Origin of the sequence: Pseudomonas sp. NFX183, assembly GCF_047943075.1 — a bacterium.
In the GTDB taxonomy this organism is placed as follows: Bacteria; Pseudomonadota; Gammaproteobacteria; order Pseudomonadales; family Pseudomonadaceae; genus Aquipseudomonas.
In genome coordinates this window covers 6,350,971-6,460,750 of record NZ_CP181333.1, presented here as the reverse complement: position 1 = coordinate 6,460,750, position 109,780 = coordinate 6,350,971, and the positions used below count along the sequence as shown (strand labels likewise).

The window sequence follows — 109,780 nt, the reverse complement described above, 5'->3', positions numbered from 1 at the left end:
CTGGGAAGGACGAGGCTTGGGCCATCGCCATGACGACCAACGACGAACATGAAACCGTGGTGCTGACCGACGAGATCCAACTGGCCCTGGCAGCTGCGAAACCCATCTTGGATGGCGGCGACAAAATCGGTGCGCGCATGGCGTTCATCGACGCCTACCAAAGGTTCGTGGGCCAGGCCCGCGAGGATGCGAAACCGGTCAACTGGCACGTGTCCGTGGGCTTCGACTCCAACCGCCGCATCCAGGCTGTGACCAAGGCAATGGAGCTGAAGAGAATCCCGCGCGAACACGCCCAGAAGTACCTGGCGGACCTGAGCGTCGAGCCGATCACTGAGGACGGTCGCGCCATCGCCGGCTTGCTCACTGGCACCGTCACACGGCCAGAGCCCGAGCTTCGGCAGAAGCTGGAACTGGTGAAAACCTCGATGCTGGAAATGCGCAAGGCCAGTGCCGAACGGAAAACCGAAATGCGGATTGACGCGGCAAATGAGTTGGCGGATCGCAGGGCGTTGCTGATCAAGCAGGCACAGGAATTGGAGTCACGAGCATGACCATCGACAAGCAACAACTTCAGAAAATGCTCTGGGCCGAAGCCGCGTCATTCCGGGCCGACTGCGCCGACTGGAAGCGCAACACCGAGGCGCTGCAGGAATTCCTCGGGGAGAAGACCGTGGAGGAGGTGGCCCTGGAGCTGCTGGCAGAGAACGAGTTGGCCCGCATGCGTATCAAGGAATTGGATCTGCTGTTTGGCCGCTACCTCCTCGCAATGCGCTCGGCCCTCATCGAGGAAGAGCATGGCAAGGGCCCGGCCGCCGCAATGGCGTGGATCTACAACTCGCTGGCCGGCCCGGGCGAGCTACCTCCAGAGGGTGAGACCGACAGCCAGGCCTACTTCGACCGCGAGATCGTCGCAGTGGATAACGGAATGCAGGAGGTAATGGCGTTCCACGAAGGTCGACGCGCCGTCATGGGCAAGGGAGAGCCGTCATGAGCAACTTCCTTGCAGGGCTGTTCTTCGCCGCCGTGCCAGCACTGGCGGTTTGCCTGGTAATAGCGTTCTTTTCTGTGCCTTTGGGTGTGGTGGTGGGACTTGGCGTATTTGGTTTTGGTCTGGATCTTTGCTTCCGCGGTAGTGGTAGGGAGGAGCGGCCATGACCAAGCCAGCCAAGCCGCGCCCTATGCCCGTGTACCTGGTGCTGCGCCGTCTGGTCGATCCGGCTACTGGCAAGGAGGTGGCAGCGTTCGTGCCGTCCTCCGACGCTGACCGGTCGATACTCCGCGAGCGCGATTTTCGGATCAACACGAAGATTCGTGCCGACCTCAAGCAGCCACGCAACCCACGGTTCAATGGTTTGGTCCACGGCCTGGGCCGGGTGCTGAGCCAGAACATCGACCGGTTCTCCGGCAAGCAGTCCCACGACGCGATCAAGGCTCTGCAGTTGGAGTCTGGCGTGTACTGCGACGAGGAAGCGTTCGACATCCCTGGGCTGGGCCAGCTCACCCGCAAAACACCCCGCAGCCTTTCCTACGATTCGATGGGGGAGGAGACATTCCAAGATTTTTGGCGCCAGTGCTGCGCGTACCTGGTGCTGCATGACTGGCCGACGCTCACGGAAGAGCGCCTGACCGAAATGGCGGAGTTCGAAGCATTCAAGGAGGCCGCATGAAGCGCACCCCACTACAGCGCAAGACCCCGCTCACGTCCGGCGGACCGCGGCGCAAGCGCTGCCCAGAGTGCCGAGTAATGTTCACGCGCTCCAGAGAATCGCAGGCTGTGTGCGGGGAGATCGAGTGCGCTATCGCATACGGCAAATCCGAGAAGGGCCGAGCGATCGCTGGGAAAGCCCTGGCACAAGTAGGGCGCCGCGAGATCAAGGTCCGGAAGGAGAAGCTGAAGAGCAGGGCGGATCACCTCAAGGACACACAGCAGGCATTCAACGCCTGGGTGCGCGCCCGTGACGCGGCACTGCCGTGCGTCAGCTGCGGCCGGCACCACCAGGGCAAGTATGACGCAGGCCATTACCGGACGGTGGGGAGTAATCCGGCGCTGCGCTTCGAGCCGATGAACTGCCACCGCCAGTGTTCGCCGTGCAATACCCGGCTTTCCGGGAACATCGTGAATTACCGGATTGAGTTGGTGAAGCGTATCGGCGCCGAGGCTCTGGAGTGGCTGGAAGGTCCTCATGAGGCCAAGAAGTACACCGTGGATGAGCTGAAGGCGATGACCGCCAACTACCGGGCAAAGACAAAAGAACTGAAGAAGAGGATCGCAGCATGAAACTGATCAATGCAAGGCAGGTATGGACCGAAGCTCAGCACGAATCGAACGCGTCGATCAGCGCTTTAGCAATTGACCGCGCAGAGTCGGCACCGGTGAAGACTGGAGGGCGCATCGGCAAGCGCGATGCCCTGTTCCCGGCCATGGGGAGCGAGAAAGGGGAGGAGGCCGGACGCTTCTCCGTTCCGGGACAGCGCATCAGCATCAGCGAAACGCGGCGTACATCCGCCGGCAAGTCCACGGCCCGCGCCGCGCACCTGGCCACCATCGGAAAAGTCCTGCGCGCAATCGATACGTTGCCGTTCCAGGAGCAACAATTCGGGCACTACCTGTATCACCCATGCATGACGCTCGCTCACGTGCTCAACGCTGAGAAGCTGATCTGGAGCTGTGTGGACTTTTCAACCCTGACCGAAGTCAAGGAGGCGAAGGTGCATTGCCTTGTGACGATGGCACTGCAGTCTTACAAGATCGAGGCTCACGACGGCGCCCAGTGGGGGCCCGCTCGTATCGCTGAGGGCATGCTCAAGCTCTACGGCGTCCACATAGAGCCTAAAGTGTGGGATAGGGATTGGAAAGAAGCGTGGAATTTCCTGCGAGACGCCATTGAAGAAGTGGATGTTCGCGTACTGCAGCCGGTATGGCAGGTCATTCACGCTGAAAAAGAAGAGGTGGCGGCATAAAGGTATTGTCATGTTGGGGTTTTTGATGTACTTTCCCCATAGTGCACAAGTAACGCGAAAAGCACACAGAATCATGAACCCGGCCGAGAGCCGGGTTTTTTATAGGCTGTGTTTTCTGCAGCTCCATAACGCTGTTTCTGCCAATAAAAGCGACATAACCGCTACTTGGAGATTCCTGAGAACGAATAGATGGCACATTGACTCATAGTGCCGCTGTTGTTGAATCGATCTCTCTTTAGAACTTATTGGTCATATAATGAAGAAAATAATCCTCTCGGCTTTCCTGATTTGCGCGGTTTGTACCGGTGCTCAAGCTGCAGAACTTTCAGGTGCCCTAGGCGCGACAAGCCAGGGCGGTTTGACGGCTCGTGCTGCGCTGGGATTCAACTGGGACAAGACGTGGTTGGAAAGCTCTACAGGTAAGCTGACCGGTTATTGGGACCTGGGTTACACATATTGGGAGTCTGGCAAAGAAGCTGGTGCTCGTCACTCCGTATCTTTCTCTCCAGTGTTCGTTTACGAAATCGGCCAAGGCGAAATTAAACCGTTTATTGAAGCCGGGATTGGCGTGGCAATGTTCTCCGGCACAACAGCAGGCGACCAGAAGTTTGGATCGTCTTTCAATTTCGAGGATCGCATTGGCGCTGGTCTGAAGTTCGGGGATACGCAACGGGTAGGCATTCGTGCCACTCACTATTCAAATGCCGGCATCAAAGAGCCGAACGATGGCATAGAGTCGTACGCACTGTTCTATAGCCATACTATTTGATCTGCACAGAAACCCGGCCAATGCGTCGGGTTTTTTATTGCCTGAGTTTAACCTGTAGCCAGGACAGCCTTCGGGAACCACTGGTCCTGGTGTCGCCGGAAGTCACGCGTCACGAAAGAACACCGGCAGCCCGTGCGCTCTGTTCATACCAGACTTCCAGAGTGACGCGGGACCAGATCAGCGAGATTGATGCAGTGGGGCGTCGACGCTGAGATGGTCTTTGGCTGACTGCGGGAAAGACCGCGCACCTATTCAGGGCCTCTGTATACGCAGGGGCTTTTTCGTTTCCGGAGGTTCGGCATGGCGCTGAGAAGTCTCGAAGAAACCAAGCCATTTGTGGTGGTCGATAGCATCGTTTTTATCAACTACGCGACGATCAGTAATTCCATGATCGAAAACGCAAAACATGCCGACTTGGTTACTGCAGAGCAGCGCTCTTTCCTGAAAGGACTCACGTTCGGGCCTATCAATCGTTAATTTACGGCCTGCCACTGTGCGGGCCTTTTCGTTTTCGGCCCCGCCACACCCTTCGCTCTAAGCAGGGAGTGCCGCCGGGGCTGACCTATTTCAAACATGCCCCACGGAGTCGAGCGCATGGAGTATCTACAGCGCCTGCTCGACAAGATCGACAGGTTCGAATTACTGATTGCGGGCCTTGTTGGGGCTGTGATCGCCAGCTGGTGGCATAAGGACGACTTGAACGACTGGCGCGCCTGGATGATCTTCCTCATCACCGGTATGGCCTGTTCGATCTACCTGACGAGTATGGTCAGCACCTACCTGGGCGTGACCGAGCCGAAGATCGTCGCCGGTATCGGCTTCCTACTTGGTGCATTCGGCGGCTCGCTCCTGGCAGCCATCAATCGAGCCATTAAATCCGCTGACCTCTGGGCGCTCATTCGCCAGCGGTTCGGAGGAGGCAATCCACCATGAATCTTGAACTGATCAACTCCATCGCCTGCGGCCTTATCGCGCTGTGGGCAGCCTGGTGCGTACTGAGCGGGAAGGTGAGGGACGGCATTCTCGGGAAGCTGATCTACTCGGCTATCGCCATCAGCGGCTTCGTCGTTATGGCTCGCAGCCAGAACATCTTCTTTGGCCCGACCAGTGCCGGCCTCACTTTGCATGTATCCCTGGCCCTGGCCGGTGCCCGCCATGTCTTCATGGTCACGTACTGGCAGCGGGTGAAGGTCTGGCTGTGCCGGACGCTGAACTGCGAGCACTGCCTACACTGTGGCAAGGCACCTGGTGGTATCGAGCGCCGGGGCAAGTAGCATTCCGATCTACTGTTCTGGGCGCAGTGTGCGCCTGCGGGAGTCGCAGGCGATGTTGAGTTCCGCGGTCAATTGATCCAGCTGTTCTTGGTTTATCCAACCGGCAGTCATCAGTGAAAGGTTGTATCCGGCGGCACCCAATCTAAGTTTTTCAAGATGCTCTTCATCCCCGGCTTCCACCAAGTATTTGAAATTCTTTCGCGCTAACGCCATCGCGGATGCTGCATCAGTTGGCATGACGTGGACTCGACTAGAGATGAGGCGCGCAGATTGCCGCAAGTCGTCGATCAAGGGTAGTGGATTCTGACGAATCAGTAGCAGTAATCCGCGCCACGTTTTCGAATGCGCCAAATCGTGGCGCGCAAACATGAGGATTCACCATGAACGATCAAGCGATTGAACAGGAAATTCAGGCAAAGGGTTTGACTGCGCCGCGTATCACTCCGGCAGACCTGAAAGCCAACATCGTTGGCGAGTACTTCTTTACTGCTGCTGATGGTGTGCAGGCCGCCTTCCACACACAGGATGAATTGACGCGGCTCACCGGCGCGCACGGCGAATTGGCGCTGCTGACCTTCTGTGTTTTGGTGACGCGCAACGGCTTCACCGTCACCGGTGAGAGTGCCTGCGCTAGTCCGGAGAACTTCGACGCCGAGATGGGTCGCAAGATCGCTCGCCAAAACGCGGAACAGAAGATTTGGCCGCTGATGGGCTACGAGCTGAAGTCGCGACTCCATGGCTAACGTTACCCGCCTACGACATGTGCTTCCCATGGGGCAGGACATCAACGCTGCTGTGAACGCTCTCGACAAGGCCATTGCTGATGCCGTGGACGCCGCCAAGGCTGCCGCACTTCCTCAAGGCCTGATCGTTGGATTGCTCCACGGTCACGCCCATGCACAGACACACCAGATGGTGACCTGAGTGGAGTCAGGCTCAGCCTTGGTCTGAACTTACTCCAGGAGTTCGAGTTACTGGGAACCATAGCCATTCGCCGTTCTGAGTAATGTCGTCGCCTAGATACACGGTGTAATCCCCGTATTTTTCATCGGGAAAGCAAAAAACAATGGATGACGTATCGAGCCATCCGTCGAATGGCTCGGTTTGCACGCCAAGCCAACTGAAACCCTGATTGCTTGCGCGATAGGTATCAGTGCTTAGATCCAGCGCCCCGCAATGTTCGCTAAATGCGAACGCGGCTGTAAGGGTCCGCACCTGGAGAGGTTTCTGGTAAGGCCGAAAATCGATTTGCGTGGTCTTGAATTCCATACAATTGCTCCTTCCTTAATTTGGACATTATGAATACCACATTGGGCAGTGCCTTCAAGTTACGTGCAGCTTTCAAGTATTTGGAAGATAGAAATGATCAGGCCAGCACCTCCAGCATCACTGCTTGAGCTCTCCGACCTCTCCGACTTCGGTATCCGCCTGATTCCTGCTCCCGAAGTGGGGGAATGGCTCCAAGCCGAGATCCTTGCCGACACCGGCAGCATTCACAACGAAGACCATGCCCACCTACTGGATGCAGACATCCGGGTCATGTGGGCATCGTCGAGCTTCGAGAAGCAGGGGCGCACAGTCCTGGGCCAGGCCGAACAGGTGGCGTTCCGTGCTGGCGGCTGGCAGAAGGCGCGTATGGAGCAACAAATGCGTGATTGGTTCGGCGAAGTGCCGGCATTCATCATTACCCTGGCCGCCGACTACTGCGCCCAGTGCAGCGACCTTGAGTTCTGCGCGCTCCTGGAGCACGAGCTGTATCACCTGGCTCACGCGACCGATAAGTACGGTCAACCAGCATTCACCCAAGATGGCGCACCGAAGATCAAGCTGCAGGGCCACGACGTCGAAGAGTTCGTCGGTGTGGTCCGCCGCTACGGCGCAAGCCCTGATGTTCAAACGTTGGTGGATGCTGCAAACAGTCCTGCTGAGGTGGGGAAATTGAACATTGCGAGGGCCTGCGGAACCTGTCTGCTCAAGTCGGCCTGATTTTAGACAGGTTAAGACGGATGATCGCCAATGGCAGCTCTTCGAAGTGAGGTGAAAGCCTTTATTGTTCAGGCTCTCGCGTGCTTTGACACACCTTCTCAGGTGGTTGAGGCCGTCTTAAAAGAATTCAACGTTGTTGTCACTCGCCAACAGTGCGAATCGCACGACCCAACAAAGGCAGCCGGCAAAGCGCTGGGTGAGAAGTGGGCAACGATGTTTCGCGAGAGCCGCAAGCGGTTCCGCGAAGAGACTGAAGACATCCCGATCGCCAATCGAGCCTTCCGACTGCGCGCCCTGAGCCGCATGGCTGAGAAAGCCGAAGGCATGAAGAATATGGCGCTGACTGCCCAGCTACTGGAGCAGGCTGCCAAAGAATGCGGCGACATCTACGTCAACCGGGCCCGGAAGGAAGAGGTTGGCGACGAGCCGGTGATCCCAACCCGCATTCAGGTCGACGTGGTGGATGCGAGGAAGCCGAATGCCGAGCCTTAACGTTCCGCAGGCTCAGTTCCTCACGCTGCCCCACAAGTTCCGTGCGTTTGTTGCCGGGTTCGGATCAGGCAAGACCTGGGTCGGATGCTCGGCGTTGAGCAAGCACTTCATGGAGTGGCCCGGCGTCAACGCTGGCTACTTTGCACCGACTTACCCGCAGATCCGGGACATCTTCTATCCGACCATGGATGAGGTGGCCTACGACTGGGGGCTGAAGACCAAGATCAACCAGGCGAACCACGAAGTTCACATCTACAGCGGCCGGCAGTATCGCGGCACTGTGATTTGCAGGTCGATGGAGAAGCCGCAGACGATTGTCGGTTTCAAGATCGGCCATGCTCTGGTGGATGAGCTGGACGTACTGACTGCCCTGAAGGCACAGCAGGCCTGGCGCAAGATCATCGCCCGGATGCGCTACAACTTGCCCGGGCTGAAGAACGGGGTGGATGTCACCACCACGCCGGAAGGCTTCAAGTTCGTCTTCCTGCAGTTCGTGAAGCAGCTGCGCGACAAACCGTCGCTCAAGGAGATGTACGGCCTGGTGCAGGCCAGCACCTTCGACAACGAGCTGAACTTGCCGGATGACTACATCGCCTCCCTGATGGAGTCATATCCGCCCCAGCTGATCATGGCGTACCTCAAAGGCCAGTTCGTCAACCTGACGTCCGGCACGATCTACACGGCCTACGACCGCAAGCTCAACGGATGCTTCGACACCGTGCAGCCTGGTGAGCCACTGTTCATCGGGATGGACTTCAACGTCGGCAAGATGGCGGCAATCACCCACGTCAAACGCGACCACGGGTTACCCAGGGCCGTGGATGAGCTGATCGACGGCTACGACACGCCCGACATGATCCGCCGCATCAAAGAGCGCTACTGGCAGCACGACGGCAACGACTTCAAGAAGACGTGCGAGATCAGGATCTACCCGGATGCCTCTGGTGATTCACGTAAGTCCGTGAACGCCAGCATCACCGACCTGGCCATGCTCAAACAGGCTGGGTTCTCGGTCGTCGCTCCAGCGGCGAACCCGCCGGTGAAGGACCGAATCAACGCAATGAACGCCGTCTTCTGCAATGCGCAGGGCGAGCGCCGCTACCTGGTCAACCCGCTCACCTGCCCAACCTACGCCGATGGCCTAGAGCAGCAGGTGTGGGGCGCAAACGGGGAGCCAGATAAAACCGCCGGCATCGATCACGCGAACGACGCCGGCGGCTACTTCATCCACCGCGAGTACCCGATCATCAAACCGGTCACCGCTATCAAAATGGGATACGCCCGATGAGCAACGACGTCTCCTTCAAGCGGGCGGAATACAGGGCAGTGCTGGATCGGTGGGCGACCGTTCGCGACGTCTGCGCGGGCCAGCACCGGGTTGTCGATCGGCTGCCCTACATCAACGCACACGACAAGTCGCCGGAGAACGAAGACCGGAACCGGGCTTACCGCGAGCGGGCGGTGTTCAAGAACGCCACCGGGCACACCCGTAACGGGCTGCTGGGTCTGGCCTTCCATAAAGACCCGACACTCACGGTGCCGAAGAAACTGGAATACCTGCAGGACAACGCCAACGGCTCCGGGGTGAGCATCTACCAGCATTCACAGGGCACGCTTGAGAAGGTGCTTGAGGCTGGTCGGCACGGTCTGTACGTCGACTATCACCAGGATGACGGCATCGGCGGACACTCGGTGATCCTGTCCTATTGCGCCGAAGACATCATCAACTGGCGCACGGGCATGGTGAACGGTCACAGCGTGCTGACGCTGGTGGTCCTGCGCGAGTCGCCGGAGATTCCTGACGGCTTCGGCTACAAGACGGCTGAGCAGTACCGGGAGCTGGCGCTTGAGGATGACGGCTTTGTTTGCCGCGTCTGGCGCCGGTCCGGTCCGAAAGGTGGCGGGCCACTGGCAGTCATTGACGAGTTCAAGCCCGAAGGCGTAACCGGTCGTCTCAAGGAGATCCCGTTCACTTTCGTCGGCGCGCAGAACAACGACCCAAGCATCGACGAGTCGCCGCTGTACGACATCGCCATGATCAACCTGGGCCATTACCGGAACAGTGCTGATTACGAAGACAGCGTCTTCTGGTGTGGTCAGGCTCAGCCGTGGATCAGTGGTTTGGATGAGCAGTGGGTGAAGCTACTCGAGGCGAAGGGTGTTTATGTCGGTTCGCGCGCGCCGATGCTCCTCCCAGCGGGCGGCGCCTTCGGTTACGCGCAGCCGGCACCAAACACGCTGGTCAAGGAGGCCATGGCCGATAAGAACCAGATGATGATCGAGTTGGGCGCTCGGATGGTGGTGGCTTCACTTGCCACCAAGACAGCTACCGAGTCGCGCGGCGATCAGTCGGCATCCACATCGGTGCTCGCTGGCTGTGTGGCAAACGTCAGCGAGGCATACACGCGAGCCATCATGTGGTGCTGCGCTTACATGGGGATTGCCGACAAAAAGGTTGCCTACCAGGTGAATCAGGAGTTTGTAGAGCTGACGGCAGACCCGCAGATGATCACGGCTTTGGTTGGCTTGTGGCAGCAAGGCGGCTTCGCCAAGGCTGATCTACGGGCCTACCTGCGCAAGCTGGGTCTGATCGCGCCAGAGCGCACTGACCAACAAATCGATGGAGAACTGGAAGAGCAGGGCGATGGCCTGGGCCTGGACGACGAGGACAAAGTAGATGGCGGCGAACCAGGCAATACTTGACGCGACCATCCGGCACGCCGTCTTCCTCGAAAAGCTCAAGGCTGGAGAGGTGGGCAAGTTCGCTCCCTTTCTCAAAGACATCGACCGATCGATTCGCGACCGGCTCACCCAGTCGGACCTGACTGAGTACAACGTCAAGCGCCTTGAAGCGTTGCTGAAGGAAGTGGATAGCCTGCTGCTGGGCATCTTCGACCGCTACAGCGCGCAGCTGAACCTAGACTTGGTGGACATCGCCAACTACGAGGCCGAGTTTGAGGCAACCAGTCTTGCCAGATCGGCGCCGGTTGGCGTTTCGCTGGATGTGGTCGCGCCGACGGTCGCTGCCATCCGCACCGCTGTGCTGACAAACCCGCTCAGCGTGCGCGGTACTGGCGGCGGGAAGCTGCTGAAGTCATTCATCAGGGGCTGGACCAGCGCCGAGCGTGAGCGGGTCACCGGCACGATCCGGCAGGGTTTCTTCAAAGGGCAGACGAACTTCCAGATAATCCGCAACATTCGCGGCACCAAGGCGGCAGGGTACAAAGACGGCATCCTTGCTACCACGAACCGTAATGCCAGCACGGTCGTGCATACCGCGATTCAGCATGTGGCCTCCCAGGCGCGGATGGAGGTCGCAAAGGCCAACACGGATATCGTGCAAGAGATCCAGATGGTGGCCACGCTGGATAGCAAGACCAGCCAGTTGTGCCGCTCGATGGACAAACGCAAGTTTCCGGTGGATTCCGGCCCAAGGCCGCCTTTCCACCCTAACTGCCGCACCACCTTCATTCTGTTGACCAAGCTCAGCGCGATGTTCGCCAAGGGCGCAACGCGTGCCTCGGTGGGCGCCAATGGCGGGCAACAGGTCAATGCTGACCTCGATTACTACCACTGGCTTCAGCAGCAGCCTGCTTCCTTCCAGGATGTGGCTATCGGTCCGGTCCGGGCCAAGCTATTCCGGGAGGGCGGGCTGAGCATCGAGCGATTTTCCGAGTTGCAACTTGATCGCAATTTTTCACCTCTGACCCTCGCACAAATGCGAGCGCTTGAGCCGCTGGCTTTTGAGCGCGCAGGGTTGCTATAACGCCTTCAATCAAATGGAGGTGGTATGAAGTACTTCGTTGTGTTTGGAGTCATGGTCGCATGCGTGGTTAGCGGTCTTCTTGGGGCGACTATCGGGATAAATATGAACCCGGAGTCAACTACAAAGTACGTTATAAGCTGGGGCAGTCTGGGGGATTGGGTCGCTGGTATTGGTGCCTTTTTCGCGGTCGGTGTTGCGCTTTGGCAATCGTATGTCCAGCGCCGAGAGGACGTTGAAGACCTCACGATAGATCAGGCGCAAGGCAATGAGCGCTGGCGGATTTCTATTGTTTCTAGAGGAAAGAGGCCTGTAAGAGTTCTATGGATTGGATTCTACTCAAAAAAAATAGACACGATTCTTCCCATCAAGAGCTTCATTTTTCATGGGGATAGTGCGTCTCTACCTCAGACCCTTGGCTATGCCGAAAACATTGATTTTCTGGTTCAGCCAGAGATGTTTTTGGACTTGGCAGTTAACGCCGTGATCACCTTTGACAAGCTTGAAGATCTACAGATACAAGCGAAAACGACGCTGGGCGAGTTTCGAGAGCCCGTATCTCCGGAAACTAAGGCCGCCTTTATTGCGGCCATGAAGAAAAAATTCGATGAGGCTAAGCTGCGCGGAAGCAGTTGAGCGAATAACTGATACACACAGCCCTGGCACATGCCGGGGCTTTTTTATGCCTGCAAAGCCGGCGAAATATACCCAAGGGGGTCATCAACGTGTCAGAAGAAAACGAAATCGACCTGGAAAACCCGGCAATTAAGGCCGCTATCGCGACTGCCGTTGAAGCATCCGTTTCTGGCCTCAAAACCAAGAACACCGAGTTGTTGGGCAAGCTCAAAGACACCACCGGCAAGCTCACCCAGTTCGAAACCCAGTTCGAAGGCATCGACATTGATGCCGTTAGAGGTTTGCTCAGTCGTGCCGGCCAGGACGAAGAAACCAAGCTCTTGACCGAGGGCAAGGTGGACGAGGTCTTCAATCGACGCACCGAGCGCCTGCGTGGTGACTACGACAAGCAGTTGAAGACCATCAGCGAGCGCGCCGAGAAGGCCGAATCCTTTGCTGCCAAGTTCCAGGGCAAGGTTCTGGGTGACTCGGTACGCGGTGCGGCACTGAAGGCCGGCGCTCTGCCAGAAGCAACCGACGACATCATCCTGCGCGCCAAAGGCGTGTTCACCCTTAACGAAGATGGCGATGCAGTCGCCGTTGATGAATCCGGCCAGGTCATCCTCGGTAAAGACGGCAAAACCCCTTTGACTCCGCTCGAATGGGCGGAATCTCTGCGCGAAAGCGCACCTCATCTGTGGCCAAGGGCTTCAGGGACATTTGCCCCGGGCGGGGGTGGCGGCAAGGCTGCATTCAAGCGCTCCGAAATGACCTCCGAGCAGAAGCGCGACTTTCAGCGCAAGCACGGCCAAACCGCATATCTCGCATTGCCCAAGTAGGGGGATTGACCCATGGCTACAACCGTTAACAGCGACCTGATCATCTACAACGATGAGGCGCAAACTGCATACCTGGAGCGTGTCCAGGACAACCTGGATGTATTTAACGCATCGTCCAACGGCGCGATGGTGCTGGACAACGAACTGATCGAGGGTGACTTCCGCAAGCGCGCTCTCTACAAGCTGAACGGCTCCTTGGAGCACCGCGACGTCAACTCCGACGGCAAGGTAACCGCCAAGAAGATCAGCGCTGGTGAAGCTGTTGGAGTCAAGGCTCCCTGGAAGTACGGCCCGTACCAGACCACCGAAGAGGCATTCAAGCGCCGCGGTCGTCCGGTCGAGGAGTTCTCCCAGATCGTCGGCGCCGACGTCGCTGATGCAACCCTGGAAGGCTTCATCCAGTACGCAACTGCTGGCCTGCGTGCCGCCATCGGCTCCAACGCTGACATGGTGGTTTCGGCCAACATCGAAACCGATGGCAAGAAGACGCTGACTCGCGGTATGCGCAAGTTCGGCGACAAGTTCGGCCGTATTGCTCTGTGGGTCATGCACTCCAGCGCCTACTTCGACATCGTCGACGAAGCTATCACCAACAAGATCTACGAAGAAGCTGGCGTCGTGATCTACGGCGGCCTGCCGGGCACTCTGGGCAAGCCGGTACTGGTGACCGACACCGCGCCGGCGGATGTGATCTTCGGCCTGCTGCCAAACGCCGTAACCATCACCGAGTCGCAGGCCCCAGGCTTCCGTTCCTACGAAGTGAACGACGAAGAAAACCTGAGCATCGGCTACCGCGCTGAAGGCACCGTGAACATCGACGTGTTGGGCTACAGCTGGAAAGCCACCACTGGCGGTTCTAACCCAACCCTGGCTGCTGTCGGCTCCGCTGCCAACTGGGTCAAGCACGCGGGCAGCAACAAGGTCACCGCCGGTGTGATGATCACGCTCACCGCAACGCCTCCTGTTACTGGCGGTTAAGCCTCAAACTCAACGCGCGGCCAGCAATGGCCGCCTTGGAGAAACACATGGAACTGACTTACAGCAACCAGCTCAGCGGCTTCGACCCGGAGAAGCGTTACCGCAATCCGGAACACTTCGATAAGCCCGAAGCGGATGTGACCAGCGTGCTGGTAATTGGCGATTGGCCGAGCGTGGTCAATGCATACGAAGCAGCCGGCATCAATGTGTCGGTGAAGGAAGCCAAGCGGGTGCAGATTGTTGGTGCGGGCAACCAAGCCGAGCTGGAAAAGGTGATCGCGGCTTTGCGTGCTGAGCATGGATCGATCCAGATCCTTGTTGACGGTCTGGAAGCTGGCGAGATTCACCGTCCAGAGTCCGGCGAACTGGCGTTGCGCTTGTTTGACGTGCTGGGCAACATCCATGCTTCGGTAGGTGAGTTGACCACTGAACGTGACGGCCTGGCCTTGACTGTCGACGCACTTCGCGGAGAGGTTGAAGCGCTGAAGAAGTCTGCCCTCACGCCGCCGGCTGATGAGACCGGTGACGTCGCGGCGCTGAAAGCAAAGCTCGACGAAGCCAAGATTCAGTATCGGGCCAACGCCTCCAAAGAATCCCTGGAAAAGCTCGTCGCTGAGTTGCCCAAGGAGTAATACTGCTGGCTGTCGGTCACCCGGCGGCCAATTTACAAACCATTCCAGCGAGTTGACGCATGACACTCATGATCGAGACCGGACAAGGGCTTCCTGACGCCGAAAGCTACGCGAGTGCTGCGGACCTGGTCATGTACGCCAGTAAGTTCGGTGTGGTCATCCCTGCCGACGCTCCTGCGCAGGAAGCGCTGCTGCGTCGGGCCGCCTTGGCGATGGATGCCATGACCTGGAAGGGCCGCAAGACGAACAGCGAGCAGGCCCTATCCTGGCCGCGCCGGGAAGTACTGCTGGATCACGAGATCAAGCCGAACAACTACCTGCCGGCGCGGATCCATTACGGGCAGATGGCCTTGGCCGCCGAAATCCATCAGGACGATATCGACCCGGTGGAAAAACGCAAAGGCGCGGTGCTGCTGGATCGTGTTGAGGGGGCTGTGACGCGGCAATACGCGGCGATCCCATCCACCAGTAACCGGCTGCTGCCAGCAGCGCCTGATCGGCCGAGTGCAACCCAGTTTGCCGACTACCTACAAAAGCGCGGGCTGTTCGCAATCCGCGCATAATCGTCATGCGGGTGAATGCGCAGGCTGATGCGTCAAGGTAACGGGCTTTTGCCCTGTGGACGTCGGATCCATACTGTACGGTCGTGCAACTCGACCAACCCGAAAGCAGGAGATCAGCACCTGCCGCCCGCACCCATTTAAAGGCCCGGCCATCGCGCTGGGCTTTTCACATCTGGAGCCACCATGGCCTTTTACGACGAAATGGCCGTGATGGCTCTGGAAATGATCACAGAGTTCGGCCAGCCCGTGACCATCAGCAAGACGGTGCCGGGGGAGTACGACCCGGAGACGGGCGGGGAAGCGCCAGGCGCCACTGTTGAGCAAATCGCCCAGGGCATCCTGCTCGACTTCACCGGCTTGGAATTCCAGAACAACAGCCTCATCAGGCAGGGCGACAAAAAGCTGAAGATCGCCGCGCAGGGCCTGTCCTGGGTACCGGGCCTGCTCGACAAGGTGGTCGCCCAGGGCCGCGCCTGGTCAATCGTTCCTCCACTGAAAGAAGTTAACCCCGCCGGCACTCCGATCCTTTATGAGCTGCAGGTGCGTTCGTGACTAATAAATATTCGGGTATGAACGGCAGCTTTGCCGAGAACATTCGCGACTTCGCCGAGCGCGCTCAGGCTGGTATCGACGCGACCATCCGCGAGATTGTTATCGAGATCGGCAGCAGCGTCATCCGAATGTCGCCGGTGGGCAATCCAGAGATCTGGGCTGCGAACGTCGTTCACCGACAGGCGAACAAGCGAGCCGCCGATGACTACGACTTCAAGGTTTCGGTGCGCAACACGATCATCAACCTCAACGAGTCGAACTTCACGAAGGCAGGCAACCTCAAGCGCGGCGTGAAATACGCTAAGCCGCTGACAAAGACTGAGCGCGACCAGAATTTCAACGTGAATGGCCTGGTCGCCGGTAAGGACTATGTCGGCGGCCGCTTCCGGGCGAACTGGAATTTCTCTATTGGCTCTGTCGACAACAGCTTCCGCATTCACCCGGACCCGACAGGGGCTGAGGCGACTGCGCGGCTTGTGGCGGGCGCCATTGAGTTTAAGGCCGGCGAAACGGCTTTCATCGTAAACAACTTGCCCTACGCGATTCCGCTGGAGTTCGGCCATTCCACCCAGGCCCCCGGCGGCATGGTCCGGGTAACCGTGGCTCGATTTCAGCAGATAGTGCTGGAGGCCATCAGGAACAACCAGGTATGAGTCACGCAATCATCGCCTCGATCTACGAGGCCAAGCTGATCGCTTGGAATGCTGTCCGGTCGGAGAAGCTGAAGATCGTTTTCGAGAATACGGCCTATACGCCGGCGGCGGGCGAGACCTACCTGCGAGCCTTCACTATCGCGGGCGACACCGCGAGCAACACGCTCGGCGGCGATCACCGGCTGTTCACCGGAGTGTTCCAGGTAAGCATCATCGCGCCGGCGGGCACTGGGAAGACCAAGACGAACCCCATTGCGGTCGAGCTGGTCGGCTTGTTCCCGCTATACGCCAGGGACACGAAGGGCTCGGTCACCGTGGTGACCATGTCGCCAGTCGACCCGGGCCCTGGCATCACCGGTGATTCCACCTACACCGTTCCAGTCTCTTTCTTGTACCGAGCCGACACCAATTGAGCGGCTCGCGCTAGAATCGCTCCACGTAAATGGGTAGGTAGGGGCGTCACCATGGATGAAGATACAAAAGCGCGATTACAGTGGCTGGATGAGTCAGCAGATGATCACGCCTGGAACAACCGCGACGAGATTATTGCCAGCGACAAGTGCATCTGCACTGCGTGCGGGGAATGGTCTACGCCGAGTCAAATTACGAAGTGGTATCTGGAAAAGCATGCCTGTTGTCCTTCCTGCGGCCTTACCGGCGTCGTCATTGGTTCCAAATCTGGGCTGCCTCTTGAGGCTTATCAAGACTGCCGTAATACTGAATAACGTAACCGCCAAATAATTCGCCCATTGGGCAATCCCAAGAACCCGCCATTGAGCGGGTTTTTTCACATCTGCAAAGAGGAAATACCCATGGGCTACAAAATTCCGGACGGCGGCACCTTCCAGCACGGTGCCACCTATGGCCCGGACATCCCGTTTACGGCGCTGAGCAACGCGGCTGAGGCCGTGGCCACTGTAACTGGCGGCACATTGTCCGCTGGCGACATCGTGATTGTCACTTCCGGCTGGACTCGCCTGGGCAACCGGGTTGTGCGCGTGAAGGCGGCCACTGCGACCGCCATCACCCTCGATGGCATCGACACCACTGACCTACAGATTTACCCAGCCGGCTCCGGCATCGGCTCGCTGAAGAAGGTGCTGACCTGGGTACAGATTCCGCAAATCACCGATGTCGCTTTCGCCGGCGGCACCCAGAACTATCTGGACGTGGTGTTCCTGGAAGATAAGCAAGGCCGCCAGATGCCAACCGACAAAGCGGCGGCCAGTTTGGCGCTGACCATTGCGGATGACCCGGGCCAGGCGTTCAACGCCATCCTTCGCGCCGCTGATGCCAGCCAGACCATTCAGGCTGCGCGCCTGAACCTGCCGGGCAACGACACGCTGTTCTACGGCGCCTTCACCTCGTTCTCCAACCAGCCGACTGTGTCTCGCAGCAACTTGCTGACCCGGACCGTGAACCTGGCGCTGCAGGGTGAACCGACCCGTTACCTGACTGCGGTGGCATAACCCATGGCAAAGATCAGAATCGCCCAGAACCCGACGTTCAAGGCCTTCGTGTCGATCCCTATCGTTGGGGGCGAGCCCGAGAAGATCGAGTTCACCTTCAAGTATCGGGATCGTCCAGGGCTTGCCGCCTTGTTCGATGAATGGACCCTGAAGCGCGACGAGGCACAGGCCGCCCTCGGCGATAAGCCTACGCTTTCCGAAATCGTAGCCGCTGACACTGAGCAGCAAGCGCAGCAGATCAAGGACCTGGTGGTCGGCTGGGGCTTCGATGACAAGTTCGACGATAAGAGCATCCTGGCATTGGTGAAGTCCTGCCAGGGCGCGGCTGAGGCAGTTGTGAACGCCTACCAGAACGCATTCAGCCAGGCCCGCCTGGGAAACTGACAGACGCCGCCCGCGCACTCTACGCGCCGGCGGCACCTGCTGAACTGATGGGTCTGTTTGGGCTTTCCCCGGGTGACCTTGAAGAGGTGACCGAGGTATGGCCCTGCAACTGGCCGGCGTTCTTCCTGTTCAACCGGATGTCGACTCAGTGGCGGGCGGGCGCCGGCGGCGCGATCGGTCTCGACTACAACTGCATCCGCGACGTGGCCGGCTTCCTCGGTATCAAGAAAAAGAAACTCGCTGAAATCTTCCCTGACCTTCAGGTGCTGGAAGGCGAAGCCCTGCGCGTCATGGCGGAGGAAAGGGAAAACAGCCTGTAACCACGGGCACTTATTCAAGGTGAGTCGATGAACATTGCAGAACTCGGCGTCAAGATCGACTCGGCCGATGCAATCCAGGCTAAAACGAGCCTGGATGATATGGCGAAGGCCGGCGGCCGGGCCGAGCAGTCCGCCGTTTCGCTGATGAACGAAATGCAGGCGCTGGAAAAGTCACTGTCCACCAGCGCCAAAACCACCCAGGACCTGGCAAAGCAGCGCGACGCTCTCGCTAAGCTGACCAAGACCGGCGCCTATGGCGAGGCCGAGGCAGCGAAGATATCGGCGCAGCTCGACAAGCAGCAGGTGGCCTTGGCCAAGTCCGCCATGGATGAGCAGAAGGCCCTGAACAGCCTGCTGGGTGCCATCGACCCGGCTCGCGCGGCCCTGGCCAAGCTGGATACCCAGGTAGAGCAACTGGGCAAACATCTGGATGCTGGGCGCTTGAGCCAGGAGGATTACAACAAAGCCCTGAGCAATATCGATAAGGATTACGCAAAGCTCGAAAAGACCAATACCGGTTTCGACAAGCTGCGTCTGGGTACTCGGCAAGCTCAGGAAAACGTTGTTCAGTTGGGCAATGCATTGTCTTCGGGCGACTGGGGTAGTGGTGTTCGCGCTGTGGCTCAGTTGGGCGCTGGCGCGGGTGCAGGGGCTGTTGGCTTGCTTGCCATCCTGACACCGCTGGCTCTGGCTACCGCCGCCGTAGGCGGTCTTGCATACGCCTACCATCAAGGCAGTGAGGAGCAAGATAACTACAACAAGGCGCTGATCCTCACAGGCAATTACGCCGGTGTGAGTGCGGGCCAACTGAGCGATATGGCGCGTCAGATCAGCGCAACGGTCGGTACTACTGGCCAGGCCGCAGAGGTGCTGTCGACGCTGGCAGGCAATGGAAAGATTGCAGGTGCGAGCTTCGTTGAAATTTCAGAAGCCGCCTTGGCGATGGAGAAAGCGACGGGGAAGTCTGTAGACGCGACGGTAGCGGAGTTCGTCAAGATTGCTGAGGACCCAGTTGCTGCTGCGAAGTCTCTGAATGATCAGTATCACTTCCTGACCGCCTCGGTTTATTCACAGATTGTTGCGCTTAAGGAGCAGGGCGACACCATCGGTGCAGCGAAGCTCTTGACCGACACTTACGCCGACACCGTAAAGGGCAGGGCTGGTGAGATCACTCAGAATCTCGGCACTATCGAAAGGGCGTGGAAAGGCATCACGGATGAGGCCAAGAAGTCCCTCGACGCGATAAAAAATATTGGTCGCGATGAAGGGCCGGCCAAAAGGATCGCTGAACTTACCCAAAGTGCGGCTTACGCTCGAAGCGTGCTCAAAGCTGACCCGGATGACACTGACGCCCAAAAGAAACTCGCGGCTTCTGAGAAGGAGCTGTATCAGCTCCAGCTTATGGTCTTTGTTGGTGGTCAGCGAACCAAAGCCCAAGAGGATCAGGTGCGTGTTCAGCAGGAAGGGATCGAGGCTGAGCAGAAGCTCAAGGCAATCAGCGATTCGAACCTGACCAATGCAGAGAAGCGCAATAAGCTGATCAAAGAGTACGAGCGGTCAGTCGAAAACCTCCGCAAAGCAAACCCGGACAGTCCCCTCGTCCAGCCAGATTATGTGGCTAAGACGATCCAAAACATTAAGGACAAGAACAAAGACCCCGCGATTGCTGCCGGCAGCGTGGATCTGACCGGCTTCAATGACGCGAAGAACAACCTCGCGGCCATCGCTACCGACTACAAAAACTACCAGAAGCAGTTGGACGCATCGCAAAAGGCTGGGCTTATTTCAGAGGCAGACTACCTGTTGCGGCGCCAAGCCCTGATCGGTAATGAGCGCGACCAAGTAACGGCAGCCTACGAGGCCGAGATATCCGCTCTGGAAGCCGCCAAGGGCAAGAAGTCCACCACTGCCGCGCAAAGTATCCAGCTCGACCAGAAGATCGCTGACGCGCGCGCAGGGATGGTCAAGGCGCAGAAGGACGCCGACAGCCAGCTTGAAGTGCTGGCAACCAACGAGACCGGGCGCTTGGCGAAGCAGGAGCGAGCGATCAGCACCTACGTGCAGGCACTGGGGCAGCAACAACGAGCCCTGGAGCTTGCCGGGCAGCGTGCGGTGCTTGGCGTGGGCCAGGGTGATCGCCAGAACGCACTCAGTGGCGAACTGAACAGCCAGCAAGATCGGTTTGCTCAGCAGTCACTGGAGCTGGCCAACCAAAAGTCTGACCCGTCGCGGAGCATGTCGGAGGAAGAGTTCAAGCGTAAGTCGCAGGCGCTCGCAGACGCGAATAAGGCTGCCACTGACCAAATCCGGCAGAACTACGCGGATGTGGAAAATGCGCAGGGTGATTGGACCAAGGGAGCAACAGCGGCATGGGACAACTACTTGGATTCGGCTCGCAACGTCGCCGGGCAGACAAAAAGCCTGTTCGGCAACGCCTTTAGCTCCATGGAAGACGCCGTCGTCAACTTCGCCATGACTGGAAAGCTTTCCTTTGCGGACTTCACGAAGTCGATTTTGGCGGATATGGCGCGTATCGCGACCCGTCAGGCGAGTTCAGCGTTGCTTGGCAGTTTGGTTGGCGCAGCGGCGAGCTACTTCGGTGGAAGCGCCGCCGGCGGCAACGGGCTAGCCGCTGGGTCTGCCGGTGCTGCTTCGTCAAATCTTGGCGCATCAGCGGGCGGCTACTCGGGCTCGTACTTCCCTCAAGCTTTGGGCGGCGCCTGGTCGGGCGGTGTGCAGATGTTCGCCGACGGCGGCGCCTTCACCAACTCCATCGTCAGCAAGCCTACGGCGTTCGGCATGGCCAACGGCAAAACCGGTGTCATGGGCGAGGCGGGTGAAGAGGCGATCATGCCACTGACTCGCACATCCAGCGGCAAGCTGGGTGTTATGGCCATGGGCGGTGGTGGGGCGGGTGCAACGCAGATCAACGTCGCGGTGCATATCGACGGAGACGGCAACGCATCATCCTCTGCCGACGCGCCTGGCTACGACCTGTTCGGCAAGGAGCTGGCGGCTTTTGTGGAGCAGAAGTACCAGCAGATGCGCAACAAGGACATGGGCCAGGGCGGCGTCATCAACAAAGCAATCAAGGGGCGCTGATGCCAATCGAACGATTTACATGGGCAACGGAGAAGGGCGCGGAAGGGGAGATTACCCAGCGCGTTCGGACCAAAAAGTTCGGCGATGGCTATGAGCAGTCGGTCGAGGACGGACTGAACAATCAGTCGGAATCCTGGCCGGTGACGTTTACCGGCATGGCCGCGCGAATCCTGGAGATCAGGAAGTTCCTCGACAAGCACAAAGGGGCAAAGGCGTTTCTCTGGACGCCACCACTTGGCGTGCTAGGGCTCTACAAGTGCAACGGCTACAAGCCTGTTCACCGTGGCGGCCAGGTCTACGCCATCACCGCCACCTTCCAGCAAACCTTTCACCCCTGAGATAACCGCCCATGGCACTGATCACGGACATCCAGAAACTGGAGCCCGGCGGCGAGATTCGCCTGTTCGAAATTGACGGTACCGAATACGGCGCCGATTACCTGCGCTTCCACGGTCATGCTATCCCGCACACGCCTGAGGAATTGCTGGCCTACGAGGGCTCAGAAGAGGAACTGCCCGCCAAGTCGATTATCTGGCAGGGCCAGGAGTACGCGGCCTGGCCGGTGCAGATTGAGGGTATCTCCTCGAGCAGCGACGGCACCGCCTCTCGGCCGACTTTCGCTGCCGCCAACGTCAACGGGCGCGTCACGGCGTTGTGCCTGGCGTTCGAGGATATGCTCAAGTTCAAGCTGACTGTCCGCGAGACGCTGGCCCAGTACCTAGACGCCGCCAATTTCCCCGAGGGCAACCTAACCGCCGATCCGACCCAGGAGGCGCTGGAGATCTGGTACATCGACCAGAAAACCAGCGAGGACGGCGAGGCGGTGGTCTGGGAGCTGTCGTCCCCGGGTGAGATCGACACCCATGGACTTCCCGGGCGCCAGATGACGACGTTCTGCCACTGGGCCATGACCAATGGTTACCGAGGGCCGGACTGCGGCTACACCGGCGCGGCCATGTTCGACGACGAGGACAACCCCACGGATGATCCGGCCAAGGATCAGTGCAAGGGCTGCCTGTCGTCCTGCAAGTTGCGATTCGGCGAGAACAACGAACTCTCCTTCGGCGGATTCCCCGCCGTATCCCTGATTGCCCGGAGCTGACCATGCGCAAGCACATCATTGCGGCTATCCAGGCGCATGCGGCGGCGGAGTATCCGCGAGAGTGCTGCGGCCTGCTGTTGGCCGTGGGCCGCGCACAGAAGTACTTCCCGTGCCGGAACATAGCCAAGGAGCCGAACGAAGAGTTCCGGCTCGACCCCGAGGACTACGCCGCGGCGGAAGACTTGGGCGAGGTGATCGGCATCGTCCACTCGCACCCGGACGCCACCAGCAGGCCGTCACCGCACGACCTGGCCATGTGTGAAGCCACGGCCTTGCCCTGGCACATTCTGTCCTGGCCCGAGGGCGACATGCGCACGATCACGCCAACGGGCAGCACGCCGCTGCTCAAGCGCCCGTTCGTGCATGGGGCCTGGGATTGCTGGCAAGTCTGCGCCGATTGGTACCAGCGCGAGTGGGGGCTGGAATTCGAGGCCTTCCAGCGCGCCGATGGCTGGTGGGAGAGTGCGGAGAGCGCGAGCCTGTACGAACAGCACTACGAGGCGGCGGCATTTGAGCGGGTAGACAGCCCACAGCGCGGCGACATGATCGTCATGCAGGTTGGCCGGACGGCCCACCCGAACCACGCTGGCATATACCTTGGCACCGATCCGTCACTGCCTGGTGAGGATTCAGGTGTTTTCGGCCCAGGCCCGTTCCTGCTGCACCACCTGTATGGCCGGCCGTCGGAAATCATCGTCTTTGGCGGCCCCTGGCATGACCGGACACGCCTAATCCTCAGGCACAAAGACGCAACACAACCAACATGACGCGGCATGGCCGCGGGGGACTTCATGAGTCGATCTTCTTGGATTGATGAGCAAGCAATGGCAAATCTCGCAAGATTTGCCAATTGCACGCCAGCCGAACTTTCTAAGGTAATTGTTACCGAGGTGATGGTCGAAGCAGCAATGGAGTATGTCTACAGCCTTTACGATCCGCTTGTCACCAATCTGCTTCTAGAAGATATCTTCAGGATTATGACAGCGCATCAACCGAGGGCTCTGGAAGAGAGAGCAGCGCTGCCCGGACCTTTTCTGCAATCTCATCAAACTGTTTGAATTTGGCGATAACGGTATGTTGAGGTTCTCTGCCTATAATCAGATCAGCTATAAGCTCAAGATTACTGCTGGTAAATATCAGGTTGAGAGCCAAGCTTTGAAGGTTTTCCAGAGTGAACTCTTTGATAATCTGCTTACCCTCTGAGTCTTTCCGAATATCACAGGCCGCATTTGCATATTCGGCGCCATCCGGCGAGGGGTACCACTGCCAGTGGGCAACTTCATTCCGGATTTTTGAAAGCTCTTCATAGTCCTTTAAGCAACCGTTCAGACGCTCCAAAACTGGTGCACCTGTCACAGGTTGGGTCGTCTTGGTTTTGTGGTTGGCGAAATCCTTGACTACCCTAAGCAGGGCATTACCTCGCAGCCCCAGTGATTTCGCCAAGATAAACGATTTGGCTTCTGGAATCTCAGTGTAGTGCTGGAATAGCCTCATCAGAGGCGGTTCAAAAAGCGCGTGATTTACCGCAATTTGTCCGATCTCTTTTTTCATCGAGTCGCTTGGACCCGCCCGATAACCCCATTTTCCGTTGTCACTATCCACTTTGACCTCCATATCTTTATCCGCGCTGATATTGGTGCTATCCCAGTCCTTGGGCTTGCAGGCGAAGGACTGGGGAAATCCTTATCCTTTCGTTTGGGTCATGACGACCAAGCGCCATAAAACTTTGGAATTGTTGGGATGCTGATGTTTGTTCTGAGGCGGAAAGCGGTCAGGATGATTTGAAGTGATTTCGTGACCGCACCCTTCGCATCGGTAAATCCCAGAGACAGGAACAATATCGCTAATTTCATAAAGCGTATTCCAGTGCACATTGCCCGGTTGGTTGGTGTTTAAAACCAGCGGTCTTGTTTCTGCAGTAACCAATGCCATCCTGAACTCCCTGTACTTCAATTTTGGAGGCACAACGCTACTACGGCAGAATCTTGCGTTGCCACTGGCAATTCATCCACGCTGGATGCCTGGACAGGCCCGGGTTACAGTCGGCACTTTCAGGACGAGGATTGATCATGAGGATTACCGGATTCGCGGCTGCCGCATGTCTGGTGCTGGCTCTTTCAGGCTGTGCAGGTACCAGCTTTTCGTATGATGACGCCAGGAAGGTTGAGGTCGGCATGACTGAGGAGCAGGTAACCAAAATCATGGGGCCGCCGTACTCGGTGGTTTCTCGCGCCGACGGGCAAATGTGGATTTGGAGCCACGCCAACGGCATGACCGGCGCGAGCCGTGTGATCTCTTTCCGCCTGGTGAATGGTAAGGTCGTGGAAGTACCTACTATCCCCACAAGCTTTAAATAAATCGGAGAGGGAGCGATCTGCGGGCTTTGAAAGTGATCTTTAACCCTGCGCGACAGCAGAGGATTGGTTCCATTTTGGTCGAGACAATTAGGGAGAAACACTTGGAATCAGCACCCTCAACTCATACCCTTCGCCCGCTAACCGATCTTGATTATTACGACTTAAGATCGACTCAACTTTCTCGCGAAATAACTGCCCTTGAGGTCTGGAATATCATCACGGCTGAGCACGGGATTTTTATGCGGTTGGCGTTCCGAATTCGAGACATGATTTCCTCGCTCTTTGGCGTGAAGCGCATAAAAGGGTTTTCTGGGCGGAGACGAAAGTCTGTACGTGAAGGCGATTACCTTGATTTCTTCCTGGTAGAGCATATTGCGGCTGACATCTTGGTTTTGACTGAGCGTGATATACATCTGGATGTCATGATTTGCATCTCCGTAGCAGATTCCGTTCTAACTATTACCTCCTCAGTCGTCACGCATAACCTTTTTGGGCGCATCTACATGCTCCCCGTAGGCCCAGTTCATAAGCTGATCATCAATAACAATTTTAAACGGCTTAGGCGCGAGCTCGAAAGGAGCTGATGTATTCTCGCGATGGCGTCCACGCTGGATGCCTGGACAGGCCCGGGTTACAGTCGCCACTTTCAGGACGAGGATCGATCATGCGGATTTTGATAGTGGCGGTAGCGGTGGCGATGCTGGCGGGGTGCGCCTCCACGGCGATTTCAGTGCGAGACGCCAAGCCGGTGCCGGCGGATGAGGTCTATGCCTTCCAGTCCAAGCCATCTGGCGAAAGCGGGAAAATTACGGTTGTGCGCGACTCCGGCGCCGTTGGGTCGGGCTGCGATATCGTCGTCTATGTAGATGGGCGCAAAGCGGCAAAAATCGGCACAGGCCAGCGGGCTACCTTTTACCTCCCGCCAGGATCACCGAATCTCGGCGCCGGGCTGGCGGGATCGGGCCTATGCGCAGGAGCGGCGATCCGCACCATCGCGGGGACCGTGCAGCCCGGCAAGGAAAGTCTGTACAGGATCAGCGGAGATATGGCTGGCTTCTATATTGGCCCCTACGTCGACTACAACTGAGAAAAGAAAACCATCAAGCCGCCCCCGGGCGGTTTTTTATTGCCTGGAGAAAATGATGCAGACATCAGCGATCAACTACCAACCCATGACAACGATTCGTCTGCACGGGCAGTTACGGCAGTTCGGGAAGTCTTTCAGGCTCGCGGTGAAGTCACCGGCAGAGGCCATTAAAGCGCTGTGTATCCAGATCCCCGGTTTTGAGCGCTTCCTATCAAATGCCAAGTCGCGAGGGTTGGAGTTCGCTGTGTTTCGCGACAAACGCAATATTGGTGAGAAGGAGTTGAGCTACAACGGCGCTGGCGACATTCGTATTGCCCCAGTGGTAGTGGGCAGCAAGCGCGGCGGCGTCCTTCAGACCATCGTCGGCGCGATTCTGATCGTTGTTGGTGTCATCTTTTCCGCGACACCGTTCGGCACGCCGCTGATTGGCGCCGGTATCGGCCTTGTAGCCGGCGGCGTGATCCAAATGCTAAGCCCCCAGGCCGGAGGTCTAAAGACCAGCGCCGCACCGGAAAACACTCCCGGCTACGCCTTCGGTAGCGCGAAGAACACCACGGCATCCGGCAACCCGGCAGCACTGTGTGCCGGCCGCCGACGCTGGGGCGGCGCGATCATCAGTGCCGAAATCTACGCGGAAGACCAAATGTAGCCCGCACCTGCTGAACATCGCCGCCCTTGAGGCGGTTTTTTATTGCCTGGAGGAAAGCATGGGCGCAGCAAAGAAGCTCGACATCTACGGCGCCAAGGGTGGTTCCGAGAAACCGAAAACACCAACCGAAGCGCCGGACAGTCTGCGCTCTGTTGCTATCGCGAAAATGCTGATCGCGGTGGGCGAGGGTGAGTTCGAAGGCATACCGACGGCGCGCGACATCTATCTCGACAACACCCCCCTGCAAGACCCTCAGGGAAACATGAATTTCCCGAATGTGAAGTGGGAGTGGCGAGCAGGAGCGGTAGACCAAACCTACATCCAGGGCATTCCATCTGTCGCGAACGAAACCACTATTGGCATCGAGTTGCGTAGCGGTACTCCATGGGTCCGTTCCATCAGCAACACACAGCTCTCGGCTGTGCGCGTGCGCTTTGCATGGCCGGCGCTTCAATCTGTGGATGCTGGCAGCAACATCAATGGTTACGCGATCGGCTACAAGATCGAGTTGGCCACTGACGGCGGCGCCTACCAGGAAGTGCTGAGCGAGGGGGTTTCCGGAAAGACCACCAGCCTGTACGAGCGCAGCCGGCGAATCGATCTGCCGCGCGCAACGACTGGATGGTTGCTGAAGATCACCCGGCTGACGCCCAACCAGAACAACAACAAAATCTCCGATACGATGCAGATCGCCGGTTTCACCGAGGTGATCGACGCAAAGATTCGTTACCCAAATACGGCCCTACTTTTCATCGAGTTTTCGGCCGAGCAGTTCCGCAATATTCCAGCGGTAACGCTCGAGTGTGATGGCCGAAAATGGCAGGTGCCGAATAACTATGATCCCCGATCGCGTAGCTACACAGGTGTCTGGGATGGGACGTTCAAGGAGGCCTGGACGGACAACCCTGTCTGGCACACCTACGGCATCACAACGAACGACCGTTTCGGCCTGGGCCGCCGCATCAAGCCGTGGATGGTCGACAAGTGGGAGCTGTACCGCATCTCGCAGTATTGCGACCAGCTGGTGCCGGACGGGAAGGGTGGCCAGGAGCCGCGCTTTATCTGCAACTTGAACCTGCAGAGCAAGGCTGATGCCTGGTCGCTACTGCGCGATATCTCGGCGATCTACCGAGGGATGACCTACTGGGCTCAGGGCCAGGTATTCACCCTGTCGGATATGCCGCGAGCCACGGACTTCGACTTCGCTTACACCCGCGCAAGCGTGCTCGATGGCAAGTTCACCTATTCCAGCGCGTCGGAGCGCACCCGCTATACCCGCGCGCTGGTCAGTTACGACAACCCGCTGAACAACTATGACACCGACGTCACGGCCGTCACCGACCAGAAGCTGCAGCGGCGCTACGGCGACAATCCGCTGGAGATAAGCGCCATCGGCTGCACCCGCGAATCGGAGGCCCAGCGCCGCGGTAAGTGGGCTCTGCTCACCAACTCCAAGGACCGGGCCGTCACCTTTAAGGTCGGCCTGGACGGGCGTATTCCGTTGCCGGGCTACGTAATCCCGATTGCTGACGAGCTGCTCGCTGGCCGGCCAGTGGGCGGGCGTATCTCGGCGGTGAACGGCAAGGTCATCACCCTGGACCGCGACACCCAGGCCAAGCCAGGCGACCGGCTGATCCTAAACCTGCCTGATGGCAAGTGTGAGGGGCGGACTGTGCAACTGGTGAGCGGCCGGAAAGTCACGGTTACCGTGGCTTATTCCGTGACGCCCGAAGCTGAACTGGTATGGGCGCTGGATGCCGACGACTTGGCGATCCCGCTGTATCGGGTCGTGAGCGTGGCCCGGCCAGAGCCTGGCGTGTTCGAAATCTCGGCCGTGCAGTACGACCCAAGCAAGTTTGCGCACATCGACACCGGCGCGCGTCTGGAAGAGCGCCCGATCAGCGTTATCCCGATCACCGTGGTACCGGCGCCGGCCAGCGTCACCCTGACATCAAGCTACGCCGTGAATCAGGGCATCGCGATCAGCACCATGAACATCTCGTGGCCAGCCGTCACCGGCGCCGTCGCGTACGACGTGGAGTGGCGTAAGGACAGCGGCAACTGGATCAGGGTACAGCGCACTGGTTCGACCAGCGTCGACATCACCGGCATCTACTCGGGCGCCTACCTGGCCCGCGTGCGCTCGGTGAGCGCCTTTGAAATCTCCTCAGTCTGGAAGAGTTCGAACCTCACCAACCTCCAAGGCAAAACCGGTCTGCCGCCGGCGGTGTCGTTCCTGACCACCACCAGCCTGGTATACGGCATAGGTATTCAGTGGGGGTTCCCGCCGGGCGCCGAAGACACTCAGAGAACCGAACTGTGGTACAGCCAGTCACCTGACCTCACAACTGCGATAAAGCTGAGCGACTTCAGCTACCCGCAGGCCAAGCACGAGATGCAAAACATCCTCGCGGGTGGGAGCCTTTATTTCTGGGCTCGTCTCGTGGACCGCACCGGCAACGTCGGGCCGTTCTGGCCGATCCCTGGCGCAGTGAATGGCCGTGCTAGCTCTGATCAGACCGAGTACGACAAGTACTTCGCCGAGAAGATCGGCAAGGGGGCGCTGTACCAGAGCCTGCGTGCGGAGATCGATCTGATCACTGGCGACGGCCCCGGCTCGGTCAATGACCGATTGGATAAGGCCAAGCAGGAGTTGGAAGAACTTATATCTGAAGTGGTCGACGCTCTGGAATACGTGCCGAGCAAAACCTACGTCAAGGGCGATATGGTTCGCGTGGTTCAGCAGCTATTCCAGGCGACAACCGCAGTCCCTGTCAATACGACGCCGCCTAACACCAAATACTGGTTCAACTTGGGCACCATCGCCGAAACCAATGCAGCTATGGCCTTGGAGATCAGCAAGAACAAGGCAGCTATCGAGGACGTGGACGGGAAGGTCACGGCCACCGCCGAGCGCCTGGACGGGGTGTACGCGCTTGTGAAGTCCGACTCAGCAGGCTCAGAGGAGGGGAGCGCTGGCGACAGCACTTCCTCCGCGGGAGCATGGTCTTTGATGTCTGTGATCGCAGAGCGTGATTTTGCGCAATCTGTACGCACAGACATTGTTGAGGCCAATGTCGCGAATAACGCGGCGAGCATTCTGGATGTGTCTAGGGCAGCGGCTACGGCTACGACCGCAGTCGCAGAGCGAGTAACGACGCTAGGAGCAAAGGTCGACAGCAACGAAGCTGCGTTCAAATCCACAACAACCACGCTTGCCGCCACGGATCAGGCGCTTAGCGAGAGGATCGACACCGTGCAGGCTAGCTCGGGGCGAAATACAGCGGCCATTCAGGAGACGAACCAGGTTGTCGCCACCACCAATGGAAAGGTGTCGGCAATGGTCACTCTCAAGGCTCAGACAATAGTTGGCGGTAAGACGGTAACTTCCGGGCTTGCGTTTGGATCGGATGGAGAGCAGTCGGAGTTCCTCATATTCGCGCAGCGATTCGCGGTGGTCGATGAGGTAAGCGGTCAGTTGGTGCCGATGTTCGTGGTACAAAACAATCAGGTCGTCCTCAACCAAGCAATTATCAGCAAGGCGTTCATTCAGGAAATCATCTTGGGAATGACGCTGCGCTCGGAGTCCGTCGACTCCATAGGGCGACCACTGCTTGAAATCAACGTCAAGTCTGGGACATTCACGCTGCGCAGCGCCGGCACCGGTGGCTCCACGCTCCTCAATAACGACGGTCTCACGGTCTTCGATGCGAGTGGCGCTGATCGTGTCATGGTGGGGAGGCTTTTGCTATGACTTATGGCATGCGTGTAAAGGGGAGCGATGGACAGGTCCAGCTCGACGATAGCGCGCTCACTTGTCGAATTGTTTACGCCGAAACTGTAAGCCCCAATACCTGGGCTCCGGGCACTTCATATATCGACGTGCCCATTGCTGACATTACGCCCCAGAACTCTGTTGCCTTCTGTGTCCCCCTTGGACCAATAAACTACAACAGTGATCGTCAGCTTGAGCCTGAAGTGATAAATGGCGCTGCTCGGGTATGGAGGCGCATGAAAGGATATACGACAACAGCAAGTTGGATTTCATTGACGGCAATGACCTTAATGGTAGTGAGGTTCAAATAAATGGCAGATTCCTACGGACTAATGTTTAAGGGGTCAGTCGATAACAGGGTGATTATCGATTCTGAGCGAACAAGGCTTTCTGTTATTTGCAAGGGGAGATACAACAATAACTCTGGACTATTTGCAATAACCTCGTTTCCATTCACCATCACGTCGATCTTGCCGCCCTTTGTTTTCATTCGGCCAGATCCTGTATCGGGCCGAATAGGTATGTCTCGCGCCGAAGTTCTCGGAAGCGCTGGCGCATGGACGGGGTTTCAGATTAGGGCTTACGACAACTCAAGTGTACGGCCCAATGGTCAATATTTCGCGGCTGGGTTTGGTGCTGAAATCCTGAGCGATTACGGAATAAGGCTTCGAGATGGTTCCAGAAAGATTATTTTCGACACAGGCACGCCCACAGCGCTTTTCTCAAACTCAAATTCTACTTGGACTTTCACGGGGAGCGGCTCAACGGCTCAGGGTCAGAGTATTAACTTCTTCTCATCTCCTTTTGTCCTTTCAGATAATGAATACGTGCTTATAAATACAATGAGCATGCCTGTAACTAGGTCGCTTCAACAACAAAGCGACCTTCAGTTTATTTGGGATTACCCGAATAAACGCATGATTGCGGCCGTTATTTACATTCCAGGATACAACACGACCTCTTTAGGTATATCGACGATGACCGCCAAGATGGTGGTATAGGGAGAACTTATGGCTAGGCAAGAAATTATCCTCGGTACTCCGCCACAAGGTCTAGGTGGTGATCCACCTCGGACTGCGAGCACGAAGATCAACGCTATGTCGACGGAGCTTTATGCGGCCCTCGGCGGAACGGGTGGAACTCTCCCTTCCGCCTTACCAGTTGCTAAAGGTGGCACTGGCGTGACTGACGGCCGCGCTATATTCGCGGAGGTAGGCGTTCGGGAAGCATCAGGCCGGTACAACATCCAAGGTTTGTATATGGGCTGGAATGCTGCCGGGCAGGGCGAGGGCCACTTCATTGTAAACAGAGGCAATGGTAACGGTGGCTTCTCTTGGCGCTCAGTAAATGCTGGCAATACCGCCGGTGGCCCAGCCATGACCTACTCTTATGATGGGATATTGGGCGTTACCACTGTATCCGCATCGGGCGTGGCAGTAGGTACGCTGGCTGTATGGAACGAGGTTTCAGTAGAGCTTCCGGTTCGTGGAATTCGTTGCCGCACTGGCGTGAGCGGGGCCTATACAGCCCAGTCCTATAATTTCAACTGGACTGGCTCCAACGTTGACGTGTACATCGGCGCAACGTACGTGGGCACCATGACACTGTTCGGCTCTGACTACCGCTTCAAGAAATACATCAAGGACGCGCCCGAGGCATCTTACTTGGACCGTATCGACGCTTACCGGATCGTCACCTACCAGCGCAAAGCGTTTGGCGATGTGTTCAAAGGGGATGACGTCGTTTATCAAGGGCTGATCGCGCACGAAGCGCAGGCGGTCAATCCGCTTGCCGTTACCGGCGAAAAAGATGGCCTTGGCGACGATGGACAACCCCGCGTTCAGCAACTCGAACCGATGGCGCTGATCACGGACTTAATGGGAGCCGTCAAAGAATTGCGCGCAGAGCTCGCTGCGTTGAAGGCTGCACAGGTTTAAGCAGAGCCCTCCACAAACAAGCACACCGATACCGCCTTGAGCGGTTTTTTTTCGCCTGGAGAAAAGCTATGCCCATCACTGAGCAGCAGTTGCTGCAGATCCTCCCGAACGCCGGCCGCCAAGCCGGCGTTTTCGTTCCTGTGCTGAACACGGCCATGGGCCGCTATGGCATTGTCGGCAAGCTGCGCGTGGCCGCATTCATCGCCCAAGTCGGGCATGAGTCGGGGCAACTGCGCTACGTGCGCGAGATCTGGGGGCCCACAACCCAGCAGGCCGGCTATGAAGGTCGCGCCGATCTGGGCAACACCGTAAAGGGGGATGGTTCGAAGTACCGTGGCCGCGGCCTGATCCAGATCACCGGCCGGGCCAACTATGCCGCGTGCGGTGAAGCGATAGGCCTGGATCTGATCAACGAGCCCGGGCTGCTGGAGCTGCCCCAGCACGCGGCGATGTCTGCGGCCTGGTTTTGGTCCACTAAGGGGCTCAACACGCTGGCGGATCAGGGTGAATTCACGAAGATCACCCGCCGCATTAACGGTGGGCTCAACGGCCTGGAAGATCGGCTGCAGCTGTGGGAGCGGGCGAAGAAGGTGCTGGCGTGACGCCGGTGCAGAAGCTGGCCGTCCTGATGCTGTTAATCCTGATGCTGATGGCCGGCGCCGCGGGCGTGACCTGGCAGGTTCAGGACTGGCGCATGGGAGAGAAGCTCGCCGAGCAGGCCGGCCTGCACAAGGATGATTTGACCGCGGTCAGCAATGCCGCCGCTACGCAGGCCCGCGCCGAACAGGAAAAGCGGCTGGTCATCGAGAAAGAACTCGCTAACCAGGACCAACAACACACTCGAGAACTATCCGATGCTCAACGCAACCAGGCTCTTTTGCGCGACCGCCTTGCCACTGCTGATGTGCGGCTGTCAGTCCTCCTTGCCGACGATCCAGCCAGTGGCTGCAACGTGCCTACCGCCGCCGGCGCCGTCGGCGTGGTTCATGCAGCCCGTAGAGCCCAACTTGACCCAGCGCATGCTCAACGAATTATCGCCATCACCGACCATGGGGATAACGGACTGATAGCGCTGCGCGCCTGCCAGGCGTATGTCAGGGCTATTGCTCGCTGATTGGCTGAATCAACTCCGGCCTCTTGTTCCTCACATTTCCCACCGCGGTGTCGACTTTGAACCACTCGAAGGCTTCCGACGGCTCTCCCTGATGCAGCACCATCTGCTCGGCACGCTCCTTGGGCGTGGCCGGGTCAAGCCATTCTCGAGCCAGGTCGGGCGTAAGCACCACCGGCCGCCGGTCGTGGATATCCACCATGCCGCCGGCGCTGTCGGCGGTGATGATCACGAAGCCGTCATGCTCGCCTGTGCCTTCATCGGCATCCGGTAGCTGGCCGATGGACGCGCAGAAGATCGGTGCGCCGTCCCGCCGCCGTATCAGGTAAGGCTGCTTTTTTGGTCCACCTTCATCAACCCATTCAAACCAGCTATCGATGGGCGTTATTGCCCGGTGCGGCCAGATCGCGCGAAAGAACGGGCCATGGGCTACTTTCTCTGCGCGGGCATTGATCGGCGCGGTTCTGTCCTTGGCCCAGTGTGGCCGCCATCCCCAGCGCACCATGTCGGCGTGCAGCAGGTCACCCTGTAGGTGGAGCAGGGCGACTTGGGTTGTCGGGGCTACGTTGTAACGCTCGAGGGGCAATTCACCGACAGAGTTCGCCAGGGCGTTAGGCATATTCAACGCTGCCACGAAGTCGTGAATCCCGCGATACTGTGTAAGTCTTCCGCACATGACGCTCTCCGCTTGTCGGACCTGCTGAACAGCTGGGAGCTGGCCAATCTCTACACTCTAGACACTGGCCTTGAATATTCGTCATGACGATCAACATTGAGCAAGTCAACGCGATAAAAGCATGGTTCGCCTTGCGCACTGATCCTGAATTCATCTCAGCCACTCCAGAGGATCGCTATGAGGCGCGGCTCTCACTGGCAGATGATCTGCAACAGAAAGGCCTTATCGACAGCGGCGAGTGGCGTGAGCTGGTAGAGGAGGCGCAGGCCGCGTATGCAGACGAGCTGGGCTGACGCGCCTACTGCCAGATATTTCTCAGAGAATTTGATATGGAGGGTGTAATTCTGAGCGCCGGGATCGAACGAGACGCGGATAAGCTGCTGGGACAGATTGAAAGGGCGGACTCAATGATTGTGGCGGCCAAAGCAGGCGCTCGAGCCGAGGGCTTCGTTTTGGGCCTGGAGTCGGCGCGCGCGGTGGCAGACGAGACCATTGAACAGCTCTACGTCATCTTCGACACCGCAACTGAAGAGCGTCTTAAAGCGCTTTCGAAGTAAGGTCCATAGCTGGGCGCTCTTGAGGCGCCTTCAGTTCCGTTAGTAGCCGCTGATTCTCCCTAAGCAAATAGTCACGTTGTTCGGTTACCAGCTTGATGCCGAGGATTGACGGCTCTGAGCATCGCTCTCTGAGATCACCGATTTCGGTTCGGGCAACGTCAAGGCATGCCAATGCTTCGGCTAAACGTGTGGCCAATCCATCGCTCATCTGGACCAGCCCTGCAATATTTCGGCGCGCATGACTCAACCGCTTCAAGGTTTCGTTCAGCTCGTCCTCGAGCAGAGCACACTGATGCTTGTACATTTCCAGGGGCGTAGGGCATCCGAGCCACGTCGAGGTGTCTTCGTCGATGTTCATTGTGGGAGCGAACTCTAGTACTGTATGTGCGTACAGTAATCGAGGTTTGAGCTTGGCGCGATTTTAGGCGACGAGCTGTAGGCTATTCCCCAGATAGGCCCGCCGATACGAGGTCTGCCCACTCCTGCATCATTTCGCGACGCTGCTCGAGGTACGCGGCATGGTTGTACACGTCACGGATAAAGCTGCTGTCAGCGTGGGCGAGCTGCCTTTCAACCCAATCACGGTTGTAGCCACGACCGTTCATCTCGGTCGAGAACAAGTGCCGGAAGCCATGAGGCGACTGCTTTCCAGTGAGACCGCACAACTCCATAACGTTATTGGCGTAGTTTGTGCCGATCGGTGCTGTCGGGTCGCTGCGGTTGGTGAACACGTAGCGAAGTCCGCCGGTGACCGGGAGCATACTTTTTAGCAAATCTACGGCCTGGGTCGGCAATGGCACGGCATGCTCGCGTCGAGCCTTCATCTTCGCCGCCGGGGTCGTCCAGATCGCCGCATCGAGATCAATTTCAGACCATTCGGCATGCCTTACTTCGCCGGGGCGCGATGCGGTGTAGATCATCAGCATAATTGCCGACCGTAGCTGGTGGCCTGACACGCACTGCTGAATGGTGGCGATAGTCTTTGGTAGTTCGCTGAAAGGCAAGAATGGATGCGGCCGATTCTGGGCGCCTTTCTCGGTAACGGCGTGCATCTCAGCCGTAGGGTTCGATTCGATCAGTCCGGTGGCGATCGCATAGCTGAACACTTGGCCCATCCTCTGCCGGACTTTTACCGCCGTGACTATGGACCCGCGCTTTTCTATACGCCGTATCAGACCGATCACGTCTGCGCGCTTGATGGTGTCGATCTGACGCCCACCAAATGTTGGAAGTACGTCCAGCTCCATCAAGTTGCTGATGATGCGATAGGTGCCCGGCGATATGCTGCCTTTCCTGAATGCCAGCCACTCGTCATACACTCGGCGGAAAGTTCGCCCGCCAGCCTCAATCAGTCCTGCCTTCTTCTCCTTCCTCGATTCGCGCGGATCCACACCCCTCGCAATATCTTCCCGCGCCTCGTCTCTTCGAGAGCGTGCGTCCTTCAGGCCCGTTTCCGGGTATGTTCCAAAAGAAATCCTTGCCTGTTTTCCAAGCCATGTGAAGCGGAAGTGCCAGCTTTTTATCCCGCTATTTGCGACGTAAAGCGAAAGACCCAAAGAATCGGGGAGGGTGTACGCCTTTTCCTTAGGCTTGGCCTGTCTGGCTGCTGTGTCCGTGAGTGCCACTAGTACATCCTCTCAAAATTATTTCTGATGTACTGGATGATGTACTAACTAAATGGCAATGGGAAGGTATCGCGTGGTACGCGGTGATACTGAAATGCTTTTGTTTGTTGGGTAGTTCGGAGGGAGTTGGGAAGGGACGGTTTCAGGTGGGAGGCTACCGTGGAATCTTTGAAGATTTCCACAGTATTTTCAGCTCGGTCAGGTATCTGGCAGGCGGCGAGTTTAACAGCTTGATCCTTCGCCGCGCATACCGCTTGGTCATAGCGCCAGCAAGTGCTCGCCCAATGTGCCTTTATCCGCCAGGTCGAGGAACTCATCGCCTAACCGTCGGCTCTCGCTCATTGCGGTTTGCCAGTACTTGTTGCGGCTCGGGTCATCGCCCATGAAGCGCTTGAAGTCGCTGCGGTCTGGCAGTTTGCCGTGGGGCAGGCGGGCGAGGTAGTCCCTGGACGGGGCCAGCAGCAACACATCCTGCAAACCCTGTTGATTACTGCGCCGCCACGGCAGGCCCTTGTCGAACCAGCCGGGGATGACCCGGTCGGTGAAGTGCGGGTACAGCACGATGTCATCGCCGTGGTAGGGCAGGTCGAGGTGATAGTCGAGCAGGCCGCCATCGCGGTAAGTGCCGGCGCCCGCGCCGGGCAGGTCGCGTACGCCTTGCATCACCATGGGGATCGAGCCGGACGCCAGCAGCGCCTGGCGCAAGTTGCGCAGGTCCAGGTCGAGGAAACGCGACGGGAAGTCTTTCAGCGGATGCACCGGCGGCGCCTGGCGCGGGTCGTGGATGATCAGCCGTTCGAAGTGCCGCGCCAGCCGCGCACGGCCGCGCAGGTTGTCGGCAATGACCGACGACAGGCCCAGACCGAGCCGACCGCGATGGTCATCGGCGAGCAGGCCGTGGCTTTTGACCACCATGATGTTCAGGCGATAGTCGGGGTTGTCCAGCACCCGCGCGTCGCGGCCTGCGAGCAGGTCATCGAGCATGCGCTGGCAGCTGCGGCTGACCTCGGCCATGGTCACGCCCTTGGCAAAGCGTTGTTCGTTGTACAGGCGGCCGAGGTCGAGCAAGCCTTGCACCGGGTCGGGCAGGCAGGCGCTGGCAAACCGCCAGGAGCCGATGGAGGCGCCGATCAGCGCACGCTCGCGTGGCGCGCGCGGCAGCCAGTCGCCGAACAAGGCCAGGTCCAGGCCCTGGATGCCCAGTGCCTTGGGACCGCCGGCCGCGCCGGGCAGGATACCGACGTCCGCAGGTTTGAGGCCTTGTTCGCGAATGCGCGCAAAGGCGCGTTTACCGGCCTTGAGCGTCAACGCGGGGAATTTGATGTGGATGGCTGTCATACCAGTCTCTTTTCAAGCGAGCGGGGCAGTATAGGAAAACTCGTGGGTGATGGGTAAAGAGGACGATTGAAAAATGCCATGGTGGCAATTCAGTTTCAGTTAAGTTGCAGCGGGTACGTTGGCCTGCGTAGGAAAAACATCCTGAAACGGAGATTTGCCATGAAGCGCCTCACAGCGCTGGTCGCCGCCGGTATCATCGCCTGCACCTCGGCGCAGGCCCGGGCAGTGGACCCTGACAAGCCACTGACAGTGCCTGGCACTGTTACAATTGTCGCCTTTGATCAGCTGGAAGCCACGGCCCTGGCACTGCACCCGGGTTCGACCCTGCTGGACACCGACCTGGACGAGGCCTACGGCAAGTACTTGTACCAAGTCGAACTGGAAGATGCCGACGGCATCGAGTGGGAAGTCGAATTGGACGCGCTCAGCGGGCACGTGCTCAAGAATCATCAGGAAACGTAATGAAGGTATATCGACGCGCCAGCGGTTTGATGGTGCTGGTGCTCCTGGCTTTTTGTTCCAGCCTGGCGGCCCGCGACCTCAATCAGGATGAAGCCTTGGCACTGCGCCAGCAGGGCGTGATCCTGCCGCTGGAGCAACTGTTGCAACAGGCCATGGCGCGTTACCCCGGCTCCCGGTTGCTGGAAGCCGAGCTTGAAAAAAAACACGGCCAATATGCCTATGAAGTGGAGCTGGTGACCACCGAAGGCGTGGTGCGCGAGATCAAGCTGGATGCCACCAACGGCGTGCTGCTCAAAGATAAGGAAGACGACTGATGCGCCTGCTTCTGGTGGAAGACAACGTTCCCCTGGCCGATGAACTGCTGGCCGGCCTGCAGCGCCAGGGCTATGCCGTCGACTGGCTGGCCGATGGTCGCGATGCCGCCTATCAGGGCCGCAGCGAACCCTATGACCTGATCATTCTTGACCTGGGCTTGCCCGGCCTGCCGGGGTTGGACGTGTTGGCGCAATGGCGCGCAGCCGCCCTGGCCACGCCAGTGCTGGTTCTCACCGCGCGCGACTCCTGGGCCGAACGCATCGAGGGGCTCAAGGCCGGTGCCGACGATTACCTGAGCAAACCCTTTCACCCCGAAGAACTGCACTTGCGTGTCCAGGCGTTGTTGCGCCGCTCCCATGGCCACGCCAACCAGCCCACCTTGCAAGCCGCCGGGTTGCACCTGGATGAAGGCCGCCAGTGTGTACTGCGCGACGGCGAAGAAATCCAGCTGACCGCCGCCGAATTTCGCCTGCTGCGCTACTTCATGCTGCACCCGGAACAGATCCTGTCGAAAAGCCACTTGGCCGAGCATCTTTATGACGGCGAGACCGAGCGCGACTCCAACGTGCTGGAAGTTCACGTCAACCACCTGCGTCGCAAGCTGGGCCGTAGCGTGATTGAGACCCGGCGCGGCCAGGGTTACCGCTTTGGCGCCAGCCCTGCATGAGGTCGATTCAGCGGCGCCTGAGCCTGGGGCTGATCAGCGTGATGGTGGTTGTCGGCGTGGTATTGGCGCAAACCAGCCTGTGGTTGTTCGAGGCCGGCTTGCAGCGCTACCTGGAAGCGGGATTGCGCAACGACAGCGAAAACCTGCTGGTGGCGCTGGTGCGCGGGCCGAACGGTGTGCAACTGGATGAACAACGTTTGTCGCCGGCCTATCAGCGGCCGTTTTCCGGGCATTATTTCCGTATCGATTTTGCCGACATTCACTGGCGTTCCCGTTCGTTGTGGGACCAGGAGTTGCCCCGGCTGCCGGAAGCCGGGCTCAAGGGCAACCTGCAGCTGGGCCCGGAAGGCCAGCAACTGCTGGTGTTGCGCTCGGACTACAAGCGTTTTGGCCAGTCGATTTCCATCAGCGTGGCCCAGGACTACACGCCAGTGCGGGAAAGTTTCCGTCTGATGCGTCAGATCGGCCTGGTGATGGGCCTTGCGGCATTGCTGCTGGTGCTGGTCCTGCAACGGGTCACGGTGCGCCGCGCCTTGCGCCCGCTGGAAACCGCCCGCGAACAGATCGCTCAACTGCAACAAGGCCAGCGCTCACAGCTCGACACTCAAGTGCCGCTGGAACTGGAACCACTGGTGGCGCAGATCAACCACCTGCTGGCTCACACCGAAGACAGCCTCAAGCGTTCGCGCAACGCGTTGGGCAACTTGGGGCATGCGCTGAAAACACCGTTGGCCGTGCTTTTAAGCGTGGCTTCCAGTGAACAGCTCAAGGCCCATCCCGAACTGGGCAAGCTCTTGCGCGAACAGCTGGAGCAAGTGCAGCAACGCCTGAATCGCGAACTCAATCGCGCACGCCTTGCCGGTGAAACCCTGCCGGGTGCCTTGTTCGACTGCGAAAAGGAGCTGCCGGGCCTGCTCGCCACATTGAACATGATCCACGGTGAACACCTGGACTTGAGTTACCACGTCACGCCCGGCCTGCAATTGCCCTGGGACCGCGAAGACCTGCTGGAACTGCTCGGCAACCTGCTGGACAACGCCTGCAAATGGGCGGATGCGGAAATACGCTTGAGCATCAGCGAAACGCCGCAGAGCTATTTGCTGGCCGTTGAAGATGACGGGCCGGGCATTCCGCAGAGTCAGCGCGACCAAGTGTTCAGCCGGGGCACGCGCCTGGATGAGCAGATCGACGGCCATGGCCTGGGGCTGGGGATCGTGCGGGATATCGTCGAGGTGTGGGGCGGGGTGTTGCAGTTGCAGGAGAGTGAGTTGGGTGGCTTAAGGGTGCTGATCGAATTGCCCAAACGACAGGCCTGATAGACCACAAAATATAAAATGTGGGAGCGGGCTTGCTCGCGAAGGCTGTGTGTCAGCCAGCTGACTTGGCAACTGACACACTGCATTCGCGAGCAAGCCCGCTCCCACATTTGGATCTCCACAAGGGTCAGGGTTTGTGCAGGTCAGTTACACCCGAAATTGATCCATCAACCCCTGCTGCTGATTCGCCAGGCTGTTCAGCGCTTGGCTCACTCGCGCCGATTCATTTGCCTGCTCCGACAGCGACTCGGTCACATCCCGGATCGTCGCCACGTTGCTGTTGATCTCCTCGGCCACCGCGCTTTGCTCTTCGGCGGCGCTGGCGATTTGCAGGTTCATGTCGCTGATCACCGTGACTGCCTCGCCAATCTGGCGCAGCGCGGTGACCGCCTGGCCGACCTGCTCGACACTGCCCTGGGCCTGGCGATAGCTGTTGCCCATGGAGCCGACCACATCGGTGGTGCCGTTTTGCAGCAGTTCGATCACCACACGGGTTTCTTCCACCGATTCCTGGGTGCGCCGTGCCAGGTTGCGTACTTCGTCGGCGACCACGGCAAATCCACGGCCGGCCTCACCCGCGCGCGCGGCTTCGATGGCGGCGTTGAGTGCCAGCAGGTTGGTTTGCTCGGCAATGCCTCGAATCACTTCCAGCACCGAACCAATTTTCTCGCTATTGGCCGCCAAGCCTTCGACCTGAGCCATGGCGGTGCTCATGTCCGCCGCCAGGTGCCCGATGTTGGTGGTCGTGCGGTCGATCACGGTCAAGCCTTCGCGGGTGGCCTGGTCGGCGTCGCGCGCGGCTTGTGCGGCTTGGGCGGCGCTGCGGGCCACGTCCTGGGCAGTGGCGCTCATTTCGTGGGAGGCGGTGGCCACCTGATCCACCTGGCGGTATTGCTGTTCCATGCCGGCGCTGGTCTCAGTGGCAATTGCGGCGGATTGGTCGGCCGTGCCGCGGGCGTCCTGCACTGAGCGTTTGACCTGGGCAATGATCGGTTGCAGTTTGTCGAGGAAGCGGTTGAACCAGCCGGCCAGTTGGCCCAGTTCATCCTGCTTGTCGTAGGCCAGGCGACGGGTCAGGTCGCCTTCGCCGCTGGCGATGTCTTCCAGCATGCGCGCCACGCCAAGGATTGGCCGGGTCACGCTGCGCGCCATCAGCCACACCAGCATCAAGCCGACCACGGCGGCGAGCAGGCCCAGGCTCAGTTCCAGCAGGGTGCCGCGGGTGTTGTCGGCATCCAGTTGCGCCTTGAGCGCTTCGGCGGGGCCCACCAGGACTTTTTCCGGCACATCCAGCAACACACCCCATGGCTTGCCGCCGGGAATCGGTGCGAACGGCGCCAATACCTTGAGTTGATGGTTGTTGCGCACGCTGCGGATTTGCGTACTGGCCGCCAGCGCGTTGATCAATTGCGCGCCGCTGGCCGTGTCGACTTTATCCAGGCGCTGGCTGAGTTTGCTCGCATCCGGGCTGTAGCCGGCGAGCAAACCGGTGGGGCTGAGGATGCTGACTTGCGTCTGGCCGTCATACAGCTTCTGGCTGGCCTGCTGGCTCACGGCCTGCAGGCTGTTGAGGTTGATGTCCACCGACAGCGAGGCGATGACTTTGCCGTTGACCATCAGCGGAAACACGATGCTGGTCATCAGCACGTTTTGCCCGTCGATCACATAAAAGTACGGCTCGATCACGCAAGGTTTCAGGGTGGTGCGCGGGCAGGTGAACCAGGCGTTGGCTTTCTCGCCGCTGGGGCCGACGCTGGTGTCGGACATGTCGCTTTCGGGCAGTGACATGGAGGTCAATTTGCCTGGCGTCGGTTGCGACCAGTACAGGGCAAAACGGCCTTTGTCATTGCTGCCCAGTTCCGCCTGATTGGCGAACAGCTCATCCTTGCCGTCCAGCGCATTGGCTTCAAACACCAGCGACAACCCGAGCAGGTCCGGGTTGGCCTGCAGCGCGGCCTTGACCTGGCGGGTCAGGTCTTCGCGGGTGTCGAAGGCGTCGAGGAAGCGTTTTTCCGCCTGTTCGCGCAAAAACAGTACCTGACGGGCAAAACCATGGCCGTACTGGTAGGCGTCCATGAATTGCTGGCGAATGCCCAGCGCCTGCACTTCACCCTGGGCCTCGATGCGCGCCTGGGCGGACTCGTCGAGCATCTGCATGCTCGAGGCTTTGACCTGCTGCGAGCTGTGCTCCATGCGATACAGCGACAGACCCACCAGCAGGGTCACGATCCCCAGCAGGCAAAGGCCGGCGAGCAGGGTGATTTTCCATTGAATGGAGAGCTGTCTGAGGAACATCGAGGAGCATCCTTAACCTGAAAACACAGAGAGCCTCTGTATCGGCCGCTTTTGATGCTTCTTTATTATTTAAACGTTCAATTGAGCGCTGAAAACGACGCCGTTTTTTGACATGCGCGCCCGCCTGCTGCAAAGTGCGCGCCCTCTAATAAGACCTCTTCAAGCCTGCACGCTGGCAGCCAACCCCATGGCCGCCCGGGCGCGGGCATGCCTGTTTTTTATGTTTCTGTCTTGAGGTAATCATGATTAACGCAGTCATCGCCGCGGTCGGCACCATGCTGGTGCTCAGCTTGTCCCGCGTGCATGTGGTCATAGCCATCATCGTCGGCGCCCTGGTGGGTGGCTTGACCGGTGGCCTGGGCATCGAAGCCACGCTCAAGGCCTTCAACGGCGGCTTGGGCGGCGGGGCGACCGTGGCGTTGTCTTACGCCTTGCTCGGCGCTTTCGCGGTGGCGATTGCCAAGTCCGGCCTGGCCCATGCCCTGGCAGACAAGGCGCTGATGCTGGTCGATCGTCAGGAAGCCACCGGCGGCAGCCACGTCAAATGGTTGCTGATCGGTCTGTTGTGGGTCGTGGCGATTGCCTCGCAGAACATCCTGCCGATCCACATCGCGTTTATTCCGCTGCTGGTGCCGCCGTTGTTGTACGTGCTGACCAAGCTGCAATTGGACCGCCGCCTGATCGCCTGTGTGATGACCTTCGGCCTGATCACGCCGTATATGTTCCTGCCGGTGGGTTTCGGCAACATCTTCCTCAACCAGATTCTGCTGGCCAACGTGGCCAAGAGCGGCGTCGACATCAGCCAGGTCAACGTCACCCACGCCATGGGCTTGCCAGCGCTGGGCATGGTGGTTGGCCTGCTGGTGGCAGTGTTTGTCAGCTATCGCAAAAGGCGCGTGTACGACCTGGAAAAAATCGAGCGCGTCGAGCAAGTGGCCGTGCAGTACAACCCGCTGACCCTGCTGGTGGCCGGGCTGGCGATTGCCTCGGCGTTCATCATTCAGCTGTGGCTGGACTCGATGATCATTGGCGCCCTGGCCGGGTTCCTGATCTTTTCGGTGTCGGGCATCGTGCGCTGGCGCGAAACCGACGACCTGTTCACCGAAGGCATGAAGATGATGGCCATGATCGGCTTCATCATGATCGCCTCCTCGGGGTTTGCCGAAGTGCTCAAGGCCACGGGTGACGTGCGTTCGCTGGTAGAAACCTCGGCGGCGTTCATCGGCCATAGCCGAGGGGTGGGCGCGTTGCTGATGTTGCTGGTGGGGCTGCTGGTGACCATGGGCATCGGCTCGTCGTTTTCCACGGTGCCGATCCTCGCCGCGATTTTTGTGCCGCTGTGTGTGCAACTGGGCTTCAGCCCGTTGGCGATTGTGTGCATCGTCGGCACCGCAGGCGCCTTGGGCGATGCGGGCTCACCGGCTTCGGACTCGACCCTCGGCCCGACTTCCGGCCTGAACATCGAAGGCCAGCACCACCATATCTGGGACACCGTGGTGCCGACGTTCCTGCACTACAACATCCCGTTGCTGGCATTCGGCTGGCTCGCTGCGATGACCCTTTGATGATTTGAAACACCTCCCGCGCCACGGGTATCCAGTGGCCTACAGATCCGTTGCAATTGGCCGATAGCCTCTCCAAGTCGCCACTAATAAGAGAGAAAAGCCATGCGTCTGAGCCTGAAGGCCAAAGTCCTGTCCCTCGCCGTCGTGCCGGTGTTGCTGTTTGCCGTGGTCATCAGCCTGACCACCGTGTGGATCCTCCAGGGCCAGGCACGCAACGAGGTGGATGAAACCCGCCAGCGCCTGCTCAACGACGCCAAGGCCACCCTGCAAAGTTATGTCGAGGTGGCCATGACCACCATCAAACCGCTCTACGACGCCGCCGCCCCTGGCGACACCGCCGCGCGGGCCGAGGTGGTCAAGTTGCTGTCCAACACCCGCTACGGCAAGGACGGCTACTTCTTCGGCTACGACTCCGAGACCATCCGCCTGTTCAAGGGCAACAGCCCCGACGGCGTGGGCAAAAGCTTCAAGGACAACCGCGACCCCAACGGCGTCTACGTGAACCGCGACCTGGTCAAGGTCGGCAAGGACGGCACCCACTACCTGCAATACAGCTCGACCCAGCCGGGGCAGACCGAGTTGGTGCCCAAGCTTGGCTACACCGAATACCTGCCCAAGTGGGACATGGTGATTGGCACCTCGGTCAACCTCGACGGCATCGAAGCCCAGGTGGCCGTGGTTGAGGCCAAGGTCGAGAAACGCATGGAAGGCGTGCTGCTGAGCATCCTCGGTGTGGCCGTGGTGGTGCTGTTGGTGATTGCCGCCGTGGGCATGGTGACCGCCAATACCATCCTGCGTCCGTTGAACTTGATGAAAGCCAACCTCGACGATATCGCGGCGGGCGAGGGCGACTTGACCCGCCGCCTGGCCATCACCAGCCAGGATGAACTGGGCGATCTGGCGGGTGCGTTCAACCGCTTTGTCGACAAGATCCACGGCCTGGTCCGCCAGATCACCGAGATGACCTCGCAACTCACCGGGTTGGTCGGGCAGGTGTCCGAGCAAGCCCAGCGCTCGGAAACCGCGATGGAGCGCCAGCGTCACGAAACGGACCAAGTGGCCACCGCTATTAATCAGATGTCCTCCGCCGCCCATGAAGTTGCGCGCAGCGCTCAGGGCGCCGCCGTCGCCGCGCAACAGACCGACGCCGAGGGCCAGGCCGCCAAGCGCGTGGTGGACGGCAGCATCGCGCAGATTCATGCGCTGGTGAATGACATCCGCAGCAGTGGTGTATCGCTCGACAGCTTGCAACAGGACGTGTCGTCGATTGTCAGCGTGCTGGGCGTGATCCGTTCGATTGCCGAACAGACCAACCTGCTGGCGCTCAACGCCGCCATCGAAGCCGCGCGGGCAGGCGAGGCCGGGCGTGGTTTTGCGGTGGTCGCCGATGAAGTGCGAGCGTTGGCCAGCCGCACTCAAACCAGCACTCAGGAAATTCAGGGCATGATCGACCGCCTGCAAAAAGGTACCGAAGCCGCCGTGGACGCGATGCGCCGTTCCAGCGATGCCGGCGACGGCACCTCGGCCCAGGCCAACCAGGCCGGCGCCTCACTGGACACCATGGCGCAGCTGATCGGCACCATCAACTCGATGAACGCGCAGATTGCCAGCGCCGCCGAAGAGCAAACTGCCGTGGCCGAAGAGATCAACCGCAGCGTGCATCAGATCGCCGTGGCGGTCGACAGTGTGGCTGATGAAACCCAACTGGGCGCCCAGACCTCTCGCAGCCTGGCGGATTTGGGCCAGCGCCTGGGGCAGTTGGTCGGTCAGTTCAGGATCTGATCTTTCATGGGTTTAACCGATGTTTAACTGACGTACATACGAATATACCTCTCACACGCGGGGCCGCCGCCACGGTGATCGATGGCGTGTGCCGGGACGTCAGCCAAGCGTTGGGCGATGGTTATCCGATGTTCATCAAAGGCCGCTAGATGCGTATTCTGCGTGGCGACGCGTTAGAGGTCGCGCATCAGCAGGCCGAAACGCAGGTCCATTGCGGCCGGGAGCGGCACATACACGGTGTGCCCGTCGCCCGGCGCGACCTCAATGGCTTCACCCTTGGCGTTGTGCAGCACGGCCAGGTCGAAGTGAAAATTCCCGGCGGGCGTCATCAATTCCAGATGATTGCCCACGGCAAAGCGGTTCTTCACCTTGACCTCGGCCAGCTCGCCACGGCGCTCGCCGGTCAACTCCCCGACAAACTGCTGCCGTTCCGACACCGAGCTGCCGCGCTGGTAATTCTGGTACTCGTCATGCACGTGGCGGCGCAGGAAACCTTCGGTGTAGCCGCGCTGGGCGAGTGATTCCAAATTGGTCATCAGCCGCCGGTCAAAGGCGCGACCGGCCACCGCATCGTCGATGGCCTGGCGATACACCTGGGTGGTGCGTGCGCAGTAGAAGTGCGATTTGGTGCGGCCTTCAATCTTCAGCGAATGCACGCCCATGTGGGTCAGGCGCTCCACGTGCTGCACCGCGCGCAGGTCCTTGGCGTTCATGATGTACGTGCCGTGTTCATCCTCGAACGCGGGCATTTGCTCATCCGGGCGATTAGCTTCCTGCAGCAGGAACACTTGATCGGTGGGCGCGCCGATGCCCAGGGTTGGCTGGAATGTCTGGACAATGTCGCCCGTGGCGTTTTCCACCGCCGGCGTGGCCTGATACTTCCAGCGACACGCGTTGGTGCAGGTGCCTTGGTTAGCGTCGCGCTTGTTCAGGTAGCCCGACAGCAGGCAGCGCCCGGAATAGGCCATGCACAGGGCGCCGTGCACGAACACTTCCAGCTCCATGGTCGGCACGTGTTGGCGGATTTCGTCGATCTCTTCCAGTGACAGCTCGCGCGACAGAATCACCCGGCTGATGCCTTGTTGCTGCCAGAACTCGACGCTGGCCCAGTTCACCGTGTTGGCCTGCACCGACAGATGAATGGGCATCTGCGGAAAATGCCGGCGCACCAGCATGATCAGCCCAGGGTCGGACATGATCAGCGCATCCGGGCCCATGCCGATCACGGGGGCGAGGTCCTTGAGGAAGGTTTTCAGCTTGGCGTTGTGCGGCGCGATGTTCACCACCACGTAGAAGCGTTTGCCCTGCGTGTGGGCCTCCTGGATGCCGAGCGCCAGGTTGGCGTGGTCGAATTCATTGTTGCGCACACGCAGGCTGTAACGCGGCTGGCCGGCGTAGACCGCATCGGCGCCGTAAGCGAAGGCGTAGCGCATGTTTTTCAGGGTGCCGGCGGGGGCGAGCAGTTCGGGGGCGATGACAGATGGCATGGGGTCGCGTCGCAAAAGGTCGCGATGGTAGTGGAGCTTGATCTGGGATTTATTGATCCAGATCGTCCTTTGTTGATTTTGTATCGTGGTGTATCGGCAGGTGGGTTTCGACATAGGCGCGATAAGTCGGGGGATTCCAATGGTGCATCCCCACAGCCACTTCGGCGAAGGCCGCTAGGACGCTCAGGAGCAGATGATTCAGACGCTGTTGAGTGAAGCAAAGGCGCAGGCTCCCGGGCAATGAGTGATGCGGTCTATGCTTGTGCGATAAACGATGGCACTCCCAGCATTCGCAGCGGACTAAGCAACAGGGCCTGCACGGGGCCTTGGCTTTTCTGACATGGACCGGACATGAATCAAACCAACCTGCAATTCAAAACCCTGCTGTTGCTGCTGGCCCTGGTGACCATCGCTTTTATCTGGATATTGCTGCCGTTCTACGGTGCGGTGTTCTGGGCGGTGATCCTCGGCATTATCTTTGCCCCGATGCAGCGGCGCCTGCAACAGCGGTTCAGCTGGAACCGCAACCTGACGTCCCTGGCGACGCTGACGGTGTGCCTGATCATTGCGATTTTGCCGGTGATCATTACCAGCGTGCTGCTGGTGCAAGAGGGCGCGACCCTGTACAAAAATATCGAAAGCGGCAAGTTGGACGTGGCCGGGTATATCGAGCAATTCAAGAACGTCCTGCCGCCATACTTCCAGCACCTGCTGGACCGTTTTGGCATGGGCAACCTCGAAGGCCTGCGCGAAAAGATCGTCAAGAGTGCAATGCAGGGCAGCCAGTTCTTTGCGACCCAGGCGTTCAGCTTTGGCCAGGGCACGTTTGATTTCCTGGTGAGCTTTTTCATCATGCTGTATCTGCTGTTTTTTCTGCTGCGCGACGGTCCGGAGCTGGTGCGCAAAGTGCGCACGGCGGTGCCGCTGGCCGAGCCGCAAAAACGCCGTTTGCAGCTCAAGTTCAATCGCGTGGTGCGGGCCACGGTCAAAGGCAACGTGCTGGTGGCCGTGACCCAAGGTGCGCTGGGCGGTTTGATTTTCTGGTTTCTGGATATTCCCAGCGCGTTGCTCTGGGCGGTGTTGATGGCGTTTCTGTCGCTGCTGCCAGCCGTAGGGGCGGGGATTGTGTGGGGCCCGGTGGCCATCTACTTCCTGTTGAGCGGTTCGATCTGGCAGGGCGTGGTGCTGGCGGTGTTCGGCGTCTTCGTGATCGGCTTGGTGGACAACGTGCTGCGCCCGATCCTGGTGGGCAAGGACACCAAGATGCCGGATTACCTGATCCTGATCTCGACCCTGGGCGGGCTGTCGGTGTTTGGCCTGAACGGGTTTGTGATCGGGCCGCTGGTGGCGGCGTTGTTTATGTCGAGCTGGGCGCTGTTTGTCGAAAGCAAACCGCGGGTTAAGCTGCCGCTGCCTTAGCCGTTACAGACGGCGAGCTTCAGGCGTGCAGCCTGAAGCTCGACGCCTGTTGAAGCTGCTTTTCGGCGGCCGATAACGACGTGAGGGGGCCGCTGATGGGCTCGCCATCGCGCACCAGGTACCAGCAAGCCAGCAGCCCCAGCTTGCGAAGAGGGGCGGGAACGGCGCTGCCGATAACGGACATGATCTGAACAGTGGGCATAGAGACCTCCAATTGCTATGGAGGCCACCTTACGGCGCTGCGGGCCGAAGGAAAAATCAACCGGCTCGATAGTCGTCATCAACACAAGACGTCAATCCACCACTTGATCAAGCATGATCACCACTTCCTGCTCACTGAGCAGCCCCTTATGCACCAGGTTTTCCGCCAACAACGCCAGGAACTTCGCGCTGCGATGGCCTTCAAGGTGCTTGAGCTCTGTGAGTGCGCTGTAGACCTTGCTGGACGTGCACAGGCCGGCGGTGCGGTGCGGGTTTTGCGTGGGCATGGTCAGTCGTCCTTAATTGTTATTGGCTGGACAGAATCAATAGTGAGAGGGCTTGGTGACACAAACATGACAGCGCAAGCCTGGTTCGAGCAAGTAGACATTAGCCATAATGATGTGCGATTACGCCTCGAGCATTGTCCTCACAGCGACCTTTGCAGGGTAAATTTGGACCTTTGAGGCAAAAAAAAGGCCCCGCGTGTAAGCGGGGCCTGATCCTGGGATGTTAATTGCGTGTTACCAGCCGCGGCCGTAATAGCCATGGGGAGGGCCGTAGTAACCGCGTGGTGGGCCGTAATAAACCGGCGCCGGGCGATAATAAACCTGCTGTTGCACATACACCGGTGGTGGCGGAGCGTAGTAGACCGGAGGAGGCGCGGCATACACCGGTTGCGGCTGAACGTAAACCGGTTGCTGCACATAGACCGGCTGGGATTGGCTGGCAACCACCGAGCCGACAACGGCTGCGCCGACTAAAGCACCCAATACGGCCGGGCCACCCCAACCACCACCGTGGGCGGAGGCTTGGCCTGCCATAGCGAGTGCGCCGATAAGCAAGGCGATTTTGGGGATTTTACGGATCATGGTCATTCCTCGGTTAGCCCCTGCGCTTGTGGTCTGCAATCAATAGACTCAAGGATTGTCGCGGGGATACTTTTAAGACAACGTATTTCTGAAAAACAGCACAGCCGATAGGTAAAGGTTGTGTAAGGTCTGTACCCAATTGCTTACTCAAAGGAGTTTTCCATGCAGATGCACCCCAACAAGGACACCCAACTGTGCATGTCATTGTCGGCGCGTCCCGGGAATTTTGGCTTGCGTTTCCATAACCATCTGTATGAACAATTGGGTCTGAACTTCTACTATAAGGCCTTCAGCAGCCAGGATTTACCCGGCGCGATCGGCGGTATACGCGCACTGGGCGTTCGCGGTTGCGGCGTTTCCATGCCATTCAAGGAGGCCAGCCTTGCGTTGGTCGATGAGCTCGACGACTCGGTCAAAGCCATTGCCTCCCTCAACACCATCGTCAACACCGACGGCCATCTCAAGGCCTACAACACCGACTACATCGCCGTCGAACAACTGCTGAAAAAGCACGCGGTACCGAAGGAATCCACCTTTGCCCTGCGCGGCAGCGGCGGAATGGCCAAGGCCGTTGCCAGTGCCTTGCGCGACGGTGGTTACGCCCATGGCGTGATTGTGGCGCGTAACGAAGCGGCCGGTCGGGCCCTGGCCCAAAGCCTGGGGTATGAATGGCAGGCAGAGCTGGGTGACTTGCGCCCGCAGATGTTGGTCAACGTGACACCGATCGGCATGACCGGTGGGGCAGAGGCGGATCAACTGGCGTTTGAAGCAGAAGCTGTGGATGCCGCCGATACCGTCTTCGATGTCGTGGCGATTCCCGCCGAAACGCCGCTGATCGTGCGCGGTCGAGCCAAAGGCAAGCGAGTGATTACCGGCCTCGAAGTGATCGCGATCCAGGCGTTGGAGCAATTTGTGCTGTACACCGGCGTGCGGCCCACGGATGAACAGTTTCAAGCCGCAGTGGCCTTCGCCCGAGCCTGAAAACCACTGGAGCTAATGTGGGAGCGAGTTATGCCTGTTCCAGTTGTGCCAGGCGTTCTTCAAGCGCTGCGATTCTGGATTCAAGCTCTTCGATACGATCCAGAGAAACCGCCCCCGTCGACCGCTCCACCGGAGTCCCCCGTGCCGCCAGAATCACCTCGATATCCGCCGGATCCCCCAGCGCATGGGTATAACGGTCTTCCCGCTGCCCGGCCTGACGCGGCACCAGCACCGCCAGCCCGCGCGCAATCAAACGCTCCAGCTGGTGTACGACTTGCTCGGCGTCTTCAAAGTCATGCATGCGCCCGCTGCGAGTCAGCAGTTCATTGACCGTCTGCGGCCCGCGCAGAAACAGCAGCCCGATCAGGATCACCTGGGCCGGCACCAGCTCCAGTGCCTTGTCCACGCGATGCTCCCAGCGGTCGGCACGGCTGCCCATCACCAGGCGGGTAAAACCCTGGCCTTCCAGCGCGCGCAGGCTTTGGCCGACCTGGCCCTGGCTGAGGTTCGTCACCGGTTCACGGCTGGTCTTCTGGTTGCACGCCAGCACCAGGGCGTTAAGGGTCAGCGGGTAGGTTTCCGGGTTGGTCGCCTGTTTTTCGATCAGGCAGCCCAGGATGCGGATTTCCGTGCTGTTCAGGCGCGGCTCAGGGGTCTCGGTGTCGTGCTCGGCGGTCATCGCGCTTTCCCTATGCAGTGAACCCATTAGCCTAATCCTGAAAAAATAAAAGACAAGCGGCACGCGCGGCTGGCATGTCTATAATCGCCGCTGGTTCCAAACCCTGCCATTACCGTGAGACTGTCATGACTATTTCCCTGTACGCCGCCTCCATCCCGGTCTTCAAGCAAATGCTCAACGCCCTGAGCGATGTGCTGAACAAGGCCGAAGCCCACGCCACCGCCAAGAACATCGAGCCAAACGCCTTGCTGCAAGCGCGCCTGTTTCCGGACATGTTCCAGCTAGTGCGCCAGGTCCAGATCGCTGTCGACTTCGCCAAAGGCGTTTCCGCGCGTCTGGCCGAGATCGAAGTGCCGAAGTACGAAGACAGCGAAGTGACCTTTGCCGACCTGCAAGCACTGATCGCCAAGGTGCTGGCATTTGTCGACACCATCAAGCCTGAGCAAATCGACGGCAAGGAAGGCATCGAGATCATCACCCGCCCAGGCACGCCGAAAGAGAAGCGCTTCAGCGGCCAGTCCTACCTGCTGACCTACGGCCTGCCGCAGTTCTTCTTCCACGTCACTACCGCTTACGCTCTGCTGCGTCATAACGGTGTGGAAGTGGGCAAGCGTGATTACATGGGCGCTTTCTAAGCCCATAAAAAAAGCCCGGGGTTGTTCTTGATCGAACGCCCCGGGCTTTTTCATGCCTGACAGTTAAGCCAATTGCTCATCCTTGCCCAGGCACGCCGCAGCAGTAAACAGCACATCGGTGGACGAGTTGAGCGCGGTTTCCGCCGAATCCTGCAGCACGCCGATGATGAAACCGACGGCCACCACCTGCATGGCAACTTCGCTGGGAATACCAAACAGGCTGCACGCCAGTGGAATCAATAGCAGCGAGCCGCCGGCCACACCCGACGCACCACAGGCACAGATCGCCGCGACCACGCTGAGCAGCACGGCGGTCGGCAGGTCGACGGCAATGCCGAGGGTGTGAACCGCTGCGAGTGTCAGCACGGTGATAGTGATTGCCGCACCGGCCATATTGATGGTGGCGCCCAGCGGAATCGACACCGAGTAGGTGTCTTCATGCAGGCCCAGGCGTTTGCTCAGCGCCAGGTTCACCGGAATATTCGCCGCCGAACTGCGGGTGAAGAAAGCGGTAATGCCGCTCTCACGCAGGCACATCAGCACCAGCGGGTAGGGGTTGCGGCGCAGTTTCCAGAACACGATGGCCGGATTGACCACCAGCGCCACGAACAGCATGCAGCCGATCAGCACCATCAGCAGGTGGACGTAGCCGAGCAGGGCGCCGAAGCCGGAGGTGGCCAGGGTTGAGGCCACCAGGCCGAAGATGCCAAGCGGTGCGAAGCGAATCACCATGCGCACGATCAGCGTCACGCCGTTGGACAAATCCTCCAGCACGGTGCGGGTGGTTTCACCCGCGTGACGAATTGCGATGCCCATGCCGATGGCCCAGGCCAAAATGCCGATGAAGTTGGCGTTCATCAGTGCGCTGACCGGGTTATCCACCACACTGAGCAGCAGGCTTTGCAATACCTCGCCGATGCCGCCGGGCGCACTGACGCTGGCATCGTGGGTGGCGAGCACCAGCATCGAGGGGAACAACGTGCTGGCAATCACTGCGACCACGGCGGCAGCGAACGTGCCCAGCAGGTACAGAAACAGGATCGGCTTGATATGGGTTTCCTGGCCGTGTTTATGACTGGCAATCGATGCCATCACCAACACGAAGACCAGAATCGGCGCCACGGCCTTGAGCGCGGCGACAAACACCTTGCCGATAAAACCGGTGGCCTTGGCCGCCTCTGGCGCGAACAACGCCAGAAGGATACCGGCGACCAGGCCGAGGATGATTTGCGTGACCAGGCTGACGCGAGCCAGTCGTTGCAGCAGGGAAGGGGCAGCAGTCATAAACACATGTCTCTATTTTTTTGAAGGCACAGCGGCGCACGCAGAACGGGCTGTAGGACGCGGGGCGCGGAGTCTAGCACGCTGTACAAAGTGTTCCGTGCGATGCGGCATTCGGTCACCCGCGGCGGCGGGGCTTGGCTAAATCCCGACATACTCTGTTAACATTCCCGCCTCTCACCTTTCCTATCCGTCAGCGAGCCCTTCGGGCTGTCGTTGATGTCGTCGTTTCTGGAGTTTTCATGCTGTTTCCCATCCTGCTGCTGTCGGCCGCCGGCTTTACCGTGCTGACCACAGAATTCATTATCGTCGGCCTGTTGCCGTCCATTGCCCGGGACTTGGATGTCAGTGTCTCCCAGGCCGGGCTGCTGGTGACCTTGTTTGCCTTTACCGTGGCGGCGTTTGGTCCGTTTCTTACGGCGTACTTCGCGCGCTTTGGGCGCAAGCGTCTGTTCATCAGCATTCTGATCATGTTTGGCGTGGCCAATACGGTGGCCGCGCTGGCGCCGAATATTTGGGTAATGGCAGTGGCACGGTTGATCCCCGCGTTGGGGCTGCCGGTGTTCTGGGCCCTGGCCAGTGAAACCGCAGTGGATATCGTCGGCCCGGAATACGCCGGGCGCGCCATCGAAAAGATTGGCTTTGGCATCGTCTGCGCCACCGTGTTCGGCATTCCAGTGGGCACGTTGATTTCGGACATGTTCGGCTGGCGCACCGCGTTCGCGATCCTCGCCGTGGTGGCGTTGGCCAAGGCTTTGCTGCTGTTTATCTACTTGCCGGTGACTAAGCCGAAAAACGATCAAGTCACCCTGCGCTCGCAGTTCAAGATCCTGCGCAACCCGGTGATGCAGGGCCATATTTTGTTGTCGATCCTGGTGTTCAGCGGCATGTTCACTGCTTACACCTACTTGGCCGATATCCTCGAGCGCCTGGCCGGGTTCGACGGCACCCTGGTGGGCTGGTGCCTGATGGGCTTTGGCGCGGTCGGCCTGCTCGGCAACTCCCTGGGCGGGCGCGCGGTGGATCGCCACCCATTGATCGCCTCCATGGTGTTCTGCGGGTTCATGATCGCCGGCATGGTGGCCTTGGTTCCGGCGATTCATTCAACGATTGGCCTGGCGGCGGCGATGGCCGTGTGGGGCGTGACCCAGGCGGCGATGTTCCTGGTCAGCCATGTGCGGTTGATGAAGGCCGCGCCCCATGCCCCGGCGTTTGCCGCGTCGTTGAATATCGCTGGCGCCAACCTTGGGATCGGCATGGGCGCGATGGTCGGCGGGCATGTGATCGACACCTTTGGCCTTGGCAGCCTGGGTTTTGCGGCGTCCGGTTTTATCCTGGTGTCGATCTTGCTGGCGCTGTGGCTGATGACCGTCAAGCAGCCGCTCGCATCCAACGCCTGAACCCTCAGGGCAGGGCGGTAAACAGCTCGCGTCTCGCCCCTTCGGTAATCGCCACAATGCCGGGGTGCTTGATTTTACGCTCCACCGAGATCGCGTAAAACGACTCGGTGACCGCATCGGTCTGGCCGATCAGCGCCACGCCATACTGGCGCACCACCTCATCGGCAATCACGCTGGGGGCAATAAAAATGCCGCTGCCGGATTGCCCGAATGCCTGCATCAAGGCGCTGTCGTCGAACTCGCCGATGATCTTCGGTTGGATCTGCTGCTCGGCAAACCAGCGCTGCAAACGGCTGCGCACCACCGTCTCGGCTCCCGGAATCAACAGCGGCGCGCCCTGCAAGCTTCGTGGGAAATCGCCGCCATACCTGTCTGCCAATGCCTGGGTGGCGAAAAAACTGATACCGCATTCGCCCAGCTTCTGGCTGTAGCCCTTGATGTCCAGGTGTGTGGGCATGGGGCTGTCGGAAATCACCAGGTCCAGGCGCTGGATCGCCAGGTCGGCCAGCAGGCGGTCGAGTTTGTCTTCGCGGCAGGTGATGCGGATTGGCTCGCTCAGCTCCATGGTCGGCGCGATCAGCCGGTACACGATGGATTTAGGCACCACGTCCGCGACTCCGACCCGGAACAGGATCTGCTGTTCGTTGGGCTCTGCGCGCAACAGCGCCTCCAGCTCATTACCGGTCTGGAACATCTGCTCGGCGTAGGGCAGGGCGCGGCGCCCGGCTTCAGTGAGTTCGAGCTGACGCCCGACGCGCTGAAACAGCGCGATACCGAAGGTTTGCTCAAGCAGACTGATCTGACCGCTGATGGTCTGCGGCGTGAGGTTCAATTGCTCACAGGCGCGCACGATGCTGCCGGTCTTGGCCACCACCCAGAAGTAATGCAGTTGTCGGTAATTGAGCATCACGGTCTACACTTCGTAAAAAACGAAGTATATGTCAAAAAAATACGAATTTTCCTGAACTGTCCGCCTGCATAGAATGCCTCGCTATCGAGGGGCCACCATTTGGACCCGCTGGTTCTAACGAGGAATACATGATGAAACTCAATTCCCTGGGCGCCGCATCGTTGCTTGCGCTTTCATTGGTAGTGGTCAGCGGTTGTGATCAGGTTGAAAAGAGCGCCCAGCAAGTGCTGGGCAAGGCCACCGAATCTGCCAAGCAAGCCATCGATGAAACCCACAAGGCTGCCGAACAGGCATTGAGTGAAGCGACGCAAGGCTTGATCAGCCCGGAAAAAAACCAGGAACAGAACGAAAAAGAATCTGAATCGGGCAGCAAAGAAGCCTAATTTCCCGCACAACGTCAGGACTGACCTATGGATTACCTCTTACAACTGGCCGCCAGCCCCACCGCCTGGATCGCGCTGGCCACCTTGATCGTGATGGAAATCGTGCTGGGCATCGATAACCTGATCTTTATCTCGATTCTCACCAACAAATTACCCGAGAAGCATCGGGCCAAGGCACGCCGTATCGGTATCAGCATGGCGTTGGTACTGCGCTTGGGCCTGTTGAGTACCATCGCGTTTATCGTGCAGTTGACGGCGCCGGTGTTCGAAATCTTCGGCCAGGCGTTTTCGTGGAAGGACATGATCCTGATCGCCGGTGGCCTGTTCCTGGTGTGGAAGGCGACCACCGAAATCCATCACAGCATGGACCCGGAGCCGGAGGCGAAAGAAACCGTCAGCAATGCCGTGACCATTGGCTTTGCCGCGGCCATCGGCCAGATCCTGCTGCTCGACCTGGTGTTCTCCATCGACAGCATCATCACCGCCGTGGGCATGACCGAGCACTTGCCGATCATGATCATTGCGGTGGTGGTTTCGGTGATCGTGATGCTGGTGGCGGCCGAACCGCTGGCCAAGTTCATCAACGACAACCCGACTGTGGTCATGCTGGCCCTGGGCTTTTTGATCATGATCGGCATGACGCTGATCGCCGAAGGCTTCGGCGCCCATGTGCCAAAAGGCTACGTGTATGCGGCCATGGCGTTCTCGGCAGCGATTGAGTGTTTGAACATCGCACGACGCAATCGCCACCAGCGTTTGCTCGCCGCGAGGCAGTAACGCCAGAAACACACAAAGCCGGCTGAGCGCACAAGCGCCCAGCCGGCTTTTTGCTGTCTGATAGAATCCGCGCACTTGTTACCTTGAGGTCCACCATGAACGAGCCGATTCGCCTTACCCAGTACAGCCACGGCGCGGGTTGCGGCTGCAAGATTTCACCGCAGGTGCTGGAGGTGATCCTTGCCGGCAGCGGCGCGCAGAACCTCGACCCCAACCTGTGGGTCGGCAATGCCTCGCGCGACGACGCGGCGGTGTACGCCATCGACGACGAGCGCGGCGTGGTCTCCACCACTGATTTTTTCATGCCGATTGTCGATGATCCCTTCGACTTCGGCCGTATCGCCGCCACCAACGCGATCAGCGACATCTACGCCATGGGCGGCGACCCGTTGATGGCCATCGCCATTCTGGGTTGGCCGGTGAATGTACTGGCGCCGGAAATTGCCCGCGAAGTCATCCGTGGCGGCCGTTCGGTGTGCGACGCCGCCGGTATTCCGTTGGCCGGCGGGCACTCCATCGATGCGCCGGAGCCGATCTTTGGCTTGGCCGTCACCGGCATCGTGCAAAAACGCCACATGAAGCGTAACGACACCGCCACTGCCGGCTGCAAGCTGTACCTGACCAAGCCTCTGGGCATCGGTATCCTGACCACCGCCGAAAAGAAGGGCAAGCTGCGCGAAGCGGATATCGGCCTGGCCCGTGACTGGATGTGCACGCTCAACAAACCTGGCAGCCGTTTCGGCAAGTTGGCCGGCGTAACCGCGATGACCGATGTCACCGGTTTCGGTCTGTTGGGTCACCTGGTGGAAATGGCTGACGGCAGTGGGCTCACGGCGCGTATCGAATACCAAAAGGTCCCACGCCTGGCCGGGATCGAGGACTACCTCGATCAGGGCTGCATGCCCGGTGGCACCTTGCGCAACTTCGACAGTTATTCGAGCAAGCTCGGGCGCCTGCAGGAGCTGCACAAGCGCGTACTGTGCGATCCGCAAACCAGCGGCGGCTTGCTGATTGCCGTTAGCCCTGAAGGCGACGCCGAATTCCACACCGTGGCCGCCGAACTGGGCCTGAGCCTTGAGCCCATCGGCGAACTGGTTGAGCGACAGACCCACGCGGTAGAGGTGTTTTGATGGCAACTGACATCACCGACTACCGCGACATCTTCCTCAACGACCGGCCAATGATGGATACCCGCGCGCCGATCGAGTTCACCAAAGGCGCATTCCCCGGTGTGGTCAACCTGCCGCTGATGACCGACGACGAGCGCCAGCGGGTCGGTACCTGTTACAAACAGCAAGGCCAGCAAGCCGCTATCGTGCTGGGGCATGAACTGGTGTCCGGGGCGATCAAGGCCGAGCGTATTGAGCAGTGGGCGCAGTTTGCCAAGGCCAACCCTGAGGGCTATTTGTACTGCTTCCGCGGGGGGCTGCGCTCGCAGATCGTGCAGCAATGGTTGAAGACCGAAGCCGGTATCGAGTACCCGCGAGTCGGCGGTGGCTACAAGGCCATGCGTACTTTCCTGCTGGAAACGCTGGAGCAGGCGACTGCGCAGTGTGATTTTGTGCTACTTGGCGGCATGACCGGCACCGGCAAGACCGAAGTGCTCGGCCAATTGCGCAACGCATTGGACCTGGAAGGCCACGCCAACCATCGCGGCTCCAGCTTTGGCAAGCGCGCCACCGCGCAGCCGTCCAACATCGACTTCGAAAACCGCTTGGCTGTGGACCTGCTGAAAAAGCGCGCGGAGGGTATCGAGCAATTCGTGGTCGAGGACGAAAGCCGCATGATCGGCAGTTGTGCGCTGCCGTTACCCTTGCACCAGAGCATGCAGACGTTTTCGATGGTGTGGTTGGAAGACAGCGTTGAAGGCCGCGTAGAAAGAATCCTGCGTGATTATGTGGTCGACCTCTGCGCCGAATTCATTCAAGTATTTGGCGAAAACGGTCAGGCACTGTTCGCCGAGCGCCTGACCCAGAGCCTGGCCAATATCCATAAACGCCTGGGTGGCGAGCGCTTCCAGCGGCTGCAGGCGATCTTGCAAGATGCCCTGGCGGAACAGGCCCGCAGTGGTGCCGTGGACCTGCACCGGGTGTGGATCGAGGGTTTGCTGCGCGAGTATTACGACCCGATGTATGCCTTCCAGCGAGAACGCAAAGGCGCGCGGATCGAGTTTGCGGGCGAGCAGGGCGCCGTGGTGGAGTACTTGCGCGAGCGCAGTGGCAAGTCAGAATAATCAGCGGTGGCTAAGGGCCTCTTCGCGAGCAAGCCCGCTCCCACATTTGACCGCGTTTATCCTGTAGGAACGTGGTCGAGATGTGGGAGCGGGCTTGCTCGCGAAAGCGCCCTGAACCTCACCCGAACTCTACAGGATGACCGCCCCGATCAACCCGCACACCACGCCCACCACCATGGTCAGCACGGCCACCGTCACCAGCACCCGCGCATCGAAATCCTTGCGCAGCATCAACAGGGACGGCAGGCTCACGCTCGGCAGTGTCATCAGTAAGGCGACGGCCGGGCCGGTGCCCATGCCCAGGCTCATCATGGTTTGTACGATAGGGATTTCGGCGGCCGTAGGAATCACGAACAGCGTGCCGACGATTGCCAGTGGCACCAGCCACATCAGGCTGTTGGCCATGGCCCCATCGACATGGGGAAACAGCCAGACCCGCGCGGCGCCCAGTACCAGCACGGCAATGATGTAGATCGGGATCGTGCTCCAGAACAGCTGCCACAGGGTACGCAACCAACGGCTCAGGAACGGTTGCGATTCGCTCAGGCTGGCGTCGGCGACCGCGTTCAATGCGGCTTCGGGCACTTGATCGGGCCGGGCAATCCGCTGTGCCACCAACGACACCCCGACCACCAGCACAATCCCCGCCACCAGCCGCAATGCGGTAAAGCCCCAGCCCAAAACAAAGCCCATGAACACCAGCGTCGCCGGGTTCAACACCGGGTTAGCGATCCAGAACGCCAACGCCGCACCCACCGACACGTTTTGACGGCGCATGCCCGCCGCGACAGGTGCTGCGCAGCAACTGCACATCATCCCCGGCAGGGCGAACAGGCCACCGCGCAGGGTCGAACCCAGCCCGGCGCGGCCAAACAGGCGCAGCAGCCAGTCACGGGGAATCAACACTTGCAGCAGCGAACCCAGAATTACCGCCAGCACGGCAGCTTTCCAGATCGCCAGGAAATACACCTGGGCGTAGGCCAGCGCGGCCGTCAGGGGCGCGGTTTGCTGGTCATTGAGAATCGAGGCACCGATGCTGTGGTCATCCGCCGCGACGAATGCCTTGAGGTAGTAGGGCGACCACTTCACGTAGTAGAGGCCAATGCAGGCCACCAGCAGGAACAGCGCTGGTTTCCACCAGAACGACCAGCCCCGGTTGGGCTGGATGGAGACGAGGTTGGGCATGGTGCTGATCCGCAGATGATTCAATAGCGACGCATCATACGCTTGTGCCGCGCCGGCTTCAGATATCTGCGCTGACCTGAGTTGCATCCGGGCATGTCTGCTGGCCGTTATCCAGGCCTTGCTTGTAGTTGCGGCTCAGCAGCGACGCCTTGCCGTTGTGCCAGGTCAACGTCAGCACATACAACGTGTCGAAGTCACTGCCCGACCAGTCTTCGGTGATGGTGTGTTTTTCGCCCGAAGCCTCACTGGCCACTTTGTTGATCAGCTCCGGCAGGTAGCCGTGCGACCAGGCGGTGTAGATGATCGCGTTGTGATATTTGTCTTCCACCAATTCGTCGGCGAGGGCGCTGGTGTCGTTGGCCGAGAACTTGATGTTCACTGGCAGGCCCAGCTTGATCGCGCTGGGGCTGATGGTCATCAGCGGCCGAATGTAGCTGTAGGAATTATCGTGCTCGCCTTCCTCGACATTACGCGTCGGGTTGGGCGCAAACACGAAGTTGGCTTTGCCGAATTTCTCCGGCAGCACGGTGGCCAGGTTCATCGCGCGGTTCAGGCCCTGGCAATTGAGCTGGCCGAGGCCGCCGACGGGTTTTTCGCCGTGGCGCAGGAATACCAGGGTTTGCACGCCATCCACCGGGCCGGCGCTGCTGATGCGCGACTCCAGGCTCAGGCCGATGGCGCCGCCTGCCAACAGCAGCGGCAGCATGATGTACGAATAACGTTTAAGGCGTTGCGCAAGGCACAGAGGCTTGATTGTCATTAGGTTCGAGTCTTCAGTGCATCGGATTAAGGCGGACAAGCCGGGACCCAGCGACGCATCCGGCGTCCTGCGGTTTTTCCGTGTCGTTGTAACAGGGTGTCTCCTTTCACCGTAATGGCGCACTTAAGAGTGCGTATCGGCATTTTGGTTCGCCTGCGCGCACGATAGCGTGGTTATGTTGCGCAATGATGACCCATGCAGGACGGCGTTGGGGTGGCTATCATGGGGGCTTTCCGCCTGGGGATTTCCCGATGAATGCACTCGCCGCTTTCCCGATCAACAGCAAATGGCCCGCCCAGCATCCGGAGCGTTTGCAGCTGTATTCGCTGCCCACGCCCAACGGCGTCAAAGTGTCGATCATGCTTGAAGAGCTGGGCCTGCCCTACGAGGCGCACAAGGTCAATTTCGAGACCCAGGACCAGTTGTCCCCGGAATTTCTGTCCCTGAACCCCAATAACAAGATTCCCGCGATCATCGACCCCAATGGCCCGAGCGGTCAGCCGCTGGCGTTGTTCGAATCCGGTGCGATCCTGATTTATCTGGCGGAAAAAACCAGCCAGCTGCTTTCCGAAGACCCGGCCACCCGCTATGAAACCCTTCAATGGCTGATGTTCCAGATGGCCGGTATCGGCCCGATGTTCGGCCAGGTCGGGTTCTTCAACAAATTTGCCGGCAAGGCCTACGACGATAAACGTCCGCGTGATCGTTACGTCGCCGAGTCCCGGCGATTACTGGAAGTGCTTGAAAAACGCCTGCTGGGCCGCACCTGGATCATGGGTGACGAGTACAGCATCGCCGACATCGCCACCTTTCCGTGGATTCGCAACCTGATCGGCTTCTATGAGTCCGGCGATCTGGTCGGCATCGCCGACTTTCCTAATGTGCTGCGCGCGCTGGACGGCTTTGTCGCACGTCCGGCGGTAATTCGTGGCTTGAACGTACCTGCGTGACCCTAGAGCGTTGAAGTATGCCCTCTTTTGATTTCAAGCAACTGGATGTATTCAGCAGCGTTTCGCTCAAAGGCAACCCACTGGCGGTGGTGCTGGGCGCTGACAGCCTCACTGACCAGCAGATGGCCGATTTTGCTAACTGGACCAACCTGAGCGAGACCACGTTTTTGCTGACGCCGCGTGATCCTCGGGCTGACTATCGGGTAAGAATTTTTACCACGCTCACAGAGCTGCCGTTCGCCGGGCACCCGACGCTGGGCAGTTGCCATGCCTGGCTGCAGGCGGGCGGCGTACCGAAGGGCGACGAGATCATCCAGGAGTGCGAAATCGGCCTGGTGCGTGTCCGTCGTGAAGGCGGCGAGTTGGCGTTCATTGCGCCACCGTTGTTGCGCACCGGCCCGGTGGATCCACCTCTGCTTGAGCGCGTGCGCCTGGGGTTGGGCCTGGCGCCCGAAGCCATCGTGAGCAGTCAATGGGTCGACAATGGCGCGGGCTGGCTGGCAGTGATGTTGGCCGATCGCGACCAAGTGCTTGCTTTGCAGCCGGACTACTCGCAATTGCACGGTCTGGCGATTGGCGTCATCGCAGCTTGTGACCCGGCGCGCGACGCCGTGGACACGCACTTCGAAGTCCGCGGCTTTATCGCCGGCGACGGCGCTCAGGAAGACCCCGCCACTGGCAGCCTGAATGCCGGCATTGCCCAATGGTTGTTGAGCGAGGGGCTGGCGCCCGACTGTTATGTGGTCAGCCAAGGCACGGTCATGGGGCGCGCCGGGCGTATACGCGTCGAGCGCCACGGCGATGAAATCTGGGTCGGCGGTGCGGTTGCGGTGTGCATCGACGGGCGAGTACAGCTCTAGATCAATGAATTGTTACGGGCTGCGCAATACACTGTTGGCCCCTTGGCGTTTGTGCTGCCGGGGCCAAGGGGCATAAGCTTTCGCCCCAACTATTTCTGCCGCTATTCAGGACAGCCATGACCAGCCAGTTCCCCCAAGCCCGTCCACGCCGCCTGCGCCGCTCTGCGGAGCTGCGTGGTTTGTTCCAGGAATCCGAATTCACCCTCAACGATTTGGTACTGCCGATTTTCGTCGAAGAAGAAATCGACGACTTTGTGCCGATCACCAGCATGCCGGGTGTGCAGCGTATTCCTGAAAAGAAACTGGCCGCTGAGATCGAGCGCTATGCCCGCGCCGGGATCAAGTCAGTGATGACGTTCGGCGTGTCCCACCACCTGGACGCCAACGGCAGCGACACCTGGAAAGAACGCGGCCTGGTCTCGCGCATGTCCTCGATCATCAAGGACGCCGTGCCGGAAATGATCGTGATGTCCGACACCTGCTTCTGCGAATACACCGACCACGGCCACTGCGGCGTGATGCACGGCGCCCACGTCGACAACGACGCGACCCTGGTCAACCTCGGCAAACAAGCCGTGGCCGCCGCCCGCGCCGGTGCTGACGTAATCGCGCCGTCTGCTGCGATGGACGGCCAGGTCCAGGCAATTCGCCGCGCCCTGGACGACGCTGGCTTCACGCATATTCCGATCATGGCCTACTCCACCAAATTCGCCTCGGCCCTCTACGGCCCGTTCCGCGAAGCCGGCGGCAGCGCGCTCAAAGGCGACCGCAAAAGCTACCAGATGAACCCCATGAACCGCCGCGAAGCCGTGCGCGAATCGCTGCTCGATGAGCAGGAAGGCGCAGACGCGCTGATGGTCAAGCCAGCCGGTGCCTACCTCGACATCATCCGCGACATCCGCGAAGCCTCGCGTTTGCCGGTGGCGGCGTATCAGGTGAGTGGTGAGTACGCGATGATTAAGTTTGGTGCCCAGGCAGGGGCGATTGATGAGGCACGGGTGGTGCGGGAGACGTTGGGGTCCATCAAGCGCGCGGGGGCGGATTTGATATTTACTTACTTTGCGATGGATTTGGCGTTGGCGGGGATTTAATTCCGGTCGGTGACCCTGTGGCGAGCGGGTTTGTTCGTCACGGGCCTGGGATTGCTGTAAAGCACCGCGCTGGCAAACAATGAGCGTTGCGAGATGATGTTGAGGTTATAAAAAACAATCGAGGCTTTCAATGTGTGCTTCTGTAATCCGTAAGACGGTTCAAGAGTATCTGCATGAACGCTCTTTGATCGTATACAGGTGTGCTGAAGTAAGTTGCCATCGTTTTAAATACAGAATCGAAGCTGTCGTTGATAGATAAGTAGTGGTCGATCGAATCGATAAACCACTCCTGTTCAATCTTTGTATATGACAAAAACTCAGGTTTGGTCAACTCATCAAATAGCTCTGAAAGCTCCTTTTCATTATTTATATCTTTTGATGCAATAAGCTTTTCTCTTTCTAGATCGTCAGTATTTTCAATATCATAGGTAAATAATAAGCCGCGAATTATTGACATGCTGGGTTCTTTTTTCACACTTTTCATGGTTTTCTCACTCCGTATATGCTGTTTTAGGGTTGCCTTGGCTGTTGAGTATTACTCGGGCGTTGCGCTTTTGGCCATACTGCATGCCATCGGCGGAATATCCATCGCCAATTACCCTCCCCATGTTCATGGGTCTCAATGATGCGGCATGACCGTTTCTTCTGAAAATGAGCTGTGCTCTAAATATAGCGTTCAATTGATCCTTATGACTGAGATATCGAGTCGCGGCAGGTGGATATTTAGGCTGACCTATATTCGGACCTGATGTATAGACTTCGATAATTCCTGTTGTCGGGTTTCTTGCTGTTTGGAGTCTTTCCAGTTGAGATTCGAGTGTTGTCTGGGCGCCGTGTTTTTCCAAGAAATGCGCGCCTGGTGTCAATTTCTCTAGCTCATTCAATCGCCTGTACGCGTTTGCTTCTGTAAGTTCATCAATCCTCGCCTGTCGCTCTGCACGCGACATTTGTGGTGTTGCTGGCTCTGCGTGGTTAACGCCTACCGGCGGCTTTTTGTCGATAATACTTGGCGCGCAGCCATCCCCGCCGGGGCATGTGTTCAATCCCAGCGGATCGACCCACCCCGTAGGGTTCGGCGCGTACCGGTACGCGTTGATCCCACCTGCCAGCTTCACCGGGTCGGGCGTCAGGTAACGACCAATATCTGGATTGTAGTAGCGATGGCGGTTGTAGTGCAGGCCGCTTTCCGGGTCGAAGTATTGGCCTTGGAAGCGCAGCGGGTTGTCTATTTTCCCGACATCTAGACGGGCTATTTCACCGTAGGCGCGGTAATGCGCGGACCAGACGATTTCGCCGTCGGGGGCGGTGAGTTCCTGCGGGGTGCCGAGGTGGTCGAGTTGGTAGTGGAACGGCTGGGTATGTTTTGGACCAAAGCCCTCCAGCAGGACCAGCGGACGGAAACTGTCCGGCTCGTAGATATAACTGCGATGCCTGCCCGCGTGATGCTCCGCAACCAGCTTGTCGCCTTGCCAAAAAAACTCGGTGGTGATGTCGTCGACGGTTTTGCTGATCCGTCGACCAAACGGGTCATAGCGATAGCTGGCCGTTTGCCCGTTCGGCTGGGTGATGCCGATAAGCCGATGCTGGCAATCGTAGCGGTACTCGGTAACGAGTTGATGACCCTTACTGAGTCTTTGGCGGATCAGATTGCCGAACGCGTCATAGTCATAATGATGATCGCCCTGAATCACCAGCCGATTCCCCGCCACGATGTCCGGACCGGGTCGGTCCTGCATCAGCAGGTTGCCGGCCGGGTCGTGGCCGAAGCGCTCTTGCACGTCTTGCGAGTGATCCGCTCGAGTCAGGCGGGCGAGGGGATCGTAGTGGTAGTGGTGTTCACCTTTGCGCGTATCGAGCAGGCGGGTGAGGTTGCCGGATTTGTCGTAGTCGTAGTGGCGGCGGTAGAACTTGTGCTCCTGTTGAGTCACCGCGTGGGCGTGTAGACGGTTTTGGTCGTCGTAGTCGTAATGGCTGAGCAGTTGGCCTTGTTGGCGCTGGCGTTCTTTTCCGTTGTTGAACAGGTGAGAGGTGAGGGTTTTGCCGTTCAGCTCGACGGTGGTGAGGTGGCCGCTTTTGTCGTGGTTGAAGGTGACGCGGTTGTTGTCCGGCAGGCGCAGGTTTTTCAGCTGGCCGCAGGCGTCGTAGCCGTAGCGTAAGGTGCCCCAGCCTTGGTGGTCGGCGATGAGGCGGTTTTGGCTGTCGTATTCGTAGGCTAGCGCCCAGTGGCCGTCGTCGACGCTGAGGAGGTTGCCTTGGCGGTCGTAGGCGTAATCGACCACTCCACCGTCTGGGAGGGTTTTTCGTACGAGGCGGCCGGAAGGATCTCGCTCATAGCGGGTGACTAACTGACTGCCATCGTCGCCGTGCTCGGTTTTCTCCAGCAGGTTGCCGTTGAGGTCGTAGACGTAGGCCGTGCGCTGACCGTCAAAGCCGACTTCTTGCTGGATCAGCCCGTTGGGGTGGTAATCAAGCCGGTAGGTCTCGCCGACTTCGTTTTCGATCTCGGTCAGCAGCAGCCGGGCGTTGTCGTAGCGGTATTTAACCTGGGTGCCATCGGCATTGAGGCGGCGGCTGACCAGGTGCAAACCGTCGGCATATTCGTAGCGGGTGACATGCCCCAATTCGTCACGTTCGGAGGTGATCTCTCCGTAGGGGTTGTAGCTGAATTCTCGCGTCGCTCCATCGGGCTTGGTGAGTTTCAACAAGCGCCCTGCGGCGTCCCATTGATACTGCGTCAGCGCGCCATGCTCATCCTCGCGCGCAACTTGCCGTCCAACATCGTCATAGCGATAACGCTTAACCCCACCATTCGGCAGCTGTTCCTCAACGAGCTGCCCACGCTCATTCCAGACCAGCCGATGACAGCCGTTATCCGGGTACCAAACCCCAATCAGCTGCCCGTGTTTGTCGTAGGTGTAGTCCGTAATGTGGCCGTCAGGATCTGTCTGACGCGTAATATCGCCTTGGTCATTACGCTCATACTTCCAAACCGCCTCACCCCGCCGTACAACCCGTACGAACCCGTTGTCATGCTCGTAGGAAGTCGGCTCATCATCCCCCGGAAACAACGCCACCAAGCGTCCCGCTTCGTCGTACTGATACGCCGTCACCGCCCCCAGCGGATCTTGCTCAACCGTCAGCCGACCCTTGTCGTCGTAGGATTTGAAGTGCTCCGCACCATCCGGATCAATCCGCTGCACCAGCCGCGCGCGCTGGTCGTGGACATACACTTCCTGACTGCCATCAGCGTTGTGAACCGTAACCCTGCCGTTGTCATCCCAGACATAGCGCGTGTCCATCTGCGAAAAGCTGGCCCAATGCCGGATGCACCGGGCCGCCTTACCCGCGCGTTCCCATTCCCAGAAGAAACTCGCCCCACCGGCCAGCTGCCGCTCAAGAATGACGTGCTGATCGTCGTACCGATAAACCTCACTTTCACCTACAGCATTGGTCGCTGAAACCAGTCGCCCAGCGTCGTCATAGGCGTAGGAAACGACGTTCTGCTCCGTCACCCACACATATGGCTCATGCCCTTTGGCGCGATGAACCTGATAGTCCACGGCCACAATGCGACCGAGTTCGTAGCGCAAAAACAGCGACCGACCCGCGCCGTTATCCAGCCGCTCAATCCGGCCCAAACGATCACGAGAAATCCGCAGCCGGTTGTCATACGCATCACTGATCGCCGTCAGCACACCGTTGCGGAAATGGTAGAAACGTGACGCCTGAGCCAGCACCAACTCATCGGGCAGAGCACCCAAATAGATCGCCGCTTCCGCCAAGCTATTGGTAATCGCCGGACGAGCCACAGTAGGCAAGGGCAGGGCAGTCGACCGATTCTCATGATCCGTCCAAACCACCGAATCACCCGCAACCACCAACCGCTGCGCCAGCGCATGACTCCAGCCAAACCCCAACCCGCAATCCACTTCCACCGCACTGGTGCGGTACAACCGCGTCCACTCAAACGGTAAAATCCCGTCCAGCGCACCATCGGTAAGGGTCAGCAATTCCTCCCCGGTGACCATCGACACCGGGCAGCCATTGGTGGCGGTTTTGTCCGCAGGCGCCGCCGCATCTCCCTGGGGATTCTTCGCAGCAACAGGCACATCATCGACGTGTTCCTGGCGCACCAACGCGGTCTGCTGTTTCTTGGTACGAACCGCCGGCACTGGGTTGGAAACCAACTGATCCCCAGCCTTCAACGGTGCAACCGGCACCGTCTTGATTGGGGTTGCGGCACTCCGTCCCAGCAACGGCTTAACCACCTTGGCATGCGGCTCCAACCGGGGCATCACCAGCTTTTTAGCCAGCAACTCCAACAACTCCGACGTCCGCTCAGACTTGATATGCCCCAGCACCTTCGTACCCAGGCGCACCGCCACACCCACGCCTGCTGTCGCCCAAATCAGCAGCAGGTTGATCAACACCTCGCCAGTGATTTCCCCCATCAATTCATGCATTTCTTTCGGCGGCAGCATGCGCATCCAGCTGACCATTGCCGACACGTAAATGAACAACAATGGCTCATCGCTGAGCACCAGCAGGCCGTCGGCGATTGCGTCGTTGCCGAGCTTCAGCAGTTCATCAAGTTCAGTTTGGGAGATGTATTGCAGCAACTTCTCGCTGCTGGGCTTGATGTCCGCCAGTAAATCAACCAGTTGAGTAATGTTGTCCCACAGGCTGTAAAGCGCTTTGCCCATGCCACTTAGAAACGCTGTTTCCACCATCCTGCGCTGGTCTTGCGCGATAGCGTCCGTAAAGTCTTTCCAACGTGCCTCAAGCGTGCTGTTCCATTCGTCGCGCAGGCGCGCTTCCAGTTCCGCGATCACCGACTGATAAGACGCATACAGCGCCTTGACGTGATCCTTGGAAACGTTGGGATAAAAACTGATTCGGTACTGCTGGTTGCGATCACACTCGGTGATTTCAAGAATGCCGCTGGGGCCGATGGTCTTGTGGATCGGCTCACCCAGCGGGCCACCGTTGGGGTTGACGCGTTGCAGTATCACCGGCGTATCGCCGATGGGCACAAACTGCGTGCTTTGGAACATGTGCACCAGGGTCAACGTGCCGTTGGCCTGGCAGGTGGCGACGGTGCTGCTGGGAAAAATGGAGGGGGCTATGGGCGCGACAAGCGTCACTTCATCGCCAACCTTGAACACCTGCTCGACATCCAGCGCCGAAAAGCTCCAGAAGCTCAAAGCCCAGTCGTCAAAGGTGTTCAGGCAGCCCCGGAAATCACGTAAGACGCCTTCAACATCCGGCGCTTTGACGTCCATGGGCCTCAGGGCCAGCCGGCCAATAGCCGGGTTCAAGCGACAGCCCCGTCAATACGTGTTCCAACACAAAAAACCATCTGCAATCCCTCGCGCTGTGTGATCAGGCGAAGGACTTTGCCGAGGTTTTCAGGTGGTATCTGTAGAGCTTATCCGGCAGTTATGTGGGATGTTTCGGTAGTCCTTGTCAGCGCTGCGCAAATGCCAGGTTTAAGCCCAACCCTGCAAAGGCTGCCGCAAAACTTCGGCGCAGCCAGTTCTGCACGCGCGGCGATTCGATCACGGCGCGGCGAAAGCCATTGGCCAACAAGCCATAGATGACGAAAACCGCAAACGTCATCGCCATGAATACTGCGCTCAGTACCAGCATTTGCACGGCGGGCGAGATGTTGCCTGGGGTAACGAACTGGGGCAGAAAGGCCAGGAAGAAAATCGTCAGTTTGGGGTTGAGGATGTTCAACAGGAAACCACGGATCATCAGGCTGCGCGCTGTGGTTGCGGTCGGTGCGTCATTCATCGCGAAGGCCGAGCGATCACGCCAGGTGGCGTAGGCCAGGTAGAGCAAGTAGGCAACGCCCGCATACCTGAGCACTTCAAACGCCAACGCGCTGGTGTGCAGCAGGGCGGAGAGGCCGAGCACCGATGCCAGCAAGTGGGGCAGGATGCCTGCGGTACAACCCAGCGCAGCAAATACGCTGGCGCGCTTGCCGGCGGTGAGGCCGGTGGAGACGGTAAAGATCACACCGGTGCCGGGGATCAGCACGACGATCAGGCAGGTGACGAGGAAGTTCACACTGAGCATGGCATTCAAACTCCTTGTAGGAATGGTCGATGACAGATCCTGTCACGTTAGTTTGTGATTGGCGAGTACGGCAGGTCGGCGAACCCCGGTTAGACTTACCTGTCGATATCCGCAATGCCCGGCCCGTCGCTACCCAAGGAAGCCCCATGTATTCAAGCCGCCTGATCCTGTGCCTCACCACGTTGCTGGTGCTGGCCGGTTGCTCCACTTCACGCAGTCCGCAACAGCCGGAGCGTAGCGAGGCCGAGGTGAAAGCGCAGATCGTGCGCCTGCTGCCGGCGACGGTGCCGGACCGTGGTGGCTGGGCACAAGACATCTACACCGCCTTCGACACTCAGAAAATCTACCCCAGCACCGAAAATATCTGTGCTGTGCTGGCAGTCACCGAGCAAGAGTCCACCTATCAGGTCGACCCGCCGGTGCCAAACATGGGCAAGATCGCCCAGGATGAAATCCTGCGCCGTGCCGGCAAGGTCCATGTGCCGGCCTTTGTGGTGCGCAGCGCACTGCAATTGCGCTCGCCTACCGGCAAGTCCTACGCCGAGCGTTTGAGTGCTGCACGCACGGAGAAGGACCTGAGTGGAATCTTTGACGATTTCATCAGCGTGGTGCCTCTGGGTAATACCTTATTTGGCGGTTTCAACCCGGTGCATACCGCAGGCCCCATGCAAGTCAGCATCGACTTTGCACAGAAACAGGCCCGGGGTTATCCCTACACAGTGGACGGCACGATTCGCCGTGAAGTCTTCACGCGGCGCGGCGGCATGTATTTCGGCATCGCCCACTTGCTGGGCTACCCGGTCAGTTATGACCAGCCGCTGTACCGCTTTGCTGACTTCAACGCCGGTTGGTACGCCAGCCGCAATGCCGCGTTCCAGGCCGCCGTCAGCCGCATTACTGGCACCGAGCTGGCGTTGGATGGCGACTTGATTCGCTATGGCTCATTGTTGCCGGGCACCACTGAGTTGGCGGTGCGCTCCCTGGGGGCCAAGTTGGACATGCGCAATCCGACCATCCGTAGCCAGTTGGAGAAGGGTGAGCAATTGGACTTTGAGGAGACCACTCTCTACAAACGCGTATACGCGCTGGCTGATAAAGCGGCCGGCAAGCCGATGCCACGGGCGATACTGCCGGGCATCGTGCTGAAAAGCCCGAAGATCACCCGCAACCTGACCACCGCGTGGTTCGCCAAGCGCGTGGATGACCGGTATCAGCGCTGCATGAAGCGCTGATTATTGTCGCTGGCGGGCGCGTCGTGGCGAGCGGCTTGTTGTGGCGAGCGGGCTTGCCCCGCGTTGGGCTGCGAAGCAGCCCTCAGTCAGCAGAACGCGGTATGTCAGTCATCACTCGGTGCCTGGTTCTGGGGCCGCTTCGCAGCCCAACGCGGGGCAAGCCCGCTCGCCACAACGGGCCTTTTCTCATGTTGCTCTTTGAATCAGTTGCGCTCGAGGGCTAGGGCTACACCCTGGCCGCCACCGATGCACAGCGTCGCCAGGCCTTTCTTGGCGTCGCGCTTGATCATTTCATGCAGCAAGGTCACCAGCACGCGGCAACCCGAGGCACCGATCGGATGGCCGATGGCGATGGCACCGCCATTGACGTTGACCTTCTCGGCGTCCCACTCCAGCTCTTTGCCCACCGCCAAAGATTGCGCGGCGAAGGCTTCGTTGGCTTCGATCAAGTCAAGGTCGCCCATGCTCCAGCCGGCTTTGTCCAGGCAGCGGCGAGTGGCTGACACCGGGCCGATGCCCATGATGGCTGGATCGACGCCGGCGTTGGCGTAGCTGGCGATACGCGCCAACACAGGCAGGCCGAGGGCTTTGGCCTTATCTGCACTCATCAACAACACTGCAGCGGCGCCGTCGTTGAGGCTGGAAGCGTTGCCGGCAGTGACGCTGCCGTCTTTCTTGAATGCAGGTTTGAGTTTGGCCAGGGATTCGGCGGTGGTATCGGGGCGCGGTTGTTCATCCACGGCGAAGGCCACTGGGTCGCCTTTGCGCTGGGGAATCAGGATCGGCGTGATTTCATCGACAAACCGACCGGCTTCAATAGCCGCAGCGGCTTTCTGCTGGGAAGCGGCGGCGAACGCGTCCTGGGCTTCACGGCTGATGCCGTACTTGTCCACCAGGTTCTCGGCGGTGATGCCCATGTGGTAGTCGTTGAACGCATCCCACAGGCCGTCGGTGATCATGCTGTCGAGCATTTTGGCATGACCCATGCGCAGACCGGTGCGCGCAGCAGGCAATACGTACGGCGCCAGGCTCATGTTCTCCATGCCGCCGGCAATGATGACCTCGGCGTCGCCGCAACGAATCGCCTGGGCGCCCAGGTGCAGGGCCTTGAGGCCCGAGCCGCAGACCTTGTTCAGGGTCAGCGCTGGTACTGCGTGGGGCAGCCCGGCGAGGATCGACGCCTGACGCGCAGGGTTCTGACCACTGCCGGCGGTGAGTACCTGGCCGAGGATCACTTCGTCCACTTGCGCCGGGTCCAGGCCGGTCTGCTCCAGCAGGCGACGGATCACGGCCGCGCCCAGTTCCGGTGCCGGGATACTGGCCAGCGAACCTTGAAAGCTGCCCACGGCGGTGCGGGTGGCAGCAACAATCACGACGTCTTGCATGGAATCTGTCCTCACTGGAAGTGCATTTCTGGAACGTGGTCCGGGACGATCAGTTTACCGGCGGTCTTGCTCACAATCTCTTCAACGCTGACGCCAGGTGCGCGTTCCTTGAGGACAAAAGCGCCATTTTCGATCTCGAGGTAAGCCAGGTCCGTCAATACACGCTTGATGCACTTGGCGCCGGTCAGCGGCAGGCTGCACTGGCTGAGCAACTTGGACTCACCGTCCTTGGACGCATGGGTCATGATCACGATGATGTTTTCTGCGCCGGCCACCAGGTCCATGGCGCCGCCCATGCCTTTAACCAATTTGCCGGGAATCATCCACGAGGCGATGTTGCCTTGGACATCCACTTCAAACGCGCCGAGCACGGTGAGGTCGACGTGGCCGCCGCGAATCATCGCGAAGGACTCGGCAGAGGAGAAGATCGAGGCGCCAATGCGTGCCGTCACGGTCTGCTTGCCGGCGTTGATCATGTCGGCATCGATGGTTTCTTCGGTCGGAAAAGGGCCCATGCCGAGCAGGCCGTTTTCCGATTGCAGCATCACTTCCATGCCTTCGGGAATGTAGTTGGCCACCAGGGTCGGAATGCCGATGCCGAGGTTAACGTAGAAACCGTCCTGCATTTCGCGTGCGACGCGTTGAGCCATTTGTTCGCGGGTAAGAGCCATTGTTTGTCTCCTTATTATTTGGGCTGGCGGATTATTTGCGGACAGTGCGCTGTTCGATGCGCTTCTCGAAGGTGCCGCAGATGATCCGGTCGACGTAGATGCCTGGGGTGTGGATCTGCGCCGGGTCCAGCTCGCCCGGTTCGACGATTTCTTCAACTTCGACCACGGTGATCTTGCCGGCGGTGGCGGCCAGCGGGTTGAAGTTCTGGGCGGTGTGGCGATAGATGACGTTGCCGAAATGGTCGGCTTTCCAGCCTTTGACGATGGCGAAGTCACCGGTGATGGACTCTTCCATCAGGTAGGGGCGGCCATTGAATTCGCGGGTTTCCTTGCCTTCGGCGACGGGGGTGCCGACGCCGGTGGCGGTGAAGAAGGCCGGGATGCCGGCACCGCCTGCGCGCATTTTTTCTGCCAGGGTGCCTTGGGGCGTCAATACCACTTCGATTTCGCCGCTGAGCAGTTGCTTCTCGAACAAGGCGTTTTCACCGACGTAGGAGGCGATCACTTTGCTGATCTGCTTTTGCTCCAGCAGCACGCCTAGGCCAAAACCATCGACGCCGCAGTTATTGGAGACCACCGTCAAGTCGCGGGTGCCTTTGCGCTTGATCTCGGCGATGAGGTTTTCCGGAATGCCGCACAGACCAAAACCACCGGAGAGCACGGTCATGCCGTCTTCCAGGCCTGCCAGTGCTTCTTCATAGGACGCCACGCGTTTATCGAAACCTGCCATATGCACCTCTTTTATTGTGTGTGGGCCAGCCAATGACACGAGTGTTGCGCCGACGGATTGATTTGTTAAGTTGTTTTTTAAGGTTGATTGGTTTGAAAAACAGCATAATCGGCGTTAAGCCGCACACTTAAAGCATAGACATGCGGCAACCTCACTTGCAGCATTTGACTGGCAGCGTGGAGCTTCCTATGACCGTTAAACAGATGCGTGCCTTTCTCGCCGTGGCCCAGAGCTTGAGTTTCGCCGCTGCTTGCGAGCGCCTGCACCTCTCTCAATCGGCGCTGAGCCTGACCATCAAAGGGCTGGAGGAGGGTTTAGGTGGGCGCTTGTTCAGCCGCAATACGCGCAATGTCGCGCTGACGCCTGAAGGTGAGTCGTTGCTACCTCTGGCGCGTCGCTTGATCGCCGATTGGGACAACGCCGAGGACGAGCTGCGCCAGCGTTTCACCCTCCAGCGTGGCCGGGTCACCGTGGCGGCGATGCCGTCGTTTGCGGGCAACTTGCTGCCACCGATCCTGAAGATATTCCGTGCTCGTTACCCGCAGGTGAACGTGACGGTGCATGACCTGATCAACGAGCAGGTGCTGGAGATGGTGCGTGACCGTCAGGTGGAACTGGGCGTGGCGTTCGAGCCGTCCGAGGGTTCGTCGCTGGCGTTCACCCCGTTGTACCTGGACCGGTTTATTGCGGTAGTGCCCGGAGATTCACCGTTGGCCCAGCGAAGCGAAATCGACTGGCAAACCTTGCTGGAGCAGCCGTTCATTACCCTGCAGCGGCCTTCCACGGTACGGGTGATGCTCGAGGAGCATCTGGGCGCCTTGCAGATGAAATTGCCGGTGGCGCTGGAGAGCCATCAATTGGCGACGGTGGGCAAGATGGTTGCCAATGGCCTTGGCGTCAGCGCCGTACCGGCCTTGTGCGCGAAACAGATGGAAGAGGCGGGCGCCCATTGCATCACGTTGAGCGATCCGGTGATCGAGCGACCGATTGGTGTGTTGACCAAGCCGGGCCATGAATTGTCGGCAGCTGCGCAGGTCTTGTTCGATATCTTTCGCGATGAAGCCGCTAAAGGCCGATTCCCATCGTTTTGATTACGACGCAAAACAAATGTGGGCGCTGGCTCGTCGGCGATGGCTATTTAAAACTCAACATTAACGTTGAATATTAAACCGCTATTGCCGACGGGCCAGCGCCCACAGTGGTCGAGTATTACTTAGTAGTAGCGGTCGATTACTTTAACGTTCGAGCTGTCTTTGAAAGATGCCCAGGCATTGTTAAGTGTGTCGAATACCTGCTCGATAAAGTTTTGATCCGCAGCCGCCTTCTTGCCGACATAACCCTGGCCGCGGCGGTACATTTTCAGGCGCGCCGCCAGGTTACGGTTATTTTTATCGAACTCTTCCTCAAGGGTGTGGGGCGCCACGCAGTCGATATGGACTTGACCCGATTTTTCGACCCACAGGATATGGTCGTCGAGTGTGTCTTTCTGCGCTGCGAACATCTCAGCCAATTCATCGATAGTTGGTTGGTTGTTCAGATTCATAATGTAAGCCCCTTGACCAGTTGGCGATCTATCAGTTGATTCCGTTAAAACTGCTTAGTTGTCTCCGGCTCAGAAAGCCGGGCGTCAGTGACTGTCTGCCGAATACGGGCAGGGTCTTGAACCTGATGCATGTAGTTTTGCTGATGAGCGGCTACGCAATGGTTTCATAGCGAAGACAAGCAGCGTTTTAGCTTCTTGTACCGATCCTTGCGGGCCGGTCAGCTTCATCAATCTGCCTTGTGGGCAGTGCACATCCGGAAAAAACAGCTCGGCGGTCAGACGAGCTTGTTCAAAACACGTGTTACCAACGCTCCCGATCCGGGAGACGTCTCGATAATGCAAGGGTAAAAAGGTTACGTCAACGGTTATGTAGTGATTTTTTTCGAGCACTACATAAATCGTTGTAGGGACGGGGGAATGCGGAAAAACGTGACTTGGGCGTCATTTTTTGTGCGGTTGGTCGAAGGGGGCGCGGTCATTAATTCGGTATAGAAATCTGTGGGAGCGGGCTTGCTCGCGAAGGCGGTGGGTCAGCCGGAACGCTTTTGACTGACGCACCGTCTTCGCGAGCAAGCCCGCTCCCACACGCAGCCCTGTTTACATTGTTGGTGCTACTGGCTCAGCCGCTCGACCAGCAACGGCAGCAACCGCTCGCAGGCCGCCTCGATCTTTACCTGCAACAGCTCATCCCCGCGTGTCTTGCCCAGGTTGATGGCAATCACCGGCTTGCCTTGCTCCACCGTCGCCTTGCACAGGCGAAACGCCGAATAGGCCATCAGCGAAGAGCCCACCACCAGTAACCCCTCAGCCTGCTGTACCGCGGCCATTGCTTTGGCCGCCGTGGCCTGGGCGACGTTCTCACCGAAAAACACCACATCGGGCTTCAGCCGTTGGCCGTTGCAGTGCGGGCAGTGGGGGACTTGGAAGCGTTCTTCAAAGGCAGGATCGAGCAGCGTATCGCCGTCGGGCGCCTGCACGGCATCGACGCCGGCCAGGTAGGGGTTCTGATCTTCCATCACCCGCTGGATCACATCGCGCTCGCTGCGCTGCTGGCAATCCAGGCACAGCACTCGATGCAAACTGCCATGCAGCTCGATCACATCATGGCTACCGGCCTGGTCATGCAAGGTATCGACGTTCTGCGTAATCAGCCCGCTGATGCGTTCGCGTTGTTGCAGCGTGGCCAGCGCCAGGTGAGCCTTGTTCGGCTGCGCGACCCGCACCCGTGGCCAACCCAGCATCGCCCGCGCCCAGTAGCGGCGCCGCGCTTGCGGCGTGGCCAGGAATTCCTGGTACATCATCGGCGCCTTGCCCCGGCGCACGCCTTCGCTGTCGCGATAATCAGGAATGCCCGACGACGTGCTGATGCCCGCACCGGTCAGCACCACAAAGCGCCGTTCGGCCATCGCCCGGTGCAGGGTATCGAGGTGGTCTTCTTGATGTTCCAGCGTGTCGAGCATGGGGTCCCCTATTCGCCGCGGATGTACTGCTCCAGTTGTTTGATCAGATCAGCCTGCTCGGCAATGGCTTCCTTGACCAGGTCACCGATGGACAACAGGCCGATCAGCTTGCCATCTTCGACCACGGGCAAGTGGCGCAGGTGACCGTCCGTCATGATGTTCATGCACTTGTCGACGCTCTGGTGAGTATCGACGGTAATCACCGGCGAACTCATGATTTCACTCACGGCAGTGGTCGCAGAGGAGCGGCCCTTGAGGATCAGCTTACGTGCGTAATCCCGTTCACTGATCACCCCCACGACTTTGCCTTCGTCCACAACCGGCAAGGCGCCGACGTTTTTGGCAGCCATCTGGATCAATGCCTCCATCACCGTCTGGTGCGACTTGATGGTGTGGACCTCCTGGTTCTTCTGGTCCTTGGCTTTGAGCACTTGTGCGACGGTTTTCATGGCGGCCACTCCGGTGTTGTTGTTAGGAAGTCAGCAGGTCCCTTACAGAATCCTAGACGGGCTACGGGGCTGCAAGGTCCAAAGCGGCGTTAAACCCGTCGAAAAACGTCATTCGCTGGATTTTTTCGTCTTTCACCCGGCATTTGTCGGCTTTTTCCCCCGTTTGGTACCGGCCGTTGTCTTGCGTGGCGCCGTCTTGCGCTTCTTTTTCCATGGCGTGGCGCCTCGGCCTGCCGGGCTGGCCGGGCCGGTGATGGCCATGCGCATACCATTGCAGCGCGCCACTTGCTTGCTCATCCACGCCGCCTGCTTGGCGACGAATTCTTCCAGGCTCATTTCACCGCTTTGCACCATGTCCAGCGCCTGTTCCCAGATCGCGGTGGTGCCTGGGTCGGCAATGGCTCGAGGTACGGCGTCGATCAGGCTGAATGCGGCCGGAGTGGCCGAGAGTGCCTTACCGTTTTTGACCAGGTAACCACGGTCCAGCAGCCCCTGGATAATTCCGGCGCGGGTGGCCTCGGTGCCGATGCCGGTGGTGTCCTTGAGTTTTTGCTTGAGCAGTGGGTCTTCCACCAGCTTGGCGACGTTTTTCATCGCCTTGATCAGGTCGCCTTCGGTGAAGGGTTTGGGCGGCTGGGTCCACAGGTCTTTGAGGTTGACCTTGGCCACCGCGTAGTCCTGGCCCTGCACCAGCGTCGGCAAGGCTTGCGGCGCGGGTGCCTCGCGCCCCTTTGCCGGGGCCAGTGCTTCGGGCAACGCGCGTTTCCAGCCTGGCTCGATGACAACCTTGCCGACTGCGCGCAACGCTTGGCCTGCGCAGTCGAAATCCGCCTGGGTGCGATCGTATTCATGGTTAGGCAGGAACTGCGCCAGGTAACGTGCGCGAATCAGGGTGTAGACCGCACGGTATTTACCAGTGAGCTGCCCCACATCCTTACCGGCCCCGGTGGGAATGATGCCGTGGTGCGCGCTGACCTTGGCGTCGTTCCAGGCCCGCGAACGGCGCTGGGGATCGATGTGCGGCATCAGCTCGTTCACTGCCGGGTCCGCACGCCCCAACGCAGCTAAAATCTTCGGCGCCTCGCTGTGCTGGCTCAACGGCAGGTAGCCGCAATCACTGCGTGGGTAGGTGATGACCTTATGGGTTTCGTAGAGTGACTGGGCGATATCCAGGGTTTCCTGGGCACCGAGCCCCAGTTTTTTGGAACAGATTTCCTGCAGGGTACCCAGATCGAAGGGCAGGGGCGCCACCTCGCGCATGCGCTCGGTGCGCAACTTCACCAGCCGCGCAGTGGCGGCGTTGCGCATGGCATCGGCAGCGTCGCGGGCCAACTGCGGGTTAAGGCAGCGGCCCTGGTCGTCACACGCATCCTCCGTGGCGCGCCATTGGGCGGTGAAGGTCATGCGCTCATGGCGCAGATCGACATCGATGGCCCAATAAGCCACCGGCACAAAGTCGGCGATGCTGCGGTCGCGGTCCACTACCAGGCGCAAGGTTGGCGTCTGCACCCGGCCCACCGGCAACACGCCTTGATAGCCGGATTGGCGCCCGAGCAAGGTAAACAGACGGCTCATGTTCATGCCGATCAGCCAGTCGGCGCGCGAGCGACCCAGCGCCGAGTGATACAGGCTGAAGGTTTCGGCGCCCGGCTTGAGCGCGGCCAGGGCTTTGCGAATGGAGGCGTCATCCAGCGCCGACAGCCATAGCCGCTGGATCGGCCCGCGATAACGGCAATGCTCGACCAGCTCCCGGGCGATCATCTCGCCCTCACGGTCGGCGTCGGTGGCGATCACCAGGTCCTGGGCTTCTCCCAGCAAACGCTTGACCGCCTTGTATTGGCTGGCGGTCTTGGGCTTGACCTGCATCTTCCATTTTTCCGGGACGATCGGCAGATCGGCCAGCACCCAGCGCTTGTATTTGGCGTCGTAGGCATCGGGCGGGGCGGTTTCCAGCAGGTGACCGATGCACCAGGTGACTGTGACCCCATTGCCCAGCCAGCAACCGTCGCCGCGCCGGCTGGCGCCGAGCACGGCCGCGATATCTTTGGCCTGGGAGGGTTTTTCACAGAGGTACAGCCGCATGGTCATCACGTCAGATCGGGTTGATGCCTTGCAGGATGCTGAGTCAGAGGGATTTGAGCAACCATTATCTGTATGGATGTACAGCAAAGTGTGTGAGTGCCACAAATCAAAAGTGGGAGCGGGCTTGCTCGCGAAAGCGGTGGATCAGTCAACGAATGTGTCGACTGGCACACCGCCTTCGCGGGCAAGCCCGCTCCCACAAGGGGTCTTAGGCGTCTTGAAGATCAGTTGCTATTGATGTCCACGTTTCGGGTTTCTTTGAGGCAGAACAACCCCACGATCAGACTCACGCCAGTCACCACCACCGGGTACCACAGGCCATAGAAAATGTCGCCGGTGTACACCACCAGGGCAAATGACACAGTCGGCAGGAAGCCGCCAAACCAGCCGTTACCGATGTGATAGGGCAGCGACATCGAGGTGTAGCGGATACGCGTCGGGAACAGTTCCACCATCAACGCTGCCAGTGGGCCGTAGCACATGGCGGCGATCAGGATCAGCACCACGATCAGCACCACCACCATGACCTTGTTGACCTGAGCCACATCCGCTGAAGACGGGTAGCCGGCGAGTGTCACCGCACCGCGCAGGGCCGCTTCGTCGAAACCGTCGATGCGCACGTCACCCACGCTTACCTGCACCGGGCTGCCGGCCGGGGCCGCAGAACTGCTGTACGGCAAGCCTTGCTTGACCAGGAAGGTCTTGACCTTGTCGCACGGGCTGTCAAAGCGCGCCTTGCCCACCGGGTCGAACTGAAAGGTGCACGTGGCCGGGTCGGCCAGCACGATAATCGGTGCCTGATGGCTGGCCTGGTCCATCGCCGGGTTGGTGTAATGCGCCAGGCCCTTGAAGATCGGGAAGTACAGGGCGGTAGCCAGCAGCAGACCGAGCATCAGCACCGGTTTGCGCCCGATTTTGTCAGACAGCCAGCCAAACAGAATAAAGAACGGCGCGCCGATCACCACGCTGATAATCAGCAGCATGTTGGCCAGCGCCGGGTCCATTTTCAGGAATTGGGTGAGGAAGAACAGCACATAGAACTGCGCCGCGTAGAACGTCACTGCTTGCCCGCCGTTGATGCTGAACAGCGCGATCAGCACCACCTTGAGGTTTTCCCATTTGCCGAACGACTCGCGGATCGGCGACTTGCTGGCCTTGCCTTCCTCTTTCATTTTCAAAAACGCCGGCGACTCGTGCAGGCTCATGCGGATCCAGGTGGAAATGCCCAGCAGCACGATGGAAAACAGGAACGGAATCCGCCAGCCCCACACTTCAAACTGGTCGCCGGTGAAGTAACGGCAAGCCAGCACCACCAGCAGCGACAGCAGCAGGCCGAGGGTGGCGGTGGATTGAATCCAGCTGGTGTGCAGGCCGCGTTTGCCGGCCGGCGCGTGCTCGGCCACATAGGTGGCTGCGCCGCCGTACTCACCGCCCAACGCCAGGCCTTGCAACATGCGCAGCACGATCAGGATGACCGGCGCGGCAATGCCGATGCTGGCGTAGGTCGGCAACAGCCCGACACAAAATGTGGCCACGCCCATCAGGATGATGGTGACGAGAAAGGTGTACTTGCGCCCGATCATGTCACCCAGGCGACCAAACACCAACGCGCCGAACGGCCGCACCACGAAGCCGGCCGCAAAGGCCATCAAGGCAAAGATGAACGCGGTGGTGTCATTGACGCCGGCAAAGAACTGTTTGCTGATCACGGCCGCCAGAGCGCCGTAGAGGAAAAAGTCATACCACTCGAACACCGTCCCCAGAGACGAGGCGAAGATGACTTTTCTTGATTCGCTGCCGGTGCTCGCACGAACGGCCGAGCCCAGGGGTTGAGCATGTTCTGACATCGGGTAACCCTCACAGTGATTATTTATTGTTGTTCCACTGTCGGCGCCAACCTCGGCGCCGGTTGTCTCTGTGCAGGCGCCGGCCAGCCGGACGCCTGCAGGTCACGCGGGTGTGGTCATTTCCCTTTCCGGGGCAAGATTCCTTGTGTTCGGCGAAAGGATCAACTGCGCAGCCTTCTCCGCAATCATCAGTGTAGGTGAGCAGGTGTTACCCGACGTGATGCGTGGCATCACCGAGGCATCGGCGATGCGCAAACCCGGCACGCCATGTACGCGCAGTTGGGCATCGACCACGGCGTCTTTGTCGCTGCCCATGCGGCAGGTGCCCACCGGATGGAAAATCGTCGTGCCGATACGCGCGGCGGCTTCGTGCAGTTCCGCTTCGGTCTGCAATGAATCGCCGGGCAGGTATTCCACCGGCTTGAACTGGCTCAAGGCTGGCGCGGCGACGATGCGGCGCGTCAGGCGAATCGCGTCGGCGGCCACGCGCAAATCCTGCGGATGGCTGAGGTAGTTGGGCCGAATCAACGGCGCATCTGCCGGGTTGGCCGAACGGATGTCGATACGGCCGCGGCTTTGCGGGCGCAGGTCGCAGACCGAAGCGGTAAACGCCGGGAACGCATGCAACGGTTCGCCAAAACGCTCCAGTGACAGCGGCTGCACATGGTATTCAAGGTTGGCCGAGGTCTGTTCCGGGCCGGAGCGGGCAAACGCGCCGAGCTGGCTGGGCGCCATCGACAGCGGGCCGCTGCGGTCATACAGGTAGCGCAGGCCCATGCCCATTTTGCCCAACAGGGTGCCCGCGATCTGGTTCAGGGTGCGCGCGTTTTCCAGTTTGTAGATCAGGCGCAGTTGCAGGTGATCCTGCAGGTTGCCGCCCACGCCGGGCAGCTCATGCACCACGTCGATGCCCAATGGTTTGAGCACATTGGAAGGGCCGATCCCCGAGCGTTGCAGGATGCCCGGCGAGCCCACGGAGCCTGCGCACAGTACGATTTCCTTGCGCGCTTTCCAGCTCATCTGCTGGCCGTTTTGACGCCCGAGCACCTGGGAGGCTCGGCCGTTTTCCAGCACCACGCGCTCCACTTCGACCTCGGTCAGCACGGTGAGATTGGGCCGCTGGCGGATCGGCTTGAGAAACGCCTTGGCCGCATTCCAGCGCACGCCGGCCTTCTGATTGACCTGGAAGTAGCCGCAGCCCTCGTTATCGCCCCGGTTGAAATCGCTGATCGGCGCGATGCCGCTTTGCGCCGCAGCATCGCGAAAGGCATCCAGGATCGGCCAGTGCAGGCGCTGTTGCTCAACGCGCCACTCACCGCCGTCGCTGTGAAATTCCGAACCGCCGGCGAAGTGGTTTTCGCTTTGCTTGAACAGTGGCAGCACGTCTTTCCAGGCCCAGCCCGGGTTGCCCTCGGCGGCCCAGCCGTCGTAATCCTGGGCCTGACCGCGCATGTAGATCATGCCGTTGATCGACGAGCAGCCGCCCAGGACCTTGCCGCGCGGGTAACTCAACGCACGGCCTTGCAGGCCTTCCTGGGCTTCGGTCTTGAAGCACCAGTCGGTACGCGGGTTACCGATGCAGAACAGGTAGCCGACGGGAATATGGATCCAGGGGTAATTGTCGCGGCCGCCAGCTTCGAGCAGCAGCACGCGGTGGGCGGGGTTGGCGGACAGTCGATTGGCCAGCAGGCAGCCTGCGGGGCCGGCGCCTACTACCACGTAATCGTATTCAGCAGCTGCAATGGGCATCTGAGGTCTCGCTTGTTTTTCTTATTGGCTCCATCCTAGTTGTTAGTTTTCGTCTTAAAAATGTTAGTTTTTACCCAGCTGCTGTGCGTTTTTAAACAGTGCCTATAGCCACTGCGATGAGCGCAGCTGCTGACTGTCCACGCAAGGGAGGCGATATGTTCGACTGGAATGACCTGCGGTTTTTTCTCGAATTACAACGCAGCGGCCGCTTGCTCACCGCGGCCCAGCGCCTGAAAACCACGCACGCCACTGTCGCCCGGCATATCGAGGCCATCGAAAAGAGCCTGGGTACTGCGCTTTTTGTGCAGCACGCGCAGGGCTACGAGCTGACGCCGTCCGGTGAAGCCTTGCTCAAACACGCCGAGGCCATGGAAAACGTCGCGTTGCTGGCCGAAGACGAACTCACCCATTCCGCTGCGCCCCTGGGCAAGATCCGCCTCGGCGTGGCCGAAGGGTTGGGCGTGATGTTTCTTGCCAGCCGCATGGGTGGGCTGTTTGACCGCTACCCAGGTTTGGAAGTCGAACTGGTGGCCGTGCCGCGCTTCGTCAGCATTCTCAACCGGGAAGCGGAAATCAGCATTCACCTCGAACGCCCCAGCGTCGACCAACTTGTCACGCGCAAACTCACCGACTACCGCCTCGCGCTGTACGCCAGCCGCGCGTATCTGGACCGCAACCCGCCGATTGAAAAGCGCGAAGACCTCGCCGTGCATGCATGGATCGATTACGTCGATGACCTGCTGTTCAGCCAGGAACTCAAATTTCTCAGCAGCTTCTGCCGCAACCCCAAAGTGGTGTTCCACAGCACCAGCGTGATCGCCCAGCACCAGGCGGCGCGCTCGGGGTTGGGCATCGCTGTGTTGCCGTGCTTTATGGCGGCGAGTGACCCGGACCTGGTGGCGCTGCTGCCGGCGGAGGGCATTCAGCGCAGCTACTGGATCAGCTCGCGCCGGGAGCTGCACAAGTCAGTGCGGCTGCGGGTGTTGTGGGATTACGTGGTGGAGTTGTGCGCAAGGGAGCAGGGGTTGCTGCTCGGCGAATCCAGCTGAAGAAACCGGATCAGCCTGCAACACGGCATCCCTCAGATGGCATGAGATCCAAATGTGGGCGCTGGCTTGCCTGCGATGCAGACGCCTCGGTAGATCAGGCATAACCAGTTGCTGCCATCGCAGGCAAGCCAGCTCCCACACAAGCCAGTTTCCACATTGAATTTGCGTTTACGCTGCCTTCAGAGCTTCACCACCTGATGCACCTGCTCGGCACACGCCCGCGCCTCGTCAATCATTTTGCCAAACGCCCCGCTGGCGACCTCGGCGTGAGTCAGCCAACGCGTTTTCTGGCTCAGGCGATAGTGATACCGCAGCCCGTCGTCCGTGCGCTTGCCGTCCAGGTCCAGGTCGTACCACGGCGAGCGCACCTGGCAGCCGGGGATGGCTTTTTCCATCTTGCCGCCGGTCAGCGTGAAGCTGTAGTCGTAGGTCTGCGGGTTGCCCAGGTACAGGTCGGCCTGTTGATGGTGACGGCGGTAGTTGATGAAGCCATCCCAGCGCCCTTTGAGTGACTCATCGGTATAGACGTAGTCATTCGCGAGTTTTTCCAGGGCACGCTGGTCGTTCAGGGTGGCGCGGACGGTGTAGCCGTCGTGCACCACAAAGGTCGTGGGTTGGCGGGTGATCTGGCAGCCGCTGATCTCGTTGCCAAAATGCGCGCAGAGGTTCTGGTCGGTGGCGGTGGTGCCTTGTTGGCGGTCAGCCACGCTCATTTGCATCAGCGGCAGGCGGCCGAAGGTGATGGTCGCCTGGGTGGCACCATTGCCCTGTTTGTCAAAGCGCACCTGTTTGTCCAGACGCAGAGTGGTTTCGGGGCGCTCCAGCGGGACCTGTTCTTCGCGCACCTGGCCCTGAGCGTTGTTGACCAGCACCCAGCGGTCCTGGATGTCGGGCAAGGTCTGGCCTGGGGCAAACACCGGGTTGGTTGGGTCGAGCCACCACACCTGGCCGTCCACTTCGGCGCGCACGATCGCGTGGTTCGGTGCGTTGGTGCCGGGGATCAACAAGGCGTACGCCACGTCGCCGCGGCTGACCCAGGCGGTTTCAGCCTTGATGCCGCTGGCCTTGAGCATCGCCGTCAGCAGGATCGCGAGGTCTTTGCAATCGCCGTAGCCATGCTGCTCGATTTCCGCGAGGTTGAACGGCACGTAGCCACGCTCTGTCGCGCGCCAGTCGCCCAGGTAGCGGTAGTGATCGTTGATGTGCTGCATCAGCGCGGCGACCTGTTCCGCCGGCGCCAGGCCACTGGCCGCGGCCACAGCGGCGGCGGCTTGCGCAGGCAGCCTGGCGGCAAGTATCTGGTTGTAGCGCTGGGCGAAATCACCGAAGTACGCCTGGCGATCCAAGGTGCTGCCCACTTCCAGGCGCGGAATGCGCTGTAGCGCAGCGCTGGACGATTCGTTGATGTAGTTGAGGTAGGTCGGGGCTTTTTGCACCACGTCCAACGTCTTGCCATTGGCCGACGGAGTTACGGTGAAACTGTCGAACAGCTCACTGCGCCACTGGATCGGCCGTTCGGCGGTAAAGCGCGCCTTGACGTGGTCGCGACGGAACGCGCTGGGGCCGAAGGTGAGGGCATAGTGAAACTGACTCACCAGCGGTTTGGCCGCGCGATGTTCGCGCACGGTGTAGCGAATCTGTGTGCCCACGCGCAGGTTCGGGAAGGCCAGGGAGGTCTGCTTGTCGCGGCTGAAACCCTGGTCCGGGTTGGGCGCGGTGCGGGTGTCGATTTGTGCGGCGTCCAGTGCGACCGGCTTGGCGCCAGGCTGGGTGGACTGGGCGCTGATGACCTCGAAGGTGTCGCCTTCGGAGTAATCGAAGTCAATGCGCGAGAGCATTTCGCGGCCGTTGGGTGTGAGGATCGTGTAGTGCTGGGTGGTGGTGCAGTCGATGCTGGCGTCGCGGTTGAAGTGGCAATGCAGCTCGGTGTCACTGGCCAGCGGGGCTTCGGCCATGGGTTGCAGGGCGGCGTTAACAGAATGGGTAACCAGCCCCAGGCTGATGACAATCAAAGAGCGGTGAAACGGAAAACGGTGCAAACGGTGCATTGGCGCCTCGGGTGACACATTGAAACAACTGCCCAACGGGCAGTGAGAAGGCGCCGGATGATAATGGATCGCAACAACAAAAACCAGGATTGTTCGACAATTTATCTGGCTGAAAGGCCCGTGCTAGAGCCTTTTGTTTGATTTGAGTCAAGGCTTTCGCAGTTCAAACTCCGCGCTGCCGAGCTGCTCGCCGTTGACCAGCACACGCACCCGATGCGTGCCCGGGTAGTGCTTGCGCGTGGTCAGTTCACGAATAGGGTGTTCGCGCCGAATGTTGTGGTGTTCGCCCGCGCCCAAGGCGAATGCCTTGAGCTTGAACACCTTGGCCGCACTGTGGCCGGCGCTTTTTACATAGTCGATGGCGTAATCCACCACCAGTTTTTGTGGGGCGGCCGCGGTGGATTCGAGGCTGAATGACAGCGTGATCCGTTCCCCCAGGTTGATCACGGCTGGCGTGACGGCCAGGTGATGCATCTTCACCTCGGCCTTGGCCCCGGCGCCGATGATCGTCAGTGCGCGGGTGTTGCCTTGCTTGATCAGGTTGCGTAAGGCGTGGCGGGCGATCCAGGCGGTGTGCGGGTTGTCCAGGTTCCAGCCTTCGATCAGGCCGAGTACCCATTCCGGATGGTCCTTGGTGATGTCGTTGAGGTGGTTGGCCACCGACTTGCGCACGTACAGGCTGCTGTCGGCGTTGAGGTTGTCGAGGATCGGCGCGCACAGTTCGGGGTTGGCCTGCACCTCGGCCAGGCGAAAAGACCACGGCAGGCGAGGGCGCGAGCCTTCGCTGGCCAGGCGGCGCACGTGTTCGTTGGCATCCAGCGACCATTGCTGCATGACCGCCAGGGTGCGCTGGAAGTCGTTCAGCAAGAAAGGGCGGATGGCAAATTCGGCAGAGCCAAAAGTGGTGAAGTACTTCAGCGCGGCCATGGACCGCCTGAAGTCACCCTGGCCGTAAGTTGCTACGTAGTGCGGCAGGCACAGGCAGACAAACGCGCTGTTCAGGCGCGGCGCAAGGGCGTAAAGCAGCGTGAGCGTTTGCGCGTAATCCAGCGCAATCACGGCGTGCAGGCTGTCGCTGACCCGCGCCACGCGCTGCATCACCGACAACTCGGCAAGCCCGGCCTTGGCGTGCTTGAGAAAACCCTTGGCGTCGAACGCCGGGTACACCGCCGACATCTCGCGGGCGATGTGCTGCAGGCGTTCGGCGTTGAAGATTTCCTTGAGCGCTGGCGCGCTTTGCTCGGGCATCGGTGGTTCCTGGGGGTTAGAGAAACCAGCGGTATTCCCGCGCGTTGATCTCGTGTTGAAAAGCCAGATGGTCCTGGCGTTTGTTCTCGCAATACACGTCGACAAATTCTGCGCCGAGCTTATCGCGCACCACCGGCTGATGTTGCATGGCGCGCACGGCGTCGAGCATCTCAAGGGGAAATTCGGTGCCGCTGAGGCGGTCTTCGTTCAAGGGCGCGATGGGTTCCTGCTTGGCTTCAAGGCCATGCTCAAGCCCTGCCAGGATCGCCGCCAGAACCAGATACGGGTTGGCATCCGCACTGGCCAGGCGGTGCTCGATGCGCAGGTTGCGCGGGTCTGACTCGGGAATGCGCACGCACGCATCGCGGTCTTCAAAGCCCCAGCTGGCACGGGTCGCTGCGTTGACCGTGCCACCCAGGCGGCGGAAGGCGTTGTGGTTGGGCGAGAAGATCGGCATGCAGTGCGGCAGCAATTCCAGGCACCCGGCCACGGCATGGCGCAGCGGTTGTTGCTGGTGCGCGGCGAGCAGATTATTGCCCGCCGCGTCGTAGAGGCTGACATGCACATGCATGCCGCTGCCGGGAAATTGCAGGTAAGGCTTGGCCATGAAGCTGGCACGGTAACCGTGCTTGAGCGCCACGCCACGCGTGCTGCGGCAGAACAGGGCGGCCCAGTCGGCGGCACGCAGGCCGTCATCGAGGTGGCCGAAATTGATTTCGAACTGGCCCGGGCCGATTTCGGCGGTGATCACCGTGATGTCGATGCCCTGGTCCTTGGCGGTTTGCGCCATGTCGTCGAGCACCTCGCTGAAGCGCGACAGCCGCTCGATATGCAAGTTGGGCTGGTCATCGGCGTCCTCGCTCAGCGGGTCGCGGGCGAATTGCGGCAGGCCGTTGTCGAGTTTTTTGTCGAACAGGTAGAACTCCAATTCGAAGGCCACCACCGGATGAATGCCCTTGTGCTGCAGGCGTTCGAGCACCTTGGCCAGCACTTCGCGCGGTTCGAACTCGATCGGTGCCTCGGTGCCGTCCGAGGTGATCAGCATCTGCCCCAGCGGCTGCGACTCCCAACTCACCGGCTTGAGCGTGCCTGGCACCAGACGGCGGTTGGCGTCCGGATCGCCGTCGTGGAAGCAATAATCACCAATCTTGAACAGCCCGCCCTGCGCGCCGAGCAGCACGGCGTTTTGCGGCAGCTTCAGCGGGCTGCCGGCGGCGACTTTTTCCAGCATGTCCACCGGGTAGCGCTTGCCGTAGAAATGCCCCGGAATGTCCAGGGCGATCAGGTCGACGTAACGCACCTCGGGGTGGTTCTGGCGAAAGCTCCGTACTTCGGCCAGCAACGTGGAAGACTGGTTTTTCACAGGTGTTGCTCCTAGTTGTAAACCCACAGCACGCGGGCGGGCAGGTCAGTCAGGTTGGCGTAACGGCAATGGGCGAAACTGGCCAGGTGGAAGCTGTCGCCAGGGCCAAGGGTGACCGAGTCCGGCTCGCCTTCCACCCACAGCGTCAACTCGCCCTCCAGCACAAAACCGGCCTGCTCGGCGCGGTCGCTCATGGTTTGTTCACCGCTGTTGGCACCGGGCGCGAGCAGGCTGTCGAGCATCGAAAAGGCGCCGTTCATGCTCGGCGAGACCAGAATGTCGGTGATGCCGTTGGCGTAATACACCGTGCGCCGCTCGTTGGGGCGTGTGACCCAGTCCACCGCCTTGGGTTTGGGCAGGCTGTAGAAGTAGGTGGTGGGCACGTCGAGGGCGTGGCTGATGGCGGTCAAGTCGGCCACGGTGGGGCGCGACAGGCCACGTTCGACCTGTGACAGGAAACCCACCGAGCGCTCGATTTTTTGCGCAAGTTGCGCCAGGGTGAGTTTCTTGTGTTTGCGCAGGTCGTGGATCAACGCGGCCAGGGTGGCGAGTTCTTGTTGTTGGTTCATGAAATTTATGTCGAGAAATTTCATGAAAAATTACAGGATTAATTTCATGGGGGCAAGGCTGATGGATCTTGAAGCGCATCTGTTTTCGTTAGAGCAGGCGCTGCAGCAGAGCACTACACGCAGCGATGCCGCGCAGCTTGAACGTTTGCTGGCGGATGACTTTGTCGAATTTGGCGCCAGTGGCAATGTCTGGGGCAGTAAGGCCGAAGTGATTGCCGGGTTGCAGGATGAGGCTTTCAGTGCGCGCCGCATGACGGAGTTTGCGGTGAAAGCACTCAGTGACGGGGTGGCGCTGGTGACTTATCGCGGTTACCGCGACGGCGTCGGGGAGTCGTTGCGCAGTTCAGTGTGGCGGCAGGAAGAAGGGCAGTGGCGGATGGTGTTCCATCAAGGCACGCCGGTGTAACCCCTCGCCACAAGGATTGAAGGCGGGCTGAATGATTCCGCGCGCCCGCGGTCCGAACCTGGGTACGCATCATTCATTGAAGGAGCACCCATGAAGTCCAAAACCCTAGCTGCTTGCTTGTTGCTGACCGCGGGCCTGTCCACCGCCAGCTTTGTCGTGCAGGCCGGTGATACCCCGCAGGAAACGGTGAAGCCTTCGAGCATCAACGCACGCGATTTGAAAGAAGGCGACCGCGCCCCGGACATGCTGATGCGCAAGGAGTCGGCGGTCAGCGACTGGAAGAAACGCGGCCTCAAGCAACCCGAAGAAGACAGCCAATGGGCCCGCGTGGGTGACAAGTTCGTGCTGCTCAAAACCACCAACGGCACGATTCTCGAGATCACGCCCGTCAAGAAATGACCGGTCTTTTTTGCCTGCTCTTGCGTTAAGGTAACCGACCCTACAGGTCGCGTTACCTCAAACGGATGAGAGCAGGATGCTTGCCACCATCAGAAACTACCCGCGCACCGTTAACCTGTTGCTGTCCGCCACGTTACTGCTGACGTTGGCCAAGGCCATTACCTTTCCCTATCTGGTGATTTACCTCACCCGTCACTTCGGCCTCGACATCACTCAGGTCGGGTTGGTGATCGGCAGTTCGCTGATTGTCGGCTCATTGCTCAGCGTGTATGGCGGCTTTCTGGTGGACCGCGTGAACAGCTACAGGCTGTTGTTGGGCTTGAGCGCGCTGTTTGTGCTGGGGTTTATCGGCACCGTCGTGGCTCAGGGCATCTGGCTGTTCTACAGCTGCCTGATCCTGATCAACCTGGCCTATGCCGTCATCGACATCGCCATCAAGGCCGGCTTCGCCAGCTTGCTGCCCGAAGACGCGCGCAGCGAAGTGTTTTCCATCAAGTACACCCTGACCAATATCGGCTATGCCGTCGGCCCGTTTTTTGGCGCAATGGTGGCCAAGGTGGATATCAGCTTGCCTTTCGTCCTCTCGGCGCTGCTGGGCCTGGGGTTTTTCCTGCTGTACTGGCGCTGGGGTGATCGCAGCCTGGCCAGCGTCGATGCCACGCACAAACCGCTGGCGTTTCTCACCGTCGGCCGCGTGCTGCTCAGCGACTATCGCCTGGTGTGTTTCACCTTGGGTGGCGTGCTCAGTGCAGTGGTGTTCGGTCAGTTCACGGCGTATCTGTCGCAGTACCTGGTGACAACCACGACCGCGCAATATACCTACACCCTGATCAGCGCCGTGCTCACCACCAACGCCGTCCTGGTGATTGCCTTGCAGTACGTGATTGGCCGGCGCATCTCGCACCGCCACCTGAGCCAGTGGCTGATCGCTGGCCTGGGCATGTTTATGCTGGGTGTGATTGGGTTTGCCTTGGCCACCAGCGTGCTGTGGTGGGTGCTGGCGATGGCGGTATTTACCGTGGGGGAGATCATCGTGTTTCCGGCCGAGTACATGTTTATCGACCGAATTGCCCCTGACCACCTGCGCGGCATGTATTACGGGGCACAGAACCTGTCCAACCTGGGCGCCGCGCTGGGGCCGGTGTTGTGTGGGCTGGTGTTGGCCAGCCTGCCGGCCCACTACATGTTTTACATGCTGGGGGCGTTTACCGTCGGTGGCGGGGTGTTCTATTTCATGGGTGCGTCGCTAAAGGCAAATCATCCAACGTGAGCTTGCCGACGTTGTTGCTTTGCAATTCGTAGCGCAACTCTTCCACCATCTTTTCCACTTCCTGCGGGGTCTGCAGCCGGTTGGTGCTGATCCCGGTCACCACCAGGTCGACCCGGCCGGTTTGGGCGTCGAACACCTTGAGGGTCAATGAAGCGTCCCGGCACAACGTGAACTCGCAGGTCAGCGGCGACAGGCCTTCTTCGATGCAATTACGCAATTGAGAAAGGGTGAACATCTTGCTCAGGCTCCTCAACGACGGCGCAGCAACAGGCCTACCAGCAGGCCTGCACCGGCGACGGTAGCCAGCGGTTTATTGCGGGCGAAATCACTGACCGTATCCAGCGCGTCACCATAGGTCTGCTGCAATTGCCCGGCGGCCTGGCGCGCAACGCCTTCGGCTTGCAACTGCTCATCACCGGTCAGGTCGCCAAGAAAACCCTGGGCCTTGCCTGCAACTTTCTCGACGGCGCCTTTGACTTGTTCGCTTTTCATAGTGCATTCCTTCAAGAGATCAAACCAATACGGCACGGGACTCAAAGCCCTGTGCCCACCCTTCAAGGTTAAGCACCTCGTTATGCGCAAATAAGGCGAATTTGCACCGGTCGTACTAGTGCATTTGCACTTTATTTTTTGCTTTTTACCCGTAATTCCCCGGCAAACAGCCCGCGTTCACGGGCCCAGACGATCGCCGCACTGCGGCTATGCACCCCCAGCTTGGAGTACACCGTGGCCACATGGTTACGCACGGTGTTGGGCGCCAGTTTCAGGCGCGAGGCAATCTCCTTGTCGGCCAGGCCTTCGCAGATCAAACCCAGCACATCGCGTTCACGGGCCGTCAGGTCGGTGAAGGCCACGTTCGGCAAATTGGGGCTGTTGACGCTCTTGGCGTTGGCCAGTTTCTCGATCAGCGTCTGGCTGAACCAGGAGGCGTCCTGCATCACTTCCTCGATGGCAGCCACCAACTCCAGCTCTGAGCGTTTGCGTTCGGTGATGTTCATCATCACCAGCAAATAGCACGGCACATCCTGGATCAGCACGGTGTCGGCGGAGACCACGCAATCGATCACCTCGCTGCCTTTTTTGCGCACCTTGAGGTCCAGGCCGTCGAGGTTGCCGGCTTTTTCCAGCGTCGCAAACAGTTGCGCGCCTGCCTGTGGACTGTCGATGAAGTGAATCTCGTCGATGGTCTTGCCGATCAGCTCTTCACTGGTGTAGCCCGTGATGTTCATGAACGCTTCGTTGATATCCACCACCTGCCGGTTGGCGGCGCTGCACACCAGAGTCGGCACCGGCGTCAGACGGAACGATTTGGCAAAGCGCTCCTCGCTCTGGCGCAGGGCAATTTCCGCCTTGCGCCTTGGCTCCAGGTCGGTGAAGGAAAACAGCATGCAGTCTTCCTCGTTCATGTCCAGCGGCTGGCCCGCGACGATCACCAGCTTGCTGCCGCCTTCGGGCAGGCGCAGCTCGGCCTGCATCTGCGGGATGGTTGCACCTTCGCCCAGGCGCTGGACGGCCAGGTCCTTGCGCTCGGCCTGCTCCAGCACGTCCAGTTCATACACCGAGCGACCGATGACCTGATCGCGGCTGTAGCCGGTCATTTCCAGAAAACCCTGGTTGACCTTGATATAGCGCAGGTCGCTCAAGCGGCAGATCACGGCGGGCGCCGGGTTGGCGTTGAAGGTTTTCTCAAAGCGCTGCTCGGCGCTGGCCCACTCGGTGGCGTCGCTGAGGATCAGCACCAGCAGCTCGGGTTCGCCCTGAGTGTCGGTCAGCACCTGGCTGCGCAAGCGGTGCACCCAGCTGCGGTTTTCGTCGGCGGCGGGGGTGACTTCTACCACCACATCGCTGAACTCTTCACCGGCGGCCACGCGGCTGAGCGGGTAGCTGTCCAGCGGCAGCGGATGGTTGTTGCGATAGCGCAGCGCGAACCGCTTGGCGTATTGCGCAGTATTGACCCCCAACGCCTCGACCTCGCTGACCCCGTGCATGGTCAACGCCGCTTCGTTGGCCCATAGGATGGTCTGGTCAACCTCGGCCAGGATTACGCCGTCGGACAGTCCGGAGATGATCTGCTGCAATTGGCGGCGGTTGGTTTCTTTGGCAAGAACGTCCTGAGTCATGGTCTCTCCGGGGTATGGGCGCATGGCAATTACGACACTTGGGCTCGAGGATAGTGCAGAGAAATCGCCCGGCGCGGGGTGCGAATGCACCAGAAGGCCTGGTGCATTTGCGCGAGGACGGCCGTCCCTGCGCTCGCCAGACTAAAACGGTCAACCACTCAAAGGATTAATCATGACCACTGTCTATGAAACCAATCGTTCACCGTTTCGCGTGTCCTGGAGCTCTGTGCTGGCCGGTAGTGCAATTGCCCTGGTGACCTACCTGGTGCTCAGCGTGCTGGGCACGGCCATCGGCGCCAGCGCGGTCGACCCGATGCAAGCCGGTAACCCGTTGCGTGGCTTCGGCACGGGCGCCGGGATCTGGCTGTTCGTGTCCACGCTGGTCGCCATTGCCGTCGGTGCATTTGTGGCGGGGCGTACCGCGCCGGATCGCGGCGGCCTGCATGGCGTGCTGACCTGGACGCTGACCACGCTCTTCACCACCTGGCTGCTGGCGGCGCTGGCGTCAAGTGTGGTGGGCACGGCAGGCAATGTTGTCGGCAAAGGCCTGTCGGCTGCCGGCAGCGGCATCGCCGTCGCAGCGCCAGGCATCAGCGACAGCGTCAAGCAGCAGCTGGACGAGCAGGGCATCCACCTGGATTGGAACAGCCTGCAAGGCCAACTCGACACCTTGCTCAAGCAAAGTGGCAAGCCTGAACTGGACCCGGCCAACGTCGAGCAGAAAACCGACCAGGCTGCCGCCGATGGCAAGCAAACGGCCACGGATGCCGCGACCAACCCGGCCCAGGCCGGTGATCAGCTCAAGCAGTGGTTCGAGCGCGTGAAAGCCTCCGGTGACCCTGCGTTGAATGCGGCGGATAAAGACGCGCTGGTCAACATCGTTGCGGCCCGTACCGGCAAGAGCAAAGAGCAAGCCACGCAAATCGTCGACAACTATGCGCAGGCTTATCAGCAAGCCATGCAGAAGGTCGATGAGCTCAAGCAACAGGCCGAGCAGAAGGCCCGTGAAGCGGGCGAAGTCGCCGCCAAACAGCTCTCGCGTGCAGCCTGGAGCACCCTGGCCATGCTGCTGTTGGGTGCGGCCCTGAGCTTCTTCGTCGGCCGCACGGCGTTGACCACACGCCGCGTACCTTTGGCTTAACCGTGTCAGCGGCAGGGACGCCGCTTTTCACTGACACCAAACATGCGAGTGTCAGCGCTCCATTCCCGTGCAGTGCCTGAGCATGGCGTGTTGGGCTTCAAGGACGAAGACAGCGGGCGCAGCACGTCGGTGCTCGACCGCCAGTTCGTGTGCGTGCCGCTGCAACGCAGCCATTCTTCCTCATCACTCACTGCTGCGGCATACGCGCATGTCGGTTCTGGAGACCGCCAACAGCGTCGGCTATGAATCACCGTCGCACCTGGCCCATGTGTTTCGGTGTGTGCTGGGTAGGTCGCCGGATGAGTGGCGGCGCGGCTGACATGCCTGGGTCACACTTGCCCCCTGTGGGAGCTGGCTTGCCTGCGATAGCATCACCGCGGTCTGACTGAATGACCGAGCTGCCTGCATCGCAGGCAAGCCAGCTCCCACAGTTGATTGGGTTCCTTCAGATCGATTGCCAATCTTTCATGGCCCGATTCCGCGCATGATCCGGCCGTCGCAGATTTCCCTGCGGTTTCACCGGGACGCGGCGGGGCAGGTTCAAGGGTGCTGGCTGGGTGGGCCGGTGGAATTTGCCGAGGCGCATTCGTGAACATTCGCGGCAACATCAATGCCGTGGGCCAGTGCTGTCCGCTCCCACAGGTTACAGAGCGAAGCCGATAACCTATGTGCCTGAATGAATGCGTAAAATAGCGGCCTTTTACGCGAATCACGCAAAGGTGCCCCTTGAGCGCAGGCAAAGCCGTCGGACTGTTACTCCTCACCTCAATGCTGGCGGCGTGCGGCACCTCGCCGCCACGCACGCCGAATGACCTGTGCGGCATCTTCCGTGAAAAGGACGACTGGTACGACGCCGCCAAAGTCACGCAAAAGCGCTGGGGTGTGCCGATCCAGGTGCCGTTCGCGATCATGTACCAGGAGTCCGGTTTCCATCAGGACGCCCTGGCGCCGCGCAAATATCTGCTGTGGATCATCCCCTGGGGCCGCGTCTCTACTGCCGCCGGCTATGCCCAGGCCAAGGATGAAGTGTGGAACGACTACCGCAAAAGCACGGGCCGCAGCGGCGCCAGTCGGCAGGACTTCGACGACGCTATCGATTTTGTCGGCTGGTACATGGACAAGACCTACACCATCAACGGCGTGTACAAATACGACGCCTACGGCCAGTACCTGAACTATCACGAAGGCTGGGGCGGTTACCGCCAGCGCACTTACGCCGCCAAAGCCTGGCTGCCGCCGGTGGCCAGCAAAGTGCAGGCGCGCTCGCAGATGTATGCGGCGCAATATGCAGGCTGCAAGGATGATTTGGGGCGGGGCTTCTGGAGCCGGTTCTGGCATTGGCTGTAAAGCCTGCCGCGGCCCTGCCACTCAGACAAGGCTCAACGATATAACCGTGGCGCGGGAACACGCGCCCTCGCCACTATCTATCTAACACCGCGCGTACCGGCCGTTCTCCATGCTGATGACTCTTTCATCGCATGGAGCCACGACCAATGAGCACCGCCATTTCTGCCACACCCGTTCCTTCTTTCAGCGAGATCAAGGGTTACCTCAACCAGATCGGCCATCACGTGTTCGAGCAGCCGGCGCCGCTGTTGCCCGAGCAACCTGTCGGCGCCGAGCAGGCGTATTTGCAGCGTATGCACCGCATGCTACGAAGCCACTGCGAGGCGCTCGCCGCCACGCTGCGTGCGCTGTACCAGCCCCTGGAAACCGCCGACCTGCAACATGCCGACGGCAAGGCATTGCTGGCGCGTCTGCGGCGCGAGTTGAACGCTCAAGTGCAAGCGATGCAAGGGCACAGCGTGATCAACGGCAAGGGGCTGCGCAGTTTCCTCAGCAACGAGGCGGGCATTACCGCGTTGGAACAGGAGGCACAGCGTGACCTCAACGACCGGCTGCTGCACCCGGAGATGGCGCGCCAGATCACGCAAATCTCGCTGGGCCCGACGTTTCGTCCCGGCCTGTATGCGCTGACTTTTACCTACCAGGCGCGGCGCATTGAGTTCGCCGGGGCGTTTGTGCTGACCACGCTCAAGCATCCGCGGGTGAACACGCTGACCGACGGCGAATCGGTGGGCAACGTGCTGATGTTCAACCCGCTGCGCGGGTTCGAATCCTTCAACTCGCTGGAAGAACTCGACCGTTACCTGCTGAACGCCATGGACAACGCGGCGTGGCGCAGCGAAATCATGGCGTTGCTGCCCAGACGCTACCAAGCCCTGGGCCCGGCCGGCATCTGGCCACTGGCGCTGGAACCGATCGACGCTGAGCCGCTGTTCGAGCACACGGTTGACGCGTTGACGGCCAAGCGTGAGCAGGATATCGACTGGGCGCTCGACCCGGTGGGGAACCCGGGGCGCACGGCACGCGAGGTGGTCGCTGACCTCGATCTGGCGATCCAGACGACGCTGCCCGACCTCGGCCCGCGCCTGGCATTGCACGCCCAGCGCTTGCTTGACCGCTGCTTGCGCTACAGCGCCCCGGATTGGTATCGCAGCGCCAATACTGCGCAACGAACCCTGCTGGCCCAATTGCTGGCCAGCTATAACCAGGCGCGCGCGACGATGCTCGACCTGCTGGGCCCGGCCGCCACGCCGCCGGCGCTGGCGCGTTATCAAGTGGTCGAGCACTTGGCCGACGAGCTGCAAATCCACGACCTGGACCCCGATCTGCTGCAGGTCAGCACCGGGCGTACCGTGGCGGGTGTGGGCGACTACGAGCAGCAACAAAGCCTGACCCTGCTGGCCTTGCGCGGGTTGCACAAGGGCGATGAGGCGCCGGGGTCGGACTTCCTGACCAGAACCACGCTGACCTATGACCAGACGCCGCTGGATGCTGAGTATCAGGACCTGACGCCGGCCTACCTGGCGAGCTTGCTGGGCCGCCTGCAACCGCGCCTGGCATTTGCCACGGTGCTAAAAGAAAGCCACAGCAGCCCGGTGGTCAAGCAGGCGATCGAATCGATGTTCGACCACCGGCTCAACGCCCTGGCGTACACGGCAGTGTTGCAACACCATTTGAGCGAGGCCGACTACGCATTGATTCAGGCTCTGCGTGAGGGCCGCGGCGAAAACCTCAGCGCCGCTACCGTGTCGCTGCATGAGGCACAGCTCAATGGGTTGTGGCTGCTGCGCCAGACGGACGCCAAGGGTGAGGTCAAACGCCTGTTGCTGTGCACGCCCGAGGCCCCCAGCGCGACGCAGTTCCAGGCGTTTGACACCGAGGCCAGCTGCAAGGCGCACCTGCTTGGCTGGTGCACCCAGCCCGCGATGAAGGGGTATGTCCTCAGTACACTGTCGCTGCGTTTTCGCCCCGCCATGCAACGGATTCTCACGGGCCTGAGCCTCAAACCGCATGCGCAGGAGTACCACGAGGTCAGGTTCACCTTTGTTGCCGATTACGCCGCCGGTCTCAAAGCCCTGGCGCAACACATGCTGGCTACGATGGGCGACGATCTCACGTTCGCCACGCCGCTGTGGTTCAGTTCGGCCAGCCAGGCGCAGCGCCAGACGCTCACCGGCCTGGCGCAGGACACCGAGGGCGCCTTGCGCACTTACCATGGCGATCCGCACGGCCAGGCGCTGTTCCCGACCTTTGCGAGCTTTGTGCATGAACAGGCCAGAATTCGCCTGAACGCGCTGCTCGGGCGCGCCGCGCAGGACGTCGACCCCAATACGGTCCACGTCCATTACCCCCAGGCGTTTCCCGGGCTTACGACGCCGGACTCCGTCACGTACACCCGATTGTTGCGCGACGGTTATCACGACAGCGTGGGGTTTCTGGACCCCAAGTTTGAAACCTCGGCGACCTTTACCGGCCCAGCCGGCGTCGACCTCAGCCGCTTGACGCCTGAAGCGGTGTCGCGCTCGGTGCGGGGCGTGTGGATCGGCCAGCGCTATGTCGACCACGTGCGCAACACCCTGCAAAGCCCCAGCAGCCCCGGCTATGTGTTCCGACGTAACGCAACGCTGGCCATCAGCCAATTGCAGATGCGCAACGCTGCCCTCGAATCACGCTTGCAAGGCCACATCTCCCAGGCTGACCTGGACTGGCTGAACACCTGCCTGCAAAGCCTGGGCAATACCTCCGACCAGGTGCGCGAAAGTTACCAGGTGCACCGGCTGTTTGTGGACGGCGAATGGGTGATCGACACCTTCCTGTTCAAGCGCGGGCATGACCCGGTGCTGCTCTACACGCCGAATGCGCCGGATGGCGTCACCTTTCGCCACGCGCGGCTGTTCAACTATGTGTTGAAACACGTGGATGGCATGGTCGGTTACCTCGCCGAGCGGGTGGGCGCGCAGGCAAAGGCCCGCGTGCATGGGTTTCTGGAGAACGCCAGAAAGCAACTGCCGCAGACCCTAAACCGCAGCCATCCCAGCCCTGGCCGGTATGACCCGATCAGTCGCGAGACGGTAGTGCTCAACCTTCGCCAGGCGCTGTACGACGCCAAGCTGCAGCGCAAGATAGACGACGTCGAGGCAACCTCCGTCAACCGTGCGCACATGATCATGGACCTGGTGTGGAGCGTTATCGAACCCCTCGTTGCCATCGCCACCGCGCCTTACCCGGTGCTGAGCCTGAGCCTGGGCATGTCGCTGGCTTTCAAGGATGGGATGCTCGCCCTGCACGCGTACAACCAGGGGCAGATGGGTGAAGCCTTCGGGCACTACCTTGGCTACCTGCTCAATAGCGCCGGCGCGGTATTCACTGATTTGCGCCCGGCGCTGATCAGCCCGTTGGGCAAGCCGATACGTCCGCTGCTGCATACCGCGCCGCAGGAACAAGCGTTGTCGTTGATCAAACAACTGGAGGCGCCAACGCCGGCCTTCGATGATCTGCAAGCGGTGATGTTCCAAGGCCAGGCGTTATGGACCCGCAAAACGCCCGACGCTCTGGGGCGCTTCCTGCTGCTCAGGCAGGATGCTGCAACCGGGAAATTGCAGTCCACCGGCCGGCTGGTCCATCGTAATACTCAAGGCCAGTGGATGCGTGCCGGTGTTGCGGGTGGCGCACCCAAATATGAAAAACTGCCCGTCGCCGTCAGCCCGCTGGAGCGTTACGAAACCCCGCAGGCGTTGTTGAAAGACCTGGAGCATGTGGTGACCCCTGGCGCCGTGGAGGCGGCCTTCGCGCGCATCGCCGACCCGTATGGCGAGCAGATCGCCAGGGACATCATGGGCAAGCAGCTGTTCCACCTGCGCGCGCCGTATGGCACGGCAGTGGACAACCTGACCCGTGACGCCAACGCTTACTTTGATGCCTTGGCCCCGATTGTTCCCCGGGCCGATGTACTGAGTGTTGAGCCTGACGCCCTGCATGAAGTCATCCTGCATAAGCTGCTCAGTGAAAGCAAAGGGCTGGTGATCGGCGCGAGCGTGGATTCGATTGCCAGCAAGCAGTTCCTGATCGACACCCTGCAAGCCTTGCATGACCACGGCGTGCGGCGTCTGTACATCGAGTACCTGCCCGCCGATGTGTTTAGGGCCAAGCTGGAAACACGCCACACCGCCAAGGCGTCGAAGAGCATCGACACGCACCTCAAGAGCGTCGATAAAGCGTTGGGCATGCCCAAGGACAGCGCCTATTCCTATCAGGCGCTGGTGCAGGCGGCGTCTGATCACGGCATTGAGGTGGGGCGCTGGATGCGTCCACCTCCTACTATCTGGACGATGCATTGGCGGGGGGCACCACCTCGGTGCTCACGCCTCGCGAGAACCGTCTGCGCAACTTCTACTCCCACAAGGTGATCGCCGCCGACGTGGCGGCCAACCCTGACGACGCTTGGGTGGCACTGGTGGATCACCGACGCATGAATACCCATGAGCAAGTCCCCGGCCTGGCCGACCTGCACGGCGCCGTGAGCCTGCGTGTCGAGGATGTCAGCGTCGGCACGCCGGTCGGGGTGTGGAAAGACACGCCCGGCTCGATTCCCGATGATGCGTTGGCCAAGGCTGATTTCAAGATCACCCTGCAGACCGCTTACACCCAACCCCAGGCGCAGGCGTTGCCGCCCCCGTCGCAGCACCGCTACAGCGTGTTCGAGATGCCCTCTGCGCTGCGTGAAGCATTGCGCACGCTGAAAGATTCGCCAAAGGGTCTGGATTCGCGGTATTTCCCCGGCAACCCGGCGCTTCGACCGGCCTACACGGCCTTCCAGCGGACTCGCGAACGTCTCGACGCGGCGGCCGGCGCGCATTTCAAAGACCACGTGCCACCCGCTGCGGCGCCGCAGCCACAGCTGTCACCCGGCCTCACCGCGCGTGAGTTCTTCGAGCGCGCCTATGCCCATTCAAACGGGGTATTGATCGGCGAGGCGCACAGCATGCAATCGAGCAAGGCGCTGTTGATCAAGGAACTGAAGACCATGAAGGTCAAGACGCTCTATGTTGAGCACCTGCTGACGGACCTGCATCAGGCGGACCTTGATGCCTTGTACCAAGGCAGTCCGATGTCCAAGGCGCTCAAGGACTATCTGCGGATACAGGACCGTGGGCACATGTTGGGCTATAAAGGGCCGCACACTTACACCGCGGTGATCGAAACTGCCGCCAAGTACAAGATTCGCGTGCGTGCGCTGGATTGCTTCGCCAGTTACTGCGTCGATGGCATGCCGGATAAAGGAACGTCGCGCACGGCGATGTTCAGCTATTTTGCCAATGAGGTCATCACTCAGGATCAAGCTGCACATGGTCCGCATCGCTGGGTGGCGTTGATGGGCAACACCCACACCGACACGTTCCTGGGCGTGCCTGGCCTGGCAAGGTTGCAGGGCGCCATCAGCCTGCATGTCAACGATGTGGCGCCCGGCCAGCCTATCGGCTTGCGGGCGGGAAAATGGGAGGCGGCCAACAGGCCCCTGCGCCCCGATGAATGGGTGGCGATGCGCAGTGACTTTGCCCTTGATGTGGCGGTGGCCGGCCGCAAGCCGCCGGAGGCGTTCAAGCCCGCCGACCGCTCACGCCTCACGCACGCCGGGCATTTTTTGATCGAGCGCCCGGCGCCCGACCAGACGCTGCTGGTGCATCGTTCGCGCAGCGGCGACATTGTCACCACGCCGATTCAAGTGGACGAGCGCGGGCACTTTTTTATTGATCGGTGGGAGCCGCTCCAACACGAGCGCTATCTCTATCAATTTCATTTGATCGAGGCGCTGCAACTCCACATGGGCTTGCGCCCGGCGCCTTGAATGGCTGCGAGCGGGCAGGGGGGCATTGCTGTCCGCACTCCGTTGGGCCGTGCGCGGGTGCTTGCCAAACGCCGGTGATTCTGGGAAAACGCCCACCTTCTGGTATTCAACGAGCATCCCATGAGCAACCAAGACCTTCAGATCACTGACATCCGCCTGGGCGACGGTAAAACCGTGGTCAAGGGCGCACTGATCACCACTCAATACACCGGCACCCTGGAAGACGGTACGGTGTTCGATTCGTCCTGGGAACGCGGCAAGCCGTTTCAGTGTGTGATCGGCACCGGGCGCGTGATCAAAGGCTGGGACCAGGGCTTGATGGGCATGCGCGTCGGCGGTGTACGCACATTGTGTGTACCGGCGCACCTGGCGTATGGCGAGCGTTCGATGGGCGCGCACATCAAACCCAACAGCAACCTGCGGTTTGAAATCGAGTTGCTGGAAGTGCTGACGCGCGATGACTGAAGGAAAGTGAACATGGACGTTGATGTTGAGGCGTTGCCGGGCTGCTCCGTCGCGGGCATCCGGGTGGTTGAATTGCATGGCAGCGATGCGGCTGAGCTGCAGCATTTTTTCGAACAGGCGCCGGCCTATTTCATCGCGGTCAATGGCGAGCCGGCCGGGCCGACTGAAGCGCGCGAAGAACTGCAGGGCTATTTGCCGGCAGGGTGGCGCTGCAGCCGGATGTACTGGCTGGGTTACCGCGATGCGCAGGATCAGTTGGTCGCCGTGGTGAACATTGCCGCGGATTTGCTCGCCGCCGGGGTTTGGCATATCGGATTGCTGCTGGTGCATACGCGTTTGCACGGCACCGGGCTTGCGCGACAGTTGCATGCCGATCTCGAATCCTGGGCTGCGAGCAAAGGCGCCCAATGGCTGCGTCTGACGGTGGTGGTCGGCAACACCAAGGCCGAGCGGTTCTGGCCCAAGCTTGGGTATGTGCCGGTGCGCACCCGCGAGGGAATTACGATGGGGCGGCAGGTGAATACGGTGTCGATTCAGCTCAAGGCGTTGGCGGGTGGGCGGATGGATGAGTACCTGGAAAAGGTCGAGCGTGATCGGCCGGGTACGCTGTCATAACCGATGTACATAGACCTGATCTGCAGTGACCATTTCCCTCCCACCTTTGATCGGGATGACGCCTGGAAAACGCTTCCTGAACTCGCGCTGAAGAAGCGGCCTGTTGGTCATCGGTAAACTTTCCTACGGTTTACTCACGCGAAAACGCGGCGTAAACTCCGCGCGTTTTCATCAATAGCGGAGACTCTCAGTGGGTACTTGTTCGAGTGACAGTTGTCGGCCGGTTTCAGTAACCGGCACATCCTTGGCAAGATAACGCGCATTCTTCCTGTGCCGTTGTCTCGCCTGAAAAAAGCGAGAAGCGGCATTCCGGCAGCGGCCAGTCCTGGCACCTGCCTGCATCCCTCTCATCGACGCTGACCAGCACCTGAAAGCATTCAGGCTGCTACGGACGCGCCTGCCTTTTACGGTGGGCGGGCCAAGGGTATCTATATCCGTCAGTTTGGCTGGCAATAAACAGGGAGGATTTCCTATGCAAGCAATCAACAACATCAACCTCAATTCTTTGGTCGATACTGTCGTCAGCCTCAGCGCGGCGTTTATCCTCGGCGGCTTGATCGGCTTCGAGCGTCAGTACCGCCAGCGCACGGCGGGTTTGCGCACCAATGTGCTGGTGGCCGTGGGCGCGGCGATTTTTGTCGACATGGCCAACCGGCTGGGCGGCGCTGAAGGCGCGGTTCGGGTGGTCGCGTACGTGGTCTCGGGCATCGGCTTTCTGGGGGCTGGCGTGATCATGCGCGAAGAGGGCAACGTGCGCGGGCTCAACACTGCCGCCACCCTGTGGGCCTCGGCAGCCGTGGGCGCTTGTGCGGGCGCCGACCTGATCCTCGAAGCGCTGCTGGGCACGCTGTTTGTACTGGCGGCCAACACGCTGCTGCGCCCGATCGTCAACAACATCAACCGTCAGCCTCTGGACGTGGTGTCGGCGGAGGTGACCAACATCCTCTATGTCATCGCGCGGCGCAGCCAGCAACAGGCGGTGATGGTGTTGCTCGAAGCCGAGCTGGCGCGCTGCAACTACCCGGCGAGCGACGTTGACGTCCGGCCGTTTGGCAGTGAAGAGGTGGAGATCGAGGCCACCCTGGTCGCGACCTCGGTAGACGGCGACGAACTGGATGCGCTGGTAGCGCGTATTTCCACATCGACCCTGGTGGTGCAGGCCTTCTGGAGCCCGAGCACCACTGATTAACCGGCGCGCCTCACGCATGACCAGGCGCTGGCTTGGTCATGTTTCGTGAGGAAAAGTCCTACATACGCTTGGGACTATCCCTTCGGATGAAACGTCATTTCGTTGCTAAGGTTGCGCGCTTGCAGCTAGCCGGCGGCATCGGTTTGGCTGTACGTGTTCAGCCGGCTTCAATCGAAGGGACCAGGAACAGCCTGGTTATTGTCCTGAGTAGGTGCAGCACCGCTGGTCGGCACTGTCATTTCTCACAGGTACCTGTGTCCCGTGTGATGTGTAAGGGTACTTATCCTCTCAGGGGAGTTTTATGACTAAAGCGCTAATAGTTGATGATCATCCGTTTATCCGTAAAACCGTCCGGCATCTGCTGACGCTGGAAGGTTTCACCGAAATCGATGAAGCGGGCAACGGTGCGGACGCTGTGCAGAAGGCCAGAGAGGGGCGTCCGGCGTTGATCATTCTTGATTTGGCGATCCCGAAGCTGGGAGGGCTTGAGGTGATCAGCCGGGTCAAGGCGTTGGGCCTGCCATGCAAGATTCTGGTACTGACCTCGTACCTTCCGGAGTTTTTTTCGGCGCGTTGCATGCGTGCCGGCGCCATGGGGTTTGTGGCCAAGACCGGTGAGCTGGATGAGCTGCAAAAGGCTATCAAAGCGGTAATGTCCAACTACAGTTGCTTTCCCAGCTTGCCGAGCAGTTCGGTGCGCCGTGACGATCTGCAGTCCACGGAGCAGGAACTGGTGCAAGCCCTGTCAGATCGCGAGTTGGCAGTGTTGCAGATGCTGGCCCTGGGCTTGGGCAATAACGAAATTGCCAATCAGATGTTACTCAGCCACAAGACCATCAGCACCTACAAGACGCGACTCAAGGAGAAGCTGCGCATGTCGTCTGTGGTCCACATGGCCAAGTTTGCACAGCGTAATCATCTGATCTGATCAGACATGATCCTTGCGCCGATGCGACGGTTCATCATCACGCTGTTGATGGGCTTGCTGCCGATGATGGCCAGTGCCCTTGATCAGCCGCAAAATCTGCGCCTGCTGGGGCACTCCAGCCTCAATGGTCACTCCGTAACGCTGGGCGAGGCTGACTGGCAGTGGTTGCGGGGGCGGCGTGTGTTGCTGATGGGGGTTTCCGCGCCCGACTACGGGCCCTTCGAACTGACCAACAACAACGACGAAATCGAAGGCATCACGGCGGACTATGCCGGGTTGCTCGCCCAAGCGCTGAACATCAGCGTTGAGGTGCGGCGCTACGATACCCGCGATGAAGTGCTCGAAGCCCTCAAGCAAGGCGCCATTGACCTGCTTGGGACGTCCAATGGTTTTGAGGCGGGCGACCCGCAATTGGTGCTTTCGCGTTCCTACGCCAATGACCAGCCGGTGCTGGTTACCCGCACCGGCGACAGCCAATCGTTGAGTGTCGGCCTCGCTGGCAAACGCATCGCCATGCTCTATCACTACATGCCGCCCGACGTGGTAGAGGCTTTTTACCCCAAGGCTCACGTGGAGTTGTTTCCGTCTATTTTCGAAGCCATTGGCGCCGTCGCGTTCGGTCGCGCCGATGTCTACCTGGGCGACGCCATCTCTGCCAATTACCAGATCAACCGCAACCACTTGAACAATGTGCAAATGGCGGATTTTTCCACGTTGGAATCCAATTCCTTCGCCTTTGCCGTGCTCAGGGACAACACCCGCTTGCTGCGCATCATCAACACTGCGCTGAGGGCGATCCCGGCGAACGAACAGATGGAAATATTGCGTCGTTGGAACGGTGACAACCTGGGCCTGCTCGGTGCCGAGCGGTTGCACTTGAGCACCAGTGAGCAGCGTTGGCTGGAGAAACACCCGCGGGTCAGGGTGGTGGCGTCCGAGCAGATGCTGCCGTTGGCGTCCTTTACGGCGCAAGGGCGACTGGAGGGCTTGAGTGCCGATGTTCTGTCGCGGATCAGCTTGCGTACCGGCTTGAAGTTCGATGTCGTTTCCGGCGGCTCGATGCCTCAGCAAATTGACGCGGTCAGTACAGGCCGGGCCGACATGATGGCGGTGGTGACCCCCAGTATCGAAGGCTCTGATCAGGTGCGCTTTACTCGACCTTACCTGACCAACCCGGTGGTGCTGGTCACCCGCAATGACGACCCCGGCACGATGACCCTGGAGGACATGGTCGGCAAGCGCCTCGCGATCAGCAGTGGCAATGCCGTGCGCGACGTCATCCACCGCGATTACCCAGGGATTAACTTTGTGGCGGCGCGCAACCCCACCGAAGCCATGGCGCTGGTGGCCAGCGGGGCTGCCGAAGGAGCAGTCAACTCATTGATCAATGCGCGTTACCTGATCGCCCAGCAGTACCGCGACCGCTTGCGCGTGACCAGTACCGTCGGCGCCGAGCCGGCACGCATGACGTTCGGGGTCAATCGCGGCCAGTTGGAGTTGTACTCGATACTCGACAAAGCGTTGCTGAGTATCCCTCCGCAGGAGATGGATGAGCTGGTCAGCCAATGGCGCACGGATGTGATCATTGAGGACCATTGGTTGCGTCACCGCAGTGCGATCATTCAAGGCTTTGGGCTGGCGGCGTTGTTGCTGTTGATCACTTCCGGCTGGGCTATTTACCTGCGCAGCCTGATCCGCAAACGCGCGCAGGCGGAACGGGCCTTGAGCGACCAGATGCGTTTTATGGGTGTATTGATCGACGGCACGCCTTATCCGATTTACGTGCGCGACCGCCAGGGCCGGCTGATGGCGTGCAACAGCGCTTATCTGGACGTGTTCGGCTTCAAGTCCGAGGCAGTGATCGGCAAGACCGTGATAGAAGCCGACAGCGGCAACCCTGTGCAGTCGCGGTCCTTCCATGAGGATTACCTGCGGTTGATGGAACGCGGCGAGCCGCAGATCAATGACCGGCTACTCACGTTGCCGGGTGGCAAGGTGCTGACCATTTACCACTGGATGCTGCCCTACCGCGATGGGGACGAAAACGTGGTGGGCATGATTGCCGGTTGGGTGGATGTGAGCGAACGCCAACGGTTATTGGGCCAGTTGCAGGAAGCCAAGGAAGACGCCGATGCCGCCAACCGCGCCAAGACCACGTTTCTGGCCACCATGAGCCATGAGATTCGCACGCCGATGAACGCGGTGATCGGCATGATTGAACTGGCGCTCGCCAATGCCGAGCAGGGGCGCGTCGACCGCGATGCCCTGGAGGTCGCCTCGGTTGCGTCGCGCGGCATGCTCGAGCTGATTGGCGATATTCTGGATATTTCCCGAATCGAATCCGGTCACTTGTCGCTGACCCTGGCGCCGGCCAATCTGCATGAATTGCTCACCTCGGTGGCGCGGGTGTTCGAGGGGCTGGCGCGGACCAAAGGCCTGGCGTTGCAGGTGGAACTCGACCCGCTGATTGATTATCCGGTGCTGATCGACTCCTTGCGGTTCAAGCAGGTGGTGTCCAACCTGCTGAGCAATGCAATCAAGTTCACGGCCCAGGGCCAGGTACGTCTGGGCGGGCGCAGTGCACCGGGGTCTGATACTGGCCATCTGGAACTGGTGTTATGGGTGGAAGACACCGGCATCGGCATCAGCAGTGAAGACCAGCAGCGTCTGTTCAACCCGTTTTTCCAGGGCAGCAACACCGAACAATCAGCGCGCAGCGGCTCGGGGCTGGGGCTGGTGATCAGCCGCAGTCTGTGTGAAATGCTGGGCGGCACGCTGCAGTTGAGCAGTGCGCCCGGGCAGGGCACGCGAGTGGACATGACGTTGACGTTGGCCAGGGCCACCGCAGTGCCGGTCGAGCGTGCCGGGCCGGCGCCTGTGGTCCGGCCGGGCCGTGTATTGAGCATCTTGGTGGTGGACGACTACCCGGCCAATCGCTTGCTGCTGGCGCGCCAACTGCGCTTTCTGGGGCATCGCATCACCCTGGCCGAAGACGGTGTGCAAGGGCTTGAATGCTGGCAAGCCGAGCAACCGGATGTGGTGATCACCGATTGCAACATGCCCCTCAAGAATGGCTACGCCCTGGCGCGCGATATCCGCGCGCAGGAGCGTGCGCAAGGCTTGGTACCGTGCTTGCTGCTGGGCTTTACCGCTAACGCGCAACCGGAGGAAACCGAGCGCTGCCGACAGGCAGGCATGGATACCTGTTTGTTCAAACCTGCCGGCCTTGAGGACTTGCACTCGGCACTGGCCGCACTTGCGACCAGCCCTGGGGTATCTGAGGTTGAGCAGACATTTGATGTGAGCGCCCTGATCACGCTGACGGGTGACGATGACGCGGCGCTCAATGAACTGTTGATACCGTTGCTTGAAAGCCTTGAGGCAGACCGCGCGCTGCTGCCGGTGCTGCACCGCCAGTTGAATTTTCACGAACTGCATGACCTCGCCCACCGCGCCAAGGGCGGCGCACGGCTGGTCAAGGCGCAGACGCTGATAACCTGTTGCGAAAGGCTTGAGGAGGTGTGTCAGCGCCAGGAGCGCGACGCACTGGGCATGGCGATTGAAGCGGTAGGCGAAGCCCTCGACGATCTGCATCGGCGCTTGAGCAGCTTTACGCTCGGTGCTGAGCGCGGTTGAGCGCCGTTCAGTGGATTTGGGAGAACTCCTACATGAAGGAGGAACATACCTGATTTTGTCTTCGGGATATGTCTGGAAAATGGGCCACGCTCACTGACGAGCACAGCCTGCCCAGGGGTTTGCCATGCCGAACAAAGCACTGACCATCCTGATTGCCGATGAACAGCACCTGCAGCGGCTGTACATCGAAAAAATGCTCAACCAGCTGGGGTACCACCGGATTGTTCCGGTGCAAACCCTTGAAGAAGTCCAGATTCTTACCGCCATCCCGGCCGAGCCATTCGACGTACTGATCATTAATGCGGGGTTGACCGCCCAGGCCGACGGGCCGCAGCCCCAGGTGCATCATGTACTGGTCTACGACCACCAAACCCTGGATATTCCAGGCGGTGTACCGCCGACGCTGCTGGTCAGGCTGCCCGGCATGCCGGACACCGTCAACCTCGAGCACTTCATGGACATCATCGACCCACCCGAGCCCCACCGTGGCCTGCGGGTATTGCCATGGCTGCGGGAGTTATCCCGCACGCCGGCGGCCGGGGTTTAGTCCCACTTCGGGGCGATGCCTTTAGGGCTGGTCAGGCGATGGCCGCGCTCCAGGCCGGCGATCTGTGCCATGTCGGCAGCGCTCAAAGTGAGTTGCAGGGCCTTGAGGTTGCTGTCCAGATTGGCACGTTTGGTGGACGACGGAATCACCGCATAGCCCAATTGCATGGCCCACGCGAGGGTCACTTGCGCCGCCGTGGCCTGGTGGCGTTCGGCGATCTGCTGGATTACCGGGTCTTTGAGCACTTCGCCGTAGGCCAGGGTCATGTACGACGTAATCTGAATACCGTGGGCGATG

Annotated in this window: 117 protein-coding genes and 2 pseudogenes (2 of these 119 running past the window's edge); 80 read left to right on the top strand and 39 right to left on the bottom strand. The window is 59.8% G+C overall.

The features are described 5' to 3' along the window. The 10 genes from ACM530_RS30170 to ACM530_RS30125 form a co-directional block, all read left to right on the top strand. Nucleotides 1-551 carry the 3' portion of a hypothetical protein gene (locus ACM530_RS30170; RefSeq protein WP_416363947.1) on the top strand. Its footprint begins 238 nt before the window's first position, so the window shows 551 of its 789 coding nt (coding positions 239-789); the start codon falls outside the window, past its left edge; its stop codon occupies nt 549-551. Continuing rightward, a complete protein-coding gene (locus ACM530_RS30165; protein ID WP_416363946.1) occupies nt 548-991 on the top strand; it encodes a hypothetical protein in 444 nt (147 codons plus the stop codon). Before ACM530_RS30170 ends, ACM530_RS30165 begins: the two co-directional genes overlap by 4 nt. Then, nucleotides 988-1,155, top strand: a complete 168-nt coding sequence (locus tag ACM530_RS30160) for a hypothetical protein (protein ID WP_416363945.1) — start codon at nt 988-990, stop codon at nt 1,153-1,155. Before ACM530_RS30165 ends, ACM530_RS30160 begins: the two co-directional genes overlap by 4 nt. Continuing rightward, nucleotides 1,152-1,667, top strand: a complete 516-nt coding sequence (locus ACM530_RS30155; protein ID WP_021491154.1) for a hypothetical protein — start codon at nt 1,152-1,154, stop codon at nt 1,665-1,667. The genes ACM530_RS30160 and ACM530_RS30155 overlap by 4 nt, the downstream gene beginning before the upstream one ends. After that, a complete protein-coding gene (locus ACM530_RS30150) occupies nt 1,664-2,278 on the top strand; it encodes a recombination protein NinG (RefSeq protein WP_416363944.1) in 615 nt (204 codons plus the stop codon). Before ACM530_RS30155 ends, ACM530_RS30150 begins: the two co-directional genes overlap by 4 nt. Next, on the top strand, nt 2,275-2,961 hold the full coding sequence (locus ACM530_RS30145) for a hypothetical protein (RefSeq protein ID WP_416363943.1): 687 nt from the start codon (nt 2,275-2,277) through the stop codon (nt 2,959-2,961). The genes ACM530_RS30150 and ACM530_RS30145 overlap by 4 nt, the downstream gene beginning before the upstream one ends. A gap of 256 nt (nt 2,962-3,217) precedes the next feature. Continuing rightward, the gene (locus ACM530_RS30140) at nt 3,218-3,730 is read left to right on the top strand and encodes an acyloxyacyl hydrolase (RefSeq protein WP_416363942.1); all 513 of its coding nucleotides are present in this window, start codon (nt 3,218-3,220) and stop codon (nt 3,728-3,730) included. Between the two features lie 300 nt (nt 3,731-4,030). Further along, the gene (locus tag ACM530_RS30135; RefSeq protein WP_416363941.1) at nt 4,031-4,207 is read left to right on the top strand and encodes a hypothetical protein; all 177 of its coding nucleotides are present in this window, start codon (nt 4,031-4,033) and stop codon (nt 4,205-4,207) included. 117 nt (nt 4,208-4,324) lie between these two features. Beyond that, nucleotides 4,325-4,663: a hypothetical protein gene (locus ACM530_RS30130; protein WP_003218335.1), complete on the top strand. Its 339-nt coding sequence runs from the start codon at nt 4,325-4,327 to the stop codon at nt 4,661-4,663. Next, nucleotides 4,660-5,004: a hypothetical protein gene (locus tag ACM530_RS30125; protein WP_416363940.1), complete on the top strand. Its 345-nt coding sequence runs from the start codon at nt 4,660-4,662 to the stop codon at nt 5,002-5,004. The genes ACM530_RS30130 and ACM530_RS30125 overlap by 4 nt, the downstream gene beginning before the upstream one ends. Before the next feature lie 9 nt (nt 5,005-5,013). Here ACM530_RS30125 and ACM530_RS30120 read toward each other — a convergent pair whose 3' ends face one another. Beyond that, on the bottom strand, nt 5,014-5,373 hold the full coding sequence (locus tag ACM530_RS30120) for a hypothetical protein (protein ID WP_416363939.1): 360 nt from the start codon (nt 5,371-5,373) through the stop codon (nt 5,014-5,016). Between the two features lie 11 nt (nt 5,374-5,384). Here ACM530_RS30120 and ACM530_RS30115 point away from each other — a divergent pair, with 11 nt between their 5' ends. After that, entirely contained in the window at nt 5,385-5,747 is a 363-nt protein-coding gene (locus ACM530_RS30115; protein ID WP_003218338.1) for a Gp49 family protein, read from the top strand. After that, nucleotides 5,740-5,928 carry a hypothetical protein gene (locus tag ACM530_RS30110; RefSeq protein ID WP_416363938.1) on the top strand — a complete coding sequence of 63 codons (189 nt, stop codon included), beginning with the start codon at nt 5,740-5,742 and terminating at the stop codon, nt 5,926-5,928. Before ACM530_RS30115 ends, ACM530_RS30110 begins: the two co-directional genes overlap by 8 nt. A gap of 12 nt (nt 5,929-5,940) precedes the next feature. Here the strand turns inward: ACM530_RS30110 and ACM530_RS30105 are convergent, their stop codons facing one another. Further along, the gene (locus ACM530_RS30105) at nt 5,941-6,273 is read right to left on the bottom strand and encodes a hypothetical protein (RefSeq protein WP_416363937.1); all 333 of its coding nucleotides are present in this window, start codon (nt 6,271-6,273) and stop codon (nt 5,941-5,943) included. A 93-nt stretch (nt 6,274-6,366) separates the two neighbouring features. On the opposite strand from ACM530_RS30105, the gene ACM530_RS30100 reads away from it, so the two are divergent. The 21 genes from ACM530_RS30100 (at nt 6,367) to ACM530_RS30000 (ending at nt 23,221) form a co-directional block, all read left to right on the top strand. Continuing rightward, complete coding sequence (locus tag ACM530_RS30100; RefSeq protein ID WP_416363936.1) at nt 6,367-6,990, top strand: putative metallopeptidase; 624 nt, start codon at nt 6,367-6,369, stop codon at nt 6,988-6,990. Between the two features lie 30 nt (nt 6,991-7,020). After that, nucleotides 7,021-7,482, top strand: a complete 462-nt coding sequence (locus ACM530_RS30095; protein ID WP_167665108.1) for a DUF2280 domain-containing protein — start codon at nt 7,021-7,023, stop codon at nt 7,480-7,482. Further along, the gene (locus ACM530_RS30090; RefSeq protein WP_416363935.1) at nt 7,469-8,770 is read left to right on the top strand and encodes a terminase large subunit domain-containing protein; all 1,302 of its coding nucleotides are present in this window, start codon (nt 7,469-7,471) and stop codon (nt 8,768-8,770) included. Before ACM530_RS30095 ends, ACM530_RS30090 begins: the two co-directional genes overlap by 14 nt. Next, a complete protein-coding gene (locus ACM530_RS30085) occupies nt 8,767-10,185 on the top strand; it encodes a DUF4055 domain-containing protein (RefSeq protein WP_416363934.1) in 1,419 nt (472 codons plus the stop codon). Before ACM530_RS30090 ends, ACM530_RS30085 begins: the two co-directional genes overlap by 4 nt. Then, nucleotides 10,160-11,248 carry a minor capsid protein gene (locus ACM530_RS30080; protein ID WP_416363933.1) on the top strand — a complete coding sequence of 363 codons (1,089 nt, stop codon included), beginning with the start codon at nt 10,160-10,162 and terminating at the stop codon, nt 11,246-11,248. Before ACM530_RS30085 ends, ACM530_RS30080 begins: the two co-directional genes overlap by 26 nt. 24 nt (nt 11,249-11,272) lie before the next feature. Then, complete coding sequence (locus ACM530_RS30075; protein WP_242201980.1) at nt 11,273-11,881, top strand: hypothetical protein; 609 nt, start codon at nt 11,273-11,275, stop codon at nt 11,879-11,881. 89 nt (nt 11,882-11,970) lie between these two features. Further along, nucleotides 11,971-12,699: a hypothetical protein gene (locus ACM530_RS30070; RefSeq protein WP_416363932.1), complete on the top strand. Its 729-nt coding sequence runs from the start codon at nt 11,971-11,973 to the stop codon at nt 12,697-12,699. 12 nt (nt 12,700-12,711) lie between these two features. After that, nucleotides 12,712-13,677: a major capsid protein gene (locus tag ACM530_RS30065; RefSeq protein ID WP_042572010.1), complete on the top strand. Its 966-nt coding sequence runs from the start codon at nt 12,712-12,714 to the stop codon at nt 13,675-13,677. Nucleotides 13,678-13,724: 47 nt separating this feature from the next. Then, nucleotides 13,725-14,309: a hypothetical protein gene (locus ACM530_RS30060; RefSeq protein WP_416363931.1), complete on the top strand. Its 585-nt coding sequence runs from the start codon at nt 13,725-13,727 to the stop codon at nt 14,307-14,309. Nucleotides 14,310-14,368: 59 nt separating this feature from the next. Next, entirely contained in the window at nt 14,369-14,872 is a 504-nt protein-coding gene (locus tag ACM530_RS30055) for a DnaT-like ssDNA-binding protein (protein ID WP_416363930.1), read from the top strand. A 183-nt stretch (nt 14,873-15,055) separates the two neighbouring features. After that, on the top strand, nt 15,056-15,424 hold the full coding sequence (locus ACM530_RS30050) for a hypothetical protein (RefSeq protein ID WP_416363929.1): 369 nt from the start codon (nt 15,056-15,058) through the stop codon (nt 15,422-15,424). A 17-nt stretch (nt 15,425-15,441) separates the two neighbouring features. Next, nucleotides 15,442-16,077 carry a hypothetical protein gene (locus tag ACM530_RS30045; RefSeq protein WP_416365137.1) on the top strand — a complete coding sequence of 212 codons (636 nt, stop codon included), beginning with the start codon at nt 15,442-15,444 and terminating at the stop codon, nt 16,075-16,077. Continuing rightward, on the top strand, nt 16,074-16,490 hold the full coding sequence (locus ACM530_RS30040; RefSeq protein ID WP_416363928.1) for a phage tail terminator-like protein: 417 nt from the start codon (nt 16,074-16,076) through the stop codon (nt 16,488-16,490). The genes ACM530_RS30045 and ACM530_RS30040 overlap by 4 nt, the downstream gene beginning before the upstream one ends. Before the next feature lie 51 nt (nt 16,491-16,541). After that, the gene (locus tag ACM530_RS30035; RefSeq protein WP_416363927.1) at nt 16,542-16,802 is read left to right on the top strand and encodes a hypothetical protein; all 261 of its coding nucleotides are present in this window, start codon (nt 16,542-16,544) and stop codon (nt 16,800-16,802) included. 87 nt (nt 16,803-16,889) lie between these two features. Beyond that, complete coding sequence (locus tag ACM530_RS30030; protein ID WP_416363926.1) at nt 16,890-17,546, top strand: phage tail protein; 657 nt, start codon at nt 16,890-16,892, stop codon at nt 17,544-17,546. A gap of 3 nt (nt 17,547-17,549) precedes the next feature. Continuing rightward, nucleotides 17,550-17,930, top strand: coding sequence for a phage tail assembly chaperone (locus ACM530_RS30025; protein ID WP_053256732.1), 381 nt, complete (start codon nt 17,550-17,552; stop codon nt 17,928-17,930). Between the two features lie 47 nt (nt 17,931-17,977). Then, the gene (locus ACM530_RS30020) at nt 17,978-18,250 is read left to right on the top strand and encodes a DUF1799 domain-containing protein (RefSeq protein ID WP_416363925.1); all 273 of its coding nucleotides are present in this window, start codon (nt 17,978-17,980) and stop codon (nt 18,248-18,250) included. 27 nt (nt 18,251-18,277) lie between these two features. Further along, on the top strand, nt 18,278-21,352 hold the full coding sequence (locus ACM530_RS30015) for a phage tail tape measure protein (RefSeq protein WP_416363924.1): 3,075 nt from the start codon (nt 18,278-18,280) through the stop codon (nt 21,350-21,352). Then, complete coding sequence (locus tag ACM530_RS30010; protein WP_416363923.1) at nt 21,352-21,690, top strand: phage tail protein; 339 nt, start codon at nt 21,352-21,354, stop codon at nt 21,688-21,690. The genes ACM530_RS30015 and ACM530_RS30010 overlap by 1 nt, the downstream gene beginning before the upstream one ends. 11 nt (nt 21,691-21,701) lie before the next feature. After that, on the top strand, nt 21,702-22,454 hold the full coding sequence (locus tag ACM530_RS30005; RefSeq protein ID WP_416363922.1) for a phage minor tail protein L: 753 nt from the start codon (nt 21,702-21,704) through the stop codon (nt 22,452-22,454). 2 nt (nt 22,455-22,456) lie between these two features. Further along, nucleotides 22,457-23,221, top strand: a complete 765-nt coding sequence (locus tag ACM530_RS30000; protein WP_416363921.1) for a C40 family peptidase — start codon at nt 22,457-22,459, stop codon at nt 23,219-23,221. Nucleotides 23,222-23,429: 208 nt separating this feature from the next. On the opposite strand, the gene ACM530_RS29995 is transcribed toward ACM530_RS30000, so the two are convergent. Continuing rightward, nucleotides 23,430-24,056: a hypothetical protein gene (locus ACM530_RS29995; RefSeq protein ID WP_416363920.1), complete on the bottom strand. Its 627-nt coding sequence runs from the start codon at nt 24,054-24,056 to the stop codon at nt 23,430-23,432. 81 nt (nt 24,057-24,137) lie between these two features. Further along, nucleotides 24,138-24,386: a protein L gene (locus ACM530_RS29990; protein WP_416363919.1), complete on the bottom strand. Its 249-nt coding sequence runs from the start codon at nt 24,384-24,386 to the stop codon at nt 24,138-24,140. Between the two features lie 137 nt (nt 24,387-24,523). Between ACM530_RS29990 and bamE the strand changes: the two genes are divergently transcribed. From bamE to ACM530_RS29945, 9 genes are all read left to right on the top strand, one after another. Then, complete coding sequence (gene bamE, locus ACM530_RS29985; RefSeq protein ID WP_416363918.1) at nt 24,524-24,811, top strand: outer membrane protein assembly factor BamE domain-containing protein; 288 nt, start codon at nt 24,524-24,526, stop codon at nt 24,809-24,811. Between the two features lie 101 nt (nt 24,812-24,912). Then, the gene (locus ACM530_RS29980; protein WP_416363917.1) at nt 24,913-25,395 is read left to right on the top strand and encodes a DUF2867 domain-containing protein; all 483 of its coding nucleotides are present in this window, start codon (nt 24,913-24,915) and stop codon (nt 25,393-25,395) included. Nucleotides 25,396-25,475: 80 nt separating this feature from the next. Beyond that, nucleotides 25,476-25,898, top strand: coding sequence for a hypothetical protein (locus tag ACM530_RS29975; RefSeq protein WP_416363916.1), 423 nt, complete (start codon nt 25,476-25,478; stop codon nt 25,896-25,898). A 55-nt stretch (nt 25,899-25,953) separates the two neighbouring features. Continuing rightward, a complete protein-coding gene (locus ACM530_RS29970) occupies nt 25,954-26,547 on the top strand; it encodes a tail assembly protein (RefSeq protein WP_416363915.1) in 594 nt (197 codons plus the stop codon). Nucleotides 26,548-26,605: 58 nt separating this feature from the next. Further along, nucleotides 26,606-30,301: a phage tail protein gene (locus ACM530_RS29965; protein ID WP_416363914.1), complete on the top strand. Its 3,696-nt coding sequence runs from the start codon at nt 26,606-26,608 to the stop codon at nt 30,299-30,301. A 332-nt stretch (nt 30,302-30,633) separates the two neighbouring features. Further along, entirely contained in the window at nt 30,634-31,323 is a 690-nt protein-coding gene (locus tag ACM530_RS29960; RefSeq protein WP_416363913.1) for a hypothetical protein, read from the top strand. A 180-nt stretch (nt 31,324-31,503) separates the two neighbouring features. Then, nucleotides 31,504-32,259, top strand: coding sequence for a tail fiber domain-containing protein (locus ACM530_RS29955; RefSeq protein WP_416363912.1), 756 nt, complete (start codon nt 31,504-31,506; stop codon nt 32,257-32,259). 68 nt (nt 32,260-32,327) lie between these two features. After that, on the top strand, nt 32,328-32,861 hold the full coding sequence (locus tag ACM530_RS29950; RefSeq protein ID WP_416363911.1) for a glycoside hydrolase family 19 protein: 534 nt from the start codon (nt 32,328-32,330) through the stop codon (nt 32,859-32,861). Beyond that, complete coding sequence (locus ACM530_RS29945; RefSeq protein WP_416363910.1) at nt 32,858-33,373, top strand: lysis system i-spanin subunit Rz; 516 nt, start codon at nt 32,858-32,860, stop codon at nt 33,371-33,373. The genes ACM530_RS29950 and ACM530_RS29945 overlap by 4 nt, the downstream gene beginning before the upstream one ends. Here ACM530_RS29945 and ACM530_RS29940 read toward each other — a convergent pair. After that, nucleotides 33,360-34,046 carry an SOS response-associated peptidase gene (locus ACM530_RS29940; RefSeq protein ID WP_416363909.1) on the bottom strand — a complete coding sequence of 229 codons (687 nt, stop codon included), beginning with the start codon at nt 34,044-34,046 and terminating at the stop codon, nt 33,360-33,362. The genes ACM530_RS29945 and ACM530_RS29940 overlap by 14 nt on opposite strands. 83 nt (nt 34,047-34,129) lie before the next feature. Here ACM530_RS29940 and ACM530_RS29935 point away from each other — a divergent pair, with 83 nt between their 5' ends. Together ACM530_RS29935 and ACM530_RS29930 are read left to right on the top strand one after the other, a co-directional pair. Then, the gene (locus tag ACM530_RS29935) at nt 34,130-34,339 is read left to right on the top strand and encodes a hypothetical protein (protein WP_416363908.1); all 210 of its coding nucleotides are present in this window, start codon (nt 34,130-34,132) and stop codon (nt 34,337-34,339) included. 36 nt (nt 34,340-34,375) lie between these two features. Continuing rightward, nucleotides 34,376-34,603, top strand: coding sequence for a hypothetical protein (locus tag ACM530_RS29930; protein WP_416363907.1), 228 nt, complete (start codon nt 34,376-34,378; stop codon nt 34,601-34,603). Here ACM530_RS29930 and ACM530_RS29925 read toward each other — a convergent pair. From ACM530_RS29925 to ACM530_RS29915, 3 genes are all read right to left on the bottom strand, one after another. Further along, nucleotides 34,584-34,961 (bottom strand): hypothetical protein, encoded by a 378-nt coding sequence (locus ACM530_RS29925; protein WP_416363906.1) that lies wholly within the window; start codon nt 34,959-34,961, stop codon nt 34,584-34,586. The two genes, ACM530_RS29930 and ACM530_RS29925, sit on opposite strands and share 20 nt — an antisense overlap. An 82-nt stretch (nt 34,962-35,043) precedes the next feature. Further along, nucleotides 35,044-36,228, bottom strand: a complete 1,185-nt coding sequence (locus ACM530_RS29920) for a tyrosine-type recombinase/integrase (RefSeq protein WP_416363905.1) — start codon at nt 36,226-36,228, stop codon at nt 35,044-35,046. Nucleotides 36,229-36,486: 258 nt separating this feature from the next. Continuing rightward, nucleotides 36,487-37,566 (bottom strand): patatin-like phospholipase family protein, encoded by a 1,080-nt coding sequence (locus ACM530_RS29915; RefSeq protein WP_242200939.1) that lies wholly within the window; start codon nt 37,564-37,566, stop codon nt 36,487-36,489. Between the two features lie 159 nt (nt 37,567-37,725). Between ACM530_RS29915 and ACM530_RS29910 the strand changes: the two genes are divergently transcribed. From ACM530_RS29910 to ACM530_RS29895, 4 genes are read left to right on the top strand one after another with little or no spacing between them, the layout of a single operon-like run. Beyond that, nucleotides 37,726-38,028: a PepSY domain-containing protein gene (locus ACM530_RS29910; RefSeq protein WP_145163346.1), complete on the top strand. Its 303-nt coding sequence runs from the start codon at nt 37,726-37,728 to the stop codon at nt 38,026-38,028. Further along, nucleotides 38,028-38,342 carry a PepSY domain-containing protein gene (locus ACM530_RS29905; RefSeq protein WP_416363904.1) on the top strand — a complete coding sequence of 105 codons (315 nt, stop codon included), beginning with the start codon at nt 38,028-38,030 and terminating at the stop codon, nt 38,340-38,342. Before ACM530_RS29910 ends, ACM530_RS29905 begins: the two co-directional genes overlap by 1 nt. Continuing rightward, nucleotides 38,342-39,010, top strand: a complete 669-nt coding sequence (locus tag ACM530_RS29900; RefSeq protein WP_106580083.1) for a response regulator transcription factor — start codon at nt 38,342-38,344, stop codon at nt 39,008-39,010. Before ACM530_RS29905 ends, ACM530_RS29900 begins: the two co-directional genes overlap by 1 nt. Further along, nucleotides 39,007-40,326: a sensor histidine kinase gene (locus ACM530_RS29895; protein ID WP_416363903.1), complete on the top strand. Its 1,320-nt coding sequence runs from the start codon at nt 39,007-39,009 to the stop codon at nt 40,324-40,326. The genes ACM530_RS29900 and ACM530_RS29895 overlap by 4 nt, the downstream gene beginning before the upstream one ends. Before the next feature lie 147 nt (nt 40,327-40,473). Here ACM530_RS29895 and ACM530_RS29890 read toward each other — a convergent pair whose 3' ends face one another. Next, nucleotides 40,474-41,229: a methyl-accepting chemotaxis protein gene (locus tag ACM530_RS29890; protein ID WP_370004744.1), complete on the bottom strand. Its 756-nt coding sequence runs from the start codon at nt 41,227-41,229 to the stop codon at nt 40,474-40,476. 102 nt (nt 41,230-41,331) lie between these two features. Beyond that, nucleotides 41,332-41,478 (bottom strand): annotated as a pseudogene (locus tag ACM530_RS29885) (HAMP domain-containing protein); the annotation flags it as partial. A gap of 1,388 nt (nt 41,479-42,866) precedes the next feature. On the opposite strand from ACM530_RS29885, the gene ACM530_RS29880 reads away from it, so the two are divergent. From ACM530_RS29880 to ACM530_RS29870, 3 genes and pseudogenes are all read left to right on the top strand, one after another. After that, nucleotides 42,867-44,186 (top strand): Na+/H+ antiporter family protein, encoded by a 1,320-nt coding sequence (locus ACM530_RS29880; protein WP_416365136.1) that lies wholly within the window; start codon nt 42,867-42,869, stop codon nt 44,184-44,186. 102 nt (nt 44,187-44,288) lie between these two features. Then, nucleotides 44,289-45,110: pseudogene (locus ACM530_RS29875) on the top strand (cache domain-containing protein); the annotation flags it as partial. A gap of 36 nt (nt 45,111-45,146) precedes the next feature. Further along, nucleotides 45,147-45,968, top strand: coding sequence for a methyl-accepting chemotaxis protein (locus ACM530_RS29870; protein WP_406991760.1), 822 nt, complete (start codon nt 45,147-45,149; stop codon nt 45,966-45,968). 173 nt (nt 45,969-46,141) lie between these two features. On the opposite strand, the gene yegQ is transcribed toward ACM530_RS29870, so the two are convergent. Then, nucleotides 46,142-47,455 carry a tRNA 5-hydroxyuridine modification protein YegQ gene (gene yegQ / locus ACM530_RS29865; protein WP_416363902.1) on the bottom strand — a complete coding sequence of 438 codons (1,314 nt, stop codon included), beginning with the start codon at nt 47,453-47,455 and terminating at the stop codon, nt 46,142-46,144. Between the two features lie 351 nt (nt 47,456-47,806). Here yegQ and ACM530_RS29860 point away from each other — a divergent pair, with 351 nt between their 5' ends. Then, the gene (locus tag ACM530_RS29860; RefSeq protein WP_145163361.1) at nt 47,807-48,874 is read left to right on the top strand and encodes an AI-2E family transporter; all 1,068 of its coding nucleotides are present in this window, start codon (nt 47,807-47,809) and stop codon (nt 48,872-48,874) included. Between the two features lie 19 nt (nt 48,875-48,893). Here the strand turns inward: ACM530_RS29860 and ACM530_RS29855 are convergent, their stop codons facing one another. From ACM530_RS29855 to ACM530_RS29845, 3 genes are all read right to left on the bottom strand, one after another. Next, nucleotides 48,894-49,076, bottom strand: coding sequence for a hypothetical protein (locus ACM530_RS29855; RefSeq protein ID WP_106580093.1), 183 nt, complete (start codon nt 49,074-49,076; stop codon nt 48,894-48,896). Nucleotides 49,077-49,167: 91 nt separating this feature from the next. After that, complete coding sequence (locus ACM530_RS29850) at nt 49,168-49,362, bottom strand: hypothetical protein (RefSeq protein ID WP_145163363.1); 195 nt, start codon at nt 49,360-49,362, stop codon at nt 49,168-49,170. 234 nt (nt 49,363-49,596) lie between these two features. Then, complete coding sequence (locus ACM530_RS29845) at nt 49,597-49,950, bottom strand: hypothetical protein (RefSeq protein ID WP_053255424.1); 354 nt, start codon at nt 49,948-49,950, stop codon at nt 49,597-49,599. A 156-nt stretch (nt 49,951-50,106) separates the two neighbouring features. On the opposite strand from ACM530_RS29845, the gene ACM530_RS29840 reads away from it, so the two are divergent. After that, nucleotides 50,107-50,925, top strand: coding sequence for a shikimate 5-dehydrogenase (locus ACM530_RS29840; RefSeq protein ID WP_145163365.1), 819 nt, complete (start codon nt 50,107-50,109; stop codon nt 50,923-50,925). A 28-nt stretch (nt 50,926-50,953) separates the two neighbouring features. Here the strand turns inward: ACM530_RS29840 and ACM530_RS29835 are convergent, their stop codons facing one another. Beyond that, complete coding sequence (locus tag ACM530_RS29835; protein ID WP_145163367.1) at nt 50,954-51,604, bottom strand: YceH family protein; 651 nt, start codon at nt 51,602-51,604, stop codon at nt 50,954-50,956. A gap of 125 nt (nt 51,605-51,729) precedes the next feature. On the opposite strand from ACM530_RS29835, the gene ACM530_RS29830 reads away from it, so the two are divergent. Continuing rightward, nucleotides 51,730-52,239: a DUF1993 domain-containing protein gene (locus ACM530_RS29830; RefSeq protein ID WP_053255427.1), complete on the top strand. Its 510-nt coding sequence runs from the start codon at nt 51,730-51,732 to the stop codon at nt 52,237-52,239. Between the two features lie 63 nt (nt 52,240-52,302). Here ACM530_RS29830 and sstT read toward each other — a convergent pair whose 3' ends face one another. Beyond that, the gene (gene sstT, locus ACM530_RS29825; RefSeq protein ID WP_106580097.1) at nt 52,303-53,523 is read right to left on the bottom strand and encodes a serine/threonine transporter SstT; all 1,221 of its coding nucleotides are present in this window, start codon (nt 53,521-53,523) and stop codon (nt 52,303-52,305) included. A 239-nt stretch (nt 53,524-53,762) separates the two neighbouring features. Here sstT and ACM530_RS29820 point away from each other — a divergent pair, with 239 nt between their 5' ends. Next, a complete protein-coding gene (locus ACM530_RS29820; protein WP_242200924.1) occupies nt 53,763-54,920 on the top strand; it encodes an MFS transporter in 1,158 nt (385 codons plus the stop codon). 4 nt (nt 54,921-54,924) lie between these two features. On the opposite strand, the gene nhaR is transcribed toward ACM530_RS29820, so the two are convergent. Then, nucleotides 54,925-55,827: a transcriptional activator NhaR gene (gene nhaR, locus ACM530_RS29815; RefSeq protein WP_416363901.1), complete on the bottom strand. Its 903-nt coding sequence runs from the start codon at nt 55,825-55,827 to the stop codon at nt 54,925-54,927. A 134-nt stretch (nt 55,828-55,961) separates the two neighbouring features. Here nhaR and ACM530_RS29810 point away from each other — a divergent pair, with 134 nt between their 5' ends. The 4 genes from ACM530_RS29810 to mnmH all read left to right on the top strand — a co-directional run bounded on the left by ACM530_RS29810 (nt 55,962) and on the right by mnmH (nt 59,223). Then, nucleotides 55,962-56,213, top strand: a complete 252-nt coding sequence (locus ACM530_RS29810) for a hypothetical protein (protein ID WP_145163375.1) — start codon at nt 55,962-55,964, stop codon at nt 56,211-56,213. Between the two features lie 27 nt (nt 56,214-56,240). Next, the gene (locus tag ACM530_RS29805; protein ID WP_106580101.1) at nt 56,241-56,990 is read left to right on the top strand and encodes a TerC family protein; all 750 of its coding nucleotides are present in this window, start codon (nt 56,241-56,243) and stop codon (nt 56,988-56,990) included. Nucleotides 56,991-57,085: 95 nt separating this feature from the next. Continuing rightward, a complete protein-coding gene (gene selD / locus ACM530_RS29800; protein ID WP_145163377.1) occupies nt 57,086-58,120 on the top strand; it encodes a selenide, water dikinase SelD in 1,035 nt (344 codons plus the stop codon). Next, nucleotides 58,120-59,223: a tRNA 2-selenouridine(34) synthase MnmH gene (gene mnmH / locus ACM530_RS29795; protein ID WP_416363900.1), complete on the top strand. Its 1,104-nt coding sequence runs from the start codon at nt 58,120-58,122 to the stop codon at nt 59,221-59,223. The genes selD and mnmH overlap by 1 nt, the downstream gene beginning before the upstream one ends. Before the next feature lie 129 nt (nt 59,224-59,352). Here mnmH and ACM530_RS29790 read toward each other — a convergent pair whose 3' ends face one another. Further along, nucleotides 59,353-60,408 carry a permease gene (locus tag ACM530_RS29790; protein WP_416363899.1) on the bottom strand — a complete coding sequence of 352 codons (1,056 nt, stop codon included), beginning with the start codon at nt 60,406-60,408 and terminating at the stop codon, nt 59,353-59,355. A 58-nt stretch (nt 60,409-60,466) separates the two neighbouring features. Next, nucleotides 60,467-61,168, bottom strand: a complete 702-nt coding sequence (locus ACM530_RS29785) for a histidine phosphatase family protein (protein ID WP_145163383.1) — start codon at nt 61,166-61,168, stop codon at nt 60,467-60,469. 251 nt (nt 61,169-61,419) lie between these two features. Here ACM530_RS29785 and ACM530_RS29780 point away from each other — a divergent pair, with 251 nt between their 5' ends. From ACM530_RS29780 to hemB, 3 genes are all read left to right on the top strand, one after another. After that, on the top strand, nt 61,420-62,118 hold the full coding sequence (locus tag ACM530_RS29780; RefSeq protein ID WP_145163385.1) for a glutathione S-transferase N-terminal domain-containing protein: 699 nt from the start codon (nt 61,420-61,422) through the stop codon (nt 62,116-62,118). Between the two features lie 17 nt (nt 62,119-62,135). Further along, on the top strand, nt 62,136-62,978 hold the full coding sequence (locus ACM530_RS29775; RefSeq protein ID WP_416363898.1) for a PhzF family phenazine biosynthesis protein: 843 nt from the start codon (nt 62,136-62,138) through the stop codon (nt 62,976-62,978). A 116-nt stretch (nt 62,979-63,094) separates the two neighbouring features. Beyond that, a complete protein-coding gene (gene hemB, locus ACM530_RS29770) occupies nt 63,095-64,069 on the top strand; it encodes a porphobilinogen synthase (protein ID WP_416363897.1) in 975 nt (324 codons plus the stop codon). Between the two features lie 127 nt (nt 64,070-64,196). On the opposite strand, the gene ACM530_RS29765 is transcribed toward hemB, so the two are convergent. The 3 genes from ACM530_RS29765 to ACM530_RS29755 form a co-directional block, all read right to left on the bottom strand. Continuing rightward, nucleotides 64,197-64,544 (bottom strand): hypothetical protein, encoded by a 348-nt coding sequence (locus ACM530_RS29765; RefSeq protein WP_369303347.1) that lies wholly within the window; start codon nt 64,542-64,544, stop codon nt 64,197-64,199. Between the two features lie 16 nt (nt 64,545-64,560). Then, entirely contained in the window at nt 64,561-69,351 is a 4,791-nt protein-coding gene (locus ACM530_RS29760; RefSeq protein ID WP_416363896.1) for an RHS repeat-associated core domain-containing protein, read from the bottom strand. Between the two features lie 184 nt (nt 69,352-69,535). Then, nucleotides 69,536-70,150: a LysE family translocator gene (locus ACM530_RS29755; RefSeq protein WP_262206243.1), complete on the bottom strand. Its 615-nt coding sequence runs from the start codon at nt 70,148-70,150 to the stop codon at nt 69,536-69,538. Nucleotides 70,151-70,296: 146 nt separating this feature from the next. Here ACM530_RS29755 and ACM530_RS29750 point away from each other — a divergent pair, with 146 nt between their 5' ends. After that, complete coding sequence (locus ACM530_RS29750) at nt 70,297-71,382, top strand: DUF1615 domain-containing protein (protein WP_145163397.1); 1,086 nt, start codon at nt 70,297-70,299, stop codon at nt 71,380-71,382. Nucleotides 71,383-71,585: 203 nt separating this feature from the next. Here ACM530_RS29750 and ACM530_RS29745 read toward each other — a convergent pair whose 3' ends face one another. Genes ACM530_RS29745 through ACM530_RS29735 form a run of 3 tightly spaced genes read right to left on the bottom strand, consistent with a single transcriptional unit; the run spans nt 71,586 to nt 74,168 of the window. Then, nucleotides 71,586-72,767, bottom strand: coding sequence for an acetyl-CoA C-acetyltransferase (locus ACM530_RS29745; protein WP_416363895.1), 1,182 nt, complete (start codon nt 72,765-72,767; stop codon nt 71,586-71,588). A gap of 11 nt (nt 72,768-72,778) precedes the next feature. Then, nucleotides 72,779-73,438 carry a CoA transferase subunit B gene (locus ACM530_RS29740; RefSeq protein ID WP_017135011.1) on the bottom strand — a complete coding sequence of 220 codons (660 nt, stop codon included), beginning with the start codon at nt 73,436-73,438 and terminating at the stop codon, nt 72,779-72,781. 31 nt (nt 73,439-73,469) lie between these two features. After that, nucleotides 73,470-74,168, bottom strand: coding sequence for a CoA transferase subunit A (locus tag ACM530_RS29735; RefSeq protein WP_058425579.1), 699 nt, complete (start codon nt 74,166-74,168; stop codon nt 73,470-73,472). A gap of 188 nt (nt 74,169-74,356) precedes the next feature. Between ACM530_RS29735 and ACM530_RS29730 the strand changes: the two genes are divergently transcribed. Beyond that, nucleotides 74,357-75,259 carry a LysR family transcriptional regulator gene (locus tag ACM530_RS29730; protein WP_145163403.1) on the top strand — a complete coding sequence of 301 codons (903 nt, stop codon included), beginning with the start codon at nt 74,357-74,359 and terminating at the stop codon, nt 75,257-75,259. A gap of 122 nt (nt 75,260-75,381) precedes the next feature. On the opposite strand, the gene ACM530_RS29725 is transcribed toward ACM530_RS29730, so the two are convergent. From ACM530_RS29725 to ACM530_RS29700, 6 genes are all read right to left on the bottom strand, one after another. Further along, nucleotides 75,382-75,711: a hypothetical protein gene (locus ACM530_RS29725; RefSeq protein WP_106579931.1), complete on the bottom strand. Its 330-nt coding sequence runs from the start codon at nt 75,709-75,711 to the stop codon at nt 75,382-75,384. A 611-nt stretch (nt 75,712-76,322) separates the two neighbouring features. Beyond that, nucleotides 76,323-77,171 carry an NAD-dependent protein deacetylase gene (locus tag ACM530_RS29720; RefSeq protein WP_416363894.1) on the bottom strand — a complete coding sequence of 283 codons (849 nt, stop codon included), beginning with the start codon at nt 77,169-77,171 and terminating at the stop codon, nt 76,323-76,325. Between the two features lie 8 nt (nt 77,172-77,179). Further along, complete coding sequence (locus ACM530_RS29715) at nt 77,180-77,620, bottom strand: CBS domain-containing protein (protein WP_145163407.1); 441 nt, start codon at nt 77,618-77,620, stop codon at nt 77,180-77,182. Nucleotides 77,621-77,752: 132 nt separating this feature from the next. Then, on the bottom strand, nt 77,753-79,702 hold the full coding sequence (locus tag ACM530_RS29710) for a DNA topoisomerase III (RefSeq protein ID WP_416363893.1): 1,950 nt from the start codon (nt 79,700-79,702) through the stop codon (nt 77,753-77,755). Between the two features lie 224 nt (nt 79,703-79,926). Further along, a complete protein-coding gene (locus ACM530_RS29705) occupies nt 79,927-81,549 on the bottom strand; it encodes an MFS transporter (RefSeq protein WP_242200813.1) in 1,623 nt (540 codons plus the stop codon). A gap of 102 nt (nt 81,550-81,651) precedes the next feature. Continuing rightward, on the bottom strand, nt 81,652-83,298 hold the full coding sequence (locus ACM530_RS29700) for a GMC family oxidoreductase (protein ID WP_416363892.1): 1,647 nt from the start codon (nt 83,296-83,298) through the stop codon (nt 81,652-81,654). 155 nt (nt 83,299-83,453) lie between these two features. Here ACM530_RS29700 and ACM530_RS29695 point away from each other — a divergent pair, with 155 nt between their 5' ends. Further along, nucleotides 83,454-84,347, top strand: a complete 894-nt coding sequence (locus ACM530_RS29695; RefSeq protein ID WP_404487627.1) for a LysR family transcriptional regulator — start codon at nt 83,454-83,456, stop codon at nt 84,345-84,347. A gap of 179 nt (nt 84,348-84,526) precedes the next feature. On the opposite strand, the gene ACM530_RS29690 is transcribed toward ACM530_RS29695, so the two are convergent. The 4 genes from ACM530_RS29690 to ACM530_RS29675 form a co-directional block, all read right to left on the bottom strand. After that, on the bottom strand, nt 84,527-86,386 hold the full coding sequence (locus ACM530_RS29690) for a DUF3857 domain-containing transglutaminase family protein (protein WP_416365135.1): 1,860 nt from the start codon (nt 86,384-86,386) through the stop codon (nt 84,527-84,529). 156 nt (nt 86,387-86,542) lie between these two features. Further along, nucleotides 86,543-87,643 carry a DNA alkylation repair protein gene (locus ACM530_RS29685; protein WP_416363891.1) on the bottom strand — a complete coding sequence of 367 codons (1,101 nt, stop codon included), beginning with the start codon at nt 87,641-87,643 and terminating at the stop codon, nt 86,543-86,545. A gap of 16 nt (nt 87,644-87,659) precedes the next feature. Then, nucleotides 87,660-89,006, bottom strand: coding sequence for a glutamine synthetase family protein (locus tag ACM530_RS29680; RefSeq protein ID WP_416363890.1), 1,347 nt, complete (start codon nt 89,004-89,006; stop codon nt 87,660-87,662). 11 nt (nt 89,007-89,017) lie between these two features. Further along, nucleotides 89,018-89,575 carry a helix-turn-helix domain-containing protein gene (locus tag ACM530_RS29675; protein WP_416363889.1) on the bottom strand — a complete coding sequence of 186 codons (558 nt, stop codon included), beginning with the start codon at nt 89,573-89,575 and terminating at the stop codon, nt 89,018-89,020. Between the two features lie 46 nt (nt 89,576-89,621). Between ACM530_RS29675 and ACM530_RS29670 the strand changes: the two genes are divergently transcribed. The 3 genes from ACM530_RS29670 to ACM530_RS29660 all read left to right on the top strand — a co-directional run bounded on the left by ACM530_RS29670 (nt 89,622) and on the right by ACM530_RS29660 (nt 91,650). Further along, the gene (locus tag ACM530_RS29670; RefSeq protein ID WP_145163665.1) at nt 89,622-89,981 is read left to right on the top strand and encodes a DUF4440 domain-containing protein; all 360 of its coding nucleotides are present in this window, start codon (nt 89,622-89,624) and stop codon (nt 89,979-89,981) included. A gap of 90 nt (nt 89,982-90,071) precedes the next feature. Beyond that, nucleotides 90,072-90,380 carry an RcnB family protein gene (locus ACM530_RS29665; RefSeq protein ID WP_106579940.1) on the top strand — a complete coding sequence of 103 codons (309 nt, stop codon included), beginning with the start codon at nt 90,072-90,074 and terminating at the stop codon, nt 90,378-90,380. A 76-nt stretch (nt 90,381-90,456) separates the two neighbouring features. Continuing rightward, a complete protein-coding gene (locus tag ACM530_RS29660) occupies nt 90,457-91,650 on the top strand; it encodes an MFS transporter (RefSeq protein ID WP_416363888.1) in 1,194 nt (397 codons plus the stop codon). Here ACM530_RS29660 and ACM530_RS29655 read toward each other — a convergent pair. The 3 genes from ACM530_RS29655 to ACM530_RS29645 form a co-directional block, all read right to left on the bottom strand. Then, complete coding sequence (locus ACM530_RS29655; protein ID WP_145163427.1) at nt 91,613-91,885, bottom strand: DUF1652 domain-containing protein; 273 nt, start codon at nt 91,883-91,885, stop codon at nt 91,613-91,615. The genes ACM530_RS29660 and ACM530_RS29655 overlap by 38 nt on opposite strands. Nucleotides 91,886-91,899: 14 nt before the next feature. After that, nucleotides 91,900-92,142: a CsbD family protein gene (locus tag ACM530_RS29650; protein ID WP_416363887.1), complete on the bottom strand. Its 243-nt coding sequence runs from the start codon at nt 92,140-92,142 to the stop codon at nt 91,900-91,902. A 131-nt stretch (nt 92,143-92,273) separates the two neighbouring features. Further along, nucleotides 92,274-93,770, bottom strand: a complete 1,497-nt coding sequence (locus ACM530_RS29645) for a PAS domain S-box protein (protein ID WP_416363886.1) — start codon at nt 93,768-93,770, stop codon at nt 92,274-92,276. A 172-nt stretch (nt 93,771-93,942) separates the two neighbouring features. On the opposite strand from ACM530_RS29645, the gene ACM530_RS29640 reads away from it, so the two are divergent. From ACM530_RS29640 to ACM530_RS29585, 12 genes are all read left to right on the top strand, one after another. Continuing rightward, nucleotides 93,943-94,911, top strand: coding sequence for a hypothetical protein (locus tag ACM530_RS29640; protein ID WP_416363885.1), 969 nt, complete (start codon nt 93,943-93,945; stop codon nt 94,909-94,911). 42 nt (nt 94,912-94,953) lie between these two features. Then, the gene (locus tag ACM530_RS29635) at nt 94,954-95,157 is read left to right on the top strand and encodes a hypothetical protein (RefSeq protein ID WP_416365143.1); all 204 of its coding nucleotides are present in this window, start codon (nt 94,954-94,956) and stop codon (nt 95,155-95,157) included. Continuing rightward, nucleotides 95,120-95,230 (top strand): AraC family transcriptional regulator, encoded by a 111-nt coding sequence (locus ACM530_RS29630; protein ID WP_242200792.1) that lies wholly within the window; start codon nt 95,120-95,122, stop codon nt 95,228-95,230. Before ACM530_RS29635 ends, ACM530_RS29630 begins: the two co-directional genes overlap by 38 nt. A 407-nt stretch (nt 95,231-95,637) precedes the next feature. After that, the gene (locus ACM530_RS29625; protein ID WP_262206229.1) at nt 95,638-96,258 is read left to right on the top strand and encodes a hypothetical protein; all 621 of its coding nucleotides are present in this window, start codon (nt 95,638-95,640) and stop codon (nt 96,256-96,258) included. A 146-nt stretch (nt 96,259-96,404) separates the two neighbouring features. After that, complete coding sequence (locus tag ACM530_RS29620) at nt 96,405-100,664, top strand: dermonecrotic toxin domain-containing protein (protein ID WP_416363884.1); 4,260 nt, start codon at nt 96,405-96,407, stop codon at nt 100,662-100,664. Next, on the top strand, nt 100,613-102,103 hold the full coding sequence (locus ACM530_RS29615; RefSeq protein ID WP_416363883.1) for a hypothetical protein: 1,491 nt from the start codon (nt 100,613-100,615) through the stop codon (nt 102,101-102,103). Before ACM530_RS29620 ends, ACM530_RS29615 begins: the two co-directional genes overlap by 52 nt. 120 nt (nt 102,104-102,223) lie before the next feature. Further along, on the top strand, nt 102,224-102,568 hold the full coding sequence (locus ACM530_RS29610) for an FKBP-type peptidyl-prolyl cis-trans isomerase (protein WP_145163437.1): 345 nt from the start codon (nt 102,224-102,226) through the stop codon (nt 102,566-102,568). Nucleotides 102,569-102,580: 12 nt separating this feature from the next. Continuing rightward, nucleotides 102,581-103,183 (top strand): GNAT family N-acetyltransferase, encoded by a 603-nt coding sequence (locus ACM530_RS29605; protein ID WP_242200786.1) that lies wholly within the window; start codon nt 102,581-102,583, stop codon nt 103,181-103,183. A 472-nt stretch (nt 103,184-103,655) separates the two neighbouring features. Beyond that, on the top strand, nt 103,656-104,372 hold the full coding sequence (locus ACM530_RS29600) for an MgtC/SapB family protein (RefSeq protein ID WP_119735498.1): 717 nt from the start codon (nt 103,656-103,658) through the stop codon (nt 104,370-104,372). Between the two features lie 301 nt (nt 104,373-104,673). Beyond that, nucleotides 104,674-105,300, top strand: a complete 627-nt coding sequence (locus ACM530_RS29595) for a response regulator transcription factor (protein ID WP_106579958.1) — start codon at nt 104,674-104,676, stop codon at nt 105,298-105,300. 6 nt (nt 105,301-105,306) lie between these two features. Next, nucleotides 105,307-108,936 (top strand): transporter substrate-binding domain-containing protein, encoded by a 3,630-nt coding sequence (locus ACM530_RS29590; protein WP_416363882.1) that lies wholly within the window; start codon nt 105,307-105,309, stop codon nt 108,934-108,936. A 124-nt stretch (nt 108,937-109,060) separates the two neighbouring features. Then, complete coding sequence (locus ACM530_RS29585; RefSeq protein WP_416363881.1) at nt 109,061-109,483, top strand: chemotaxis protein CheY; 423 nt, start codon at nt 109,061-109,063, stop codon at nt 109,481-109,483. Here the strand turns inward: ACM530_RS29585 and dkgB are convergent. Continuing rightward, nucleotides 109,480-109,780: the 3' portion of a 2,5-didehydrogluconate reductase DkgB gene (gene dkgB / locus ACM530_RS29580; protein ID WP_369302716.1), read on the bottom strand. The gene runs 518 nt beyond the window's last position; only the last 301 of its 819 coding nucleotides appear in the window; the start codon falls outside the window, past its right edge; the stop codon is at nt 109,480-109,482. The two genes, ACM530_RS29585 and dkgB, sit on opposite strands and share 4 nt — an antisense overlap.

Excerpts from the sequence above, each read along its gene's own strand:
- ACM530_RS30165 (WP_416363946.1), top strand. The coding sequence starts at position 548 with ATGACCATCGACAAGCAACAACTTCAGAAAATGCTCTGGGCCGAAGCC.
- ACM530_RS30160 (WP_416363945.1), top strand. The coding sequence starts at position 988 with ATGAGCAACTTCCTTGCAGGGCTGTTCTTCGCCGCCGTGCCAGCACTG.
- ACM530_RS30155 (WP_021491154.1), top strand. The coding sequence starts at position 1,152 with ATGACCAAGCCAGCCAAGCCGCGCCCTATGCCCGTGTACCTGGTGCTG.
- ACM530_RS30150 (WP_416363944.1), top strand. The coding sequence starts at position 1,664 with ATGAAGCGCACCCCACTACAGCGCAAGACCCCGCTCACGTCCGGCGGA.
- ACM530_RS30145 (WP_416363943.1), top strand. The coding sequence starts at position 2,275 with ATGAAACTGATCAATGCAAGGCAGGTATGGACCGAAGCTCAGCACGAA.
- ACM530_RS30140 (WP_416363942.1), top strand. The coding sequence starts at position 3,218 with ATGAAGAAAATAATCCTCTCGGCTTTCCTGATTTGCGCGGTTTGTACC.
- ACM530_RS30135 (WP_416363941.1), top strand. The coding sequence starts at position 4,031 with ATGGCGCTGAGAAGTCTCGAAGAAACCAAGCCATTTGTGGTGGTCGAT.
- ACM530_RS30130 (WP_003218335.1), top strand. The coding sequence starts at position 4,325 with ATGGAGTATCTACAGCGCCTGCTCGACAAGATCGACAGGTTCGAATTA.
- ACM530_RS30125 (WP_416363940.1), top strand. The coding sequence starts at position 4,660 with ATGAATCTTGAACTGATCAACTCCATCGCCTGCGGCCTTATCGCGCTG.
- ACM530_RS30120 (WP_416363939.1), bottom strand. The coding sequence starts at position 5,373 with ATGTTTGCGCGCCACGATTTGGCGCATTCGAAAACGTGGCGCGGATTA.
- ACM530_RS30115 (WP_003218338.1), top strand. The coding sequence starts at position 5,385 with ATGAACGATCAAGCGATTGAACAGGAAATTCAGGCAAAGGGTTTGACT.
- ACM530_RS30110 (WP_416363938.1), top strand. The coding sequence starts at position 5,740 with ATGGCTAACGTTACCCGCCTACGACATGTGCTTCCCATGGGGCAGGAC.
- ACM530_RS30105 (WP_416363937.1), bottom strand. The coding sequence starts at position 6,273 with ATGGAATTCAAGACCACGCAAATCGATTTTCGGCCTTACCAGAAACCT.
- ACM530_RS30100 (WP_416363936.1), top strand. The coding sequence starts at position 6,367 with ATGATCAGGCCAGCACCTCCAGCATCACTGCTTGAGCTCTCCGACCTC.
- ACM530_RS30095 (WP_167665108.1), top strand. The coding sequence starts at position 7,021 with ATGGCAGCTCTTCGAAGTGAGGTGAAAGCCTTTATTGTTCAGGCTCTC.
- ACM530_RS30090 (WP_416363935.1), top strand. The coding sequence starts at position 7,469 with ATGCCGAGCCTTAACGTTCCGCAGGCTCAGTTCCTCACGCTGCCCCAC.
- ACM530_RS30085 (WP_416363934.1), top strand. The coding sequence starts at position 8,767 with ATGAGCAACGACGTCTCCTTCAAGCGGGCGGAATACAGGGCAGTGCTG.
- ACM530_RS30080 (WP_416363933.1), top strand. The coding sequence starts at position 10,160 with ATGGCGGCGAACCAGGCAATACTTGACGCGACCATCCGGCACGCCGTC.
- ACM530_RS30075 (WP_242201980.1), top strand. The coding sequence starts at position 11,273 with ATGAAGTACTTCGTTGTGTTTGGAGTCATGGTCGCATGCGTGGTTAGC.
- ACM530_RS30065 (WP_042572010.1), top strand. The coding sequence starts at position 12,712 with ATGGCTACAACCGTTAACAGCGACCTGATCATCTACAACGATGAGGCG.
- ACM530_RS30060 (WP_416363931.1), top strand. The coding sequence starts at position 13,725 with ATGGAACTGACTTACAGCAACCAGCTCAGCGGCTTCGACCCGGAGAAG.
- ACM530_RS30055 (WP_416363930.1), top strand. The coding sequence starts at position 14,369 with ATGACACTCATGATCGAGACCGGACAAGGGCTTCCTGACGCCGAAAGC.
- ACM530_RS30050 (WP_416363929.1), top strand. The coding sequence starts at position 15,056 with ATGGCCTTTTACGACGAAATGGCCGTGATGGCTCTGGAAATGATCACA.
- ACM530_RS30045 (WP_416365137.1), top strand. The coding sequence starts at position 15,442 with ATGAACGGCAGCTTTGCCGAGAACATTCGCGACTTCGCCGAGCGCGCT.
- ACM530_RS30040 (WP_416363928.1), top strand. The coding sequence starts at position 16,074 with ATGAGTCACGCAATCATCGCCTCGATCTACGAGGCCAAGCTGATCGCT.
- ACM530_RS30035 (WP_416363927.1), top strand. The coding sequence starts at position 16,542 with ATGGATGAAGATACAAAAGCGCGATTACAGTGGCTGGATGAGTCAGCA.
- ACM530_RS30030 (WP_416363926.1), top strand. The coding sequence starts at position 16,890 with ATGGGCTACAAAATTCCGGACGGCGGCACCTTCCAGCACGGTGCCACC.
- ACM530_RS30025 (WP_053256732.1), top strand. The coding sequence starts at position 17,550 with ATGGCAAAGATCAGAATCGCCCAGAACCCGACGTTCAAGGCCTTCGTG.
- ACM530_RS30020 (WP_416363925.1), top strand. The coding sequence starts at position 17,978 with ATGGGTCTGTTTGGGCTTTCCCCGGGTGACCTTGAAGAGGTGACCGAG.
- ACM530_RS30015 (WP_416363924.1), top strand. The coding sequence starts at position 18,278 with ATGAACATTGCAGAACTCGGCGTCAAGATCGACTCGGCCGATGCAATC.
- ACM530_RS30010 (WP_416363923.1), top strand. The coding sequence starts at position 21,352 with ATGCCAATCGAACGATTTACATGGGCAACGGAGAAGGGCGCGGAAGGG.
- ACM530_RS30005 (WP_416363922.1), top strand. The coding sequence starts at position 21,702 with ATGGCACTGATCACGGACATCCAGAAACTGGAGCCCGGCGGCGAGATT.
- ACM530_RS30000 (WP_416363921.1), top strand. The coding sequence starts at position 22,457 with ATGCGCAAGCACATCATTGCGGCTATCCAGGCGCATGCGGCGGCGGAG.
- ACM530_RS29990 (WP_416363919.1), bottom strand. The coding sequence starts at position 24,386 with ATGGCATTGGTTACTGCAGAAACAAGACCGCTGGTTTTAAACACCAAC.
- bamE (WP_416363918.1), top strand. The coding sequence starts at position 24,524 with ATGAGGATTACCGGATTCGCGGCTGCCGCATGTCTGGTGCTGGCTCTT.
- ACM530_RS29975 (WP_416363916.1), top strand. The coding sequence starts at position 25,476 with ATGCGGATTTTGATAGTGGCGGTAGCGGTGGCGATGCTGGCGGGGTGC.
- ACM530_RS29970 (WP_416363915.1), top strand. The coding sequence starts at position 25,954 with ATGCAGACATCAGCGATCAACTACCAACCCATGACAACGATTCGTCTG.
- ACM530_RS29965 (WP_416363914.1), top strand. The coding sequence starts at position 26,606 with ATGGGCGCAGCAAAGAAGCTCGACATCTACGGCGCCAAGGGTGGTTCC.
- ACM530_RS29960 (WP_416363913.1), top strand. The coding sequence starts at position 30,634 with ATGGCAGATTCCTACGGACTAATGTTTAAGGGGTCAGTCGATAACAGG.
- ACM530_RS29950 (WP_416363911.1), top strand. The coding sequence starts at position 32,328 with ATGCCCATCACTGAGCAGCAGTTGCTGCAGATCCTCCCGAACGCCGGC.
- ACM530_RS29940 (WP_416363909.1), bottom strand. The coding sequence starts at position 34,046 with ATGTGCGGAAGACTTACACAGTATCGCGGGATTCACGACTTCGTGGCA.
- ACM530_RS29935 (WP_416363908.1), top strand. The coding sequence starts at position 34,130 with ATGACGATCAACATTGAGCAAGTCAACGCGATAAAAGCATGGTTCGCC.
- ACM530_RS29930 (WP_416363907.1), top strand. The coding sequence starts at position 34,376 with ATGGAGGGTGTAATTCTGAGCGCCGGGATCGAACGAGACGCGGATAAG.
- ACM530_RS29925 (WP_416363906.1), bottom strand. The coding sequence starts at position 34,961 with ATGAACATCGACGAAGACACCTCGACGTGGCTCGGATGCCCTACGCCC.
- ACM530_RS29915 (WP_242200939.1), bottom strand. The coding sequence starts at position 37,566 with ATGACAGCCATCCACATCAAATTCCCCGCGTTGACGCTCAAGGCCGGT.
- ACM530_RS29910 (WP_145163346.1), top strand. The coding sequence starts at position 37,726 with ATGAAGCGCCTCACAGCGCTGGTCGCCGCCGGTATCATCGCCTGCACC.
- ACM530_RS29905 (WP_416363904.1), top strand. The coding sequence starts at position 38,028 with ATGAAGGTATATCGACGCGCCAGCGGTTTGATGGTGCTGGTGCTCCTG.
- ACM530_RS29900 (WP_106580083.1), top strand. The coding sequence starts at position 38,342 with ATGCGCCTGCTTCTGGTGGAAGACAACGTTCCCCTGGCCGATGAACTG.
- ACM530_RS29895 (WP_416363903.1), top strand. The coding sequence starts at position 39,007 with ATGAGGTCGATTCAGCGGCGCCTGAGCCTGGGGCTGATCAGCGTGATG.
- ACM530_RS29890 (WP_370004744.1), bottom strand. The coding sequence starts at position 41,229 with ATGGAACAGCAATACCGCCAGGTGGATCAGGTGGCCACCGCCTCCCAC.
- ACM530_RS29870 (WP_406991760.1), top strand. The coding sequence starts at position 45,147 with ATGACCTCGCAACTCACCGGGTTGGTCGGGCAGGTGTCCGAGCAAGCC.
- yegQ (WP_416363902.1), bottom strand. The coding sequence starts at position 47,455 with ATGCCATCTGTCATCGCCCCCGAACTGCTCGCCCCCGCCGGCACCCTG.
- ACM530_RS29860 (WP_145163361.1), top strand. The coding sequence starts at position 47,807 with ATGAATCAAACCAACCTGCAATTCAAAACCCTGCTGTTGCTGCTGGCC.
- ACM530_RS29855 (WP_106580093.1), bottom strand. The coding sequence starts at position 49,076 with ATGCCCACTGTTCAGATCATGTCCGTTATCGGCAGCGCCGTTCCCGCC.
- ACM530_RS29850 (WP_145163363.1), bottom strand. The coding sequence starts at position 49,362 with ATGCCCACGCAAAACCCGCACCGCACCGCCGGCCTGTGCACGTCCAGC.
- ACM530_RS29845 (WP_053255424.1), bottom strand. The coding sequence starts at position 49,950 with ATGACCATGATCCGTAAAATCCCCAAAATCGCCTTGCTTATCGGCGCA.
- ACM530_RS29840 (WP_145163365.1), top strand. The coding sequence starts at position 50,107 with ATGCAGATGCACCCCAACAAGGACACCCAACTGTGCATGTCATTGTCG.
- ACM530_RS29835 (WP_145163367.1), bottom strand. The coding sequence starts at position 51,604 with ATGACCGCCGAGCACGACACCGAGACCCCTGAGCCGCGCCTGAACAGC.
- ACM530_RS29830 (WP_053255427.1), top strand. The coding sequence starts at position 51,730 with ATGACTATTTCCCTGTACGCCGCCTCCATCCCGGTCTTCAAGCAAATG.
- sstT (WP_106580097.1), bottom strand. The coding sequence starts at position 53,523 with ATGACTGCTGCCCCTTCCCTGCTGCAACGACTGGCTCGCGTCAGCCTG.
- ACM530_RS29820 (WP_242200924.1), top strand. The coding sequence starts at position 53,763 with ATGCTGTTTCCCATCCTGCTGCTGTCGGCCGCCGGCTTTACCGTGCTG.
- nhaR (WP_416363901.1), bottom strand. The coding sequence starts at position 55,827 with ATGCTCAATTACCGACAACTGCATTACTTCTGGGTGGTGGCCAAGACC.
- ACM530_RS29810 (WP_145163375.1), top strand. The coding sequence starts at position 55,962 with ATGAAACTCAATTCCCTGGGCGCCGCATCGTTGCTTGCGCTTTCATTG.
- ACM530_RS29805 (WP_106580101.1), top strand. The coding sequence starts at position 56,241 with ATGGATTACCTCTTACAACTGGCCGCCAGCCCCACCGCCTGGATCGCG.
- selD (WP_145163377.1), top strand. The coding sequence starts at position 57,086 with ATGAACGAGCCGATTCGCCTTACCCAGTACAGCCACGGCGCGGGTTGC.
- mnmH (WP_416363900.1), top strand. The coding sequence starts at position 58,120 with ATGGCAACTGACATCACCGACTACCGCGACATCTTCCTCAACGACCGG.
- ACM530_RS29790 (WP_416363899.1), bottom strand. The coding sequence starts at position 60,408 with ATGCCCAACCTCGTCTCCATCCAGCCCAACCGGGGCTGGTCGTTCTGG.
- ACM530_RS29785 (WP_145163383.1), bottom strand. The coding sequence starts at position 61,168 with ATGACAATCAAGCCTCTGTGCCTTGCGCAACGCCTTAAACGTTATTCG.
- ACM530_RS29780 (WP_145163385.1), top strand. The coding sequence starts at position 61,420 with ATGAATGCACTCGCCGCTTTCCCGATCAACAGCAAATGGCCCGCCCAG.
- ACM530_RS29775 (WP_416363898.1), top strand. The coding sequence starts at position 62,136 with ATGCCCTCTTTTGATTTCAAGCAACTGGATGTATTCAGCAGCGTTTCG.
- hemB (WP_416363897.1), top strand. The coding sequence starts at position 63,095 with ATGACCAGCCAGTTCCCCCAAGCCCGTCCACGCCGCCTGCGCCGCTCT.
- ACM530_RS29760 (WP_416363896.1), bottom strand. The coding sequence starts at position 69,351 with ATGGACGTCAAAGCGCCGGATGTTGAAGGCGTCTTACGTGATTTCCGG.
- ACM530_RS29755 (WP_262206243.1), bottom strand. The coding sequence starts at position 70,150 with ATGCTCAGTGTGAACTTCCTCGTCACCTGCCTGATCGTCGTGCTGATC.
- ACM530_RS29750 (WP_145163397.1), top strand. The coding sequence starts at position 70,297 with ATGTATTCAAGCCGCCTGATCCTGTGCCTCACCACGTTGCTGGTGCTG.
- ACM530_RS29745 (WP_416363895.1), bottom strand. The coding sequence starts at position 72,767 with ATGCAAGACGTCGTGATTGTTGCTGCCACCCGCACCGCCGTGGGCAGC.
- ACM530_RS29740 (WP_017135011.1), bottom strand. The coding sequence starts at position 73,438 with ATGGCTCTTACCCGCGAACAAATGGCTCAACGCGTCGCACGCGAAATG.
- ACM530_RS29735 (WP_058425579.1), bottom strand. The coding sequence starts at position 74,168 with ATGGCAGGTTTCGATAAACGCGTGGCGTCCTATGAAGAAGCACTGGCA.
- ACM530_RS29730 (WP_145163403.1), top strand. The coding sequence starts at position 74,357 with ATGACCGTTAAACAGATGCGTGCCTTTCTCGCCGTGGCCCAGAGCTTG.
- ACM530_RS29725 (WP_106579931.1), bottom strand. The coding sequence starts at position 75,711 with ATGAATCTGAACAACCAACCAACTATCGATGAATTGGCTGAGATGTTC.
- ACM530_RS29720 (WP_416363894.1), bottom strand. The coding sequence starts at position 77,171 with ATGCTCGACACGCTGGAACATCAAGAAGACCACCTCGATACCCTGCAC.
- ACM530_RS29715 (WP_145163407.1), bottom strand. The coding sequence starts at position 77,620 with ATGAAAACCGTCGCACAAGTGCTCAAAGCCAAGGACCAGAAGAACCAG.
- ACM530_RS29710 (WP_416363893.1), bottom strand. The coding sequence starts at position 79,702 with ATGCGGCTGTACCTCTGTGAAAAACCCTCCCAGGCCAAAGATATCGCG.
- ACM530_RS29705 (WP_242200813.1), bottom strand. The coding sequence starts at position 81,549 with ATGTCAGAACATGCTCAACCCCTGGGCTCGGCCGTTCGTGCGAGCACC.
- ACM530_RS29700 (WP_416363892.1), bottom strand. The coding sequence starts at position 83,298 with ATGCCCATTGCAGCTGCTGAATACGATTACGTGGTAGTAGGCGCCGGC.
- ACM530_RS29695 (WP_404487627.1), top strand. The coding sequence starts at position 83,454 with ATGTTCGACTGGAATGACCTGCGGTTTTTTCTCGAATTACAACGCAGC.
- ACM530_RS29685 (WP_416363891.1), bottom strand. The coding sequence starts at position 87,643 with ATGCCCGAGCAAAGCGCGCCAGCGCTCAAGGAAATCTTCAACGCCGAA.
- ACM530_RS29675 (WP_416363889.1), bottom strand. The coding sequence starts at position 89,575 with ATGAACCAACAACAAGAACTCGCCACCCTGGCCGCGTTGATCCACGAC.
- ACM530_RS29670 (WP_145163665.1), top strand. The coding sequence starts at position 89,622 with ATGGGGGCAAGGCTGATGGATCTTGAAGCGCATCTGTTTTCGTTAGAG.
- ACM530_RS29665 (WP_106579940.1), top strand. The coding sequence starts at position 90,072 with ATGAAGTCCAAAACCCTAGCTGCTTGCTTGTTGCTGACCGCGGGCCTG.
- ACM530_RS29660 (WP_416363888.1), top strand. The coding sequence starts at position 90,457 with ATGCTTGCCACCATCAGAAACTACCCGCGCACCGTTAACCTGTTGCTG.
- ACM530_RS29655 (WP_145163427.1), bottom strand. The coding sequence starts at position 91,885 with ATGTTCACCCTTTCTCAATTGCGTAATTGCATCGAAGAAGGCCTGTCG.
- ACM530_RS29650 (WP_416363887.1), bottom strand. The coding sequence starts at position 92,142 with ATGAAAAGCGAACAAGTCAAAGGCGCCGTCGAGAAAGTTGCAGGCAAG.
- ACM530_RS29645 (WP_416363886.1), bottom strand. The coding sequence starts at position 93,770 with ATGACTCAGGACGTTCTTGCCAAAGAAACCAACCGCCGCCAATTGCAG.
- ACM530_RS29640 (WP_416363885.1), top strand. The coding sequence starts at position 93,943 with ATGACCACTGTCTATGAAACCAATCGTTCACCGTTTCGCGTGTCCTGG.
- ACM530_RS29635 (WP_416365143.1), top strand. The coding sequence starts at position 94,954 with ATGCGAGTGTCAGCGCTCCATTCCCGTGCAGTGCCTGAGCATGGCGTG.
- ACM530_RS29630 (WP_242200792.1), top strand. The coding sequence starts at position 95,120 with ATGTCGGTTCTGGAGACCGCCAACAGCGTCGGCTATGAATCACCGTCG.
- ACM530_RS29620 (WP_416363884.1), top strand. The coding sequence starts at position 96,405 with ATGAGCACCGCCATTTCTGCCACACCCGTTCCTTCTTTCAGCGAGATC.
- ACM530_RS29610 (WP_145163437.1), top strand. The coding sequence starts at position 102,224 with ATGAGCAACCAAGACCTTCAGATCACTGACATCCGCCTGGGCGACGGT.
- ACM530_RS29605 (WP_242200786.1), top strand. The coding sequence starts at position 102,581 with ATGGACGTTGATGTTGAGGCGTTGCCGGGCTGCTCCGTCGCGGGCATC.
- ACM530_RS29600 (WP_119735498.1), top strand. The coding sequence starts at position 103,656 with ATGCAAGCAATCAACAACATCAACCTCAATTCTTTGGTCGATACTGTC.
- ACM530_RS29595 (WP_106579958.1), top strand. The coding sequence starts at position 104,674 with ATGACTAAAGCGCTAATAGTTGATGATCATCCGTTTATCCGTAAAACC.
- ACM530_RS29590 (WP_416363882.1), top strand. The coding sequence starts at position 105,307 with ATGATCCTTGCGCCGATGCGACGGTTCATCATCACGCTGTTGATGGGC.
- ACM530_RS29585 (WP_416363881.1), top strand. The coding sequence starts at position 109,061 with ATGCCGAACAAAGCACTGACCATCCTGATTGCCGATGAACAGCACCTG.